The sequence below is a fragment of the Salibaculum sp. genome (genome assembly GCF_035270045.1).
GTDB lineage: Bacteria > Pseudomonadota > Alphaproteobacteria > Rhodobacterales > Rhodobacteraceae > Salibaculum.
The window spans coordinates 1-111,654 of sequence record NZ_DATFIP010000059.1; the positions used below are offsets into that span (position 1 = coordinate 1).

At 66.4% G+C, this 111,654-nt stretch carries 111 protein-coding genes; 57 read left to right on the forward strand and 54 right to left on the reverse strand.

Annotated elements, in window-relative coordinates; all coding sequences use genetic code 11:
- Window positions 1-155: 155 nt before the first annotated feature.
- From VJ897_RS10200 to VJ897_RS10225, 6 genes are all read left to right on the forward strand, one after another.
- Window positions 156-842, forward strand: coding sequence for an adenylate kinase (locus tag VJ897_RS10200; RefSeq protein ID WP_324055507.1), 687 nt, complete (start codon window positions 156-158; stop codon window positions 840-842).
- 59 nt (window positions 843-901) lie between these two features.
- Entirely contained in the window at window positions 902-1,162 is a 261-nt protein-coding gene (locus VJ897_RS10205; protein WP_324055508.1) for a DUF4212 domain-containing protein, read from the forward strand.
- A gap of 5 nt (window positions 1,163-1,167) precedes the next feature.
- Window positions 1,168-2,955 (forward strand): sodium:solute symporter family protein, encoded by a 1,788-nt coding sequence (locus VJ897_RS10210; RefSeq protein ID WP_324055509.1) that lies wholly within the window; start codon window positions 1,168-1,170, stop codon window positions 2,953-2,955.
- Between the two features lie 103 nt (window positions 2,956-3,058).
- Entirely contained in the window at window positions 3,059-4,879 is a 1,821-nt protein-coding gene (locus VJ897_RS10215) for a DUF294 nucleotidyltransferase-like domain-containing protein (protein ID WP_324055510.1), read from the forward strand.
- Window positions 4,880-4,882: 3 nt separating this feature from the next.
- Window positions 4,883-5,401: a hypothetical protein gene (locus VJ897_RS10220; protein WP_324055511.1), complete on the forward strand. Its 519-nt coding sequence runs from the start codon at window positions 4,883-4,885 to the stop codon at window positions 5,399-5,401.
- A gap of 1 nt (window position 5,402) precedes the next feature.
- Window positions 5,403-6,815, forward strand: coding sequence for an exonuclease domain-containing protein (locus VJ897_RS10225; protein ID WP_324055512.1), 1,413 nt, complete (start codon window positions 5,403-5,405; stop codon window positions 6,813-6,815).
- Between the two features lies 1 nt (window position 6,816).
- Here the strand turns inward: VJ897_RS10225 and VJ897_RS10230 are convergent, their stop codons facing one another.
- Genes VJ897_RS10230 through VJ897_RS10245 form a run of 4 tightly spaced genes read right to left on the reverse strand, consistent with a single transcriptional unit; the run spans window position 6,817 to window position 9,720 of the window.
- Window positions 6,817-7,416: a pyridoxamine 5'-phosphate oxidase family protein gene (locus VJ897_RS10230; protein ID WP_324055513.1), complete on the reverse strand. Its 600-nt coding sequence runs from the start codon at window positions 7,414-7,416 to the stop codon at window positions 6,817-6,819.
- Complete coding sequence (locus VJ897_RS10235; RefSeq protein WP_414706734.1) at window positions 7,413-8,147, reverse strand: lysophospholipid acyltransferase family protein; 735 nt, start codon at window positions 8,145-8,147, stop codon at window positions 7,413-7,415. The genes VJ897_RS10230 and VJ897_RS10235 overlap by 4 nt, the downstream gene beginning before the upstream one ends.
- Entirely contained in the window at window positions 8,147-9,049 is a 903-nt protein-coding gene (locus VJ897_RS10240) for a cell division protein FtsX (protein ID WP_324055515.1), read from the reverse strand. Before VJ897_RS10240 ends, VJ897_RS10235 begins: the two co-directional genes overlap by 1 nt.
- Window positions 9,049-9,720: a cell division ATP-binding protein FtsE gene (locus VJ897_RS10245; RefSeq protein WP_324055516.1), complete on the reverse strand. Its 672-nt coding sequence runs from the start codon at window positions 9,718-9,720 to the stop codon at window positions 9,049-9,051. The genes VJ897_RS10240 and VJ897_RS10245 overlap by 1 nt, the downstream gene beginning before the upstream one ends.
- A 179-nt stretch (window positions 9,721-9,899) precedes the next feature.
- Between VJ897_RS10245 and VJ897_RS10250 the strand changes: the two genes are divergently transcribed.
- Entirely contained in the window at window positions 9,900-10,844 is a 945-nt protein-coding gene (locus tag VJ897_RS10250) for a zinc-ribbon domain-containing protein (RefSeq protein WP_324055517.1), read from the forward strand.
- Between the two features lie 38 nt (window positions 10,845-10,882).
- Window positions 10,883-11,539, forward strand: coding sequence for a uracil-DNA glycosylase family protein (locus VJ897_RS10255; RefSeq protein ID WP_324055518.1), 657 nt, complete (start codon window positions 10,883-10,885; stop codon window positions 11,537-11,539).
- A gap of 39 nt (window positions 11,540-11,578) precedes the next feature.
- Here VJ897_RS10255 and VJ897_RS10260 read toward each other — a convergent pair whose 3' ends face one another.
- From VJ897_RS10260 to ubiA, 3 genes are read right to left on the reverse strand one after another with little or no spacing between them, the layout of a single operon-like run.
- Window positions 11,579-11,893 carry a hypothetical protein gene (locus tag VJ897_RS10260; RefSeq protein ID WP_324055519.1) on the reverse strand — a complete coding sequence of 105 codons (315 nt, stop codon included), beginning with the start codon at window positions 11,891-11,893 and terminating at the stop codon, window positions 11,579-11,581.
- Window positions 11,886-13,808, reverse strand: coding sequence for an OmpA family protein (locus VJ897_RS10265; RefSeq protein WP_324055520.1), 1,923 nt, complete (start codon window positions 13,806-13,808; stop codon window positions 11,886-11,888). The genes VJ897_RS10260 and VJ897_RS10265 overlap by 8 nt, the downstream gene beginning before the upstream one ends.
- Window positions 13,809-13,865: 57 nt before the next feature.
- Window positions 13,866-14,831, reverse strand: coding sequence for a 4-hydroxybenzoate octaprenyltransferase (gene ubiA, locus VJ897_RS10270; protein WP_324055521.1), 966 nt, complete (start codon window positions 14,829-14,831; stop codon window positions 13,866-13,868).
- Between the two features lie 11 nt (window positions 14,832-14,842).
- On the opposite strand from ubiA, the gene VJ897_RS10275 reads away from it, so the two are divergent.
- The 3 genes from VJ897_RS10275 to VJ897_RS10285 all read left to right on the forward strand — a co-directional run bounded on the left by VJ897_RS10275 (window position 14,843) and on the right by VJ897_RS10285 (window position 17,534).
- On the forward strand, window positions 14,843-15,559 hold the full coding sequence (locus VJ897_RS10275; protein ID WP_324055522.1) for a 16S rRNA (uracil(1498)-N(3))-methyltransferase: 717 nt from the start codon (window positions 14,843-14,845) through the stop codon (window positions 15,557-15,559).
- The gene (locus VJ897_RS10280; protein WP_324055523.1) at window positions 15,559-16,065 is read left to right on the forward strand and encodes a hypothetical protein; all 507 of its coding nucleotides are present in this window, start codon (window positions 15,559-15,561) and stop codon (window positions 16,063-16,065) included. The genes VJ897_RS10275 and VJ897_RS10280 overlap by 1 nt, the downstream gene beginning before the upstream one ends.
- A gap of 98 nt (window positions 16,066-16,163) precedes the next feature.
- Window positions 16,164-17,534 carry a glutamate--cysteine ligase gene (locus VJ897_RS10285; protein WP_324055524.1) on the forward strand — a complete coding sequence of 457 codons (1,371 nt, stop codon included), beginning with the start codon at window positions 16,164-16,166 and terminating at the stop codon, window positions 17,532-17,534.
- Window positions 17,535-17,575: 41 nt separating this feature from the next.
- Here the strand turns inward: VJ897_RS10285 and VJ897_RS10290 are convergent, their stop codons facing one another.
- From VJ897_RS10290 to VJ897_RS10320, 7 genes are all read right to left on the reverse strand, one after another.
- Window positions 17,576-17,959, reverse strand: coding sequence for a DUF805 domain-containing protein (locus VJ897_RS10290; RefSeq protein WP_324055525.1), 384 nt, complete (start codon window positions 17,957-17,959; stop codon window positions 17,576-17,578).
- A 184-nt stretch (window positions 17,960-18,143) separates the two neighbouring features.
- Window positions 18,144-18,752, reverse strand: a complete 609-nt coding sequence (gene plsY / locus VJ897_RS10295) for a glycerol-3-phosphate 1-O-acyltransferase PlsY (protein WP_324055526.1) — start codon at window positions 18,750-18,752, stop codon at window positions 18,144-18,146.
- 12 nt (window positions 18,753-18,764) lie between these two features.
- On the reverse strand, window positions 18,765-20,036 hold the full coding sequence (locus VJ897_RS10300; RefSeq protein WP_324055527.1) for a dihydroorotase: 1,272 nt from the start codon (window positions 20,034-20,036) through the stop codon (window positions 18,765-18,767).
- A gap of 51 nt (window positions 20,037-20,087) precedes the next feature.
- A complete protein-coding gene (locus VJ897_RS10305; RefSeq protein WP_324055528.1) occupies window positions 20,088-20,522 on the reverse strand; it encodes a hypothetical protein in 435 nt (144 codons plus the stop codon).
- The gene (locus VJ897_RS10310) at window positions 20,519-21,082 is read right to left on the reverse strand and encodes a hypothetical protein (protein ID WP_324055529.1); all 564 of its coding nucleotides are present in this window, start codon (window positions 21,080-21,082) and stop codon (window positions 20,519-20,521) included. The genes VJ897_RS10305 and VJ897_RS10310 overlap by 4 nt, the downstream gene beginning before the upstream one ends.
- A complete protein-coding gene (locus tag VJ897_RS10315) occupies window positions 21,079-21,513 on the reverse strand; it encodes a hypothetical protein (protein WP_324055530.1) in 435 nt (144 codons plus the stop codon). The genes VJ897_RS10310 and VJ897_RS10315 overlap by 4 nt, the downstream gene beginning before the upstream one ends.
- Entirely contained in the window at window positions 21,510-22,472 is a 963-nt protein-coding gene (locus VJ897_RS10320) for an aspartate carbamoyltransferase catalytic subunit (RefSeq protein ID WP_324055531.1), read from the reverse strand. The genes VJ897_RS10315 and VJ897_RS10320 overlap by 4 nt, the downstream gene beginning before the upstream one ends.
- 115 nt (window positions 22,473-22,587) lie before the next feature.
- Here VJ897_RS10320 and VJ897_RS10325 point away from each other — a divergent pair, with 115 nt between their 5' ends.
- The 4 genes from VJ897_RS10325 to VJ897_RS10340 all read left to right on the forward strand — a co-directional run bounded on the left by VJ897_RS10325 (window position 22,588) and on the right by VJ897_RS10340 (window position 28,916).
- The gene (locus VJ897_RS10325; RefSeq protein WP_324055532.1) at window positions 22,588-23,397 is read left to right on the forward strand and encodes a uracil-DNA glycosylase; all 810 of its coding nucleotides are present in this window, start codon (window positions 22,588-22,590) and stop codon (window positions 23,395-23,397) included.
- On the forward strand, window positions 23,394-23,936 hold the full coding sequence (gene moaB / locus VJ897_RS10330) for a molybdenum cofactor biosynthesis protein B (protein ID WP_324055533.1): 543 nt from the start codon (window positions 23,394-23,396) through the stop codon (window positions 23,934-23,936). The genes VJ897_RS10325 and moaB overlap by 4 nt, the downstream gene beginning before the upstream one ends.
- A gap of 123 nt (window positions 23,937-24,059) precedes the next feature.
- Window positions 24,060-25,517 carry an efflux RND transporter periplasmic adaptor subunit gene (locus VJ897_RS10335; protein ID WP_324055534.1) on the forward strand — a complete coding sequence of 486 codons (1,458 nt, stop codon included), beginning with the start codon at window positions 24,060-24,062 and terminating at the stop codon, window positions 25,515-25,517.
- Window positions 25,518-25,520: 3 nt separating this feature from the next.
- Window positions 25,521-28,916 (forward strand): efflux RND transporter permease subunit, encoded by a 3,396-nt coding sequence (locus VJ897_RS10340; protein ID WP_324055535.1) that lies wholly within the window; start codon window positions 25,521-25,523, stop codon window positions 28,914-28,916.
- Here the strand turns inward: VJ897_RS10340 and VJ897_RS10345 are convergent.
- Window positions 28,895-29,695: a protein-disulfide reductase DsbD domain-containing protein gene (locus VJ897_RS10345; RefSeq protein ID WP_324055536.1), complete on the reverse strand. Its 801-nt coding sequence runs from the start codon at window positions 29,693-29,695 to the stop codon at window positions 28,895-28,897. The genes VJ897_RS10340 and VJ897_RS10345 overlap by 22 nt on opposite strands.
- A 103-nt stretch (window positions 29,696-29,798) precedes the next feature.
- Between VJ897_RS10345 and VJ897_RS10350 the strand changes: the two genes are divergently transcribed.
- A complete protein-coding gene (locus tag VJ897_RS10350) occupies window positions 29,799-30,377 on the forward strand; it encodes a YqgE/AlgH family protein (protein ID WP_324055537.1) in 579 nt (192 codons plus the stop codon).
- Here VJ897_RS10350 and VJ897_RS10355 read toward each other — a convergent pair.
- Window positions 30,374-31,330 (reverse strand): L-threonylcarbamoyladenylate synthase, encoded by a 957-nt coding sequence (locus VJ897_RS10355; protein WP_324055538.1) that lies wholly within the window; start codon window positions 31,328-31,330, stop codon window positions 30,374-30,376. The two genes, VJ897_RS10350 and VJ897_RS10355, sit on opposite strands and share 4 nt — an antisense overlap.
- Window positions 31,331-31,441: 111 nt before the next feature.
- Here VJ897_RS10355 and VJ897_RS10360 point away from each other — a divergent pair, with 111 nt between their 5' ends.
- The 4 genes from VJ897_RS10360 (at window position 31,442) to VJ897_RS10375 (ending at window position 35,087) form a co-directional block, all read left to right on the forward strand.
- Window positions 31,442-33,142, forward strand: coding sequence for an acyl-CoA dehydrogenase (locus VJ897_RS10360; RefSeq protein WP_324055540.1), 1,701 nt, complete (start codon window positions 31,442-31,444; stop codon window positions 33,140-33,142).
- A gap of 16 nt (window positions 33,143-33,158) precedes the next feature.
- Window positions 33,159-34,250 (forward strand): MBL fold metallo-hydrolase, encoded by a 1,092-nt coding sequence (locus VJ897_RS10365; RefSeq protein WP_324055541.1) that lies wholly within the window; start codon window positions 33,159-33,161, stop codon window positions 34,248-34,250.
- Window positions 34,251-34,321: 71 nt separating this feature from the next.
- Complete coding sequence (locus VJ897_RS10370) at window positions 34,322-34,456, forward strand: aa3-type cytochrome c oxidase subunit IV (protein ID WP_324055542.1); 135 nt, start codon at window positions 34,322-34,324, stop codon at window positions 34,454-34,456.
- 16 nt (window positions 34,457-34,472) lie between these two features.
- Window positions 34,473-35,087: a hypothetical protein gene (locus tag VJ897_RS10375; RefSeq protein WP_324055543.1), complete on the forward strand. Its 615-nt coding sequence runs from the start codon at window positions 34,473-34,475 to the stop codon at window positions 35,085-35,087.
- Here the strand turns inward: VJ897_RS10375 and VJ897_RS10380 are convergent.
- Entirely contained in the window at window positions 35,068-35,400 is a 333-nt protein-coding gene (locus VJ897_RS10380; protein WP_324055544.1) for a branched-chain amino acid transport AzlD family protein, read from the reverse strand. The genes VJ897_RS10375 and VJ897_RS10380 overlap by 20 nt on opposite strands.
- Window positions 35,397-36,110: an AzlC family ABC transporter permease gene (locus tag VJ897_RS10385; protein WP_324055545.1), complete on the reverse strand. Its 714-nt coding sequence runs from the start codon at window positions 36,108-36,110 to the stop codon at window positions 35,397-35,399. The genes VJ897_RS10380 and VJ897_RS10385 overlap by 4 nt, the downstream gene beginning before the upstream one ends.
- 63 nt (window positions 36,111-36,173) lie before the next feature.
- Here VJ897_RS10385 and mobA point away from each other — a divergent pair, with 63 nt between their 5' ends.
- Window positions 36,174-36,767, forward strand: coding sequence for a molybdenum cofactor guanylyltransferase MobA (gene mobA / locus VJ897_RS10390; RefSeq protein ID WP_324055546.1), 594 nt, complete (start codon window positions 36,174-36,176; stop codon window positions 36,765-36,767).
- Window positions 36,764-37,345: a GNAT family N-acetyltransferase gene (locus VJ897_RS10395; protein WP_324055547.1), complete on the forward strand. Its 582-nt coding sequence runs from the start codon at window positions 36,764-36,766 to the stop codon at window positions 37,343-37,345. The genes mobA and VJ897_RS10395 overlap by 4 nt, the downstream gene beginning before the upstream one ends.
- Before the next feature lie 514 nt (window positions 37,346-37,859).
- On the opposite strand, the gene VJ897_RS10400 is transcribed toward VJ897_RS10395, so the two are convergent.
- Entirely contained in the window at window positions 37,860-38,873 is a 1,014-nt protein-coding gene (locus VJ897_RS10400; RefSeq protein ID WP_324055549.1) for a hypothetical protein, read from the reverse strand.
- A gap of 17 nt (window positions 38,874-38,890) precedes the next feature.
- On the reverse strand, window positions 38,891-39,361 hold the full coding sequence (gene greA / locus VJ897_RS10405; protein WP_324055551.1) for a transcription elongation factor GreA: 471 nt from the start codon (window positions 39,359-39,361) through the stop codon (window positions 38,891-38,893).
- A 240-nt stretch (window positions 39,362-39,601) separates the two neighbouring features.
- Between greA and VJ897_RS10410 the strand changes: the two genes are divergently transcribed.
- The 3 genes from VJ897_RS10410 (at window position 39,602) to VJ897_RS10420 (ending at window position 43,922) form a co-directional block, all read left to right on the forward strand.
- Entirely contained in the window at window positions 39,602-41,251 is a 1,650-nt protein-coding gene (locus tag VJ897_RS10410) for an electron transfer flavoprotein-ubiquinone oxidoreductase (RefSeq protein WP_324055552.1), read from the forward strand.
- A gap of 126 nt (window positions 41,252-41,377) precedes the next feature.
- Window positions 41,378-43,075, forward strand: a complete 1,698-nt coding sequence (locus tag VJ897_RS10415) for a tetratricopeptide repeat protein (RefSeq protein ID WP_324055553.1) — start codon at window positions 41,378-41,380, stop codon at window positions 43,073-43,075.
- A gap of 10 nt (window positions 43,076-43,085) precedes the next feature.
- On the forward strand, window positions 43,086-43,922 hold the full coding sequence (locus tag VJ897_RS10420) for a 4-(cytidine 5'-diphospho)-2-C-methyl-D-erythritol kinase (protein WP_324055694.1): 837 nt from the start codon (window positions 43,086-43,088) through the stop codon (window positions 43,920-43,922).
- A gap of 13 nt (window positions 43,923-43,935) precedes the next feature.
- On the opposite strand, the gene VJ897_RS10425 is transcribed toward VJ897_RS10420, so the two are convergent.
- Entirely contained in the window at window positions 43,936-44,931 is a 996-nt protein-coding gene (locus VJ897_RS10425; RefSeq protein WP_324055554.1) for a polyprenyl synthetase family protein, read from the reverse strand.
- A 54-nt stretch (window positions 44,932-44,985) separates the two neighbouring features.
- On the opposite strand from VJ897_RS10425, the gene VJ897_RS10430 reads away from it, so the two are divergent.
- The 3 genes from VJ897_RS10430 (at window position 44,986) to VJ897_RS10440 (ending at window position 46,271) form a co-directional block, all read left to right on the forward strand.
- Complete coding sequence (locus VJ897_RS10430) at window positions 44,986-45,201, forward strand: putative signal transducing protein (protein ID WP_324055555.1); 216 nt, start codon at window positions 44,986-44,988, stop codon at window positions 45,199-45,201.
- Window positions 45,179-45,970 (forward strand): tRNA1(Val) (adenine(37)-N6)-methyltransferase, encoded by a 792-nt coding sequence (locus VJ897_RS10435; protein WP_324055556.1) that lies wholly within the window; start codon window positions 45,179-45,181, stop codon window positions 45,968-45,970. Before VJ897_RS10430 ends, VJ897_RS10435 begins: the two co-directional genes overlap by 23 nt.
- Window positions 45,971-46,100: 130 nt before the next feature.
- The gene (locus tag VJ897_RS10440; protein ID WP_324055557.1) at window positions 46,101-46,271 is read left to right on the forward strand and encodes a YdcH family protein; all 171 of its coding nucleotides are present in this window, start codon (window positions 46,101-46,103) and stop codon (window positions 46,269-46,271) included.
- A gap of 84 nt (window positions 46,272-46,355) precedes the next feature.
- Here the strand turns inward: VJ897_RS10440 and phbB are convergent, their stop codons facing one another.
- The 3 genes from phbB to VJ897_RS10455 all read right to left on the reverse strand — a co-directional run bounded on the left by phbB (window position 46,356) and on the right by VJ897_RS10455 (window position 49,304).
- Window positions 46,356-47,078 (reverse strand): acetoacetyl-CoA reductase, encoded by a 723-nt coding sequence (phbB, locus tag VJ897_RS10445; protein ID WP_324055558.1) that lies wholly within the window; start codon window positions 47,076-47,078, stop codon window positions 46,356-46,358.
- Between the two features lie 73 nt (window positions 47,079-47,151).
- Window positions 47,152-48,324, reverse strand: coding sequence for an acetyl-CoA C-acetyltransferase (locus tag VJ897_RS10450; RefSeq protein WP_324055559.1), 1,173 nt, complete (start codon window positions 48,322-48,324; stop codon window positions 47,152-47,154).
- Window positions 48,325-48,497: 173 nt separating this feature from the next.
- The gene (locus VJ897_RS10455; RefSeq protein ID WP_324055560.1) at window positions 48,498-49,304 is read right to left on the reverse strand and encodes an EAL domain-containing protein; all 807 of its coding nucleotides are present in this window, start codon (window positions 49,302-49,304) and stop codon (window positions 48,498-48,500) included.
- Between the two features lie 99 nt (window positions 49,305-49,403).
- Between VJ897_RS10455 and VJ897_RS10460 the strand changes: the two genes are divergently transcribed.
- Both VJ897_RS10460 and VJ897_RS10465 read left to right on the forward strand, forming a co-directional pair.
- On the forward strand, window positions 49,404-49,961 hold the full coding sequence (locus tag VJ897_RS10460; RefSeq protein WP_324055561.1) for a DNA-3-methyladenine glycosylase I: 558 nt from the start codon (window positions 49,404-49,406) through the stop codon (window positions 49,959-49,961).
- Window positions 49,962-50,026: 65 nt separating this feature from the next.
- Window positions 50,027-51,355 (forward strand): ABC1 kinase family protein, encoded by a 1,329-nt coding sequence (locus VJ897_RS10465; protein ID WP_324055562.1) that lies wholly within the window; start codon window positions 50,027-50,029, stop codon window positions 51,353-51,355.
- On the opposite strand, the gene VJ897_RS10470 is transcribed toward VJ897_RS10465, so the two are convergent.
- The 10 genes from VJ897_RS10470 to VJ897_RS10515 all read right to left on the reverse strand — a co-directional run bounded on the left by VJ897_RS10470 (window position 51,356) and on the right by VJ897_RS10515 (window position 59,463).
- Entirely contained in the window at window positions 51,356-51,796 is a 441-nt protein-coding gene (locus VJ897_RS10470) for a molybdenum cofactor biosynthesis protein MoaE (RefSeq protein ID WP_324055563.1), read from the reverse strand.
- A gap of 4 nt (window positions 51,797-51,800) precedes the next feature.
- Window positions 51,801-52,046: a molybdopterin converting factor subunit 1 gene (moaD, locus tag VJ897_RS10475; RefSeq protein ID WP_324055564.1), complete on the reverse strand. Its 246-nt coding sequence runs from the start codon at window positions 52,044-52,046 to the stop codon at window positions 51,801-51,803.
- Window positions 52,047-52,048: 2 nt separating this feature from the next.
- Window positions 52,049-52,708 (reverse strand): CDP-diacylglycerol--glycerol-3-phosphate 3-phosphatidyltransferase, encoded by a 660-nt coding sequence (pgsA, locus tag VJ897_RS10480; RefSeq protein ID WP_324055565.1) that lies wholly within the window; start codon window positions 52,706-52,708, stop codon window positions 52,049-52,051.
- 150 nt (window positions 52,709-52,858) lie between these two features.
- A complete protein-coding gene (gene uvrC / locus VJ897_RS10485; protein ID WP_324055566.1) occupies window positions 52,859-54,724 on the reverse strand; it encodes an excinuclease ABC subunit UvrC in 1,866 nt (621 codons plus the stop codon).
- 285 nt (window positions 54,725-55,009) lie between these two features.
- Complete coding sequence (locus VJ897_RS10490; protein ID WP_324055567.1) at window positions 55,010-55,789, reverse strand: SDR family oxidoreductase; 780 nt, start codon at window positions 55,787-55,789, stop codon at window positions 55,010-55,012.
- A complete protein-coding gene (locus VJ897_RS10495) occupies window positions 55,786-56,742 on the reverse strand; it encodes a calcium/sodium antiporter (protein ID WP_324055569.1) in 957 nt (318 codons plus the stop codon). Before VJ897_RS10495 ends, VJ897_RS10490 begins: the two co-directional genes overlap by 4 nt.
- Complete coding sequence (locus tag VJ897_RS10500) at window positions 56,742-56,918, reverse strand: hypothetical protein (protein WP_324055571.1); 177 nt, start codon at window positions 56,916-56,918, stop codon at window positions 56,742-56,744. The genes VJ897_RS10495 and VJ897_RS10500 overlap by 1 nt, the downstream gene beginning before the upstream one ends.
- Window position 56,919: 1 nt before the next feature.
- The gene (locus VJ897_RS10505; protein ID WP_324055572.1) at window positions 56,920-57,717 is read right to left on the reverse strand and encodes a S49 family peptidase; all 798 of its coding nucleotides are present in this window, start codon (window positions 57,715-57,717) and stop codon (window positions 56,920-56,922) included.
- A 67-nt stretch (window positions 57,718-57,784) separates the two neighbouring features.
- Window positions 57,785-58,546: an ABC transporter permease gene (locus VJ897_RS10510; protein ID WP_324055574.1), complete on the reverse strand. Its 762-nt coding sequence runs from the start codon at window positions 58,544-58,546 to the stop codon at window positions 57,785-57,787.
- The gene (locus VJ897_RS10515; protein WP_324055576.1) at window positions 58,543-59,463 is read right to left on the reverse strand and encodes an ABC transporter ATP-binding protein; all 921 of its coding nucleotides are present in this window, start codon (window positions 59,461-59,463) and stop codon (window positions 58,543-58,545) included. The genes VJ897_RS10510 and VJ897_RS10515 overlap by 4 nt, the downstream gene beginning before the upstream one ends.
- Before the next feature lie 171 nt (window positions 59,464-59,634).
- Between VJ897_RS10515 and VJ897_RS10520 the strand changes: the two genes are divergently transcribed.
- The 5 genes from VJ897_RS10520 to VJ897_RS10540 all read left to right on the forward strand — a co-directional run bounded on the left by VJ897_RS10520 (window position 59,635) and on the right by VJ897_RS10540 (window position 67,149).
- Entirely contained in the window at window positions 59,635-61,272 is a 1,638-nt protein-coding gene (locus VJ897_RS10520; RefSeq protein WP_324055577.1) for an ABC transporter permease, read from the forward strand.
- A gap of 141 nt (window positions 61,273-61,413) precedes the next feature.
- A complete protein-coding gene (locus VJ897_RS10525) occupies window positions 61,414-62,433 on the forward strand; it encodes an extracellular solute-binding protein (protein ID WP_324055579.1) in 1,020 nt (339 codons plus the stop codon).
- 409 nt (window positions 62,434-62,842) lie between these two features.
- Window positions 62,843-63,550 (forward strand): ABC transporter ATP-binding protein, encoded by a 708-nt coding sequence (locus VJ897_RS10530; protein WP_324055581.1) that lies wholly within the window; start codon window positions 62,843-62,845, stop codon window positions 63,548-63,550.
- Entirely contained in the window at window positions 63,547-65,910 is a 2,364-nt protein-coding gene (locus VJ897_RS10535) for an ABC transporter permease (RefSeq protein WP_324055583.1), read from the forward strand. The genes VJ897_RS10530 and VJ897_RS10535 overlap by 4 nt, the downstream gene beginning before the upstream one ends.
- A 3-nt stretch (window positions 65,911-65,913) precedes the next feature.
- Entirely contained in the window at window positions 65,914-67,149 is a 1,236-nt protein-coding gene (locus VJ897_RS10540; protein WP_324055585.1) for an efflux RND transporter periplasmic adaptor subunit, read from the forward strand.
- A gap of 276 nt (window positions 67,150-67,425) precedes the next feature.
- On the opposite strand, the gene VJ897_RS10545 is transcribed toward VJ897_RS10540, so the two are convergent.
- The 7 genes from VJ897_RS10545 to VJ897_RS10575 form a co-directional block, all read right to left on the reverse strand.
- Entirely contained in the window at window positions 67,426-67,713 is a 288-nt protein-coding gene (locus VJ897_RS10545) for a sll1863 family stress response protein (RefSeq protein ID WP_324055587.1), read from the reverse strand.
- A gap of 147 nt (window positions 67,714-67,860) precedes the next feature.
- The gene (locus tag VJ897_RS10550; protein ID WP_324055589.1) at window positions 67,861-68,355 is read right to left on the reverse strand and encodes a bacterioferritin; all 495 of its coding nucleotides are present in this window, start codon (window positions 68,353-68,355) and stop codon (window positions 67,861-67,863) included.
- A gap of 243 nt (window positions 68,356-68,598) precedes the next feature.
- Entirely contained in the window at window positions 68,599-69,516 is a 918-nt protein-coding gene (gene murQ, locus VJ897_RS10555) for an N-acetylmuramic acid 6-phosphate etherase (RefSeq protein WP_324055590.1), read from the reverse strand.
- Between the two features lie 16 nt (window positions 69,517-69,532).
- The gene (locus VJ897_RS10560) at window positions 69,533-70,627 is read right to left on the reverse strand and encodes an ABC transporter ATP-binding protein (protein ID WP_324055591.1); all 1,095 of its coding nucleotides are present in this window, start codon (window positions 70,625-70,627) and stop codon (window positions 69,533-69,535) included.
- Window positions 70,628-70,654: 27 nt separating this feature from the next.
- The gene (locus tag VJ897_RS10565; protein ID WP_324055592.1) at window positions 70,655-71,527 is read right to left on the reverse strand and encodes a carbohydrate ABC transporter permease; all 873 of its coding nucleotides are present in this window, start codon (window positions 71,525-71,527) and stop codon (window positions 70,655-70,657) included.
- Between the two features lie 9 nt (window positions 71,528-71,536).
- Complete coding sequence (locus tag VJ897_RS10570) at window positions 71,537-72,481, reverse strand: carbohydrate ABC transporter permease (RefSeq protein ID WP_324055695.1); 945 nt, start codon at window positions 72,479-72,481, stop codon at window positions 71,537-71,539.
- A 111-nt stretch (window positions 72,482-72,592) separates the two neighbouring features.
- Window positions 72,593-73,852, reverse strand: coding sequence for an ABC transporter substrate-binding protein (locus VJ897_RS10575; RefSeq protein WP_324055593.1), 1,260 nt, complete (start codon window positions 73,850-73,852; stop codon window positions 72,593-72,595).
- 283 nt (window positions 73,853-74,135) lie between these two features.
- Between VJ897_RS10575 and VJ897_RS10580 the strand changes: the two genes are divergently transcribed.
- The 9 genes from VJ897_RS10580 (at window position 74,136) to VJ897_RS10620 (ending at window position 84,053) form a co-directional block, all read left to right on the forward strand.
- Window positions 74,136-75,035, forward strand: coding sequence for a glucosamine kinase nucleotide-binding domain-containing protein (locus tag VJ897_RS10580; protein ID WP_324055594.1), 900 nt, complete (start codon window positions 74,136-74,138; stop codon window positions 75,033-75,035).
- Window positions 75,032-75,742 (forward strand): GntR family transcriptional regulator, encoded by a 711-nt coding sequence (locus tag VJ897_RS10585; RefSeq protein WP_324055595.1) that lies wholly within the window; start codon window positions 75,032-75,034, stop codon window positions 75,740-75,742. Before VJ897_RS10580 ends, VJ897_RS10585 begins: the two co-directional genes overlap by 4 nt.
- On the forward strand, window positions 75,739-76,857 hold the full coding sequence (locus VJ897_RS10590) for an N-acetylglucosamine-6-phosphate deacetylase (protein ID WP_324055596.1): 1,119 nt from the start codon (window positions 75,739-75,741) through the stop codon (window positions 76,855-76,857). Before VJ897_RS10585 ends, VJ897_RS10590 begins: the two co-directional genes overlap by 4 nt.
- 4 nt (window positions 76,858-76,861) lie before the next feature.
- Window positions 76,862-77,647 carry a glucosamine-6-phosphate deaminase gene (nagB, locus tag VJ897_RS10595; RefSeq protein WP_324055597.1) on the forward strand — a complete coding sequence of 262 codons (786 nt, stop codon included), beginning with the start codon at window positions 76,862-76,864 and terminating at the stop codon, window positions 77,645-77,647.
- 72 nt (window positions 77,648-77,719) lie between these two features.
- A complete protein-coding gene (locus VJ897_RS10600; protein ID WP_324055598.1) occupies window positions 77,720-78,499 on the forward strand; it encodes a GntR family transcriptional regulator in 780 nt (259 codons plus the stop codon).
- A gap of 99 nt (window positions 78,500-78,598) precedes the next feature.
- Entirely contained in the window at window positions 78,599-79,528 is a 930-nt protein-coding gene (locus VJ897_RS10605) for an NAD-dependent epimerase/dehydratase family protein (protein ID WP_324055599.1), read from the forward strand.
- Window positions 79,529-79,580: 52 nt separating this feature from the next.
- The gene (locus VJ897_RS10610) at window positions 79,581-80,432 is read left to right on the forward strand and encodes a helix-turn-helix transcriptional regulator (RefSeq protein ID WP_324055600.1); all 852 of its coding nucleotides are present in this window, start codon (window positions 79,581-79,583) and stop codon (window positions 80,430-80,432) included.
- A gap of 141 nt (window positions 80,433-80,573) precedes the next feature.
- A complete protein-coding gene (gene deoC, locus VJ897_RS10615) occupies window positions 80,574-81,497 on the forward strand; it encodes a deoxyribose-phosphate aldolase (RefSeq protein WP_324055696.1) in 924 nt (307 codons plus the stop codon).
- Window positions 81,498-81,728: 231 nt separating this feature from the next.
- Window positions 81,729-84,053, forward strand: coding sequence for an aldehyde dehydrogenase family protein (locus VJ897_RS10620; RefSeq protein ID WP_324055601.1), 2,325 nt, complete (start codon window positions 81,729-81,731; stop codon window positions 84,051-84,053).
- A gap of 136 nt (window positions 84,054-84,189) precedes the next feature.
- Here the strand turns inward: VJ897_RS10620 and VJ897_RS10625 are convergent, their stop codons facing one another.
- The 5 genes from VJ897_RS10625 to VJ897_RS10645 form a co-directional block, all read right to left on the reverse strand.
- Entirely contained in the window at window positions 84,190-84,864 is a 675-nt protein-coding gene (locus tag VJ897_RS10625; protein ID WP_324055603.1) for a DUF1523 family protein, read from the reverse strand.
- Window positions 84,865-84,876: 12 nt separating this feature from the next.
- Complete coding sequence (locus tag VJ897_RS10630; protein WP_324055604.1) at window positions 84,877-85,137, reverse strand: hypothetical protein; 261 nt, start codon at window positions 85,135-85,137, stop codon at window positions 84,877-84,879.
- A gap of 140 nt (window positions 85,138-85,277) precedes the next feature.
- A complete protein-coding gene (locus tag VJ897_RS10635) occupies window positions 85,278-85,622 on the reverse strand; it encodes a hypothetical protein (protein ID WP_324055606.1) in 345 nt (114 codons plus the stop codon).
- A 66-nt stretch (window positions 85,623-85,688) separates the two neighbouring features.
- Window positions 85,689-86,459, reverse strand: a complete 771-nt coding sequence (locus VJ897_RS10640) for a L,D-transpeptidase (protein WP_414706730.1) — start codon at window positions 86,457-86,459, stop codon at window positions 85,689-85,691.
- A gap of 81 nt (window positions 86,460-86,540) precedes the next feature.
- Window positions 86,541-87,743 (reverse strand): aminopeptidase P family protein, encoded by a 1,203-nt coding sequence (locus VJ897_RS10645; protein ID WP_324055608.1) that lies wholly within the window; start codon window positions 87,741-87,743, stop codon window positions 86,541-86,543.
- Window positions 87,744-87,957: 214 nt separating this feature from the next.
- Between VJ897_RS10645 and VJ897_RS10650 the strand changes: the two genes are divergently transcribed.
- From VJ897_RS10650 to VJ897_RS10660, 3 genes are all read left to right on the forward strand, one after another.
- Window positions 87,958-89,076 (forward strand): DUF418 domain-containing protein, encoded by a 1,119-nt coding sequence (locus VJ897_RS10650; RefSeq protein WP_324055610.1) that lies wholly within the window; start codon window positions 87,958-87,960, stop codon window positions 89,074-89,076.
- 104 nt (window positions 89,077-89,180) lie between these two features.
- Window positions 89,181-90,158: a P1 family peptidase gene (locus VJ897_RS10655; protein WP_324055612.1), complete on the forward strand. Its 978-nt coding sequence runs from the start codon at window positions 89,181-89,183 to the stop codon at window positions 90,156-90,158.
- 93 nt (window positions 90,159-90,251) lie between these two features.
- Window positions 90,252-91,721 carry an NAD-dependent succinate-semialdehyde dehydrogenase gene (locus VJ897_RS10660; RefSeq protein ID WP_414706731.1) on the forward strand — a complete coding sequence of 490 codons (1,470 nt, stop codon included), beginning with the start codon at window positions 90,252-90,254 and terminating at the stop codon, window positions 91,719-91,721.
- A 119-nt stretch (window positions 91,722-91,840) separates the two neighbouring features.
- Here the strand turns inward: VJ897_RS10660 and VJ897_RS10665 are convergent, their stop codons facing one another.
- Together VJ897_RS10665 and VJ897_RS10670 are read right to left on the reverse strand one after the other, a co-directional pair.
- Complete coding sequence (locus VJ897_RS10665) at window positions 91,841-92,599, reverse strand: hydroxypyruvate isomerase family protein (protein ID WP_324055614.1); 759 nt, start codon at window positions 92,597-92,599, stop codon at window positions 91,841-91,843.
- Window positions 92,600-92,614: 15 nt separating this feature from the next.
- A complete protein-coding gene (locus tag VJ897_RS10670) occupies window positions 92,615-93,205 on the reverse strand; it encodes a DUF1285 domain-containing protein (RefSeq protein WP_324055616.1) in 591 nt (196 codons plus the stop codon).
- A 63-nt stretch (window positions 93,206-93,268) separates the two neighbouring features.
- On the opposite strand from VJ897_RS10670, the gene VJ897_RS10675 reads away from it, so the two are divergent.
- From VJ897_RS10675 to VJ897_RS10690, 4 genes are read left to right on the forward strand one after another with little or no spacing between them, the layout of a single operon-like run.
- On the forward strand, window positions 93,269-94,276 hold the full coding sequence (locus tag VJ897_RS10675) for an AAA family ATPase (protein ID WP_324055619.1): 1,008 nt from the start codon (window positions 93,269-93,271) through the stop codon (window positions 94,274-94,276).
- Entirely contained in the window at window positions 94,273-95,148 is an 876-nt protein-coding gene (locus tag VJ897_RS10680; protein ID WP_324055620.1) for a DUF58 domain-containing protein, read from the forward strand. The genes VJ897_RS10675 and VJ897_RS10680 overlap by 4 nt, the downstream gene beginning before the upstream one ends.
- Window positions 95,148-97,934, forward strand: a complete 2,787-nt coding sequence (locus tag VJ897_RS10685; protein ID WP_324055622.1) for a DUF4159 domain-containing protein — start codon at window positions 95,148-95,150, stop codon at window positions 97,932-97,934. Before VJ897_RS10680 ends, VJ897_RS10685 begins: the two co-directional genes overlap by 1 nt.
- A complete protein-coding gene (locus VJ897_RS10690) occupies window positions 97,931-100,006 on the forward strand; it encodes a hypothetical protein (RefSeq protein ID WP_324055624.1) in 2,076 nt (691 codons plus the stop codon). Before VJ897_RS10685 ends, VJ897_RS10690 begins: the two co-directional genes overlap by 4 nt.
- On the opposite strand, the gene VJ897_RS10695 is transcribed toward VJ897_RS10690, so the two are convergent.
- From VJ897_RS10695 to VJ897_RS10705, 3 genes are read right to left on the reverse strand one after another with little or no spacing between them, the layout of a single operon-like run.
- A complete protein-coding gene (locus VJ897_RS10695) occupies window positions 100,003-100,350 on the reverse strand; it encodes a hypothetical protein (RefSeq protein WP_324055626.1) in 348 nt (115 codons plus the stop codon). The two genes, VJ897_RS10690 and VJ897_RS10695, sit on opposite strands and share 4 nt — an antisense overlap.
- 41 nt (window positions 100,351-100,391) lie before the next feature.
- Window positions 100,392-101,087: a DUF599 domain-containing protein gene (locus VJ897_RS10700; RefSeq protein WP_324055628.1), complete on the reverse strand. Its 696-nt coding sequence runs from the start codon at window positions 101,085-101,087 to the stop codon at window positions 100,392-100,394.
- The gene (locus tag VJ897_RS10705; protein WP_324055629.1) at window positions 101,087-101,497 is read right to left on the reverse strand and encodes a CopD family protein; all 411 of its coding nucleotides are present in this window, start codon (window positions 101,495-101,497) and stop codon (window positions 101,087-101,089) included. Before VJ897_RS10705 ends, VJ897_RS10700 begins: the two co-directional genes overlap by 1 nt.
- Before the next feature lie 111 nt (window positions 101,498-101,608).
- Between VJ897_RS10705 and VJ897_RS10710 the strand changes: the two genes are divergently transcribed.
- From VJ897_RS10710 to VJ897_RS10730, 5 genes are all read left to right on the forward strand, one after another.
- Window positions 101,609-103,048: an FAD-linked oxidase C-terminal domain-containing protein gene (locus tag VJ897_RS10710; RefSeq protein ID WP_324055630.1), complete on the forward strand. Its 1,440-nt coding sequence runs from the start codon at window positions 101,609-101,611 to the stop codon at window positions 103,046-103,048.
- 27 nt (window positions 103,049-103,075) lie between these two features.
- Entirely contained in the window at window positions 103,076-104,188 is a 1,113-nt protein-coding gene (locus tag VJ897_RS10715) for an FAD-binding protein (RefSeq protein WP_324055699.1), read from the forward strand.
- Window positions 104,188-105,501, forward strand: coding sequence for a glycolate oxidase subunit GlcF (gene glcF, locus VJ897_RS10720; RefSeq protein WP_324055631.1), 1,314 nt, complete (start codon window positions 104,188-104,190; stop codon window positions 105,499-105,501). The genes VJ897_RS10715 and glcF overlap by 1 nt, the downstream gene beginning before the upstream one ends.
- Before the next feature lie 66 nt (window positions 105,502-105,567).
- Window positions 105,568-106,392 (forward strand): trypsin-like serine peptidase, encoded by an 825-nt coding sequence (locus VJ897_RS10725; RefSeq protein WP_324055633.1) that lies wholly within the window; start codon window positions 105,568-105,570, stop codon window positions 106,390-106,392.
- 126 nt (window positions 106,393-106,518) lie between these two features.
- A complete protein-coding gene (locus VJ897_RS10730; RefSeq protein ID WP_324055634.1) occupies window positions 106,519-107,001 on the forward strand; it encodes an Hsp20 family protein in 483 nt (160 codons plus the stop codon).
- 92 nt (window positions 107,002-107,093) lie between these two features.
- Here the strand turns inward: VJ897_RS10730 and VJ897_RS10735 are convergent, their stop codons facing one another.
- The 3 genes from VJ897_RS10735 to VJ897_RS10745 form a co-directional block, all read right to left on the reverse strand.
- Complete coding sequence (locus VJ897_RS10735; RefSeq protein ID WP_324055636.1) at window positions 107,094-107,504, reverse strand: universal stress protein; 411 nt, start codon at window positions 107,502-107,504, stop codon at window positions 107,094-107,096.
- Window positions 107,505-107,583: 79 nt separating this feature from the next.
- Window positions 107,584-110,388, reverse strand: a complete 2,805-nt coding sequence (gene polA / locus VJ897_RS10740) for a DNA polymerase I (protein WP_324055637.1) — start codon at window positions 110,386-110,388, stop codon at window positions 107,584-107,586.
- A gap of 71 nt (window positions 110,389-110,459) precedes the next feature.
- Entirely contained in the window at window positions 110,460-110,639 is a 180-nt protein-coding gene (locus VJ897_RS10745; protein ID WP_324055639.1) for a zinc-finger domain-containing protein, read from the reverse strand.
- Window positions 110,640-110,720: 81 nt separating this feature from the next.
- Here VJ897_RS10745 and VJ897_RS10750 point away from each other — a divergent pair, with 81 nt between their 5' ends.
- Window positions 110,721-111,647 (forward strand): ABC transporter ATP-binding protein, encoded by a 927-nt coding sequence (locus VJ897_RS10750; protein WP_324055641.1) that lies wholly within the window; start codon window positions 110,721-110,723, stop codon window positions 111,645-111,647.
- Window positions 111,648-111,654 lie beyond the last annotated feature (7 nt).

Consider the following 111,654-nt stretch of genomic DNA (forward strand, 5'->3'; position numbering starts at 1 on the left):
GGCCTGCCAAAGACACGATCCGGAAAAATCATGCGGCGCATCCTGAGAAAAATCGCCGAAAACGACTACGAAAGCCTCGGAGATACCTCAACACTCGCAGACCCCTCCGTCGTCGATAACCTCATCAAAAACAGAATGAACAGGGCAGAGGACTGATGGACGGAACAGACACGAAAGCTGCCGCGCCCGTCCTTATCCTGCTGGGTCCGCCCGGCGCGGGCAAGGGCACCCAGGCACGGATGCTGCAAGAGCGTCACGGGCTTGTGCAGCTGTCTACGGGCGATCTGCTGCGCGCCGCCGTTACGGCCGGAACCGAGGCCGGCAACCGGGCGCGGGCGGTGATGGACGCCGGCGCGCTGGTCAGCGACGAGATCGTCATCGCCATCCTGCGTGACCGCCTGGCAGAGCCCGATTGCGCGAGGGGTGTCATCCTGGACGGGTTCCCGCGCACCCCCGTGCAGGCCGAGGCGCTGGACGCGCTGCTGGCCGACAGCGGTCAGCGCATCAATGCCGCGATCAGCCTCGATGTCGAGGACAGCGCCATGGTGGACCGGATTTCCGGACGCTTCACCTGCGGCGCTTGCGGCGAGGGCTATCACGATACGTTCAAGCCCACCGCCAAGCCGGGGACTTGTGACAAATGCGGTTCGACGGAGATCACGCGGCGTTCCGATGACAACGCGGCCACGGTCGCGCAACGCCTTCAGGCCTATCACGCGCAGACCGCGCCGCTGATCGCCTATTACGAACGCGCCGGTGCGCTGGCGCGCGTCGACGCCATGGGCCCGATCGAGGAGATCGCGGCCGAGCTGAGTGCGACCGTGACCCGCGCCACGGCCTGAGCAAAACCGGGCCGGCCCCCACCCGGGGGCCGGTGGGAGAAAAAAGGAGGGGGAACCCCATGTCCCAAGACAAAGACAACAACGCCTACTGGTCCGCCAATGTGCGCATCATCCTGATCAGCCTCGTCATCTGGGCGCTGGTCTCTTTCGGGTTCGGGATCGTCCTGCGCCCGATGCTGTCCGGCATTTCCGTGGGCGGGGCCGACCTGGGCTTCTGGTTCGCGCAGCAGGGGTCGATCCTGGTCTTCCTGGCCCTGATCTTTTTCTATGCCTGGCGCATGAACAAGCTCGACCGTGAACACGGCGTGGAAGAGGAATAAGACCAATGGACCAGTTTACACTCAACCTGCTGTTCGTGGGCGCGTCTTTCGCGCTCTATATCGGCATCGCCGTCTGGGCTCGGGCAGGCTCGACCAGCGAGTTCTACGCCGCCGGACGCGGCGTTCACCCGGTCACCAACGGGATGGCCACAGCCGCCGACTGGATGTCAGCCGCGTCCTTCATCTCGATGGCAGGCCTGATCGCCTTCACCGGCTATGACAACAGTTCCTTCCTGATGGGCTGGACGGGCGGCTACGTGCTGCTGGCACTGCTTCTGGCGCCCTACCTGCGCAAGTTCGGCAAGTTCACGGTGTCCGAGTTCATCGGCGACCGGTTCTATTCCAGGACCGCGCGCATGGTTGCGGTGGTCTGCCTCCTGGTGGCCTCGATCACCTATGTGATCGGGCAGATGCAAGGCGTGGGCATCGCCTTTGGCCGTTTCCTGGAAATCGACGCCTTCTGGGGGCTGCTCATCGGGGCCTGCGTCGTGTTCGCCTATGCCGTCTTCGGCGGCATGAAGGGCGTGACCTACACCCAGGTGGCACAGTACTGCGTGCTGATCACCGCCTACACGATCCCGGCGATCTTCATCTCGCTGCAACTGACCGGCAACCCGATCCCGGCGCTGGGCCTGTTCGGCGAGCATACCGCCTCGGGTGAGCCGCTTCTCGTCAAGCTCGACCAGATCGTCACCGACCTGGGCTTCCGCGAATACACCGCCGCGCATGGCTCGACCATCAACATGGTGCTGTTCACCCTGTCGCTGATGATCGGCACCGCGGGTCTGCCCCACGTCATCATGCGCTTCTTCACCGTGCCGCGCGTGTCCGACGCGCGCTGGTCGGCGGGCTGGACGCTGGTGTTCATCGCGCTGCTCTACCTGACGGCCCCTGCCGTGGGGGCCATGGCGCGCCTGAACATCTCGGAGTTGATGTGGCCCAATGGCACGGATGGTGAAGCGGTCAGCGTTGAAGCCATTGAAACCGATCCCGAGTATGCCTGGATGGCGACCTGGGAAAAGACCGGCCTGCTGGGCTGGGAAGACAAGAACGGCGACGGTCGCATCCAGTACTACAACGACGGCAATGCCGACCTGCAAGCCAAGGCCGAAGCCAACGGTTGGGAGGGCAACGAGCTGACCAACTTCAACCGTGACATCCTGGTGCTGGCCAACCCCGAGATTGCCTCGCTACCCGGCTGGGTCATCGGCCTGGTCGCCGCAGGCGGTCTGGCGGCGGCGCTGTCCACGGCGGCGGGCCTGCTGCTTGCCATCTCCTCGGCCGTCAGCCACGACCTGCTCAAGGGGCAGTTGACGCCGAACATGTCTGAAAAGAACGAACTTCTGGCGGCACGCCTGTCGATGGCAGCGGCGATCGTCGTGGCCGTCCTGCTGGGGCTCAACCCCCCGGGCTTTGCGGCGCAGACGGTGGCACTGGCCTTCGGACTGGCGGCGGCTTCGATTTTCCCGGCGTTGATGATGGGTATTTTCTTCGGTCGCATCAACAACATCGGGGCGGTCGCGGGGATGCTGGCCGGTCTGATCGTCACGCTGCTCTACATCTTCCTGCACAAGGGCTGGTTCTTCATCCCGGACACCAACATGTTCACGGATGCGGACCCGCTTCTGGGACCGGTCCAGTCCACCTCTTTCGGGGCGGTCGGCGCCATGGTCAACTTCGCGGTGGCCTACGTGGTCAGCAGCATGACCAAGGAACCCCCGCAGGAAATCAAGGACCTCGTCCAGAGCGTCCGCATTCCGCGCGGGGCCGGGGCTGCTACCGACGGGCACTGAGCAGACACGGGGCGTAAAAGCCACCTTCGGCAGCGCCCCGCATTCCAAGACCGTCCTGCCCGCGCCATAGTGGGCAGGACCCTTCCCTAGAAGGCACACCACCATGCCTCTGCCGGCCGACCTGACCCAGTTTCTCGCCTCGGTGCACCCCTACGACAGCCTGCCCGACGCGACCCTGGCCGATCTGGCCAGCCGCGCCTGGGCGCGGGATTTCGCCGTTGGCGATACGGTTTTCGCGGTCGGGCAAAAGGTGCGAGACCTCTATGTGATCGCCGAGGGCGAGGTCGAGATCACCGACGAAACCGGTGTTCAGCTCTCCATTCTCGGCCCGCGCAACTCCTTTGGCGAACGGGCATTGCTGCGTGGCGATTTGGCCAGCCGCACCGCAACGGTGCAGGCCCGGGCGCGGATGATCTGCATTCCTGCCGCGACGTTCTTCGACCTGATCGACACCCACGCCACGGTGGCCCGCTTCTTCGACAGGCGCCGCCCCGAACGGGCCGGGGACAGGAACGTCGCCGCCCTGCCGGTCGAACGGCTCATGACGCGCGATCCGATCACCTGCGCGCCGGACACGCAGATCCGTGATGCCGCCCGGCAGATGCATGAACGCCGTATATCGTCGATCTGCGTGTGCGAAAGCGGGGGCTTCCGCGGCATCGTCACCCTGCGCGACATGAATGGACGGGTCATCGTGGGCGGCGTGGACGCGTCCGGCCCGGTTTCAGGCATCATGACCGAGACCCCCCTGGCCCTGAACCCCACGGCACTGGTTTCGGACGTGCTGCACCTGATGGTCGAACGCGGTATCGGCCATGTGCCCATAGTCGAGGGCGACAAGTTGCGCGGCATCGTCACCCAGACCGACCTGACACGTGCCCAGGCCATGTCCTCGGCTGATATCGTCGGCAGCGTCGCCAAGGCCGACAGTGCCGACGATATGGCCCGCGCCACAGCACAAATACCCAAGCTGCTTCTGCAACTGGTCGAGACCGGCAACCGGCACGAGGTCGTCACCCGCCTGATCACCGACATCGCCGACACGGCCACCCGCCGCCTGCTGGCCCTGGCCGAGGTCAAGCTCGGCCCTGCCCCCGTGCCCTATCTTTGGCTGGCCTGCGGATCGCAGGGACGCCAGGAACAGACCGGCGTGTCCGACCAGGACAATTGCCTCATCCTGTCCGATGGCGTGACCGACGCCGACATGCCCTATTTCGCCGACCTCGCGCAATTCGTCAGCGACGGGCTGGACCGCTGCGGATACTATTATTGCCCCGGCGACATGATGGCGACCAACCCGCGCTGGTGCCAGCCGCTGCGGGTCTGGCGCGACTATTTCCGGGGCTGGATCGCCAGGCCCGACCCGGAGGCGCAGATGCTCGCCTCGGTCATGTTCGACCTGCGTCCCATCGGCGGTGACGAGAGCCTGTTCGCCGGGTTGCAGGCCGACACGCTGAAAGCCGCTGCGAAAAACTCGATCTTCACGGCGCACATGATCTCCAACTCGCTCAAGCATCAGCCGCCGCTCGGCCTGCTGCGTGGGCTGGCGACAATCCGGTCGGGCGAACACCGCAACCAGCTGGACCTGAAGCATAACGGCGTCGTCCCCGTGGTGGACCTGGCCCGTGTCTATACGCTGCAAGGCCAGCTGAAACAGGTGAACACCCGCGCCCGCATCGAGGCCGCGATCGAGGCCGGCGCGGTGTCGAGATCCGGCGGGGCCGACCTGCTGGATGCCTATGACCTGATCGCCGCGATGCGGCTCGACCACCAGGCGGCGCAGGTTCGGGCGGGCGATGCGCCTTCCAACTACCTCGACCCGTCCGACCTGTCCGATTTCGAGCGCAGCCACCTGCGCGACGCCTTCGTTGTGGTCAAGACGATGCAATCCGCCGCGGGGGCCGGCAAAGGTGCTATAGGATAGGCCATGTTTCTGGAATTGATCGCCACAGTCTTCGCCGGGATCGCCTGTGCCGGGATCGTCATGGTTATCAACCTGATGACAGGCCGCCGCCTGCCGCGCTGGCTGTTGCCGGTGGCCGCTGGTGCGGGCATGATCGCGATGACGATCTCGAACGAATACACTTGGTTCGACCGTACCGCGGAGCGCCTGCCAAAGGACGTTGTCGTCGCCACCACGGTCGAGGAACAGGGTTGGCTTCGGCCATGGACCAAGGTTTGGCCCTATACAAAGCGGTTCGTCGCCGTGGACATGGCCAGTGCACGCCGCAATCCCGGCCTGCCCGGCCAGCGCATGGCCGACCTGTATTTCTTCGGTCGTTGGTCCCCGGTCAGCCAGGCGCCGATGCTGTTCGACTGCCACGCGGGGCGATCCGCCCTGTTGATAGACGGCGCGGTCTTTGCTGACGACGGCAGCGTGGCCAATGCGAGTTGGGAAACGATGCCCGAGGGCGACCCGATCCTGCGACGCGTCTGCGAGACCTGACATGCTGACCCGCCTTGGCCTGCGCCTCCGCATCTTCCTGTTCTTCTGCCTCCTGGCCGCGGGCGGGGCGGCGTTGGCGGGCGGGGCCATGTGGGTCGGCTGGTCACGGGCCGAAGCGGCGCTGCCCACTGCACCCTTCGTCACCGCCTTCATTCTCTTTGCGTTCGTGAATACCGGGCTGGCACTGGGAGTGTGGCTTCTGTTCGACGAACATGTTGCCAAGCCCATCAACAAGCTGTCCACCGATCTGCGCCTGCGCGCCCATTCCGGTATCGAGAGCGAGGTCGACACCGCCGCGGCGCGCTATCTGGGCGACCTTGCCCCGGCGGCCCAGGCGCTCAGCCGAACCTACGGTACATCCGTGATGGACGCGGCGGCCAGGGTCGCCCACGAGACCCGGAGCCTACGCGCCCAAAGCGAGCGCCTGACCGCCATGCTGAACGAGATGCCAATTGCCACGATCCTTTTGAACCCCGCACAGGAGATCGTGCTTTATGACGGGCAGGCAGCCGGGATCCTGTCGCAGGTTGCGCCGCCGCGCCTCAAGGCGTCGCTGGCCGACTATTTCGACCCCGTCAGCCTGTCGGCTGCAATGGCAAGGCTGTCCGATGACACACCCGAGGTGGGCTTGGAATTGCAGGACAGTGTCGCGGGCCGTACCTACGACGCCCGGATCAAGGCCCTGGGCTCGGACGGCCACCTGATCCTGATCGAGGAGATGCCGCACGACGACCCGCGCCCCGCGCCTCGCCCGTTGGTCTTCGACTTCGACCTGATGACGACCGCGAAGTCCTCGGAGATTTCGGAAACCCCATTGCGCGACCTGTGCTTCGTGCCCTTCGACACCGAAACCACCGGGCTTTCAGTGGACCGGGACGCCATTGTCCAGATAGGTGCCGTGCGGGTCCTGGGCGGGCGCATCATAGAAGGCGAGGAGATCGACACCAATGTCGATCCCGGCCGGCCGATCCCGGCCGCCTCGACCCGCATCCACAAGGTCGGCGACGATGACGTCAGGGGCGCTCCCGATATCGGCAAGGCGGGCCGCGCCCTGCACGATTTCGCGCGCGACTCGGTTCTCGTTGCCCATAACGCGCCTTTCGATATCGGGCTTTTGCGCAGGTTCGCACCGGATATGGGCGTCGAATGGGGCCACCCGGTGGTGGATACGGTTCTGTTGTCGGCGGTCGTCTTCGGCACCAACGCGGAGCACTCGCTGGACGCGCTGTGCGCACGGCTGGCCGTGACCATTCAACCCGAGCTGCGCCATACAGCCCTGGGCGATGCCCGCGCCACCGCCGAGGCTCTGGTCAAGCTGTTGCCACTGCTGGAGGGCAAGGGGATCAGGACCTTCGGCCAACTGGTGCAGGAAACAGGGCGCCATGGCCGGTTGCTGGAGGACCTGAACGGCTAGGCTACCACAAGCGATCCTTCGCATGGTCCGGATAGGTCAGATCGTAATCCGCCCCATCGAAATCCGGTTCGGCCTCTTGCAGGAAATCCCCCGCCGTTGGTAGCCCACCGGCATCGTCGCGCGACCACAGATCGGCGCGCATAACCGCCTTGGCGCACTGGAAATAGGCTTCGTGCAGGGTGACGATCATCACCGTCTTCGGATGGCGGCCCTTTTGCTCGAACCGGCCCGTAAGCTCGGGATCAGCACTGACACTCGCCCGTCCGTTCACCCGCACCACGTTGTTCGAGCCTGGCACCAGGAACATCAGGCTGACGCGGGGATCACGCACGATGTTGCGCAGGTTGTCGAGACGGTTGTTGCCCGACCAGTCGGGTAGAAAAAGCGTGCGGTCGTCGGCGACCTGCACCACCGGACCATCGTCCCCGCGCGGGGTCGCATCCGTGCCCTCGGGGCCGACCGTGGACAGAATTGCAAAGCGGCTGGCTCCGATCCATTCGCGATAGGCGGGGGTCAACCGTGTGACAACCTTGGTCAGGGATCTTGGCGAGGGCGCGCCGTAGATCGCCTCCAGCTCTTCGAGCGTCTCGATACGGGTCATGCCGCGCCCCCCTTGAACCCGGCCTCGGCCATGAGGGCATTCGACCGCTCCTCGACGCTCTGCTCCAGCCGCGCCATGACGTCGGGCCCAGTCAACCCCGGCGGGATCGGGTCGAGGAATTCCACGACCGCCGTTCCGGGCCGCCGCAAGATCCCCTTGCGCGGCCAGAACAGGCCGACGTTGCAAGCCACCGGCACGCAGGGCTGGTCCAGCTCGGTATAAAGCACCGAGGACCCTACCTTGTAGGGCGCCCTGACCCCCGGCGCGATGCGCGTGCCCTGCGGGTAGATGATCAATTGCCCCGGATCGGCCCGGCCCGCGGCCACATCGGCCACCATGCGCCGCACCGCCTGCGCGCGCTTGCCCCGGTCCACGGGCACGCAGCCGATGCGCAGGGCATACCAGCCCAGGATCGGCGCCCTTGTCAGTTCGGTCTTCATGATGAACTTGCCGCGCGGGACGCTGGAATAGATCAGGATGATGTCGAGAAAGCTCTGGTGCTTGGCTGCGATCAGGCATTCTCCGGTCGGGGGTGTGCCGCGCACCTCTGTGCGGATGCCGACCATCCAGGGCGCGGCCCATTTCACGAAGCGGCACCAGCCATGACAGGCGGCGATGGCGCCGTCGCGGCTGCGCAACGCTGCCGGAAGGTAGATCAGGCCATAGGGGATCATCGCGGCGTAGGTCACCACAACGAAGACAAGCGAGCGCAGCCACTGGATAATCTGCATCACGATTGTTCCTTCAAGCTGCGCAGGGCCGCCTGCCGGGTTGCGAAGAACGAAACCAGCGCGGCGATACCAGGAATTGCAACCGGCAAGAGCCAGTGCCAGCCCTGAAACCCCAGCCCAGTCAGGAAGCCGCCCGCCACATCGGACGAGGGCAGCGCCGACACCGCCAGCGCCCCCAGAAGGGTGCCGAACGTCGCGCCGCTCAGCGCCCGCAGTGTGAAGCGGCGTACGAAGGCCCGCGCGATGTAGATATCCCGTGCGCCCACCAGCCGCAGCACCCGGATCACCTGGGCATTGGCCGCGAGCGCCGCATTCGCCGCCAGCGTGATCATCGCCGCCACGGTCAGCGCGATCAACCCCATGGAAACCCAGGCCAGCAGCCGCAGTCGCCCTGCCGCCTGTACAAGCGGGTCGCGCCAGCGCCCGTGATCGTCCAGCAGCGCGCCCGGCACCTCGGCCTGGAGCCGCGCGCGCAGGCCCGCCGGGTCATAGCCCGCGCCGTCTTCGATGATCTCGATCAACTGCGGGATCGGAAGGGTCTCGACCGGCAGGTCGGGGCCGAACCAGGGTTCCAGCAGGGCGCGCTGTTCCTCGGCCGTCAGGGGCCGCGCCTCGGCCACGCCTGGGGTCGTTCGCAAAACCTCTAGTGCCGCCTCGGTCTGGGCGCGCATCTGGTCCGCGGGTGCCGAGATGCGCAGGGTCGAGGTGCGCGCCAGTTCCTCGGACCAGCGATCGGCCAACCGCCCCGTGGCCAACGACATGGCCAGCGCGAAGACCGCCAGCAAGGCCATGGCCGCCGCCGACAGCACCGTCAGCCGCGCGGTGAACCCCGTGGGCGGCACCACCCGGTCCGCCTGCGGGTCCCCCGCCAGGAGGCTCAGCATCCGGCGCAGCCTCTCCATCACAGGTGCGCCCCCGCCGCCTGGATGCGCCGGTCCTTGAGCCGCAGCACCCGCGACTCGACTTCGGACTTGGCCGCCCGGATCAGTGCCAGGTCATGGGTGGCGATGAGCACGGTCTTGCCCAGGCGGTTCAACTCGATCAGCAGGGTCAAAAGGCGCTGGGACATGTCCCAGTCGATGTTGCCGGTGGGTTCATCGGCCAGGATCACGTCGGGCGACATGATGACAGCCCTGGCCAGAGCCGCGCGCTGGCGTTCCCCGCCCGACAGTTCGGGCGGTCGTTGCCCAGCCTGCCCGCGCAACCCGACCCAGCCCAGCAGCGCGTTCAGGTCATCGGGGGCGTCTTCACGCCCCGACACGGTGAGCGGCAGGGCGATGTTCTCGGCCACCGGCAGGTGATCGAGGAACTGGCAATCCTGGTGCACCACGCCGACGCGGCGGCGCAGATGGGCGATCTGGTCGCGGCCAAGGGCGCGCGTGTCCTGGTCGAAAAGGCGGACCTGGCCGGCGGTGGCCTTCAACTCGCCGTAGCACAGCTTGAGCAGGGTGGTCTTGCCTGCCCCGGAGGGCCCGGTCAGGAAATGGAACGACCCCGGCTGCAACGACAGGGTGACGGAAGAAAACAACTCTCCGCCGCCGTAGCTGTATGCGACATTGTCCAGCTCGATCACGCCCGTATCTCCCTGCTGGGGGTGTTCTGGCGGAAAAGCCTTCTGTATGCAATTGGCCACGGGGGAAATCCGCCTTGGACACCTGCGGCGCAAATACTTTGCGCTGCCAGCGGCCTGCAGCTAGGATTCCGCGGAAAGAGCAGAAACAACCCCCCGATGCGGGGGAAAGGATCCGACCAATGCGGCTGGCATGTCCCAACTGCGGCGCAGAATACGAGGTTGCCGACGATGTCATCCCGGACAGCGGCCGGGACGTGCAATGCTCGAACTGCGGGCATACCTGGTTCGAACAGCCTGGCGCAGTGGCCGCGGTAACCGCGCCGGAAGCGGACCCCGAGCCAGAAGTGGAACCGGCTTCGGGGGCCGCACTCGAACCAGAGCCGGAGGCAGAGGCAGAGCCGCAATCTGCCGCTGACACCGGTCCCGAACCCGAGCCCGAATCGCCAAGCGGGCGCGAGCGCCGCACCATAGATCCCGAAGTCGCCGAGATCCTGCGCGAGGAACGCGAGCGCGAGGAAGCCGCCCGCCGGGCCGAGGCGAACCGCTTGGAAAGCCAGCCCGACCTGGGCCTCGATGACGGGGCCACAGCCGAGGACCAGCGCGGCGCCGAGGCCCGCCGCCGCATGGCACGCCTTCGGGGGCAGGACAGCCCAGCACCACAGGGTCCGGCGGCCACCGCCGCGGCTGCCGCTGCCACGGTCGCCACCCGCCCCGAGCAGGATCACAGCCGCCGCGACATGCTGCCCGACATTGACGAGATCAACTCCACCCTGCGTTCGGAAAACGAGGCCCTGGCAGCGCCGTCCGAGGTCCGAGACACCCCGGGCAAGGACGGCGGTTTCCGACGCGGGTTCCTGCTTGTGGTGGCGCTGGCCGTGCTGGCCGCCCTGGTCTATGCCTTCGCCCCGCAGATCGGCGAACGGGTGCCGCAACTGGCCGACCCGCTGACGTCCTATGTCGCGCAGGTCAACGAATGGCGCCTCTGGCTGGACCTCAACCTGCAAGACCTCATGGCCGCGATGGAAAACACCGGGAACAGCCCCGAGACACCGCCGGAGACAGCCCCGGAGGTCTCGCCCGATCCGCCTGCCGAGCCCGAAACGCCGAATCCCGCCACCGAGTAGGAACAAAGCGCCAGGCAGCCCGAAACGATGGACGCGCTATGAATGCCGCGCCCCTGAGCGAACGCCTGGAGAGCTTGATCCAAGAGGCCTACGACGCAAGGCGTCGACGCTATCGCGGGTCCGCGCTCGGTTGGCGCCTGCTCTATGGCCCGCGCCGCGCCCTGTCGGGCGCACAGGTCGCATTTGTCGGGCTCAATCCGGGCGGACAGTCGGTCGATCCGGCACACGGCACGCTCTCGACCGAGGCCGGGTCAGCTTATTGCAAGGCGGTTGAAGACTGGGGACCGAGCAGCACCTTGCAAGACCAGGTCATTGCGCTTTTCCGGAGGTTGGACGTGGCACCGGAGGACGTTATTGCGGGCAATCTCGTGCCCTTCCGATCTGCGAGTGAGGATACGCTGACCGGGGCATCCGAGGCGATTGCCTTTGGCCGGACCCTGTGGAAAGAAATCCTTGCCGAAGTCCGCCCGAGGCTCGTGGTATCAATTGGCCGAACGGCAAACCGTGAAGTCTCGGGGCTGCTGCTGGTTCGCGACGCGCAGACATACCCGACAGGCTGGGGAGCGCATACTGCCAGCAGGGGCCGTTTTCCCGGCGGAACATGGATCGGCTTGCCTCACCTTTCCCGCTTCGGGATCATGACAAGGCGCAAGAGCGAGGCGGCGATGGACGCCTTGTTCAAGGATATCGACTGATACCGTTTTACCGGCCGGGGAAGTCGCACCCGGCCCCGGCTACCTCTCCAGCCGAGTCCGCATGTCCTCGGCGTCGGCGCGGGCGGCGCGCAGCCCGTCCATGGCGGCGCGCAGTTCAGCCTCGGTCTGGGCCAACTGGTTGGTCATCTCGGCCTCGCGCTGTTGCAGGTAGGTGATCGCCTGATCGCGTGTCTCCTCGGCCTCGTGCAGGGCCTGGGCCATCTTGTCCAGCTCGCCCACCTCGGACTTGCTGACTCGCGTGAACCGGTTGATCAGCCAGTTCGCGAACCAGCCCAGCGCGAAGGCCACGAACAGCACGATCGCCGTGGCGATGATGAACTCGGTTCTATTCATTCGTTTCTCCCGTCGCGGCATCCTCACCGCCTTCGCCGTCGTCCGCCGCCCCGGCCGCAACCTCGTCAAGCGTGGTCTCGGCACCGGCCGCCTCTGCGGCGCCCTCGGTCTCGATCAGCGAAAACTCGATCCGGCGGTTGGCCTCGCGGCCCGCCTTGGTGTCGTTGTCGGCAATCGGATCTTGCTCGCCGTAGCCCACGGCGCGGAAGCTCGAGGTCGGCACGCGGCGCATCCGAAGCGCCGCAAGAACCGCCTCGGCACGCTGCTGCGACAGGCGCTGGTTCATGACCTCGCGGCCCTGGCTGTCCGTGTAGCCCGCGATCTCGATGCGCAGGTCCGCACAGCGGCGCAGGATTTCGGCGATGTCGTCCACCACCGAGATCGCGGGGCCGGAAATCGTGGCCGAACCCGGCTCGAAGGTGATCTTGCGATCTGCGGTCACGGTCTGGATCTGCCCGAGGCACTCTTCGTCCGTGGGCAGGGCCGCGATCGGGTCCAGTTCCTCGACATAGGTAACCTCGATCTCGAAATCCTGGTCCTCGCCCAGCTTGTCGATCAACATGCGCGACACCTTGGCGCCGGCATCCTCGTCGCCGGACTTGCCGCGCACGGCGACCCGCCCGGGCTCGACCACGACCGACCCGTTTGACAAGGTCGACAGCGCATCGAGACCGGCAAGGACGCGGACGCTCCAGTTGTCTGGCAGACCTTCGACCACGCGGGTGCCCATGGCAATGTCGTTCGACCCGAAGCGCGCCCGGGCGTAGTTCTCTGCGGTGGTGTTCAGCAGGGCATCCGAGACCCGCCCGCGCAGTTGCACCAGCCCCTCGGGGCTGAGCGTGGCGATGAACTGCGGCGGGCCTTCGGGCGCGTCCTCGGGCGCCTGGGGCAACACCGCCTCCAGCGCGAAGAGATCCGGCAGGGCATTCTCCAGGGCCCCGGCAACGCTATCGAACCGGCCCTCGGCGGTGCCCTGCGGCGCGATCAGGGTGATGTCGGCATCCGATAGCGTGACGGTCCCGCCGCCAAGGTCGGCCACCGCCGCTATGGATAGCGCGACCGCGTGCGCCCACGTTCCCGACGGCGCGCCGAGCGCGAGGGTGCAGCCAACGCGCCCCTCGGCCCCGGCGGCGCGGGCGGCGGCGACGATTCGTTCTTCGGCCTCGGGCGTGTCGGCCAGGCAACTTTCAAAACGCGCACCGGTATCATCCTTGACAAAACGGGTCGTGAAGGGCGTGATGACCGGCCGCGGTGCCATGATCTGCAAGGCGACCTCGACCCCATCGGGCCGATTGCGCGCCAGGTCGCGCTCGAGCCTGGCCTTCTCGGTGTCGGAATCGGCAATGGCCTCGACCGTGACGCGTCCGGCCCGGACCGAGACCTTGGACCTCGGCAGGGCTGCAAGCGCGCGAATGCCATAGTCGACAGCAGGCTCCCAACCGGCTGGGCGCGGGTAATCCGCGGCCTCGAGCAGGTCGGCCACTTGGCCGGGGTCCTCGACCAGCTTCTCCAAGCGGGCATTGAGCCGCGCGCGGTCGGTCGCGTCCGGGATCAACCCGATGATCGAGATGCCACTGTCGTTGCGCAGGATTTCCATCGAGAATTCAGGCGGCGCGATCCCGGTGGGGTCCTCGACGGACATGTTGTCGATGACGCGACTGGCGTCGACCATCTGGCCGGCGGTCGAAATCGCACGGAACCGCTCTGCCTCGCTGCCCGCCTCGCCTTCGAGGACGATCTGCAACCCGTCCCCGATCACCGAGGCAAAGCCGAGGCCGCGCTCTTCCAGCGCGGTTTCCACGGCCGCGACCGATGTGCGCTCGACCGTCTGAACGGTCGCCCGCGCCGCCACCACGCAGAGCACCGCCGCAAACGCGAAGACGGCGACACGAATGAATAGCTCCGACAGACGCATGGGGCCTCGACTAGGGCAGGGTCGCCATTGCATAGGCCCTCGCCCGGCGGGGTTCAATCACAGCATCAGGGCAACGGCGAAAAATGGCAGGGGGATCAGGCCGGCATCCCGGTTCGAGCGGAACAGGCGCAAGAGGCCGGGGGAGTCCTCGGGGTCAAAGTGCCGCAACTGCCACAACAGGTGCCAGCCCATCGCCCAGGGCCCGCCCAGCGCCACCACCAGCGACAGGACCGAGCGGTCGATCGTGGCCAGGATCACGGCCAGCGCCATCAGGCTGACCGTGGCCACCAGGAACCAGCGCAGCCAGCGCGGCGTGGCGGCCCCGAACAGACGCGCCGTCGATTTGACCCCGATCAGCGCATCGTCCTCGGCGTCCTGGTGGGCATAGACGGTGTCGTAGAACAGCGTCCAGCCGATCCCTGCAAGGTATAGCACCACGGCCGGCCAGCCGAGGCTGCCCGCATGCGCCGTGTAGACCAGAAGCGCCCCCCAGTTGAACGCAAGCCCCAGGAATATCTGCGGCCACCATGTAAAGCGCTTGGCAAAGGGATAGATGCAGACCGGCACCAGCGAAAGCCCCCCCAGAAGAATGGCATTCAGGTTGAAGGTCAGCAAGATCAGCAGGGCAACGAAACTCTGCAACGCCATCCAGACCAGCGCCGCCCGCACCCCCACCTGTCCCGAGGGGATGGGCCGCAAACGGGTACGCGCGACGCTGCCGTCGATGTCACGGTCGGTGATGTCGTTCCAGGTGCAGCCCGCCCCGCGCATCAGGAAGGCCCCCAGCGCGCAGCCCAGCGCGATCCACAGGTCGAACCACCCCGCGCGCCCGGTCTGCAACATCCCCAGCAAAAGTCCCCACCAGCATGGCAGCAAAAGCAGCCAGGTTCCGATGGGCCGATCCGCCCGGCTCAGCCGAAGGTAGGGTCGCAACTGCACCGGCGCGCGGCGGTCCACCCAGTTGCCCCGGCAAGCATCGGCGACGCTTTCATCCGGCTCTGGCGTCTCGGGCGTCTCGGTCATAATGTCCCCGCATGTCCAAGGTCCGGCTCTATGTAGATCACCCGCTGGGGGCGGGGCAAACCATTCCCCTGGAACGCGACCAGGCGCATTACCTCTTTGGCGTGATGCGCCTGGGGGCGGGCGCCGTCCTGTCGCTGTTCAACGGGCGCGACGGCGAATGGGACGCCGAAGTGACCGAGGCCGCCAAGCGGCGCGGCACGCTGACCTGCCTGTCGCAGACCCGCCCTCTGCAACAGCCGCCCGACCTCTGGCTGCTGTTCGCCCCCATCAAGAAGGCGCGCACGGACTTCATCGTCGAGAAGGCCACCGAGATGGGCGCGCGGCGCATCTGCCCGGTGCTGACCGAGTTCACCAATTCCGAACGGGTCCGGCTGGACCGCCTGCAGGCCCACGCGGTTGAGGCGGCCGAGCAATGCGGCGGCACCTACGTGCCGGAGGTCGCCCCTCCGGTGAAGCTGGGCCGCCTGCTCGAAGGTTGGGACACGGCCCGCGCGCTCATGTTCTGCGACGAGGCGCGGATCGGCGCGGCAGATCCCCTGCCCGAGGTTCTGCGCGCGCCGGCGGCCATCCTGATCGGCCCCGAAGGCGGCTTTTCCCCCGGCGAACGCAACCGCCTGCACGCGATGGACCGCGCGTCCGGGGTCTCGCTCGGCCCCCGCATCCTGCGGGCCGACACGGCGGCGGTTGCCGCGCTGACCCTCTGGCAAAGCGCCCTGGGGGATTGGTAATGCGCCCCGAGATCAAGACCCTGCTGCTGCGTTGGCGCGAGGCGCTGATCGGGCTGGGCGTGACGGCGCTGGGTCTCTATTGGGGGCTGGCCTCCTTCGGTATCCTGCAATGGCTTGGCTGGGCGCTGGGTGTGGCAGGGCTGGCGCTGGTGGTCACCGGTGTCCAGCGCGGCCGGTTCCGGCGTGCAGGCGACGGGCCGGGCATCGTGACGATCCGCGAGCGCCGCGTCGCCTACATGGGCCCCGAAGCGGGCGGGCTGATGGACATGGACGCTCTCGCCAGGCTGGAACTGCACCCAGACGGCCCGGACTGGGTGCTGGTGGGCGAGGACGGCAGCCGCCTGGCGATCCCCGCCGACGCGCGCGGGGCCGACGGGCTTTTCGATGTCTTCGCGGCGCTTCCCGGGGTCGGGCTCGATCACCTGTTGCAGGCGCTGGACCGCCCCGGCCGCGAGGCACGCACGCTCTGGACGCGCGAAGCGCCCGGGGCCCGCAGGTTGCATTGACACGAACCGAAACGCACAGTCCCCGTGCATTGACTTGCCCGGTGGGGCGATGCACCTAACGAACCTGACACACGCAAGAACGAGAGGGGCGCGCGCCCATGTCCATCCCCCAGACCGGCGGCGGCCCCGTCGAAAGCCGCGACCAGCTTGCCGCTTATCTCGAAGCGGGCTGCAAACCGAAGGCAGACTGGCGCATCGGCACCGAGCACGAGAAGTTCGGCTATTGCACCGACACCCTGCGTCCCCTGCCCTACGACGGAGAACGCTCGATCAAGGCCATGCTGGAAGGGCTGCGATTTCGCTATGACTGGGCGCCGGTCTTCGAGGGTGAGAACATCGTCGGGCTGGAAAAGGGCGGGGCCAATGTGTCTCTCGAACCGGGCGGGCAACTGGAACTGTCCGGCGCGCCGCTGGAAACCATCCATCAGACCTGCGACGAGGTGAATACCCATCTGCGCGAGGTCAAGGACATCGCCGACGAGATCGGCGCGGGCTTCATCGGCCTTGGCGCGGCTCCGATCTGGACGGGAGACGACATGCCGATGATGCCCAAGGGGCGCTACCGGCTGATGACCGACTACATGGGCCGGGTCGGCACCCACGGCACACAAATGATGTACCGGACCTGCACCGTGCAGGTGAACCTGGACTTCGGGTCCGAGGCGGACATGGTCAAGAAACTGCGCGTAGCCTTGGCCCTGCAGCCGGTCGCCACGGCACTGTTCGCCAATTCACCGTTTTTCGAGGGCAAGGTGAACGGCCACAAGAGCTGGCGCAGTCGCATCTGGCGCGACCTGGACGCAGACCGCACCGGCATGCTGCCCTGGGTCTTCGAACAGGGCATGGGCTTCGAGCGCTGGGTCGACTACGCGCTCGATGTGCCGATGTATTTCGTCTACCGTGACGGCAAATATATCGACGCCCTGGGCCAGTCCTTCCGCGATTTCCTGGACGGCCGGCTGCCAGCCCTGCCGGGCGAGGTGCCGACGCTGTCGGACTGGGCCGATCACCTGACCACGATCTTCCCCGAGGCCCGGATCAAGAAATTCATCGAGATGCGCGGCGCAGACGGCGGCCCCTGGCGGCGCTTGTGCGCGCTGCCCGCGTTCTGGGTGGGGCTGATGTATGACCAGTCCGCACTGGATAACGCCTGGGATCTGGTCAAGGACTGGGATGCGGAAACGCGCGAGGCCTGGCGGGTGGAGGCCTCGGTGCAAGGCCTACAGGCCCGGGTCGGCGGGCGCACAATGCAGGACCTGGCCAAGGAGGTCGTCGACATCGCCCGTGGCGGGCTCAAGGCCCGCGCCCGGCCCGGTCTGGGCGGCATGGTGGTGGACGAACGCCACTTCCTGCACGCGCTCGAGGACACGATCGAAACGGGCCAGACCCCGGCCGACGAACTGCTGGCCGCCTACAACGGCGCCTGGAACGGCGACCTGTCCCGGATCTACGAAGATTTCAGCTACTGAGGGTGCCGAACCCGGTCCAGCACGGAACCGGGCAGATCGCATCACTCGAAGGTCCGGGCCGGGTTGACGGGGCCGAGCGGGTTTGGGCCCCAGTCGTTGGGCTGATCCTCACCAGGCTGGATGAACCAGTAGATCAGCACGATGACGCCGACGATCGGGATGAAGCCCAGCAGCAGCCACCACCCGCTTTTGCCAAGATCGTGCAGGCGGCGCACGCCAACCGCGATTCCCGGGACAAGAAGGCCGAGCATGACGATCAGTGACAGGAAGGCGAAGGCCGCAGCCATGCTGGTCAGCAGGTTCAGGAATATCTGAACCAGAATGTTGAACAGGACAAACCACCAGTATTCCGACCGGCTGGAGCGTCCCCGGAAATCCGCGTAACGCTCTAGCAGCGCGGTACGGACGGCTGTCGTGAAATCCATGAATGAAACTCCTTTTTTAACAGCGTCATGATGACGCACCCAGACTTCGCCATCCTGGGGCGACAGGTCAATGATGAAAAGCCGCGTCACGACCACTTGCCCGCCCCGACGCCGTCCATCGGGCAATGTTCGGCGGCACGGGCGGCAAGCACGGCCTACAGAACCAGGCACAGAAGGAGAGGTCTCAGGATTTGTCCCCGATCCGCTTTTCGGTGCCTTTCAGGATGCGGCCGATGTTATCGGCGTGGCGCAGAAGGATCACCGCCGCCAGCACGACGCAGAGCATGGCAAGATCCACCCGGCCCAGCAGTACCGCCCAGAGCGGGGCCAGCACCGCCGCCACCAGCGCGGACAGTGACGAAATGCGAAAGACCGCCGCCATGACCGCCCAGGTCGCGCAGGCCGCCAGCCCCAGCGGCCAGAACAGCGCCAGCAGCGTGCCCAGGAAGGTCGCCACCCCCTTGCCGCCGCGGAAGCCCAGCCAGACCGGGAAACAATGGCCCAGGAAGGCGGCCAGCCCGGCCAGCTGCACCGCGTCACCCGCCACGAAGGCGCGGGCCAGCAGAACCGCGATAGCGCCCTTGCCCGCGTCCAGCGCCAGTGTCAGGGCCGCCGCGGGCCTGTTGCCCGTGCGCAGGACATTCGTGGCGCCGATATTGCCCGATCCTATCCTGCGCAGGTCGCCCAGCCCAAACAGCCGCGCCATGACAAGACCCGCCGAGACCGAGCCCACAAGGTAGCCGATCAGCGCCCAGAGGCCGAGAACGGGAAGCGAGGTCACGATCTCGGGCATGGTGCTCCCCGTTCAGCCGTAAACACGCTGTCCCCCCGACCAGGTGCCCAGTACCTTGCCCTGCAGGATGGCACCGTCAAAGGGCGTGTTCCGGGACTTCGATTCCAGCGTGGCCCGGTCGAGCCGGTAGCTGGCATCGGGGTCGAACAGTACCAGGTCTGCGGGCGCACCCCTGACCAGTCTGCCGCTGTCGAGGCCAAGCCGCGCCGAGGGGTTCAGTGAAAGCGCCCGGAACAGCTGCGGCAGGCCAAGTGCGCCGGCGTGAACCAGCCGTAGCGCCGCCGGAAGCAGGGTCTCAAGGGCCACCGCGCCGCTTGCGGCTTCCTCGAAGGGCAGGCGTTTGGATTCTTCGTCCTGCGGGGTGTGCATCGACGAGATGACGTCGATCAGACCTGCCCCCAGGGCCTCGACAACCGCCTGCCGGTCGTCCTCGGCGCGCAGGGGCGGCTTGAGCTTGAAGAAGCTGCGATAGTCAGCCACGTCCATCTCGTTCAGGGTCAGGTGATGCACGCCGACCCCTGCGGTGATGTTCAGCCCGTTGCGCCGGGCGCGTTCCAGCGCGGGCAAGGCGCGGGCGGTGGTGATCTGGTCGGCGTGGTAGGCGGCGCCGGTCATCTCCAGAAGCGCGATGTCGCGGTCAAGCGCCATGCGCTCGGCCATTGGCGACACCCCCGGCAGCCCCCGCAGCGAGGCGAACTTGCCGCTGGTCACGGCCGCCCCCGCCGACAGCCCCGGGTCCTGCACGTGACCGATCACCAGCGCGTCCAATGAGCGCGCATAGGTCAGCGCCCGGGCAAAGACCCGCGTGTCGGTCACGACCCGATCAGCATCCGAAAAGGCCACGGCGCCCGCGTCCAGCAGGAAACCGATCTCGGTCATCTCGCGGCCCTCGCGGCCCTTGGTCAGCGCGGCCATGGGCAGCACGGTCACCGGCGTGTCCGCGCTCGCGCGGCGTTCGACGAATTCCAGCGTTTCGGGCGTGTCGATGGCGGGCACCGTGTCAGGGCGTGTCACGATGGTGGTCACGCCCCCGGCGACGGCCGCCCGGCCCGCGCTGGCGAAACTTTCCTTGTGGCGCTCACCCGGCTCGCTGACCTTCACGCCGATGTCCACGATCCCGGGCGCAAGGCACTTGCCGTCCGCGTCCAGGCGGGCGGCCTCGATGCCGGCGGTGTCACCGGTGATTACATCCCGAATGCACGCGCCCTCGATCAGGACCGCACCCCGACTCTCGGTGCCGGCTTCGGGATCGATCAGCCGGGCGTTCTCGATCAGGGTCTTCATGTCGTTCCCCGTGCCGCCGGGCATGGCCCGGTCACCTGCGGCTCGCTCATTTCAGCCCCTTTTCGCGCGTTCGAGTTGCGCCATGACCGCGGGAGCGTCGGCCTGGTACTTGACCAGGTGCTTGTCCCCGGAACGGGTGACGACCTGAACCGCCGAACCGAGCCGGCGCACCTTCTCGATTTCGCGCAGCGCGATGTCGCGGCCGGCCGGGCCCAGCAGGCGCCGATCGGTCAGGTCCCAGCGCACGCCCATCTCGTCGCTCATGACATACCAGCCGCGCAGGGCGATTGCCGCGAGCCCCCCGATGGCACCGGTCCAGACATGCGGGTTGCCGATGGCCCAGAGCACGCCCATGCCCGCCAGCATCGCAACCACCGCCATCCAGGCCATGTCGCGCCAGTAGGTCATGCGGTCGGCGGTGAAACTGGCCTTAACCTTTTCGTTCGGGGCCAGGTCGACCGTTGGTGTCAGTTGATAGTCGGTCATGCCCCCACCCAGATCATCATGCCGACGACAAGGAACAGAACCAGCAGCGCCAGCGCCGCGATCCGCCCCGACATGGCCGCGTCCGAGGGACGCTTGACCGGAGGAGCATCCGCGATGGACCCCGGTGCGGCAACGGATTGCAGGGGCGGGCGCAGCGTGAAATTCGGCGTCTCGGTATAGCGGCCGACCAGCGTCAGCGGCGCCTTCGGCTCCAGCCGGTCGATGCCATCCGCCAGCGCGCCCGAAAGGACCAGCAGCACCGGCCCCCTCAGCGCGTCGAGCCGCGCGCGGTCGGGGTCCACGCTGGACGCGTCCATTCCGTTGGCCTCGACAAGGTAATCGCTCAGTCCGTAATCGGCCATGGTCTCGGCCATGAATAGTTCCACGTGCGACGGGGCCAGCCGCCCCGCGCCCACTGCCTGCTCCAGCCGAGAGTCGCGGTCGGTCCCTGGAGCGTCATCCGCGCCTCGAAACTCCTCCAGGTCCGCCTCGGGCAGGTCCGCGGTGAAGACCCAGACGGAGCGCACCCCGGCGGCCGGTATGGCCAGTTGGTCGGTCATGACGCCTCCTGCGCGACGGTGTTGATCGCCCGCGCAAGTGCGGGCCTGTCGGGAGCATAAGACAGCCGCAGCCGCCGGCGCGCACCGCGACGGCAGGTCACACGGACGCCGTTGCCGCGCGGCACGGCCCTGTCCACATCCTTCATCGCGATCTCTTCGCCCTCTTGCAACACGATACGCCGGGATGTGATCCAGGCGCGGTGACGCCCCAGCCGAAACCGCTCTTGCAAGAGGATCATGCAGGTCAGAAAGAAGGGCACGGCGGGCCAGAAACTGTCGGGGAAGACCGCCGCAAAGCCCGCGGCCGGCAACAAGGTCAGCCCCAGCAGCACAAGCGCGGTCAGTTGGAAAGACCGCAGAGACGGCACGTGATCGAAGATCACTTCTTCCCCCTCGTGCAGGACCGGGCCGGTACCGCCACTGGCCGTCACGCCATCACCCCTGCGGCCCGTGCCCCGCGGCGGGCGCGCAGGTTGCGGGCCAGCAGGTCCATGGCCGCCATGCGCACGGCGACGCCCATCTCGACCTGTTCCTGGATCACGCTGCGATTGATATCATCGGCGATGGTGCCGTCGATCTCGACCCCGCGGTTCATGGGCCCCGGGTGCATGACGATGGCGTCGTCCTTGGCATGGGCCAGTTTCAAGGCATCCAGCCCGTAGCGATGGAAATACTCACGTTCCGAGGGGATGAAGCCACCGTCCATGCGCTCGCGCTGAAGCCGCAGCATCATGACAACGTCGACGTCGCGCAGGCCCTCGGCCATGTCGTGGTACACCTCGACACCGAAATCCTCGACCTGGGCAGGCATCAGAGTGGGTGGGCCGACAAGGCGGATGCGGTTCTCCATCTTGCCCAGCAACAGGATGTTGGAGCGCGCCACACGGCTGTGCGCGATATCGCCGCAAATGGCGATGGACAGCCGGTGGAGCCGGCCATGGTGGCGGCGTATTGTCAGCGCGTCCAGCAGCGCCTGGGTGGGGTGTTCGTGGCGCCCGTCCCCGGCATTGAGCACCGCGCACTCGACCTTCTGCGACAGCAGGTCGACGGCGCCCGAATGCGGATGGCGCACCACCAGAAGGTCCGGCCGCATGGCATTCAGCGTCAAGGCCGTATCGACCAACGTCTCGCCCTTCTTCACCGAACTGGCCTGCATCGCCATGTTCATCACGTCTGCGCCCAGTCGGGTCCCTGCGATCTCGAAGCTGGCCTGGGTGCGCGTGGAATTCTCGAAAAACATGTTGATCTGGGTCAGCCCTTCCAGCACGTCGCGATGGGCACGGCCCTGGCGATTGTGCTGTGCATACTGGTCGGCAAGGTCCAGAAGCACGGTGATATCCGCCGGCGAGAGATGCTCGATCCCCAGAAGATGCTCCGCGCGGAAGGTCATGGCGTCTTCCCCTTGTCCGTGCCGTGGGCGTGGCTGTGGCGGTTATAGGTGCGCCCCGCCCCGGGGGCAAGCAGCATGGCTTTTGCCCGGCCCCCGGCGGGGGTAGAGTGGCGCCATGGAATCGGCACTGGATTACTGGACCGCGAAAGCGCTTCTCGATTGGCAGATCGAGATGGGCGCTGACGAAGCCATCCAGGACAAGACGGTGAACCGCTATGAGCTGGCCGGCACCGCGCCGCGATCCGCGGACGCACCGCAAGAGGTGACGCCGCAACCGCCGACCGATGCGCCCCGCGCCGAGCCCGGGAGCGCCCCGCCCCCCGTGGACGCCATCGCCGCCGCGCGCGAGGCCGCGCGCGCGGCGCAGGACCTCGCGGGTCTGCGCGCGGCCATGGCAGACTTCGACCACTGCGATCTCAAGGCCGGGGCGCGCAATCTTGTCTTTGCCGACGGGATCGCCGGCGCGCCGGTGATGATCCTGGGTGAGGCCCCGGGCCGCGACGAGGATCGCGAGGGCCTGCCTTTCGTGGGGCGGGCGGGCCAGTTGCTCGACCGGATGCTGGCGGCCATCGACCGCGGCCGCGACCGCACCGAGGCCCCGGTCTATATTACCAACATCCTTCCCTGGCGGCCGCCGCAGAACCGCACGCCGGACAAGACGGAAATCGCCATGATGCTGCCCTTCGTGGAGCGCCACATCCAAATGGCAGCGCCGAAAATTCTTGTGCTCATGGGCAACACGCCCTGCCAGGCGCTGTTGGGCCGGTCCGGCATCACCCGGATGCGCGGGCACTGGGCGCGGGCGCTGGACCTGCCCGTTCTGCCCATGTTCCACCCGGCCTACCTGCTGCGCACCCCTGCGGCCAAGCGCGAAGCCTGGGCCGACCTGCTGACGCTCAGGGCCCGCCTGAAGGATCCGACATGAGCCGCATCGACGACACGCGAGACTTCATTCCTCTCCGCATAGCCGTGCTGACGGTCAGCGACACGCGCTCGCTGGACCAGGACCGCTCGGGCCAGACCCTTGTCGACCGGCTGACGGGCGCGGGGCACGTTCTGGCCGACCGCCGCATCGTCAAGGATGACCGTGCCACCATCGCGGACGTTCTGCGCGGCTGGGTCACCGACCCACGGGTCGACGTCGTCATCTCGACCGGCGGCACCGGCCTTACGGGGCGCGACGTGACGGTCGAAGCCCACCGAGAAGTCTATGAAAAGGAGATCGACGCCTTCGGCACGGTTTTCACCATTGTCTCGATGAACAAGATCGGGACCAGCGCAATCCAGTCGCGCGCCACGGGCGGTGTGGCTGGGGGCACGTACCTGTTCGCCCTGCCGGGCAGCACCGGTGCCTGCAAGGATGCCTGGGACGAAATCCTGGCATATCAGCTGGACTATCGCCACCGGCCCTGCAACTTCGTGGAGATTTCCCCGCGGCTGGAGGAAGGCAATCGACGGAAATGAGCAGCCCGCGCGTAGCAGTGTAAATCCGCCGCATGTGATCGGAACCGGTCCTGACGGCGTAGAACTCAATATTGTTTGGGCCGCGAAGGACCGGCCCAGTCGCAGTGATCCAGAGAGGGGCACATGCAGTTTCTTCGCCGCAGCCTTGTCGGCATCTTCCTTCTGGCGCTTACGCTCGCGCTCTTTGCCTGGGCGGGCAATACCGTGCGGCTTGCCGTGCAGGAGCGCATGAACGCCGAACCCCGCAGCTTTGAACAACGCGAGCGGGTCCTGTCAGTCAACGTGGTCGAGGTGCAGCCGAAAACCATCGCGCCCGAGCTGACCCTTTTCGGCGAGTTGGAGAGCGCCCGCACGCTGGACCTGCGCGCCGTTGCGGGCGGCACGGTGCTCGAGGTATCCGAGAATTTCCGCGACGGTGGCCGGGTCGAAGCGGGCGAGTTGCTCGTGCGGATCGATCCCAGCGATGCCCGCGCGGCGCTCGCGCGAAGCCGCGCCGACATGCAGGATGCGCAGGCCGAACTACGCGACGCCGAACGGGCATTGACCCTTGCAAGCGATGAGCTGGCCGCCGCCGAGGACCAGGCCGAATTGCGCCGTCGCGCCCTGGCACGCCAGCGCGACCTGGCCGACCGCGGCGTGGGCACCGCCGCGGCGGTCGAGACCGCCGAACTGGCCGTCTCGACCGCAGAACAAGCTGTTCTGTCGCGCCGCCAGGCCCTTGCCCAGGCCGAGGCGCGCGTCGACCAGGCACGCACCCGGCTGGACCGCGCGGGGATCGACCTCGACGAGGCCGAGCGCACCGTGGCCGACACCGAGATCCACGCCGCATTCGCCGGGTCGCTGGCCGAGGTCACAGCCTCGCCCGGAATCCGTGCGACGGCCAACGAACGACTGGGCCAGTTGATCGACCCGAACCGGCTGGAAGTCTCGTTTCGACTGTCCACGTCGCAATATTCCCGGCTGCTGGAAGCCGACGGGACAGCCGTGGGTGCGCAGGTCACCGTCTCGCTCGCCGTCGAGGGGCTGAACCTGACGGCCGGGGGAACCGTCACCCGCGAAAGTGCGCTTGTGGGCGAGGGACAGACCGGGCGCGTGCTCTTTGCCACGCTGGAGGACACCGCCGGGATGCGGCCGGGCGATTTCGTCACGGTCTCGGTTATGGAACCACCGCTGGACGGCGTCGCGCTGGTGCCCGCCACGGCCGTGGCCGCCGACGATACAGTGCTGGTTCTGAACGCCGAGAACCGCCTGGCCGAAGCGCCGGTGACCCTGTTGCGCCGCCAAGGGGACAACGTGATCATCCGCGCGCCCGACCTGGCCGGGCAGCGCATCGTCGCGGAACGCTCGCCCCTGCTCGGCTCGGGCATCAAGGTGCAGCCCCTGAACCTGGACCGCACCTCGGCTGCACCGGCCGAACCGCAGGTGATCGCCCTTGATCCCGAGCGCCGCGCAAAGCTGGTGGCCTTCGTCGAGGGCAGCCCGATGCCGGACGAGGCCAAGGCCCGGGTTCTGTCTCAACTGGAACAGGAGGAGGTGCCCGCCGACGTCGTCACCCGCCTGGAAACCCGGATGGGAGGCTGATCCATGGCGACGCGCACCCCGGTCGGAGGACTTCTGTCCTACTTCACCCGCCATGCCACGCTGGCCAACCTCTTGCTGATCCTGCTGCTGGCCGCCGGGATCACCGCCTTTCCCAAGATGCGGGCGCAGTTCTTTCCAGATGTGATCATCGACAGCGTCTCTGTGTCCGTGCGCTGGGACGGGGCCGGGGCCGAGGACGTGGACGCCGCCATCGTGCAACTGATGCAGCCCGCTTTGATGGCGGTCGAGGGTGTGGCCGAAACCAGTTCTACCTCGCGCGAGGGCAGCGCCCGGATCACCCTGGACTTCGAGCCTGGCTACGATATGGCCAAGGCAACCGAGGACACCCAGCTGGCCGTGGACACGATCAGCAACCTGCCCGAGGACGCCGAGGAGCCGGAGGTGCGCCGCGGCACCTGGTCAGACCGCGTGACGGACGTGGTCATCACCGGCCCCGTGGGGGTGGACCAACTGGGCCGTTTCGCCGATGAACTGGTCACGCGGCTTTTCGCCGAGGGCGTGACCGGCACCACGATCCGCGGCGTCGCCGCGCCCTCGACCATCGTCGAGGTGCCGTCACTTTCGCTGATCCGGCACGACGTGACCATGGCCCAGATATCCGAGGCCATCGCCGAAGAGGTGAGCACCGACCCGGCCGGCGATGTGTCCGGTTCGGCCCGCGTGCGAACCGGCGTGGCCAAGCGCAGCGCCGACGAGATCGCCGGGATCGTGCTGCGCTCGGACCCCGACGGAAGCAAGCTGACCATCGGTGACGTGGGCACGGTTCTTGTCGAGGGTGTGGACCGCGAACGCGCCTACTTCGTGGGCGAGGACCCGGCAATCACCGTGCGCGTCGACAGATCGGCCCGCGGCGACGCCATCGAGATACAGCAAAAGGTCGAAGAGGTCGCTGCCGCCATGGAGGCGACCCTGCCCGAAGGCACCAGCGTCGACCTGATCCGGGCGCGGGCCGACTATATCACCGGGCGCCTGGACATCCTCTACAGCAACGGGCTGCTGGGGCTGGGTCTGGTTGTGGGCCTTTTGTTCCTGTTCCTGAACGCACGTACCGCTTTCTGGGTGGCCGCCGGTATCCCCGTGGCCATGTCGGCCGCGATCGCGCTGATGTTGGTGGCGGGCCTGACGATCAACATGATCTCGCTTTTTGCACTGATCATCACGCTGGGCATCGTGGTCGACGACGCCATCGTGGTGGGCGAACACGCCGACGCGCGCCACCGCTTGGGCGAACCCCCGGCAGTGGCTGCCGAGAACGCGGCCCGGCGCATGTTCCAGCCGGTCTTCTCGGCCACGTTGACCACCATCATCGCCTTCATGGGGCTGGTGGCCGTGGGCGGCCGTTTCGGCGACCTGATCGCCGACATTCCCTTCACCGTGATCGTGGTGCTCGTGGCGTCGCTGGTGGAGTGCTTCCTGATCCTGCCGCACCACATGTACAAGTCGCTGGAGAAATCATCGGGCACCGCCTGGTACGACCTGCCCTCGCGGGTGGTGAATCGCGGCTTCGTCTGGGTGCGCAGCACTCTTTTCCGCCCACTGATGGCAGGTGTGATCTGGGCACGCTACCCGGTCATGGCGGGGCTTTTCGTCGTGCTGGCCAGCCAGGTCGCGCTTTTCGTCAAGGGCGACGTGCAATGGCGCTTCTTCAACGCCCCCGAACAGGGGTCGGTCACCGGCAATTTCGCCATGCTGCCCGGCGCGACACGCGCTGACACGCTGGAGATGATGCGCCGCATGCAGGAATCGACAGAGGCGCTGGGCAAGGAATACGCTGACGAACACGGCAACAATCCACTGGACTATGTCATCGCCGAGATCGGCGGCAATGCCGGACGCGGGCTGTCGGGCGCGGAGACCAAGGATGCAGACCAGCTGGGGTCGATCTCGATCGAACTTATCGACGCCGACCTGCGCCCCTATTCCAGCTTCGCTTTCGTGGCCGACCTGCAGGATCGCGTCAGTCGCCATCCCATGGTGGAAACGGTCAGCTTCCGGTCCTGGGCCAGCGGCCCGGGGGGCGATGACATCGACATCCAGCTCTACGGCGCGGATTCGGAGACGCTCAAGGCCGCGGCCGAGGACCTGAAATCCGAACTGGGGCAATTCTCCGAGGTCTCGGCACTGGAGGACAGCCTGTCTTACGACAAGGAGGAGCTGGTCCTCGAACTGACGCCGCAGGGCCAGGCGCTGGGCTTTTCCATCGACGGGCTGGGCCGCGTCCTGCGCGACCGGCTGGGCGGGATCGAGGCAGCGACCTATCCGATGGGCGCCCGCAGCGCCGAGATTCGCGTGGAACTGCCCAAGGGCGAGCTGACGGCGGATTTCCTCGATCGCACCCAGATGCGCAGCCCAGACGGCAATTACGTGCCGCTGGCCGATCTCGTCACGGTCGACACGCGCACGGGCTTTTCGACCGTGAACCGCGAGAATGGCATCCAGCTGATCACCGTGAGCGGCGACCTGTCAGACGACGACGCCGAACGCGCCGCCGAGGTCACGCGCCTGATCGAGGAGCAGATCCTGCCCGATGTCCGGACACGCTACAACGTGGACACCTCTCTGTCGGGACTGGCCGAACAGGAAAACGAGTTCCTCAACGATGCCCGCACCGGGCTGATCCTGACACTGACAGGTATCTTCCTGACGCTGGCCTGGATCTTTTCCAGCTGGACAAGGCCGCTGATCGTCATGGCGATCATTCCCTTCGGTCTGGTCGGCACGATCTACGGCCACTACCAGTGGGGCATCCCGATGAGCATGTTCACCGTCGTGGGCCTGCTGGGCATGACCGGGATCATCATCAACGATTCCATCGTGCTCGTGACCACGATCGACGAACACGCGAAAACGCGCGGGATGATCCCGGCCATCATCGACGGCACCAGCGACCGCCTGCGCCCGGTCCTTCTGACCACTATGACCACGGTGCTGGGCCTGATGCCGCTGCTCTACGAAGGGTCGAGCCAGGCCGAGTTCCTCAAGCCCACGGTCATCACGCTGGTCTACGGGCTGGGCTTCGGCATGGTGCTGGTGCTGATCGTCGTCCCTGCCCTGCTGGCCATTCAGGAAGATATCGCAAACCAGGTGCGGGCGGCCAAGCGCGCGCTGCGCGCGGGGCAGGGCGCGATCCGCTGGCCAAGCTGGCTGGGCGCGGCGGGGGCCGCGGCGGCCTTTGCCGGGCTTGTGGTGCCGGTGCTGGCCTCGGGCCGCGCCCTGCCGCCACTGGCCGAGACCCTGCCAATGTTGAACGGAACCCCCCTTGCACTGGCCGCTTTCGCGGCGCTGACCCTGGCCTGGCTTGGGTTGGTTTACCTGTTGACGATGCTGTTTCTGGGACTGCGTGGCGCGCGGCGCGATCAGTCGGCACCGCAGCCCTGAATATCCACGGCCGTGCCGCCGCCAAAGACGGTGATCCGGATGTCGGAACGATCGAGCGCGAAGGCACCGCCCTCGACCTGAACCATGTCGGCCTGCGCGATCAGCACATCGCCCGCGCGCCGGGTCTCGGGTTGCGATATCCAGATGTCCGGGCGGCCCGCCTCGATCACGACGCTTTCCTGCCGGCCGATCGGGGGCATTTCGATGCGGGCGGTCACGGCCATGCCGTCGGACTCCGGTTCCAGGCCACATCGGACAGTCTCGACCCCGGCCTCGGCGGCGGTGCGCGGGAGGTCAAGCAGCGCCGCCGCGATCCGGGGGTTGCGGCTGCCCTGCTCGGGCAGCACGGCATCGAACCCGACCTGCACCGGCACGCAGATATCCTCGCAAACGCCCAGTTGCACCTGCGCCACGGCGCGGGCCGGACCCGTGCCCTCGGCGAGGTCGAATTCCATCGGGATCACCACGCGGTCGCTGTAGACGATCGACCGCATGCCGTTCGACCACCAGACCCGTGGCACCGGCCAATGAAAGGCAACACCCGCGATATTCTCGGACCCCGACCAATCGAACAGTGGCGGAATCCCCGCGTCACCCGGCGCACGCCAGTAGGTCTTCCACCCCGGTGCCAGAGTGATTTCCAGTCCTGCCATGTGGCGGCCGTCCTCCATCCGCCAACCAGACAACGCCCGGACCGACACCATATCGCTGACAGGATCGGACCAGAGCGGGGTGGCGGCCAAGAGGATCGGCGGCAGGGAGGCGGCAAATCGGATCATGCCTTCTAGATACGCAGTAGCCCGCGAATGGAAAGTCACGTTTGGGTCAGCCCGAGGTTCGCGAGGCCTTGCGCGTGGCGCCCGCGCACCACATCATTGTTCCATGACTCCAGAACCCGACGACCTGACCGGACAATTGCTGATCGCCATGCCCGGCATGGGCGATCCGCGCTTCGCGAATTCCGTCATCTACGTCTGCGCCTATTCAGGCGACGGAGCGATGGGCCTTATCGTGAACAAGCCCGCCCCCGAACTGAGGTTTTCCGAACTGCTGGAGCAGATGGAGATCGGACCCGAAACCCTCGCCTCCGACGCGCCCGACGTGCGGGTGCACTTCGGCGGGCCGGTCGAGACGGCGCGCGGTTTCGTGCTTCATTCGAGCGATTTCATATCACCAGAGGGAACGATCACCGTGGGCAGCGGCGTGGCCATGACCGCGACGCTGGACGTTATCGAAGCGCTCGCCAAGGGCGAGGGCCCGCGCCGCAGCCTTCTGGCGCTCGGCTATTCCGGCTGGGGACCGGGACAGCTTGAATCAGAGATCGCGCAGAATGGCTGGCTGACTGTTTCGGCCTCGGACGACATCCTGTTCGGGCGTGCCAACGAACACAAATGGACTGCCGCGCTGAAACGGCTGGGAATCAATCCGCTGACCCTGTCGGATACCGCCGGGCACGCCTAACGGGGCGCGGCCGCCCGGCGCAGCCGGTCGTTAATCGCCCGGCCCAACCCCGTCTCGGGAACCGGGGCCACGGCGATGCGTTCCGCGCCCATCCGGTTCAACTCGTGAAGCCGCGCGAAGAGGTTTGCCGCCGCCTCGACAAGGTCTCCGCTGGCCGACAGCGTCAGGTCTCCGGGTACATCACCGAAACCAAGCATCGTCTCCCCCGGTTCCGCCGCGGCCGCATTCAGGCGCACCGCGCCCTTCGGCGCATAGTGCGAGGCCAGTTGTCCGGGGGAAATCGGCTGGCCGGCCTCGCCGCCGACGAACAATCCCATCCCAAGGCAGGCCTCCAATGCCTCGGAGGGGATGCCACCGGCGCGCAGCAACACCGGGTCGGGCAGGACGCCGACGATGGTGCTTTCTACGCCCACGGTACTGGCGCCGCCATCCACGACAGCGGCGATCCGGCCCGACAGGCCCTCCAGCACGTGGCTTGCCCGGGTGGGGCTGACCTGCCCCGACGGATTGGCCGAGGGCGCAGCCAGCGGCCCGGTGCGGCGCAGAAGGTCGCGCGCCACCGGATGGGCGGGAACCCGGACACCCAGCGTGGCCAGCCCCGCGGTGACCAGCGGCGAAATCCCCGAGTCCGGCCTGATCGGCAGAACCAACGTCAACGCACCTGGCCAGAAGTCCTGCGCCAATCGTACGGCCTCGGGCGGCATCGCGACCAGCGCGCTGGCCTGTTCGGTATCGGCAACATGGACGATCAACGGGTTGAAAGTCGGGCGCCCCTTGGCGTGATAGAGCCGCGCGACGGCTTCATCATCTCTCGCATCGACGGCCAGCCCGTAGACCGTTTCCGTGGGGATCGCGACCAGCCCGCCCGCTGCCAGCAGTGCCGCGGCGCGGTCCAGCCCGGCAGCGTCGGCGGTCAGGTGCTCGGTTTCTGTCCCGGGGGGCTGGGCGGTCATGACGTGGCGTTTCGGTTGCGGCAGGGTTCCGGCGTATTAGCGTATCGCAAGGGTCCGGTCGCCTTACCCGGCCCCCGCCGCGAATCCAAGCATCATCGCAGAGAGGTCCCGATGCCCTATCAGAGCCCCGTCCAGGAAATGCGCTTTCTCCTCGACAAGGTGGCGGGCTTCGAGGCGGTCCGCGCCACGGACCGTTTCGCCGAGGCCACCCCCGACATGGTCGAGGCGATCCTCACCGAGGCCGGCAAGATGTGCGACGAGGTGCTGGCGCCACTGCAGCGGGCGGGCGACCTGCACCCTGCCATGCTGGACAACGGAGTTGTCCGCACGCCGCCGGGCTTTGCCGAGGGCTATCGCGCCATTGCCGAGGGCGGCTGGATAGGCATGTCCGCCCATCCCGACAATGGCGGGCTGGGCCTGCCCATGACGCTGACAAACGCGGTCAACGACATGATGTGCGGGGCCTGCCTGGCGTTGCAGATGAACCCGCTGATGACCCAGGGCCAGATCGAGGCGCTGGAACACCACGCCGACACGGAAATCAAGGCGATCTACCTGCCGAAACTGATTTCAGGCGACTGGTGCGGCACCATGAACCTGACCGAGCCGCAGGCCGGGTCCGACGTGGGGGCCCTGCGCACACGCGCCGAGCCGAACGGCGATGGCACCTACGCGCTCACTGGCCAGAAGATCTATATCACCTGGGCCGACAATGACTTCACCGAGAACGTCTGCCACCTTGTTCTGGCGCGCCTGCCGGATGCTCCCAAGGGGACCCGGGGCATAAGCCTGTTCATGGTCCCCAGGAGGATTCCCGACAAGGACGGCAATCCGGGTGCGCGCAATTCCCTGCGCGTGGTCAGCCTTGAACACAAGATGGGTCTGCACGGCTCGCCCACCGCCGTGATGGATTACGATGGCGCCACTGGCTGGCTGGTGGGCGAACCCCAGGGCGGCATGGCAGCCATGTTCACCATGATGAACAACGCGCGCCTGGGCGTGGGCACCCACGGAATCGGCGTGGCCGAGGGCGCCTATCAGCAGGCCCTGGCCCATGCGAAGGACCGCAAGCAGGGCAAGACCGGCGGCACCGGCGCCATCGTCGAACACCCTGACGTGCGCCGAATGCTGGCCACGATGAAGGCGGATACCTTTGCCGCCCGCGCCCTCGCCTTTGCCAATGCCGTGGCGATCGACCTTGGCACGGCGACGGAGGATCCCGCGTGGCAGGCGCGCGCCGCGCTTCTGACACCCATCACCAAGACCTTCGGCACCGAGACGGGCATCCGCGTGGCCGAACTGGGCGTGCAGGTGCACGGTGGCATGGGCTATATCGAGGAAACCGGCGCCGCACAGTATTGTCGGGACGTGCGCGTTTCGGCGATCTACGAGGGGACCAACGGGATTCAGGCGATCGACCTGGTCGGGCGCAAGATGTCAGACGGGGGCGAAGCCGCCATCGCCATGATCGACGAGATCTGCGAGGGGGCCGACGCCGCCAAGGGCGCCCTGCCCGACCTGGCCCGCGATGTCTACGAGGCCGCCGAGACCCTGCGCGAGTCCGTGGAATGGCTGGGCGCCCGCGAGATGGACGACCGCCTGGCCGGGGCGGTCCCCTTCCTGATGGGCTTCGCCCGGGTGCTTGGCGGGCACTACCACCTGTCGGCGGCAAGACATGGCGACGACGGCCACGCGCGGCTGGCCCGGTTCTACATCACACGCCTGCTGCCTGAACACGCCGCCCATCTGGCCGAGGCCCGCGCAGGGGCGGCAGACCTCATGTCACTGACGCTTGACGACCTGGGCGCCTGATGGTCTGTCCGTGGCCATGAACAAGGCCATGACTGGCATCAGGTACCCGTGGGACACCGCCCCCGATCACGGCGTGGCGACCGAGATCGCCGAGGGCGTGCTCTGGCTGCGCCTGCCGCTGCCCATGGCGCTGGATCACGTTAACGTCTACGCGCTGGACGATGGCGACGGCTGGACGGTGATCGACACCGGCTTTGACAGCCGCAAGTCGCGCGGAATCTGGGACTCAATCCTTGCCGGCCCGCTCGCAGGCAAGCCCGTCACCCGTGTCATATGCACCCATCACCACCCCGACCACATGGGCCTGGCCGGCTGGTTCCAGGAGGCGGGCGCGGAGCTGGCGATGCCGCGCACCGGCTGGCTCATGGCGCGGATGCTGCAACTTGACGAACAGCCCGCCTACCCGGCCCGGTCGATTACCTTTTACCAGCGTGCCGGGATGGACCCGGCGGTGCTGGAAGCGCGCCGCGCCGAACGCCCCTTCAATTTCGCCGATTGCACCCACCCGCTGCCGCTGGGCTTTACCCGCCTGCAAGAGGGGCAGGTGATCCGCATCGGCGGACGCGATTGGGATATCCGGATGGGCAACGGCCACGCGCCGGAACAGGCAACCTTATGGTCGCGCGATGACGACCTCGTGCTGTCGGGCGACCAGTTGCTGCCCTCGATCAGCCCCAATATCGGGGTCTACCCGACCGAACCCGAGGCCGATCCGCTGGCCGAATGGCTGGACAGCTGCGCCCGGTTCCAGGACCACGCCGAGACCAGCCACCTCGTGCTGGGCGGTCACAAGCTGCCCTTCATCGGGCTGCCATTGCGGTTGACGCAATTGATCGACAACCACCACGGCGCGCTGGCCCGCCTGATGGGCCACCTGTCCGAGCCGCGCCGCGCCGGTGACTGCTTCCTGCCGATCTTCAAGCGCGAGATTTCCGGCAGCCAGTACGGGTTGGCCCTGGTCGAGGCACTGGCCCATCTCAATAACCTTTACCAGACCGGCCGCGTCACCCGCGAACTGCGCGAAGACGGCGCCTGGTGGTTTCAGGCCCGCCGAGGTCACACCGGAACGCGCGGCGGATCGGTGCAACCCGCGGTCAATCCTGTCTGAACGGGGCTGACAGGGTCACCGGAATGGGCTACATGCCGTCTTGATAGCAGTTGCACACCCGAGGATCCGACATGGCACAGCACAAGCATGGTGAAATGGACACCACCGAACACGAAAAGACCTTTCAGGGATTCGTGACCTTCACGGTGCGGACCACCATCGCGATCATCGTGGTGCTGATCTTTCTCGCGCTGATCGGCGCCTGACCGGCCCGTATCGCAGATGGACCGGCGCAAATTTCTCCTGACCGCGCCACTGGCGCTGGCGGCCTGCGGCGCACCGCGAGTCTGGGCTCCGGATGAATTTGTTGCCGCCAAGGCCTACACGCACCCCGGCCCCAAGTCGCTGACGCTTTACACCATGCGCAACACCGGCAGCGACAACGGCGCCCACACGGGGCTGCTGATCAATGCCAGCCAGCGCGTCCTGTGGGACCCGGCCGGCACCTTCGGCCACGACTCGATCCCCGAACGCAACGACGTTCACTATGGTATCACCCCGCGGATCGAGCAGTTCTACATCTCCTACCATTCGCGGATCACCTATTACACGCAGATCCAGCACGTCGAGGTCCCGCCCGCAACCGCTGCGCTGGCCTTGCGCCTGGTTCAGGAGAACGGACCGACGCCCAAGTCGTTCTGCACCGTTCACACCTCTCGCATGCTGGCGCAGTTGCCGGGGTTCGGGTTCATACGCACCACCCTCTTCCCCAATAACCTGGCCGACCAGTTCGCCAGAGTGCCGGGCGTGCAGACGCGCGAATACCGCGAGACCGACAGCGACGACAAGTCCGTCGCCGCCGCGCGCATCGACGCGGCTATCCAGACAGACCCGTAAGCCAAAGCAGACCGTATAGCGTGACCGCCCCGGCGCCGATGGCCGCCAGCACGTTGCGCGCGAAGTATCCGACCACCACCGTCGCCACGGCCGCGGCGAACCGCGGGCCGTCGGGGTCACCACCCGTCGCCCCGGGCCAGAGCACGAGCGGCGCCACCAGCCCCGGCAGGACCGCCACCGCCGTGTAGCGAAGGTGCCGCAGCACCCATTCGGGCAGGTCCGCACCGCCCAGCAAACCCAGGAAGGAAAACCGCAGCAGGAAGGTGCCGATGCCTATTGCCAGGATAATGATCCAGATCGTCGCGTCGCTCATGCCGCAGCCCTTCGGGCCTGCCACAGCTCGATCCGCGCGCCCACAGCCATGGCCGCCAGCGCCGCGACCAGCAGGCCGAGATTGTAGGGAACCCCCGCCAGCAGCAACGCCAGCGCGACCGAGGTGAACCCGGCCGCCAAGTGCGCCGCCGTCCGCATCATGGGCCCGATCAGGGCCAGGAAACAGATCGGCATCGCGAAATCCAGCGCCATCCAGGCCGGCACCCCCTCGCCCAGCCAGAGCCCAAGCGCGGTCATCGCCACCCAGCCCGGCGCGATCGGCGTGACCACCCCGAAGAAAAAGGCCATGCGCTGCGCGACCGTCCACTGCGGATATTGTTCAAAACGCACGGCGGAACAGGCAAAGCTCTGGTCCACGTTCACATAGGCGGCCAGGGCCCGCTGCCACAAAGGTGCCGCGCCAAGCCAGGGCGCCAGCCAGGCCGAATACATCGCCATGCGCAGATTGACCGCCAGCGCGGTGGCCACCACGATCAGGATCGGTGCGTTGTCCATGATCAATTGCAGGGCCGCGAATTGCGCCGCCCCCGCGAAGACCACGGTGGAAAAGGCCATGGCCTGCGGCACGCTGAGACCCGACTCGGCGGCCACCACCCCGAAGAGCAACCCGAAAGGCCCCGCGACCAGCAGGAAGGGCAGCGCATCGCGGATGCCCATCAGGTAGGTGTTTTTCGGCTTGGATCGGGCCACGGGACTGACCTATGGTTCAAGGCAATACGGTCGCGTATCGCGCTGCAGGGAGCATGGCAACCGATGACACAGCCGCTGGGCGTGATACTCGCGGGCGGACGCGGCACCCGGATGGGCGGCCGGGACAAGGCCATGGTGAGGCTGGGTGGAGAGACGCTTTTGCAGCGCGCCGTGGATCGGCTGGCCCCGCAGGTTGCCGCGCTGGCGGTGAACGCCAATTCCCGGCTCGCGACGGACCTGACGCAGCTGGCCGACGGTATCACCGGGCACGCCGGACCGCTCGCCGGTATTCTGGCCGCGCTGGACTGGGCCGCGGCCATGGGCGCGCGGCATGTCGTGACCGTGCCCGTGGATGTGCCGTTCTTTCCCTGCGACCTTGTTCCGCGCCTGCTGCTGGCGGGGGAAAGCCACCCGGTGGGTCTGGCCATCGCGGCCGCCGAGGACGGGCTGCATCCGACATTCGGCCTCTGGCCGGTGGACCTGCGACCTGACCTGTCCGCGGCACTGGAAAACGGGGTGCGAAAAGTGACCGACTGGACCGGTGAATACGGTGCGGCGCAGGCGCATTTCCCCGCGACCGAGCCTTCGTCGTTTCTCAACGTGAACCGGCCCGAGGACCTGGCGCGGGCCGAGGCGGCGCTGGCCGCCTCGCAATGACGCCGGCGCGCGGCTTTTCAGAGGACGAGCGGCCGCGCATCGCCGCGCTCTACTGGGGGGCCTTCGGCGACAAGCTGGGCCGGGTCATGGGCCCGCGGCGGCGGGCGCTGGTCTTCCTGCAGGACGCGATGGACCCGACCCACGCGCTGACGATGCGCGACGGGTCGGGGCGCATCCAGGGCCTGGTAGGGTTCAAGACCTACCGAGGCGCCTTCGTGGGCGGCCACATCAGCGACATGGTCCGGCACTACGGCCGGCTGGGCGGCCCGCTGCGCGCCGGCGCGCTGAGCCTGCTGGAACGCGAGGTCGAGAACCACCGCTTCGTCATGGACGGGATCATCGTCGCCCCCGAGGCACGCGGACAGGGCATCGGCACCGCCCTGCTGGACGCCATCGCGCAGGAGGCCGCCGACCGGGGGTTCTCGGAACTTCGACTGGACGTGATCGACAGCAATCCGCGCGCTCGCGCGCTCTACGAACGGCAGGGCTTCGTTGTCGGGGGAGAGCACCGGCTGGGCCTGCTGCGGTACGTCTTCGGCTTTCGCTGTGCCACGACGATGATCCGCCGCGTGGGCTGAGCCGCCGACGCCACCCTGCGCACCCCGATCCGCGCGACGCGCCGCCCTGCTGTCCCGCGCGCACCCACCGACATGGCCCCCAAGGGTCGCCACTTGGCCGGACCCACTTACGGCAGCTTTGCGCTGGGAGCCGGCTTTGCAAAGCGGCATCATAGCTGACAACCTTGCGGCATGGAGCAGACATTGGCTCGAGCCGCGCATCGCCGACGCGCGCGGTGGCGAAGCTGCGTTGGGTCTGAGCACTTTATGTCAGCCAAGTCCGAAAAGAACCGGAATGATTCGCGCCGCCCGGCCAAATCGCCGCCGCGTAGGGGCGCGTCGGCGATGCGCGGCGGCCTTCGGCCTTGTTCCGCGCGGAGATTGTCCGAGGCGGGCTCAAACCCGAACACCCGCGGCATCGTCGGCGCATGTCTTTTTCGGGCTGGCAGCGGTCATCCGACGCGCTTGCCCAAGGAAGCTGAACGGGTGGTCGGCCCGCCGCTTTGCCCCGGCATCTGCTGTCCGGCGGCGCCGCCTAGTCGAACGCCCCCGTCACCCGCCCCAGCAGCATGAAGGCGCGGGCGGTGCGCGTCTCTGCCAAGGCGACGATTTCCTCGTCGCTGGCTTGTTGCTCGAACCCTTCCAGCATCTGGTCGAACTTGCGCAGGAAGTGATGCGCGGCGTCGCGAAAGATCGTGTCCTCGCGCATCCGCCCGGCCGTCAGCGCCAGCGACGAGCGGTCTCGCACCCCACCCAAGGCGGCCACGGGTTTGCCCCGCTCACCACGCGCGAATCGGCGCCAGAACTCGGGGCGCGCCCGGTCGGGGCGAAGGTCGTCCATGTAGATGCCGTCCTGGCTGAGCAGTGTCAGCACATCCTGGCTGGCCTGGATCAACTGGCGCGCGGTATGATCCTTCAGCGCGCGGCGCAGCGCGGCGAAGCCGACCTCGTCATCCTCGGTATCGGGGAAATTCAGCGCCAGGATCAGGTCCGAACGCTGCACCGGCGGGGTCATGTCCTCGGCGCTGGTGCCCAGGGCTAGCGTCGGCTGATCGTCCCCGCCCGGCCTCGGGCCAGGGGTCAACGGCGCCGCTGACGGGGCCGGCCGGGCCGACGTGAACGTCGCCAGCGTCGTCTCGGTCTTCTGCGCGGCCTGCGCGATCTCGTTGAGCTTCTTTTCCACCGTCGAATCCACGCCCGACGCACCACGGGCCTGGCGGTCGGCGACATAGGTCTGGCGCATGGCGTCCACGGCCGCCTGGAGGCGCCGCGATTCCTCGCGCACGATACGGGCAGAACGCATGGCAATGGCCGCAACCCAGATCACCGCGACAGGCAGGAAGACCGCCAGCAGCGTCATGACAAATGCAACGGTGTCCAGGCCATCGCCGCCGCTGTCGGTGGGCAGCACGACGAAGAACAGGGCCGAGGCTGCCAGCCAGCCCAGGCTGAGTAGTCCAGCGATGATCTCGACCGCCGAGACGCGCAGCCCCTCGGGCTTTTCCCCCGCTTGAAGGGCCACGTCGGCCTGGGTTGGGCGGTTCGCCATGCTGCGGGTCTCCGGCCCTAGAGGTAGGAAATGCTGAGGATCTCGTAGCTGCGGTCCCCCCCGGGCGTGCGCACCTCGACGCTGTCGCCTTCTTCCTTGCCGATCAGGGCGCGGGCGAGCGGCGACTTGATGTTAAGCCGCCCGGCCTCCAGGTCGGCCTCGTATTCGCCGACGATCTGGTAGGTTTTTTCCGCATCGGTATCCTCGTCCACGATCCCGACAGTGGCGCCGAACTTGATCGCGCCCGACATCCGGGCCGGGTCGATCACGTCGGCCAGCGACATGACACCTTCAAGTTCCTTGATGCGGCCCTCAATGAAGGACTGCTTCTCCTTGGCAGAATGATACTCGGCATTTTCGGACAGATCGCCATGCTCGCGGGCCTCGGCGATCGCCTTGATGATGGCAGGGCGCTCCTCGCTCTTGAGCTGCTTGAGCTCGGCCTGGAGCTTGTCGTAGCCGGCACGGGTCAGCGGTATCTTTTCCATCGGTCCGTCCTGAAAAGCGTGAAACTTGAAGTGAGCGTTCATAACCCCTTGGCCCACCGAGCCTCAAGGGGTGTCTCCTGCGGCAACCCTCGCCTTTCAGAATATGCGGTGATGGCGTCACCGCAAGCCCCTGCACGGGTCGCAGCGCGACAATTTAACGTCGTGTCTCGATTGCCCCGGAATGGCTGGTCCGATAACCAAGTTGGGCAAGATTGCGTGCACGACAGGGGAGCCTAGGTCATGGCCGAGATGATACGCGAATCCATGGAGTACGACGTCGTCATCGTCGGTGCCGGGCCGGCGGGCTTATCCGCCGCGATCCGGCTCAAGCAGCTTGATCCGGCGCTCGAGGTCGTGGTGTTGGAAAAGGGATCCGAGGTCGGCGCGCACATCCTGTCGGGCGCGGTGCTGGACCCCTGTGGTCTCGACGCGCTGATCCCCGACTGGAAAGAAAAGGGCGCGCCGCTGAACGTGCCGGTGCGCGACGACAACTTCTACATGCTGGGCGAGGCGGGCAAGGTGCGCGTGCCGAACTGGCCGATGCCGCCGCTGATGAACAACCACGGCAACTACATCGTCTCCATGGGCAATGTCTGCCGCTGGATGGCCGAACAGGCCGAGGAACTGGGCGTCGAAATCTTCCCCGGCATGGCCTGTTCCGAACTGGTCTATGGTGACAATGGCGAAGTGAAGGGGGTCGTCGCCGGCGTCTTCGGCCTGGAAGCGGACGGGTCCATCGGTGAAAACACCGAACCGGGCATGGAACTGCACGGCAAGTACGTCTTCCTGTCCGAGGGCGTGCGCGGCTCGCTCGCCAAGGAAGTGATGGCGAAATACGACCTGCAAGCCGGGAAAGAGCCGCAGAAATTCGGCCTCGGCATGAAGGAAATCTGGGAAATCGACCCTGACAAGCACCGTGAAGGCTCTGTCACCCACACGATGGGCTGGCCGCTGAACGGAAACGCGGGCGGCGGGTCCTTCATCTATCACCTGGAGAACAACCAGGTTTACGTGGGCTTCGTAGTGCACCTGAATTACCGCAATCCGCACCTGTACCCTTACATGGAATTCCAGCGGTTCAAGCATCACCCGATGGTGGCCGACCTGCTGAAGGGCGGCAAGCGCGTGGCGTATGGAGCGCGAGCGATATCGGAGGGCGGATACCAGTCGATGCCCAAGATGGTGGCGCCGGGCGTGGCGCTGCTGGGCTGCTCGGTGGGCATGGTCAACGTGCCGCGCATCAAGGGCAACCACAACGCCATGCTGTCGGGCAAGGCCGCGGCCGAGGCCGCCTTTGACGCGATCGAGGCCGACCGCGCCGGTGACGAGTTGACCGCCTACGAGGACGAGGTGCGCACCGGCGCCATCGGGCGCGATCTCAAGAAGGTGCGCAACGTGAAACCGATGTGGTCCAAGTGGGGGCTGAGCGCCTCGCTCGCCCTTGGCGGGGTCGACATGTGGACCAACAACCTCTTCGGGCTGAGCCTTTTCGGCACCATGAAACACGGCAAGTCCGACGCCGAGGCGACGGAACCTGCGGACAAGCATCAGCCCATCGACTACCCCAAACCCGACGGCAAGCTGTCCTTCGACCGGCTGACGAATGTCAGCTACTCGATGACCAACCACGAGGAAAACCAGCCGGTGCATCTGACACTGCGGGACGCAAACGTCCCCGTCGCAGTGAACCTGCCGAAATATGCCGGCCCATCGGCGCGCTATTGCCCCGCCGGGGTCTACGAGTTCGTGGAAAAGGACGGTCAACAGCAGTTCGTGATCAATTTCCAGAACTGCGTGCATTGCAAGACCTGCGACATCAAGGACCCCAGCCAGAACATCCACTGGACGGTGCCGCAGGGCGGTGACGGACCGAACTATCCTAACATGTGACCGCGGCGGGGCCGGTGATCGGGCACTGACCTGCGCAATCCCCCGCCGCACGGCCCGGTTGTGATTTGCCCCCGCCGGGGCAGCGCTATACTCATGACGTGCCAAGACGTCCGGAGAGAGAGTACCGTGCCCAGATCCCTCAGCCTTGCAATGATCGCCGCCATCACCCTTTCGGGACCGGTCGCCGCCAATCCGGACCTGGGCGCCTACCTCGCCGCCCGGCAGGCCGGCCTGACACAGGACTACGACGCGGCGGCCACCTATTTCGGCAAGGCGCTGACGCGCGACCCCGGCAACCCTGTCCTGCGCGAGAACACCCTGACCGCGCAGATCGCGGTTGGCCGGGTCCAGGACGCGCTGCCGGTGGCGCAGGCCATGCTGGCGGACGGACAGAACGGGCAGATGGCCAACCTGGTCCTGCTGGCCGAGGCTGCCCGGACCGAGGACTGGGACCGTGTTTTCGACCTGCTGGAAGCCGGACAGGAAGTCGGCCCAATGATCGACGGGTTGACCCAGGCCTGGGCCTTCGTCGGCAAGGGCCGAATGGACGCCGCGCTGGACGCTTTCGACGAGATGGTCGATACCCCCGGGCTGCGCTCTTTCGGCTATTTGCACAAGGCCGCGGCGCTGGCCCAGGTCGGCGACCTGGAAGGGGCCGACGCGATCCTGTCCCTCCCACCCGCGCAAGGCGTGGTGCCCACCCGTGCCTCCATTCTGACCCATGTGCAGGTGCTCTGCCGCCTCGGCCGGTTCGAGCGCGCGCAGCAAGTGCTCGACGACAGCTTCGGCCAGAACACGGCGCCCGAACTGCGCGCCATCCGCGAACAGGTCGCCGCAGGGGTTGTGCCGCCGCGGGCCGGGCTGGCCGATACCCCGTCCGAGGCCATCGCACATCTTTTCCTCAGCCTGGCCGAGGCGCTGCAGGGCGGCGAGGCCGAGCCCTCCTACTTGCTGATGTATGCCCAGGCGGCTACCCATGTTGACCCTGATCGGGCGAGCGCGCATGTCATGGCCGCTCGGCTGCTGGCCGAGCTCGGCCAGCACGATCTGGCCGCCGCCACCTTTGCCCGGGTCGACCCCAGCGACCCTGCTTTCCTGACTGCCGAGCTGGGCCGGGCCGAGGCCCTGCGCGCCCAGGGCCGCACCGAGGCCGCGATAGAGGCGCTTTCGCAGTTGGCCCGCCATCACGGTGACGCCGCGCTAGTGCATGCCTCGCTGGGCGATATCCACCGCGAAGCCAAGGACTATGCCGCGGCCAATACCGCCTATGACAGGGCGCTTTCCCTCTACGGGCCGGATGACCCCTCGCGCTGGTGGGTCACCTATGCCCGCGGCATCACCCACGAGCGGCTGGACCAATGGGACAGCGCCGAGGCCGATTTCCGCGCCGCGCTGCGCCTCAAACCCGGCCAGCCCTCGGTGCTCAACTACCTGGGATACTCCATGGTCGAGATGGGCGAGAACCTGGACGAGGCGCTGGCCATGATCGAACAGGCCGCCGCGGCCCGCCCCGACAGCGGCGCAATCATCGACAGCCTGGGCTGGGTCCTGTTCAAGCTGGGACGCTACGACGAAGCGGTAAAACACATGGAACGGGCGGTCGAGCTGGAGCCGGTCGACCCGATCGTCACCGACCACCTGGGCGATACCTACTGGATGGTGGGCCGAGAGATCGAGGCCCGCTTCCAGTGGCGCCGGGCGCTGTCCTTCGACCCCGAGCCGGAACTGGCCGAACGCATCCGCCGCAAGCTTGAGGTCGGCCTCACGGCGGTGATGCGCGAGGAGGGCCAGGCACCGGCGGACATGGCCTATGAGACCGACTGAGACCGCGCCGCTGACGGAACCGGCCCCGGCGAAGCTGAACCTCTGCCTGCATGTCACCGGGCAGCGCGCCGACGGCTATCACCTGCTTGACTCGCTCGTCGCCTTCACCTCGGTGGGCGACCACGTCACGGCAACCCCGGCCGAGCGGTTGACCCTGAGCATCGACGGGCCCTTTGCCCCCGGCCTGTCGTCGGCGGCCGAGAACCTGGTGCTGCGGGCGGCGCGGTTGCTGGACCCGGATCGCGGCGCCCATGTCCACCTGCACAAGGCCCTGCCCGTCGCCGCCGGGATCGGTGGCGGCTCGGCGGATGCGGCAGCGACCCTGCGGGTCCTGTCGCGGCTCTGGGACCTGCCCCTGCCTGACCCAGCGAGCGTTCTGGGCCTGGGCGCCGATGTGCCCGCCTGCCTTCACCCCGGGCTGCTGCGGATGCGCGGGATCGGCCAGGACCTGACCCGCCTGGGCGACCTGCCCTCGCTGCCACTGCTGCTGGTCAACCCCGGCGTCGCGCTATCCACGCCCGCTGTTTTCGACGGCCTTGAAACCAAGACCAACCCGCCCGTGGACGACGCGATGCCCGCGCCGACGGAGACCGAGGCCTGGGTGGGCTGGCTGGTGCGCCAGCGCAATGACCTCGCCGCCCCGGCCATCGCGGCGCAGCCGGTAATCGGCAGGGTGCTGGACGCGCTCGCGGCCCGCCCCGGCGCCCGGCTGGCCCGCATGTCAGGCTCGGGCGCCACCTGTTTCGCGATTTTCGCGGACCCGGCCCAAAGGGATGCCGCGACCGAGGCTCTTCGCGCCGCCCAGCCGGACTGGTGGATCATGCCGACAGGTGAATGGGCCCGGTGAGGCGGGCGCGTCTTCAACGCACCCGTTCGACCACGTAGTCGGCCAGGTCGATCAGGATGTCGCGGATCGCATGGTCTGGCAGGTCGGCCAACGCCGCCTTGGCGCGGTCGGCCCAAGCCAGCGCCTCCGTACGGGTGGCCCCGATGGCCCCGTGCCGCTCCAGCAGGGCCAGCGCGGTATCCAGGTCATCCGACTCCTGCCGGCCCTTCTCGATGGTGCGCTGCCAGAAGGCGCGCTCCTCGTCATCAGCCGCCGCCACGGCCTTGATCAGCGGCAGCGTCAGCTTGCGCTCGCGGAAATCGTCGCCGATGTTCTTGCCGGTGGCGTCACTGCCCGCGTAGTCGAGGATGTCGTCAACCATCTGGAAGGCAATGCCCAGCGCGTCGCCATAATCGAACATGGCCCGGACACGCGCCTCGTCCTGGCCCGCGATCACGCCGCCCACCTCCATCGCCGCCGCGAACAACGCCGCCGTCTTGCCACGCACGATATGCAGGTAGGTTTCTTCGGTGGTGGCCAAGTCGCGCGCGGCCGTCAGTTGCAGCACCTCGCCTTCGGCGATGGTCGCGGCGGCGCTGGACAGTATGCGCAGCACCCTCAGCGAACCGGTCTCGGTCATCAACTGGAAGGACCGCGCGAAAAGATAGTCCCCCACCAGCACGGACGAGGTGTTGTCCCACAAAAGGTTCGCAGTGGGCCGCCCGCGCCGCTGCGCGCTTTCGTCAACCACGTCGTCGTGCAGCAGCGTGGCGGTGTGTATGAACTCGACCGTGGCCGCCAGGTGCACGTGGTGCGGCCCGTCATAGCCACACATCCGCGCGGCCCCCAGTGTCAGAAGTGGGCGCAGGCGCTTTCCGCCGGCCTCGACAAGATGCGCCGTGACCTCTGGAATGCGTGGCGCGTGTTCAGAGGCCATGCGCGCGCGGATCATGGCGTTGACCTGGTCCATGTCACCGGCCAGCGCCTCGGCCAGGCGCTCCTGCGGTTTGGTGGCGGCATCGAGACTCATGAACTCTCCGTCAAATGCTCGACAAAGGCGCGGGTTTCGCCTTAGGTCAGTGGGATGAAGGAACTTCTGCGCAGCAACGACCCAACCGTGATCGCCTTCGCCAAGGCCCTGCTGGACGGCGAAGGTATAGAGATCTTCGAATTGGACGTAAACATGAGCGTCCTCGAAGGCAGCATCGGCATTTTGCCGCGCCGCATCATGGTGCGGGCGTCGGATCATTTCATGGCCGCGTCCATCCTGCGGGACAATGACATCGACCTCGGCCAGTGATCCCGGGACCGGCGACGCGGCGGGGATGACGCGTGACGCCTTCCTCGGCGGTCGCCTGACCCTGATACAACCTGCGCGCGGCTATCGCGCCGGGGTCGACCCGGTGTTGCTGGCGGCTGCAATCCCCGCACGGGCCGGCCAATCGGTGCTGGACCTGGGTTGCGGCGTGGGCGCGGCGCTCTTTTGTTTGGCTACGCGTGTGCCCGGGCTGACCTTGACCGGCGTGGAATTGCAACCCGATTATGCCGCGCTGGCGCGGGACAATGCCGCGCTCAACGGCTTTGACGCCCGGATCGAGGCGGTCGACCTGCGCGCCCTGCCGCGTGACCTGCGCGACCGGGCCTTCGACCATGTGATCGCCAATCCGCCTTATTTCGACCGCCGCCAGGGCACAGCCTCGGCGGTGGCAGGGCGCGAGACGGCCTGCGGCGGCGACACGCCCCTGTCCGACTGGATCGAGACCGCGACGCGGCGCCTGGCGCCCCGGGGCTACCTCACCCTGGTCCAGAAAGCCGACCGCCTGCCAGAGCTGCTGGGCGCCATGGATCACCGGCTTGGCAGCATCACGGTCTGGCCGGTGGCGGGCCGCGCCGGTCGCCCTGCCGACCGTGTCCTCATCTGCGCACGCAAGGAAGGGCGCGCGCCCTTCCGGCTGCTGGCGCCGCTGGTTCTGCATGCCGGCCCGACGCACGACAGCGATGCCGAGGACCATACCGAACAGGTCCACGAGGTGCTGCGGAATGGCGCCGCCTTGCCGATGATCGGTTAACCTTTCAGCAAGGCTTTGCTGTTTTCCTCCAACAAGACGCTTGGCCGGGCCGGTTTTCTGCCTTGCGGCGTGACAGGCGCCGTAAGGTATGATGCACTCTCGGAACAACTCAACCGCATGGAGGACCCAAATGAGCATGATGTCACATCTTCAGGAGCTCAAGAGAAAGCATGACCAACTGTCCGAAGCCGTTGAGACCGCCCAGCGCGCGCCGGGGAGCGACGACCTCGAAGTCGCGCGCATGAAGAAGCAGAAACTGCAACTCAAGGAAGAAATCGCCCGCCTGGAAGAGCGGGCCTGATGACCCTGCGAGATTGAAACAGAAAAGGCCGCCCCCTCGGGCGGCCTTTGTCGTTTCACGGTCGTCGCCGCGCACCATTGCGACTCAGACGAAGAACTGACCGCCATTGGCCGAAATGGTCGAGCCATTGACGAAACTGGAATCGTCGGAGGCCAGGAAGGCCACGCAGCGGGCGATTTCCTCGGGTTCGCCCAGGCGGCCCGCAGGAATCTGGCTGATGATCGCTTCGCGCACCTTTTCGGGCACGGCCATGACCATCTCGGTCGCGATGTAGCCGGGGCAGACGGCATTGGCGGTGATGCCCTTGGCCGCGCCTTCCTGGGCCAGTGACTTTATGATGCCAAGATCACCCGCCTTCGTGGCAGCATAGTTGACCTGCGCGAACTGGCCCTTCTGGCCGTTGATCGAGGAGATCACGATGACCCGGCCGAAACCGCGCTCGCGCATCCCCGGCCAGACCGGGTGCACGGTGTTGAAGACACCGGTCAGGTTGGTGTCGATGACCTGGGACCACTGTTCCGGGGTCATCTTGTGGAAAGGGGCGTCCTTGGTGATGCCCGCGTTGGCCACGACCACCTCGACCGGGCCGAGATCGGCCTCCACCTTTTCGATGCCGGCCTTGGAATCGTCATAGTCGGCGACGTTCCACTTGTAGGTCTTGATGCCGGTTTCCTCGGTGAACTTGGCGGCTGCCTCGTCATTGCCGGCATAGGTCGCGGCGACCTCGTAGCCCTCTTGCTTGAGCTTCTTTGAAATGGCGGCGCCGATGCCGCGGCTGCCCCCTGTCACCAGTGCAACTCGTCCCATGGTCTTTCTCCTCCTTCAGGGGATGGTTCGGGGCACCCTCCAAGGGCTGCCCCCTTTTTCCGTGTCGGCGTCCTCAGCGCTCGACGCAGAGCGCGACACCCATGCCACCACCAATGCAGAGGGTCGCCAGACCCTTCCTGGCGCCGCGGCGCTTCATTTCGAACAGCAGGGTGTTCAGGACCCGTGCGCCCGAAGCGCCGATCGGATGGCCGATGGCGATGGCGCCGCCGTTCACGTTCACGATCTCGGGGTTCCAGCCCATGTCCTTGTTCACGGCGCAGGCCTGGGCGGCGAAGGCCTCGTTCGCTTCGACAAGGTCAAGGTCGCCGACCGACCAGCCGGCCTTGTCGAGCGCCTTGCGGCTGGCATGGATCGGGCCGACGCCCATGATCGAGGGATCCAGCCCGGCGGTTGCATAGCTGGCGATGCGGGCCAGCGGCTCGATGCCGCGCTTCTCGGCCTCGTCGGCACTCATCAGGAGTGTCCCGGCGGCACCATCATTCAGCCCCGAGGCATTCGCGGCCGTTACCGATCCGTCCTTGGTGAAGGCCGGGCGCATCTTCTCCATCGCCTCGATCGTGGCACCGTGGCGGATGTACTCGTCCTTGTCGACCACGATGTCGCCCTTGCGGGTCTTGACTGTGAAGGCGACGACCTCGTCGTCGAACTTGCCGGCGGTCTGGGCGGCCTCGGCCTTGTTCTGGCTGGCCAGCGCGAATGCGTCCTGCTCGTCACGGGAAATCTGCCACTGCTCGGCCACGTTTTCGGCGGTCTGCCCCATGTGATAGCCGTTGAAGGCATCCCAGAGCCCGTCGCGGATCATCGTGTCGATGTATTTCATGTCGCCCATCTTGTGCCCCTGGCGCAGATTGGCCGCATGGGGCGACATCGACATGTTTTCCTGTCCGCCGGCGGCCACGATTTGCGCATCGCCCAGCATGATGTGCTGGGCACCCAGCGCTACGGCCCGAAGACCCGAGCCACAGACCTGGTTGATGCCCCAGGCGGCGCTTTCCTTGGGCAGGCCGGCATTGACATGCGCCTGCCGGGCCGGGTTCTGGCCCTGGGCGGCGGTCAGCACCTGGCCAAGGATCGTTTCCGAAACCTCGCCCTTGTCAACGCCGGCCCGCTCGACAAGGGCTTCCAGCACGGCGGTGCCAAGATCGTGGGCGGGGGTGTTGGCAAAGGAACCGCCGAAGCTGCCCACTGCGGTGCGGGCGGCTGATGCGATAACGACATTGGTCATGGATGAGTCCTCTCTTGATCCGTCAGGTTTGGCGGACAGGACCCGGACGCGGACACGGAATCACGCGGGCCCGAACCCGCCATTTGCCCCCTCATAGGATGTCCATACTGCGTCCGCAACATGGATTGCAGAGCGGTCGAGCAATCTTGTTTCAATATCGCCACCTGAAACGTTCATATCCGAAAGCGCGGAACGCCATAGTAGTAGCCCTGAAGGCAATCGACGCCAAAGCGGGTCACGACCTCGGCCTCGCGGGCGGTTTCGACCCCCTCGGCGACGGCGAACATCTCGAACTGATGGGCGATGGTGATCAGCGCTTCGGCGATTACCTGGTTGTCCGGGTCCTGGTCGATGGCCCGGACAAAGCAGCTGTCCACCTTCACCAGATCGAAGAAGAAATCCTTGAGGTGGCGAAAAGCGGTCAGCCCCGCGCCGAAATCATCCAGCCCGAAGGCCACGCCGAGGGGCTGCATCTCTTCCATGAAGCGGATGACGACCTCTGGCAGCTGCATGGCGCTGGCTTCGTTGATTTCCAGGATCAGACGATGGCCAAGGTCCGGGTCGTCGTGCAACGCCTTGTCGAGTACGCGTCGCCAGGCCCCGTCGCCCAGGGACCGGGCCGAGACGTTCACCGCCAGCCGCACGCCCGGTACTTCCCGCAACCGCGCAAAACCGAGGGCCAGCGCGGCGCAATCGATATCTCTGCCGACACGGTCATCCTCAATCCGGTCCATGAACTGGGCTGCCGGGATGATACGACCGGTCTCGTCGAGAACGCGGATCAGACCCTCGTGAAAGGCCACCTTGCCGCCCGGCCCCGCCAGGACCACCGGCTGGAAGGCCAGCGCACAGTGATCCTGCGCCAGGGCGTCGCGCACCATTCCCATGACATCCCTGTCGCGCACGCTGATCGCGTAGTCCAGCGGGTCCTTGGGCACCTGGTCGTCAAGCGCGGATCGGGAAAGATCAAAGGCGGGCATCGGCCCCTCCGTTCTCGGCCCTCCCGATTTGCCAGTGCCGCCGTTAAGGGGTGGTAAAACAGGACCGTTTACGTTGAATTGTCGCGACAAGGAGGCGCGATGGAACGCTGCGGATGGGCCGGGCCCGATCAGATCTACCTCGAGTACCACGACACCGAATGGGGCGTGCCCGAGCGTGACAGCCGGGCGCTTTGGGAAAAACTGGTCCTGGACGGTTTCCAGGCCGGCCTCAGCTGGATCACCATCCTGAAGAAGCGCGAGAATTTCCGTGCCGCCTTCGAGGGCTTCGAGCCTGAGATCATCGCCGGCTGGGGCGATGCCGAGGTATCCCGCCTGCTGGCGGACCCCGGCATCATTCGCCACCGCGGCAAGATCGAGGCCACCGTCTCCAACGCCCGCGCCTACCTGGAGATCGAGGATTTCTCGGGCTTCTGCTGGTCCTACGTAGGCGGCGCGCCACTCCAGAACCGCTGGGCCAGCCTTGCCGACGTACCGGCCGCCACGCCGCTGTCAACGCGGATGTCAAAGGACCTGAAAAAGGCCGGGTTCAAGTTCTGCGGTCCGACCACCGTCTATGCCTGGATGCAGGCCTGCGGACTGGTCAATGACCACCTTGTCTCCTGCCCGCGCCACGCCCCCTGTGCGGCCATGGCCTAGGCGGACGGCTTGCCCGCTGATCCCGCCCCGCTACCTGCAAGGGGTCGCAGGACGGGAACCGGAACATGACCACGCCACCTACACGCCGCCCCGAAGGTCTTTCGGTGCCGAGCCGCAGGCTGGGCCGCTCGGCGCGCATGGGCGGGCTGGCAATGGGGCTGGCGGGCCGCATGGCACGCGACGGGCTGGTCGGCCTTGGCCGCGGCCAACGCCCCGACCGGCGCGCCTTGCTACTGACCCCGGCCAACCTGCATCGCATCACCAACGAGCTGGCCCGGATGCGCGGCGCGGCCATGAAGGTGGGGCAACTCGTCTCGATGGATGCCGGCACAGTCCTGCCGCCCGACCTCGCGCAGATCATGGCCCGCTTGCGCGACGGGGCCGACTTCATGCCGCCAAAGCAGCTGAAATCAGTGCTTACCTCCGCCTGGGGGCCGGACTGGCTGCGCCGCGTCGAACAGTTCGACGTACGCCCCATCGCAGCGGCCTCGATCGGGCAGGTCCACAAGGCACGGCTGAAGGACGGGCGCACCGTCGCCGTCAAGGTGCAGTATCCCGGCATCGCCCGCAGCATCGACAGCGACGTGGCCAACGTCGGCAGCCTGGTCCGCCTGTCCGGGCTTGTCCCTCGCGGGCTGGACCTGGCCCCGCTGCTGGAGGAGGCGCGCAGGCAGTTGCACGCGGAAACCGACTATGCCGCCGAGGCCGCGCAGATGACCCGGTTCGCCGATCTGCTGGACAGCGACCCCCGGTTCGCTCTGCCCCGCCCTGTGCCCGCGTTCACGACGAAGACTGTACTGACTATGGATTTCGTCGCAGGTCGGCCCATCGAAGCGCTGGAGAATGCGCCTCAGGCCAGCCGCAACCGGGTGGTCGAAGCCCTTTTCGACCTGCTACTGCGGGAAATCTTCGAATTCGGGCTGGTCCAGACCGACCCGAATTTCGCCAACTACCGTCACGACCCGGAGACCGACCGAATCGCCCTACTGGATTTCGGCGCCACGCGCGCCTTGGCCCCCTGGGTGGCCCCCGCTTACGGCGCGCTGATCCGCGCGGGGCTGGCAGGCACGCGCGACGACATGATCACGGCGGCCCGCAGGCTCGGCCTGCTGGACGACACCCTGCGCCACGACCACCGTGACCGCGTCATCGCCATGATCGAAACCGCCTTCGATGACTTGCGCCGGCACCCCGTCTACGATTTCTCCGATCAGGGCCTTGCCCGCACTCTTCAAGCCGAAGGCATGGCGCTGGCGCAAGAGGGCCTCGCCCCCACCCCGCCAGCGGCCGACGTGCTGTTCCTGCAACGAAAGATCGGCGGGCTCTACCTGCTGGCCGCGCGACTGGGCGCGCGCGTTGCCCTGCATGACCTGCTGGACCGGCACCTGCCCTGATCACCAGCGCCTGAGCGCATCCTCGTCCTCGTCCCGCGCGGCGACCCAGTCAGCCCCCGCGCCGCTGCGCTCCTTCTTCCAGAAGGGTGCCCGGGACTTCAGGTAGTCCATCAGGAAATCCGCCGCTTCGAAGGCATCCTTGCGATGACGCGACGCGGTAGCGACCATCATGATCACCTCGCCCGGCGTCAGCGCGCCGTGGCGGTGAATGATCAAGGCATCCGCCAGGTCCCAGCGGCGCATGGCCTCGTCGCGGATCTGGCCCAGCGCCTTTTCCGTCATGCCCGGGTAATGCTCGATCTCCATCGCCTGCAACCCGCCATCCACGTCGCGCACCAGGCCGGAAAAACTGACGACAGCCCCCGCGCGGTCTACCGCCGCGGAAAAAGCGTTCAGCTCGACACCGGGATCGAAGACATCGGACTGGACCCGGATTCTCATGTCTTCATCCCCCGGTCATCGGCGGGAATAGAGCGACCTCGCGCACGCCGTCCAGCGAATCCGTGAACTCCGCCAATTCCTGGTCCAGCGCCACGCGAAGCGCAGAAATGTCCGCAAGGGCCACCGCATAGCGTTCTTCGCGCCCGCGCAACTCCTCGACCAGCTCGGCCACGGTGGCGGCGTCGGTCTGCACCTCCTCGCGTGGCCGGCCGATGCGTTCGCGGACCCAGGCGAAATAGAGCACCTGCATGGCTACCCCTTCAAATGCGGCAGGGACTTGCGAAAGTAGTCCCCACCCGTGACAAGTGTCAGAACCATCGCCGCCCAGAGCAGCAGGATTCCAATCCACCAACTGTATATCATGCCGTGGTATTTCCAGAGGATGCCGTTCTCATCCGGCACGGTCCCGTCCAGGATCGCGAAAACCGTTTCCGCGTCCATCCCCTCTGTCTGCATGGCAAAATAAGTCTGGAAGGCGCCCGTGGAGAACAGCACCGCGATGGCGGTCATCTGCGCGGCGGTTTTCCACTTGGCCAGCCGCGTGACCTTGAGCGTCCCGGCCGTGTCCCCCAGGAATTCGCGCAAACCGCTGACAAAGGTCTCGCGGAAAAGGATCAGCGTCGCAGGTAGCAGGATCCACGGGTCCATGCCGGAAAACCCGCAGATGACCAGCAACGCGATCACCACCATGGCCTTGTCCGCGATCGGGTCCAGCATGGCGCCGAACTTCGACTCCTGGCTCCAAGCCCGGGCCAGGTAGCCGTCGATCCAGTCTGTCACCGCGGCCACCGAAAACAGCGCGAGCGCGATCCAGTCCGCCCAGGGCCTGGCAAAATATAGGAACAGGACCGCGACGCCGGGCGCAGCCAGCAGGCGAAGAACCGTCAGGATATTCGGCAGGGTCCATTTCATACCCGTTTCCTAGCGCCATTCCCCGCCCCACGCCACACCCCCCGCTTCTTTGGGTCGAAAATACCGCGGGGGTTTGGGGGCTGGCCCCCAAACCCGAGGAGGAGCAGCGCGACGACGAGGTGCCCTGCGTGCCGCAGGCACACTTTTCAGTCAGCCCTTCTCGTGGAAATGCCCGTGGATCGTCTCGGCCATGGCCTCCGAAATCCCGTCCACCACCTTGAGATCCGCCAGTGCCGCGCGCCCCACCGCCTTGGCCGAGCCGAAATGCGCCAGAAGCGCCCGCTTGCGCGCCGCGCCCACGCCGGGGATATCGTCCAGCGGTGTGGCCCCCACCGCCTTGGCCCGCTTGGCACGATGGGTGCCGATGGCAAACCGATGCGCCTCGTCGCGCAGGCGCTGGATGAAATAGAGCACCGGGTCGTTATGGCGCAGTGCCATGACCGGCTTGCCGGTCCGGTGGAATTCCTCCTTGCCATGGTCGCGGTCAGGCCCCTTGGCCACGCCGACCATCGGCACGTCCCCCACACCCAGTTCCTCCATGATCTGGCGCACGGCACTGACTTGGCCCGCGCCGCCGTCGATCAGTAGCAAGCCCGGCCACTGCCCGGACCGACGGTCTGGATCTTCCTTCAACAAGCGCTTGAACCGCCGGGTCAACACCTCTTTCATCATGCCGAAATCGTCGCCCGGCGTCAGGTCGTCCCCCTTGATGTTGAACTTGCGATACTGGCCCTTCTCGAACCCCTCGGGCCCGGCCACGATCATCGCACCGACCGCGTTCGTGCCCTGGATATGGCTGTTGTCATAGACCTCGATGCGCTGCGGCACCTCGCCCAGGTCGAAGGCCTCGGCCACGCCCTTGAACAATTTGCCCTGCGTTGCCGTCTCGGACATCTTTCGGGCGAGGCTCTCGCGGGCATTGCGCAAGGCCCCGCCGACAAGGTCGGCCTTCTCGCCGCGCTGCGGGACCGTGATCTCGACCTTGCGACCGGCCTTCTCGGCCAGCGCCCGGCCCAGCAGATCCGCGTCATCGACTCCGTGCGACAACAACAGCTGCCGCGGCGGCTCGCGCTGGTCGTAGAACTGCGCGACAAAGGCCTGCATGACCTCGGCGGCGTCCTCCTCGCCAGTCACGCGGGGATAGTAGTCGCGGTTGCCCCAGTTCTGGTTGGCCCGGATGAAGAAGACCTGTACGCAGGCCTGTCCGCCCTCGGTATGCAGTGCGATGATGTCGGCTTCGGCCACGCCTTGCGGGTTGATACCCTGTGCGGTCTGCACCGAGCTAAGCGCGCGGATGCGGTCGCGCAGTGCGGCGGCGCGCTCGAACTGCATCTCTGCGGCGGCCTGTTCCATCTGCGCGGCCAGCGCCGCCTGCATCTCGGTCGACTTGCCCCGCAGGAAGCGTTCGGCATCCCGCACGAGCGCGGAGTAATCCTCGCGGCTGATCTTGCCGACACAGGGTGCGCTGCACCGCTTGATCTGGTACAGCAAACAGGGCCGCGTCCGGGTTTCGTAGTCGCTGTCGGTGCAGGTGCGCAGCAGGAACGCCTTTTGCAACGTGTTCAGCGTGCGGTTGACCGCCCCGGCACTGGCGAAAGGGCCGTAATAGGCGCCCTTCTGTTTCTTGGCACCACGATGCTTGCCGATGCGCGGAAAGTCATGATCCTTGGCCACAAGGATGTTGGGGAAGGATTTGTCATCCCGCAGCAGCACGTTGTATTTCGGCTTGAGCTGCTTGATCAGGTTCTGTTCCAGCAGCAGCGCCTCGGTCTCGGTCGCCGTGGTAAGGAACATCATCGAGGCGGTTTCGCGGATCATGCGCGCGATGCGGGGAGAATGCCCGGTGGGCCGCACGTAGTTGCCGACACGCGCCCTCAGGTTGCGCGCCTTTCCGACGTATAGCACCTGGCTCTGGGCATCCAGCATCCGGTAGACGCCGGGGCTGGCGTCCAGGGTCTTCAGGTAGGCATGGATGACCTGCGCGCCGGTCCGGGTTGGGCTCTCCGCATCGTTCATGGGCCTAGCTTATGATTCTGGTGACGGCCTGCAATGACCCAGCGCGGGGATCAAGCGGCAACATACCCACCGTTCCTGTGGACAACCCCGTGGGCAAGGTTTTGGGCATCGGGAATTTCCCTTGTTTCATGACGATTTCGTAACCTTGCTCAATTTTTGGGCAAACCCCCAACTAACTGATTAAAGTGGATATTTTTTTATCCCCAACGCAAGCTTCTGAGTTTGTTACAGAATTGTTAAGCCGCATCCGCCCGGTCCGGCGCCCGTGCACAACTTGCCGCGCGATCATTCCGGCCCGAGCACGTCCGGCGTCTTCCAGGCCAGGTGCTGGCCGCCGTCGATGCACAGGAGTTGCCCCGTCACTGCCGGCGCATCGAGGAAATACCCCAGCGCCGCGGTGATGTCCGCCGGGTTCGATCCGCGCTCGAGCACGGTGGCGGCACGCTGTCGCGCAAAATGTTCGGCGCTCTGGCGCGCGCCCTGCATGGTCGGCCCCGGCCCGATGGCGTTGACGCGCACCCGCGGCGCCAGGGCTTGTGCCGCCGTCTGGGTGAAGGCCCAGAGTCCCATCTTGGCGATGGTGTAGCTCATGAAGGCCGGGGTCAGCTTGCGCACCCTCTGGTCAACCATGTTTACCACCAAGGTGCGCGCCCGCGGCTCGCCATTGGCATCGGTTTCCGCATCGGGCGCCTGGTCAGCCAACGCCTGTGTCAGCACGACCGGCGCGCGCAGGTTGGAGTCCAGGTGCCTGTCCCAGCTGTCCCGGGTGATCGTGTCGATCTGGTCGTATTCGAAGACCGAAGCGTTGTTCACAAGGCAACTGACCTGCCCCAGCGCCTGGACCGCCCGCGGCAGCAGGGCCTGCGTGGCGTCCTCGGACAGAAGGTCGGCCTGTAACGCGACGGCGCGGCGGCCCATGCCCTCGATCTGTGCCACGACGTCTTCGGCGCCCTGCGCGCTACCGTTGTAATGCACGGCCACATCCAGACCGCGCCCGGCCAGATAGAGCGCCATCGCACGTCCGAGGCGCTTTCCGCCCCCGGTGATCAAGGCCACACCCGTCATAGAACCACCCCTACATAAGTGACGTAAAGCACGCAGAACGCGATCCCCCAGACCCGGTTGATGTTCCTGCCGAAGAACACGAAAGGCACGAGGATCAGGGACGCGCCCAGCATGACCCAGAGATCAAAGCGCAGGATTTCAGGGGACACCGGGATCTCACCCACCAGGGCGGCCACGCCGATGATCCCCAACAGGTTGAACATGTTCGACCCGATGACATTGCCTAGGGCCACGTCGGCCTGCCGGCGCAGCGCCGCCACGACTGTGGTCGCCAGTTCGGGCAGGGACGTACCCACGGCCACCAGCGTCAGCCCGATGGCCGTTTCCGAAACGCCGAAATCCCGGGCTATGTTGCTGGCCCCGTCCACCAGCAGGTTGGCGCCCAACGGGAGCCCGATCAGCCCCAGCGCCAGGAACAGGATGATCCTGGGCCACGGCAGGTTGGGGTCCGCGCCCTCCAGGTCCTCGACGGCACCGGCCGGCGCCTCGGCGTCGGCCTTGCGGTGATCGTTGGCCGCGCGGGCCGCATGGATCAGCATCGCCGCCAGGGCCGTCAGCAGGATCAGACCCGATATCCAGTCGAACCGTCCGCGAAAGGCCAGCGCGATGAACAGGACGGTCGCCCCGATCATCTGCATGTAGCTATCGCGCGAGTTGCAGGCACCCGTGTGCATCACCGTCAGCAGCGCCGGCACACCAAGGACCATCAGCACGTTCGCGGTGTTCGAGCCGACCACGTTGCCCAGCGCCAGCCCCGGCACACCGTCCCAGATCGCCTGCACCGAGATCAGCAGCTCGGGGGCCGAGGTGCCGAAGGCCACGATGGTCAACGACACGATCAGGGCCGGGATGCCGATACGCAGCGACATGTTGACAGCGCCCTTGACCAGGCTGTCCCCGGCGAGCAACAGGATCAGCAGGCCCAGCCCGGTGTAGACCCAGTCCATCAGCATCAGCCACGCCCCTTGCAGTCACAGGGTTTGCCGAAGGTGTATCTGCCACACTTGGAGCACTTGGCCGCCGAGAGCCTGTCCTGCGCCCGGCGCACGACACGCGGCGCACGAAGCTTGCCGAACATGCCCAGCACGCCGATGAAGACGAGGAAGATAAGAACGATCTTGGAAATCACGTCAGAGGCCGAAACGGGCGTAGGCGGCCCGCTCCTCCAGCCCGGCGATGGCGTCGTCGGCAAACTGCGTGCCGAACCGCTGGAGCAGCCCGCGCTTTTGCCCGTAGCGGCGGAAACGGACCTTGTCGCCGAACTTCTCTTTCATGACCGGGACAAGCTGGCCCAGGGCGTCGGCAAGGCCGACCTCGACAGACTGCCGCCCGACCCAGACGTCCCCCGTGAAAAGGTCTTGCCCCTCGGGCAGCTTGCCCGAGCGGCGTTCCGTGACGTGGTCCTTGAAGTAATCATGCATCTCGTCGAGCATCGCGCGCAGGCGCTGCACGTCCGCGGGCTTCTCGGGCTGAAAGGGGTCCATGAAGCTTTTCGATTTCCCGGCGGTATGGACACGGCGCTCCACGCCGACCTTGTCCAGCGCCTGCGGCAGGCCGAAACTCGCCGCGATCACGCCGATCGAACCGACGATGGAGCCACGATCAACGTGGATTTCCTGCCCCGCGGTGGCCAGCCAGTAGCCACCGGAGGCGGCGACATCCTCGACGAAACTGTAGACCGGGACCTCCTTCTCGCGGGACAGGCGCATGATCCGCGCCGCGATCAGCGCCGACTGCACCGGCGAGCCACCGGGCGAGTTGATTTCCAGCGCGACGGCGGCAGGACGGCCACGGGTAAAGGCCTTCTCGATGGCATCGGCCGTGCCCCGGTCAGAGAGCCCGCGCGCCCCGCTCGCCGCGATCGCGCCCTGAAGGCGAACGACCGAAACGACGGGATCGGATTTCAGGAAGGGGATCCAGCGTTTCATGCGCTCACATGTAGGCTGCGCGCCGGCCGGGAACAAGGCGGCTTGGGCGCCAAATCTCCGGCCGCCCTCAATCCCGCAATCGCCAGCCGGTCCGGAAAATCAGGGCGATGACGCCCAGGCAAAGCAGGGTGAACCCGGCGATGGCCAGCAGGCTGAGACCCACTGGCACATCCGCCGTCCCGAAAAAGGCCCAGCGGAATCCCGAGATCAGGTAAACCACCGGGTTGAACAGCGTGATCGTCTGCCAGACCGGCGGCAGCATCGAGATCGAGTAGAAGGACCCGCCCAGGAAGACCAGCGGCGTGATGACCAGCAGCGGCACCAGTTGCAGTTGCTCGAAGTTGCCTGCCCAGATCCCGAGGATGAAGCCGAGCAGCGCGAAGCTGGTGCAGGTCAGCAAGAGGAAGGCCACCATGGCCATCGGGTGCAGGATCTGTATCTCGACGAACAGAAATGCGGTCATCAGGATGACGCTGCCGATGAACAGCGCCTTGGTCGCCGCCGCACCCACGTATCCCAGCGTGATCTCGAAGAAGTTCACCGGCGCCGATAGATGCTCGAAGATCGTGCCGATGAACTTGGGAAAATAGATCCCGAAACTGGCGTTGGTCGTGGCCTGTGTCATGACCGAAAGCATGACGAGCCCCGGCACGATGAAGGCCCCGTAGCTGACCCCCTCGACCTCGTCGATGCGGCTGCCGATGGCAGCGCCGAAGACCACGAAATAGAGCGAGGTCGAGACCACGGGAGATACGATCGACTGCCAAAGCGTGCGGAAGAACCGGCTCATCTCGAAAACGTAAATGGCCTTGATGGCGTGCAGGTTCATGCATCCTCCTTCACGAGGCTGACGAAGATTTCTTCGAGCGAGCTTTGCCGGGTCTGAAGATCGGTCATGTGCAGCCCCGCGTCGCGGATTTCATTCAGCAGGCCGGTGATGCCCGTCTTGTCGGACTGGCTGTCGTAGGAATAGACGAGATGGCCGTTCTCGACGCTCAGCGGCAGGTCCGCAAGCGCATCGGGCACCGTCTCGACCGGTTCGGCCAGTTCGATCTGGAGCGTCTTTCGCCCCAGTCGGCGCATCAGGGCGTCCTTTTCCTCGACCAGCAGGATCTGGCCCTTGTTGATGACACCGATGCGGTCGGCCATGGCCTCGGCTTCCTCGATGTAGTGGGTGGTCAGGATGATGGTCACCCCCTGTTCCTTGAGGCCACGGACCAGCGCCCACATGTCCTTTCGCAGTTCCACGTCGACCCCGGCCGTGGGCTCGTCCAGGAACAGCACGCGCGGCTCGTGGGCCAGTGCCTTGGCGATCAGGACCCTGCGCTTCATGCCGCCCGAAAGCTGCATCAGCTTGTTGTCCTTCTTGTCCCAGAGAGAGAGGCTGCGCAGCACCTCTTCCACCTTGGCATCGTCGCGCGGCTTGCCGAAAAGCCCACGCGAAAACTGCACGGTCCGCATGACCTTTTCGAAAGATTCGACGTGGGTTTCCTGCGGGACGAGCCCGACCATCGCGCGGGCCTTGCGATAGTCGCGCAGTATGTCGTGGCCGCCCACCGTGACCTGACCCGATGTTGGCTGCGTGATCCCGCAAATCGTCGAGATCAGCGTCGTCTTGCCCGCGCCGTTGGGGCCGAGAAGGGCTATGATCTCGCCTTCTCGTATGTTCAGGTCGACGCCCGAGAGGGCTTCGAACCCGTTGTCGTAACTCTTCCTGAGATCCTTGACTTGAACGATATCGGTCATCACTGCTCCCTTTGAGAGAGAGACTAGCCCGCTCTCCGTCGAAGGAAAAGCGAGACAGGGGCCTGCGCAGATGCACGGAAACCCCGCCGCTGGCCAGCAAATTCGGACCTGTCACCGGCCCTGCATCCGCGCTAGATAAACGCTGAACCGACCCTTGGGACACCCGCACCGATGGACAGGCATTTCATTTCCGGCGTGGCACTCCTGGTGGTGGCGATTTGCCTGCTGCCCATAGTGGGAGTGGTGGCCGCGGCGCTGCTGGGCAATCTAGACACCCTGCGCCACCTCGCCGAGACCGTGCTGTGGCGCTACACCTGGACGACACTGGTGCTGGTGGCGCTGGTGGGCGCGGGCAGTATCGTGCTGGGCTCGCTGACGGCCTGGCTGGTTGTGACGACCGAGTTCCGCGGCCGCCGCTGGCTCGAGATCGCATTGGTGGTGCCGCTGGCGTTCCCGGCCTACGTGCTGGCCTACGCCTATACCCATGTGCTGGACCATCCCGGGATCGTGCAGACCCTGCTGCGCGACGTGACCGGCTGGGGTCCGCGCGACTATTGGTTCCCCGAGATCCGTTCGGTCGGCGGCGCGGCCTTGATGCTGACGCTGGTGTTGTATCCCTACGTCTACCTGCTGGCCCGCGCGGCCTTTCGCCTGCAAGCCAAGGCGCCCTATTACGCCGCGCGCTCGCTTGGGGCGTCCCCTGCCTCTGCCTTTTTCCGCGTGGCCCTGCCGATGGCGCGCCCGGCGATCGCAGCCGGCGCTCTGCTGGTCATCATGGAAACCATCGCCGATTTCGGTACCGTGGCGCATTTCGGGGTTCAGACCTTCGCCACGGGGATCTACACAAGCTGGTTTTCCATGGCCGACAGGGCGGCGGCCGCGCAGCTTGCCATCGGCCTGCTGGCCTTTGCATTGCTGCTGGCGGTACTTGAACAGAAGAACCGTGGGGCGGCCTCCTACGCGCTCAAGGGGCAGCAGGCGCCCTTTTCGCGCAGCCGGCTCGAGGGCGGCAAGGCCCTGGCAGCGCAGACGGTCTGCGGCCTGCCCGTTCTGCTGGGGGTCATCGTGCCGACCGTCGCCCTTTTTGCAATGGGATTGCGGTCCGAGCAGAACATCTTCAGCCCGCGCTACCTCGGGTTCCTGCAAAACACCCTGAAACTGGCAACCGTCGCCGCCATCGTCACGGTCTCGGCCGCGGTCTTCATCGGGACCTTCCGGCGCATTCATCCCAACCGCGTCTCGACGGCCGCGCTCTACGTCGGGCGGCTTGGCTACGCCGTGCCCGGCGGGGTGATCGCGGTCGGCCTGCTGGTGCCCTTCGCAGGGTTCGACAACTGGCTGGACGCCCGCATGGAAGCCTGGTTCGACGTCTCCACCGGGCTGCTGATCACCGGATCGATCTGGCTGATGATCGCGGCCTACATGATCCGCTTTCTGGCCGCGGCCATCGGGGCCTATGACAGCGGGCTGGCCACGGTCACGCCCAACGTCGATGCCGCGGCGCGTGTGCTGGGGCGCAGTTCCATCGGCACCGTGCGCGCCGTCCACCTGCCGATCCTGCGACCCAGCCTGCTGACGGCGCTGCTGATCGTCTTCGTTGATACCGTGAAGGAACTGCCTGCCACCCTGATCCTGCGGCCCTTCAACCACGACACGCTGGCGGTGCAGGCTTTCCGCCTGGCCTCGGATGAACGACTGACCGGCGCGGCGGTGCCCAGCCTGATCATCGCCGGGTTGGGCCTGATCCCGGTGATCCTGCTTTGCGCACAGATCGCCGACTGGCGCCGCGGCAGCATCGTGACCACCTGAAAAATTTCCCCGAACCCAAGGTCGGTTGCAGGACTTCGCCGCCCGCGGCGTCAATTGCTGATCTTTTTTGTCGGAAATTCTTGACACCTGTGCCAGGATATATATCCGATAGAAACACTCAACCTAACCGAGGAGATCCAGATGACTTCGATTCGCAGCCGCCTGCTGACGACCGTACTGGCCGCCACCGTGGCGGTTCCGGCCTTTGCCGAAGGCGAACTCAACCTTTACTCGTCGCGTCATTACGACACCGACGAACGGCTCTATTCCAACTTCACCGAGATGACGGGGATCACGATCAATCGCATCGAAGGCAATGCCGACGAGCTGATCGCCCGCATGGACGCAGAGGGCGACAACAGCCCTGCCGACGTCTTCCTGACCGTCGACACCTCGCGCCTCGAACGCGCCAAGGATGCGGGCCTGTTCCAGTCCATCGACTCCGATATCCTGGAGTCCCGCGTGCCCGCCTACGTGCAGGACGAGGACAACCAGTGGTTCGGCTTCTCGCAGCGGGCGCGTATCCTGTTCTACGACAAGAACGACGTAGACAACCCGCCGATGACGTACCAAGACCTGGCCAACCAGGAATACGAAGGGCAGGTCTGCATCCGCTCGTCCTCGAATGTCTACACCCAGACCATCACCGGCGCCCTCATCGAGCACCTGGGCGAAGAGGCGACGCTTGACTGGGCCGAGGCCGTTGTCGGGAACTTTGCCCGCGATCCGCAAGGCGGCGACACCGACCAGCTGCGCGGCATCGTTTCCGGCGAGTGCGACATCGCGATGGCGAACACCTATTACTTTGCCCGTGGCATCCGCAAGGACGTGGACGGGCTGTCCGACAGCCTCGACATGATCGGCTGGGTCTTCCCCAATCAGGACAGCACCGGCGCGCACATGAACCTGTCGGGCGGCGGCGTGGCCGCCCATGCGCCCAACCGGGAAAACGCGGTGCGCTTCCTGGAATACCTCGCCTCGGATCAGGCGCAGGAATACTTCTCGGCCGGGAACGACGAATATCCCGCCGTGCCCGGGGTCGCGCTCAGCCCCTCGGTGGCCGAGCTGGGCTTTTTCAAGCCCGATGACCTGGATGCATCGGCCATCGCCGCAAACATTCCCGCGGCACAGATGCTGCTGAACGAGGCCGGCTGGGAGTGATCCCGACAGAACGGTCGGCGTGACACCGCCCCGACCGTCCGACCGATGACAGAAGGCGCGGGGACCTGTCCCCGCGCCTTTTTTCAAAGCACCCTTGCATCGCTCTGTCGCGCCCGGAAGGCCCCATGAACCCCGTTTTCCATGAAGGGATGGACCGTCTGCCAGCTCGCCGTCGCCATGGCCTTGCCGCGATCACCCCGACGTAGACGGGGGCAAACCCGCAAGACCCCGTCAAACCGAAAACCGCGGGGCACACCCGTTGCCCGCCAGCGAAAGATATCGAACCCGGCCCCGGCGGGATGAGGAGGCAGCACCTCGCCCGTTGCGGTGCAGACCTTGTGACCGTTGATCTGGATCAGAGAAGGTGCGCCCGCCGCGGCCTAGGCTTCGCACCAACAGGAGCGACAGCTTGACCGACGCGGCCTTCAGCACATCCGGCTTGACCAAGACCTACGGCACGGGCGACGCCGCCGTCCACGCCCTGCGCGGTGTCGACCTGGAGATCCCAGAGAGCGAGGTCGTGGTGCTGCTGGGGCCCAGCGGCTCGGGCAAGTCGACCCTGCTCAACATTCTCGGTGGGCTGGACCGGGCCAGTACGGGACAGGCCCACTACAAGGGCCGCGAAATCACCGCGATGACCGACCGCCAGCTGACACGCTATCGACGTGCGCACGTCGGCTTCGTCTTCCAGTTCTACAACCTGATGCCCAGCCTGACTGCCCGCGAAAACGTCGAACTGGTGACGGAAATCGCCACTGATCCCATGGCGGCGGAAGAGGCACTACACCTGGTCGGCCTGACCGAACGGATCGACCACTTTCCGGCGCAACTCTCTGGTGGCGAACAGCAGCGCGTCGCCATCGCCCGCGCCGTCGCCAAGCAGCCACAGGTGCTGTTCTGCGACGAACCCACCGGCGCGCTGGACAGCGCCACCGGCCGCGCGGTTCTCAAGGTTCTCACGGACGTGAATGCAAAGCTGGGCACCACCGTCCTGATCGTGACCCATGCGGCGGCCACAGCCGACCTTGCCCACCGGGTACTGCATTTTGCCGATGGCCGCATCCGCGATACCATTACCAACACGACCCGCAAGAGTGCGGCGGAGATCCACTGGTGAGCCCCCTCACCCACAAGCTGCTGCGCGATCTATGGCGCATGAAGGGGCAGGCCATCGCCATCGGGCTGGTCATCGCCATGGGCGTGATGCTGCAGGTTATGATGTCCGGGTTGGTGACCACGCTGGAGAGCACACGCGACGCCTACTACGACCGGTACCGGCTGACGGATGTCTTTGCGCCGGTGGCGCGGGCACCTTCGCACATGATGCCCCCCCTAAGCGAAATCAACGGCGTGGCCCGCGTTCAGTCCCGTGTCGTCGGCGCGGCGTTGGTGGACATTCCCGACCGTGCGGCACCCGTGCAGGCCCGGGCGGTGTCGCTGCCCGAAAACGGCACTGCCGCCCTGAACGCCACCTTTCTGTCGGCGGGCCGGATGCCCGACCCCGCGCGCCCGGACGAGATCCTGCTCGTCGAGGGGTTTGCCAAGGCCCATGGTCTTGCCCCGGGCGACACGCTTCTGGCGACGCTGAACGGCACGCGCCGGGCCTTGCAGGTCGTCGGCCTAGCGCAATCGCCCGAGTTCCTCTACATCGCCGCGCCGGGCGAGATGGTCCCCGACGACAGCCGCTTCGGCGTCATCTGGATGGGACGCGATGCCATGGCCGCGCTCTTTGACATGGGGGGCGCCTTCAACGAGGCGCTGTTCGCTCTGACCCGCGCGGCCGACAAGCAGGTCGTCCTGGCCGAGATCGACCGCATTCTAGACCCCTGGGGAGGACGCGGGGCCTATGGCATCGAGGACCAGTATTCCAACCAGTTCGTCACCGAGGAAATCAACGGCTTGCGCAGCACCGCCAATACCGTGCCGCCGCTGTTCCTGGCTGTGGCCGCCTTCCTCCTCTACATCGTGATCGGCCGAATGGTGCAGTCCGAACGCGAGGAAATCGGCCTGCTCAAGGCCTTTGGCTACTCCAATGCGGAGGTCGGCGCGCATTACCTGAAATTGGTGCTGGTCATCGCGGCGGGAGGGGCGATCCTGGGTTGCCTTCTGGGCATCGCCGGAGGGCGCGCGATGGTGCAGCTCTACCTGCAATATTTCAAGTTTCCCTTCCTGCTGTTCCGGCTCGACCCGGCTTCTTTCGCCATTGGCGTAACGGCCAGCATCCTGGCCGCGTCAGGTGGCGGGTTGCTGGTGCTGCGCCGGGTCTTCGCCCTGACGCCCGCAGATGCCATGCACCCGCCCGCCCCCGCCGACTACAGCCGCAGCGGCCGCATCGGGCAGAGCATCGCAAGGCTGTTGGACCAGCCCTCGCGCATGGTGCTGCGCCGGATCACCCGGCAGCCACTCCGCATGGGTGGAGCGATGATCGGGATCGCCTGCGGCATGGCGCTGTCAGGGTCGATGCTGTCCACCTTCATCGCCTTCGAGGATACGCTCGATACCACCTTCACCGTGGTGGACCGATCCGATCTGACAATCAGTTTCGCGGGGCCGATCGAACGCGGGGCCCTGCATGAAATCGCCACCCGCGACGGGGTCTGGCAGGCGGAACCGGTGCGCTTTGTCCCTGCCATCCTGCGCAACGGGCGCCATACCCATCGCGGCTCGATTCAGGGGCAACCGACCGATGCGCGCCTGTCGCGCGCCATCGACAGCGACAAGCAGGCGATCCCCATGCGCGAGGACGGGCTGATCCTGTCCACCACGCTTGCCGCCAAGCTCGACATCCGCGCTGGCGACAGGATCACGGTCGAGGTTCGCGACGGACGCCGTCCGACCCTTGAATTGCCCGTGGCGGCCATCGCCGACAGTTTCTTCGGCACCCCCGCCTTTATCGAGCTGGACGCGCTCAATCGCGCGCTCAAGGAACCGGGCCGCGTGACGGGTGCCTACCTGCGCATCGACCCGGGCAAGCGCGACGAGATCACTGAATGGCTCAAGGGCCTGCCGATGGTCGCCGGTGTCACCATCAAGGCCGAGGCGGAATCCGCCTTTCGCAAGGTCATGAACGAGGGGGCCGGGTCGTCGCGCTACGTCATGGGGGTGCTGGCCTTCGTCATCACCTACGGCATCGTCTACAATGCCGCCCGCATTGCTCATGCCGAACGCGCCCGCGACCTGGCCAGCCTGCGGGTGCTGGGCTTCTCCAAGGGGGAAACCGCCTTCGTCCTGTTGGGCGAACTGGCGGTGATCACGCTGGTCGCCCTGCCCATCGGCACGCTGCTCGGCCACGGTTTGTCGCAATTGATCATGGCCGCCTATTCGACCGATATCTACACGATCACGCTGGGATTCGAACCCAGCGCCTATGGCAATGCCGCGCTGGTGGTCTTGTCGGCGGCCCTGATTTCGGGCCTGCTGGTCAAGCGTGACCTGGACCGCGCTGACCTGATCAGCGCCCTGAAGACAAGGGAGTGACCCATGACCCCCGCCAAGAGAAGATCGCGATTGGCCCTGAGCGCGATCGCCGCCCTTCTGGTGGTTGGCACGTTGACCGCGGCCTTCTGGCCCCAGCCGACCCTTGTGGACATGGCTACGGTCGACCGCGGCCCGATGCAGGTGACCATTGCCGAGGACGGGCGTACGCGGGTGCACGAGATTTACGTGGTCTCGACGCCCGTTGCGGGCATGTTGCAGCGGGTGACGGTCGAAGCGGGCGACCCGGTGACAGCGCGCGAAACGATCGTGGCGCAGATGCGTCCGACCAACCCGGCGGCTCTGGACGTGCGCACCCGCGAACAGGCGCTGGCAGCGGTGGACGCCGCCCAGGCCGCCCTGCGCGTTGCCGAGGCCGACCGCAATTCCGCCGCCGCCGCCCATGACCTGGCCGAGACGGACCTGGACCGCGCCCGGCAGCTGGCCGAAAGCGGGACGGTCAGCCGGGCAGCGCTGGAACGGGCCGAAACCAATGCCCGCGCGACCGAGGCCGCGCTGCAGACCGCCGAGGCGGCCATCGCCATGCGCCAGGCCGAATTGGCCAATGCGCGGGCCCGGCTCATCGGGTTCGACGACCTGGCCCTCTCGGAAGCAGTGGGGAACGGTTTCGAGGACGCGATCCCCCTGCGCGCACCCATCGACGGGCGCATCCTGCGTGTAGTCCAGGAAAGCGAGGCGGTTCTGCCGGCGGGCGCCCCGGTGCTGGAAATCGGCGATATCGAGACGGGCCTCGAGCTGGTCGTCGACCTGATCTCGTCAGATGCGGTTCAGGTCAGCCGGGGCGACCCGGTCCTGATCGAGGACTGGGGCGGTCCGGCAACCCTGCATGGCACGGTCGCCCGCATCGCACCCACGGCGATCACCAAGGTGTCCGCCCTTGGGGTCGAGGAACAGCGGGTCAGCGTTGACGTGCGCTTCGACACTCCGGCCGAAGCGCGCGCCAGCCTTGGGCACGGCTTTCGCGTCGAGGCCCGGATCGTCATCTGGCAGAGCGACAGCACGCTGAGGGTGCCGAGTGCGGCCCTGTTCCGCGATGGTGGCGGCTGGGCGGTCTTTGCGGTTGATGACGGGGGCATCGCCCGGCTCACCCAGGTCGAACTGGGCCGCAACAACGGGGTCGTCGCGCAGGTCCGAAGCGGTCTGGACGAAGGGGATCGCGTCGTGCTCTACCCCTCGGCGGGGCTGGCCGGGGGCGACAGCGTAGCGCCGCGCGACGGCTAGACTCGGTGTCATTGCCCGGGGGAGCCAAGGAAAACGGGCTCTTTGGAGGTTGACGACGCAGACCAGTGCCCGGCGATGCCGAGATCATTCTGCGCCCCGAGGTGGAATTCTTCATCTTGCTGTGAAGCACCTAGGCGACACAGGGGCGGCCCAGTCAGGCGCGCCCCCGTTCTGTCGGTGGCAAAGGCGGACAAGTCCTGTGCCGTGGCTCTTGGTGCAAACAGATTGCACGCCGCGCGGCACCGAACCCTTTCACGGAACCCTGCGAATGGCGTCCTACTTGAAACGGGCCATGGCAGTGTCGAAGGCGCTGGAAAGGCTGTCCCAGGCCCTGTCGAACCCGGCCTTCATGTCGGTCCAGGCGTCATCGCTGGCGTCACGAAGCTCTTTCAACCTGGCTTCGGCTTCATCGCGCTTGACGCGCATCTCTTCGAGTTGCTTCTGGTATTCGATTTTCGCGTCCGCCTCGGCGGCTTTGGCCTTGGCCTGAACCCTGTCGATTTCGGCGTTCCACTGATCCAGTTTTGCCTTTGCCTTTTCGATATATTGCTCTTTCTCGGTCATGTTTGCTCCTTTCATCCGGTGTGATCGGACACTGTGGTCAAGCGTCATGCAGCCGGTTCAACCAGTGCGAGAGAGGATTTTGCCGTCAAGGCACACACCGGCAGCATCCGGCTGCCTGGATGACGCGGCACAGCTCTTCGGGCGGCGCTAGGCGTCTTGGCCACCCGCGCTTTGTCCGCTCATGTAAATCGACATGAAAGCCGGCTCGCCCATCCGCTTCAAAGTCGCAAGCTGGCGGTCGAGCCAGTCCCAGTGGCCCTCTTCGTCCATCACGATGGTCTCGAACAGGGAACGGGTTCCGATATCGTTCGCCCCGGCCGCGTCTTGCGCTGCCTTGCTGTAGAACTCGATGGCCCCTTTTTCCTCTGTCTTGTCAGCCTCGAAGAGGCTTTTCAGGTCTTCTGCCATCTTGGGTGTCTTTGTCGCGCTCAACTCGGGCGTGCCCCCAAGAAACATGATGCGGTCAATGAACTGCCCGGCATGGCCGAGTTCCTCTTGCATCTCCTCGCGCATGCGGCTTGCCAGCTTGTCGAGCCCCCAATCCTCTAGGGTGTGTGCGTGCAGCAAATACTGATTGACGGCGGTCAACTCCATCGCCAGTGCTGTCTGCAGGTTTTCTATGCTCTTGCTCTTGTCCGTCATGATCGCTCCTCGCTTGGTCGCGTGTCATATTAGAAGTTATGCATGTTCTGCTGCATTTAAACCCCTCGCGCCGGTGTTACCCTGCTTTGCCCCCGCAGCGCTCCGATCGACCGGGGGCCGGTCGGCCCCGGCTGGCGGCCTCGCTGCCTCGCGAGCCCATCGCTCCGAACACCCTGCAACCTGCAATCGGGGGCGTCCGGGAAAACCGGACGCAGACGAAGTCCGCCTCAAGGGGCATGAAGGCTAGGGTTCGCCGGCGGCCAGCGCGTCGCGCAAAACACCGCGCGCAGATTCCAGGTGCGCCTGCGCGGTTTCGGCGTCGCGACCGCTGATCTGCATCAGGATCGCCAGTTTCACCTTGCCGCCGCTGGCAGCCAGCACCGCTTCGGCCTCGTTGGCGGTGCAGCCGGTGGCATCCTGAACGATGCCCGCAGCGCGTCGGGCCAGCTTGTCGTTCGAGATGGCGACATCGACCATCAGGTTACCATAGCTCTTGCCGATCCGCACCATGCTGGCGGTCGACAGCATGTTCAGCACCATCTTCTGCGCCGTGCCTGACTTGAGCCGGGTCGAGCCGGTCAGGACCTCGGGGCCGACGACCGGGCAGATGGCGATCTGGGCAATCTCGGTGACCGGGGCGCCGGGGTTGCAGCACAGCGCCACGGTGCCCGCCCCGACCGCCCGCGCCCGGTCCAGCGCGCCGAGAACGTAGGGGGTCTTGCCGCTGACCGCGATGCCCACGACCACGTCGTCGGGACCGACCCGGACCCCGTCCAGATCCGCCGCGCCCTGCGCGTGGTCATCCTCGGCATCCTCGACCGAATGACGGATCGCGTGATCCCCCCCCGCGATCAGGCCGATCACCATGCCGGGCGGCACGGAATAGGTCGGCGGGCACTCGGAGGCATCCAGCACACCCAGCCGCCCGCTGGTGCCAGCGCCGATGTAGATCAGCCGTCCCCCGGCGCGGAACGCCGCGACAATGCGATCCACGGCAGCCGCGATGGCGTCCAGTTCGGACCCGACCGCGGACGCGACCCCTGCATCCTCGGTGTTCATCACCTCGACGATCTGGCGCGACGACAGCCGATCCAGGTCCGCGCTGTTCGGGTTGCGCCCTTCTGAGACGAGGGCGCGAAGGTCGTCGGTGTTGCTGGGCATGGAATGGTCCTTTGCGTCAGCCGATCAGGGCGTGCCGTTCGCGCGGCGCGAAAGCCATGCCCTCGGCATCGAAGAGATGCAGCGCCTCGGGCGGAAAGGACAGGCCCACGGTGTCGCCGCTTTGGTGGGTGGCGCCGCCATCCGTCTTGACCACGAAGTCCCCCTCGTCACCCAGATCGAAATGCAGGAACGTCTCGCCGCCCAGGCGCTCGGCCACAAGGACACGGGCGTCCAGATCGCCCGCCCCTGGCGCGACCAACTCGACATGCTCGGGCCGGATACCCAGCGTCACGGGGCCCTGCGTGTCCCGGGGCGAGACCGGAACCTCTATGGGGGCGCTGCCTTGGGTCGTAACCGTGGTGCCGTCGCCGCTACGCTCGGCCGCCAGGAAATTCATCCTAGGAGACCCGATGAAGCCCGCGACGAAGCGGTTCTCGGGGTGATGATAGAGTTCCAGCGGCGTACCTACCTGCTCGATCCGGCCGTCGCGCAGCACCACGATGCGATCGGCCAGGGTCATCGCCTCGACCTGATCGTGTGTGACATAGACCATCGTGGTCTCGAGCCGCTGATGAAGCCGCAGGATTTCCACCCGCATCTGCACGCGCAGCGCCGCGTCGAGGTTCGACAGAGGCTCGTCGAACAGGAATATCTCCGGATCGCGCACGATGGCGCGGCCGATGGCAACGCGCTGGCGCTGGCCGCCCGAAAGCTCCTTGGGCCGACGTTTGAGCAAGTCCTGAAGCCCCAGGATATCCGCGGCCTTGCGGACCCGGTCTTCGATCACGGCCTTGTCCTCGCCCGCGTGGCGCAGGGCAAAGGCCATGTTGCCGTAGACATCCTTGTGCGGGTAAAGCGCGTAGGACTGGAACACCATGGCGATGCCACGGTCGGCGGGGGCGATATCATTGACCTGCTCGCCGCCGATGACGACATCACCGCCGGTGATGGATTCCAGCCCCGCGATCATGCGCAACAGGGTGGACTTGCCACAGCCTGAAGGGCCGACGAAGACGACGAATTCACCGTCCTTGATTTGCAGGTCGACGCCGTGGATCACCTTGGCCTCGCCATAGGACTTGCGGACGTCTTGTAGCGTGAGTTCGGACACTTCTTCGAACCTCCGGGTGGTGCGGGGTCAGCCCTTGACGGCGCCCGATGTGATGCCGGCGATAAGCTGGCGCGAGAACAGGGCGTAAAGCCCCAGGACGGGAAGGATGGCGATCGAGAGAGAGGCGAGCACCGCGCTCCAGTTCACCGTGTATTGCCCGATGAACTGCTGCACGCCCAGGGTCACGGTCTTGGTGGCATCCCCCGAAGCGAGGATCAGCGGGAACCATAGGTCATTCCAGATCGGGATCATGGAAAACACCGCGACCGTTGCCAGAACCGGCCGGATCAGCGGCACGACCACCTCGAAGAAGATGCGGTATTCGCTTAGCCCGTCGACACGCGCGCAGTCCTTGATGTCGCGCGACAGGGTGCGCATGAATTCCGTCAGGATGAAGACGGCCACCGGCAGCCCCTGGGCCGTGTAAACCAGGATCAGGGCCAGCAGCGTGTTGACCAGGTTCAGGTCCACCATCAGCTCCAGGATGGCCACGGTGCCCAGCCGGATCGGCACCATGATCCCCAGGATCAGGTAGATGCCCAGCAGTGTATTGAAGCGGAACCGGTATTCGGCGAGCGCGTGGGCAGCCATGGCGCCCAGCAGCAGGATCAGGAACAACGCGGTGACCGTGACGATCAACGAGTTCGAGAAATAAGTCGCGAAATCACCCTGCGTCAGGACCGTTGCATAACCTTCAAGGCTGAAGGTTCCCTCGCCGGGCAGGCCCAGCGGGTCGGTGAAGATGCCGCGCCGGTTCTTGAAGGAATTCAGGATCACCAGAACCACCGGGAAGATCGCGATAAGGGTATAGCCCGCCAGCACCCCGTGCACGGCGACCCGTGTCGAGACACCCTTGGCGCGGCTGGCCCGCGCGCGATTGCTGGATGCGGTATCGGTCATCTCGGTCCCCTACATCTCGTAGCGTTGCAAGCGGCGCTGGACCAGCGCCAGGTAGATCGTGACCCCCACCAGAATGATGAAAAACATCATGCTGGCGATCGTCGCGCCCATGTGGGTATCCCCGACCTGAAGCTGTTGGCCGAAGAAGGTCCGGAACAGAAGGGTGCCCATGACATCCGTCGAGAAGTTGGGCGCGCCCAGCGACCCCTGGATCGAGTAGATCAGGTCGAAACTGACCGTGAAGTTGCCGATGTAGGTCAGGATCGCGACGATCCCGAGGGTCGGCAGGATCAGCGGCAATTTGACCTTCCAGAAGATCGACCAGCCGCCCAGTCCATCGACCCGCGCGGCATCGATCAGTTCGTCCGGGATGGACAGCAACGCGGCGTAGATCAACATCATCGGGATGCCCACGTATTGCCAGACCGAGATCAGTGACACCGTCGCCAGCGCGCTGGATTCAAGCCCCAGCCAGGGCTGGTAGAGCCAGGCCAGGCCAATGGTGCCCAGCAGCGTCTCGGACACACCCCAGAGCGGCGAGAGGATCAACTCCCAGATGAAGCCGACGATGACCACTGACAGCAGCGTGGGCACGAAGATCAGCGTGCGGTAGGCCGAGCCGAAGCGCGGCGCGAGGCTGAGCAGAGCGGCGAGCAGCAGCCCGAGCGGATTCTGCACCACCATGTGAATGAAGAAGAGGACCAGGTTATTCCAGAACGCCCGCCAGAACTGCGTCGCCCAGTTGGGATCGAAAAGCAGCGTGGCGTAGTTGTCGAGACCCGCCCAGACGGCGGTGCCATCCTCCAGCCCGTCGAAAAGGCTCAGGCGCAGGCTTTCGATCAGCGGGTAGATCGAGAAGACGGTATAGATCAGCAGCGCAGGCGCCAGGAAGACGAAGATATGCGCGCCCGCGGCCCGGCGGCGCTTGCGGCGGCCTGCGGGGCGGGTCGGCACGCCCTCGGGCTTGTCTGTCGTTGGGTCGGACACGTCCGGTCCTCCGTCTTTGGCGCGGCTGGGGCGCCCGCCCCCACGGTTGGTGGGGGCGGGCTTGTCAGAGCGGACGGATCAGTCCTGCTGCGGTTCGTACCAGGACTCCAGACCTGCCTGGAGGGTCTGCGCGGCCTCTTGCGGGGTCGAGGCCTCGTTGAACACGTTGGAGCTGACACCCCACATGTTGTTCCATGTGTTGGGCTCGCCACGCGACAGGATCTGGTGGGCAACCCGGATCGTGCTCTCGCACTCCTGCCGCCACGAGATCATCTCCTGTGCCAGTGGATCCTCGACATCGAACTGCGCGTTCGAGAGCGAGAAGAAGCCTGGAAGCTGGTTGGTGTAAAGCTCGGCGAACTCGGCACTCGCGACCCACTCAAGGAAGGTGCGCGCGGCCTCGGGGTCGTCGCTTGCCGCGTTCATTCCGATGCCGATGTCGGTATGGTCCGAGATGTAGCAGGTATCACCCGCGGCCTCGACGGGCGGTGGAAAGGCGCCCATCTCGAAGAAGGCCTGCTGGTTGAAGCCGCCGATCTCCCACGAGCCGGCCGGGTAGATCGCCGCGCGGCCCAAAGTGAAAAGGTTCTGGCTGTCGGTATAGCCCTGCGCCTGATAGGCACGGCCCATGTAATCGTTCCAGCGCTGCATCACCTCGAAGGGCTTGACGAACTGCGGATCGGTGAACTCCGCTGACCCGTCGAGCAGGGCCTGGCGGCCTTCCTCGCCGTTCCAGTAGGTCGGCCCGATGTTGGTATAGGCCATGGTGGCCGCTTCCCACTGATCGGCCGAGCCGATGGCCAACGGCGTGTACGTGCCGTCCTCCTGGATGGCGTCAAGAACGCCGAAGAAGTCCTCGACGGTCTCCGGCTCTTCCAGGCCCAGTTCCTCGAAAGCCTCGGCATTGTAGATGAAACCGTGGATGACCGAGGCCATGGGCACGCAGAATGTCGCGCTTCCGTCGTCGGTCTGCCAGGCGGCCTTGGCGAAGTCCGGGAAGTTGTCCAGCCCGTCGAGGTCCGAGATGTCGGACAGCTGACCACGCTGGTAAAGCGCGAGCGATCCGTCGAAGGGCCGGCACGTGATCAGATCTCCGCCAGTACCTCCGTCGAGCCGCGCGTTCAGCGCCGCGTTGTATTCCGTGGGCGAGGTCGGCGTGAACTGGACATCGATTTCCGGGTGCTGGGCCTCGAAGGCGGGGATCAGGACATCGTCCCAGATCGCCTGGTCCTCGGACCGCCAGCTTTCGATGGTGAGCGTGGCCTCTTGCGCCAAGGCCGCGGCCCCGGCAACGCATAGCGCCAGGGTGGCCGTGGTGGTCTTCATGATGCGCGTCATCTCGCACTCCCTTTGTTGTGGCCTGGCGTCTTTGTACCCCGTGACGCCTCGTTGGCATGCGCCAGGTGCACACCAAGGCAATCAAGAGCGACCGGGCCGCCCCGCCGCCAGGAACAGCGTGGAGGGCGGCGAATCGTTCCTTCCCCGACATTCTCGAACATTAACTCCAATAGCAAGACCAATTTGCAATATATAATACCAAACGACATTTTGGTATTGTCATTGGGTATTCCATTGGCTACGCTTGGATCGAACCCGCCAGTGCAGGAAAGGCGCGCGGCCGATGGTATCCCATGTCCCCCTTGTCGTGATCGACGGCGGCGGTACAGGTTCGCGCCTGCGCGCCCTGGCCGATGACGGGGGCGTTCTGGCCGAGGCCAGTGCCGGTCCCTCGAACCTGACCTACGGCGTCGAGTCGGCTTGGCGCAGCGTTGCCAGCGGCCTCGCCGAGCTGTCGGACAAAACCGGCATGCCGATTGAGGGCGCGCGCTTGTGGTGTGGCTTTGCCGGGGGGCGATCGCCACACAGACAAGCCGAATTCCGTGCAGCCAACCCGGTCGGCGCGTCCGAGATATCCATCGTGACCGACGGCTTCGCGGCGCTCGTGGGGGCCCACGACGGGCGCCCCGGCATCGTTCTGGCAGTCGGCACCGGCGTTGCCGCATATGCCCTATCCGCGCAGGGCGCTGTCGCCTCTTCGAGCGCCTGGGGCTACAAGATCGGGGACGAAGGCAGCGGCGGCTGGCTCGGCAACCGGGCCGTGGCCCTGCTGGCCCGCCACCTGGACGGACGTCACCCCATGGGCAGCGCCCTGTTTGACGCGCTGCGCGAGGAGGTGGGGAGCGACTTCAACACGATCCAGGTCTGGCTGGCGCAGGCCGACGCCACGCGCTTCGCCTCCCTGGCACCGCGCGTCATCGAAGCGGCGGAGGCCGGCGACGCGGTCGCACGGAACCTGCTGGAGACCGCCGGGACAGAGCTGTCCTGCGCCGTGCGCGCCATCGATTCGGGTCAGCCCCTCGCCGTGCTGGGCGGCCTGTCAAACGTCATGACGCCACGCCTTGCGGCCGACCTGCGGGCCCGGGTCGTGCCCGCGCGCGGCAACGCCCTCGACGGACTGCGGATCATGGCGGCCAACAATTGGCGCACCGAAAAGGGCCTGCCCACGGGGTCCGGCCCATGACCGACATCACGCTGCCCAGACAGGCCCGCTACAAGCTGCTGGCCGAAGGGCTCATGCGCCGGATCGAGGATGGCGAGCTTGCCCCCGGCACAGCCCTGCCGCCCGAACGCAGCCTGGCCGAAATGCACGGGGTCAGCCGAGTGACCGTGCGGCGCGCGATCAAGCACCTGGGCGAGCGCGGCCTGGTCGAGCAGCGGCGCGGCGCCGGCACCTTCGTTTCCCGGCGTTTCTCACAGCCGCTTTCGGTGCTGACCAGCTTTTCCGAGGACCTGGCCGCGCGCGGCATGACCGGGCATTCGCGCGTCATCTCCAGCGGCCGGGGCCGCGCTACCCCGGAAGAGGTCATCGCGCTCGGTCTCGGGCCGAACGCGCCCGTCACGCGGATGACCCGGCTGCGGTCCGCCGACGGCCAGCCCCTCGCCGTGGAGGCAACGACCGTGCTTTCAGAGGCGCTGGCGAACCCCCGGCTGATCTCGGACTCTCTGTATGAAACCATGGCGACGTGCGGGATGCGCCCGGTTCGTGCCGTACAGCGGCTGACCGCCGTCGCCATCGACCCCGGCATGGCTGACCTGCTGGACGTGGCCCCCGGCGCCCCGGGCCTGCTGATCACGCGCATCGGCTATACCGCCGCCGATCGCGCGGTCGAACTGACGCGGTCGACCTTTCGCGGCGACCGCTGGGACTTCGTGACGGAGCTTTCATGACCCCGAAAGATGCCACACCGCCGCGCAGCCTGACAGGCTGCATCCTGACCGAAACAGGCTGGATAAAGGGCACATTGCATTGCGGCGACCGGATCACCGCCATCGAGGGGCAGGCGGTCGAGACCCCGACCGCGCCCTACATCCTGCCCGGCTTCGTGGACCTGCACGTTCATGGCGGCGGCGGCCACGACATGATGACGGGCGACACGGCAATCCGTGGGGCCGCCTTGCTGCATGCCCGCCATGGGACGACCTCGATGCTGCCCACATCCGTGACCGCGCCGAAGGCCGACCTTACAGCCTTTCTCGAGGCCGTCGCCGCCTGTATGGAACGGCCCGCCCCGACGGGCGCCCGCATCCTGGGCGCGCACCTGGAAGGCCCCTTCATCAATCCCGAAAAGCTCGGCGCCCAGCCGCCCCATGCCACCCCGCCGGATCCGGACCAACTGCGCGCCTGGGCCGCAATCGCACCGGTCCTCGCAATGACCTTCGCCCCCGAGATGGACCCAGATCAAGCGCTGGAGGACGCCATGCGCAGCTTGGACATCCGCGCCCAAATGGGCCATTCGCTATGTGACTATGCCACGGCGCGGGGCGCCCTGGCGCGCGGCTGCGGCGTGACCCACATGTTCAATGCCATGAGCCCCCTGTCCCACCGCGACAACGGGCTGGCCGGGGCCGCGCTGGCCCATGCCGCCAATGCCGAGATCATCCCTGACCTGATCCATGTGGAACCCGGCGCCATCCTGGCCGCCCGACGAGCGATCCCGAACCTCTACGGCGTGACCGACGCGACCGCGGGCGCGGGGATGCCCGACGGCCCCTACCGGCTGGGCGCCCATGCGGTGATCAAGGCCCGCGGGGCCATGCGGCTGGCCGATGGAACGCTGGCCGGATCGGCTCTGACCATGGATGTCGCGCTGCGCAATCTCGTTGGCCTCGGCCTGCCGCTGGCCGAGGCGGCGCGGCGGCTTTCAACCCTGCCCGCCGACTGGCTCGGCCGGGCCGACATCGGTCGTCTGGCCCCCGGCGCCCACGCGGATGTCCTGCAATTCGACGCCGGCCTCGCACTCACCGACGTGTCGATCGGCGGCACCCCCTGTCCCCCGAGGTAACCTGATGGAAGTCCTGCCCTGCAAGAGCCGCGCCGATGCCGTGGCGCTGACCGCCAAACTGATCGGCGCGCGGCTGGAGGCAACGCCCGACATGGTGCTCGGCCTTGCCACCGGGCGCACGATGGAAGAGGTCTATGACCACCTGGCAACGGGCGGCGCGCGCTTTGACCGCTGCACCACCTTCAACCTGGACGAATATGTCGGACTGCCACCGGAGGACCCGCAGAGCTATGCGTCCTACATGGCCGATCATCTCTTTGACCGGGTCGATATTGACAGTGCCCGCACCCACCTGCCCGACGGCATGGCGACGGACCTTGGCCAGGCGGCCCGGGATTACGAGGCGCGGATCGCCGCCGCCGGAGGTATCGACCTGCAACTGCTGGGAATAGGCGCCGCGGGCCATATCGGCTTCAACGAGCCGCTTTCGGCCTTCCGCTCGCGCACGCGCGACAAGATCCTGACCCCGACCACCCGCGACCAGAACGCCGGCATGTTCGGCGGCGACGCGGCGCGCGTTCCCAAGCGCGCCCTGACAATGGGCGTTGGCACGATCCTCGACAGCCGCGAGCTGATCCTGCTGGCCTGCGGCGCCGCCAAGGCACAGGTCATAGCCCGCGCTGTCGAGGGGCCTCTGACATCGCGCGTCAGCGCCTCGGCGATACAGCTGCACCCGGCCTGCAAGGTGATCCTGGACGACGAAGCGGCGGCGGCACTCGAGGATATCGCCTATTACCGGTTCGTCTGCGCCAACGAAGAGAAATGGAACGCCTACCGCAGCCACCTGTGACCGGCCGCCGGGGCCGCTCGCCGGCGCGAAAGAGCTTGACCCGGTGGGGTTTGCTATTATCCCACCATAGCAATGGACAGGTCCGACGTGAGCGCCAGTGCCGATACCCTCTTTGCAGCCGCCGCCTGGCATGAGCCCGGAGCGGGGCCGCGCTATCTGCAATTGTCGCGCCACATCGCCGATGCCATCAATGGCGGCACCCTGCGAGAGGGCCAGAAACTGCCGGCCGAGCGCGATCTGGCCGACCTGGCCGATGTTAGCCGCGTCACCGTGCGCCGGGCCGTGGCCGAACTTGTCCGCTCAGGCCTGATCGCGCAGCGCCGGGGGGCGGGCAGCTTCGTGACAGGCACCGCACCGCGGACCGAGCAATCCCTTTCGACCCTCATCTCCTTTACCGAGAACATGAAGGCCCGCGGGCGCGTGTCGACCAGCCGGTTGCTCAACAGGGGTCTTCATGCCCCCAGCCCCGACGAGATGATGGCGCTTGGACTGTCGCCCGCGCGCCAGGTCGCGCGGGTGGAACGTCTGCGCAGCGCCGATGGAACGCCCATGGCAATCGAACGGTCCTCGCTGCCCGCCGATGTATTGCCCGACCCCGAAGCGGTGGAAATATCGCTCTACGAGGTGTTGCGCCGCCGCGGACAGGCCCCTGGCCGGGCCATCCAGCGGGTGACTGCCGTGAACGTGACTGGACCGGATGCCGAGTTGCTCTGCCTGCCCGAGAATACCGCGATCCTGAGGATCGACCGCACCGGCTACCTCGACAGCGGCCGCCCGGTGGAATTCACGCGCGGCCTTTACCGATCGGATTTCTACGATTTCGTCTCGGAACTGCGCCCGGACCGGGACTGAGCCGGGCCAGCGGCCGGAACCCGCCGCGCCCGCCCCCGCCACTTGACCTTGTCCGCGCCGCGCCCCAGCCTCGGCGGGACCATCACGGAAAGGGCCGACATGAAGAAGATCGTTCTCACCGGGGCCTGCGGCGCTCTTGGCATGCAGATCCGCGAAACCCTGGCCGGTCAGGCCGAGGAACTGCTGTCGGTCGACATCCAACCTTCGCCCGACACGCTTCTGCCCAATGAGCGATTCGAGCAGGTTGACGTGTCCGACATGGCCGCCTTCGGGCCCCTGGTCGAGGGGGCCGACATGGTCGTCCATTTCGCCGCCATCGTCGATGAACGCCCCTTCGAGGAGCTTCTGGGCCCGAATTACATATCGTCCTACAACGTCTGGGAGGCTGCCTGGCAGCACGGTGCCCGGAGGATCGTCTATGCCTCGTCCGTTCATGCCGTGGGGATGCATGAAACAATGGCCGGGATCGGACTGGACGCCCCGCACCGGCCCGACACGTTCTACGGGCTTGCCAAGTGCTTTGCCGAGGACCTGGGCCGCATGTACTGGGAAAAGCGCGGGATGGAGGCCGTGTGCCTGCGCATCTTCTCGTGCACCTCCGAGCCGCAGAACCTGCGCGCATTGCAGACCTGGCTGAGCTACGACGACCTGCGCCAGCTTGTCCTTCGCGCCGTGGAGGCGCCGGTGACGGGCTTCGCCACCGTCTACGGGATTTCCGCCAACACGCGCGCGCCGGTCAACAACGACCGCGCCGCGTTCCTGGGCTTCCGACCTCAAGACAATGCCGAGGACTGGGCCGGGGCGTTGCAGGCCGGCGCCCCGCGCCCGGCGCCCGACGACATGGGCTTCACCCGGCTGGGCGGGCCCTTCGCGGCAGTGCCGCTGGGCGAATCCGGCATCGCCGGGATCAAGGCCATGAGTGCCGCCGCTGGCGGCGCGGACACGTCGCCCGGGGCCGGGGCGGCGCCGGCCGAGGGTTCGAACGCCGACAAGCTGCCCCGGTTCCTGTCGCGCAAGATGGGTGACTGAGGCCGCGCGATCCGCTGCTGCGCCCGGCCCCGAAGCATGGCATAATCCCCACATGACCGAGGCGCGCGCCCATGTCCTGGCCTTTCCCGAGGGGCTCGCCCCCGGGGCAACGCACCACTTGGTGCGGGCGGAACTGACGCCGCGCCGGCCGCGTCACCTGCACGGACATGCCTTTCACGAACTGCTCTGGGTGCAGAACGGGCAGGTGCGCCACCACCTGCCCGACCGGCGCGAGGACCTGGTCGAGGGTGACATGCTCTTCCTGCGCCCCGGCGATGCCCATGGCCTGCAAGGCCGGGGCGAGGCCTCCATGGTCGTGTCACTTTCGATCCGCGACAGCGCGATCAACGCGCTGGGTGCGCGCCACCCGGCCCTGACCGGCACAGGGTTCTGGTCCCTGACACCCGAACCGTCCCGGCATCATCTGGACCTGCGCCGCATGGTCGAGGTGAACCACGCCGCGCTGCGCCTGGAACGCGCGCCGCGCGGCGCTCTGGCGCTGGAGGCCTTCCTGCTGCCGCTGCTGGCTGATCTGGCGCAGCCCCCCGCGGGCATCCCGCCCGAGGCGCCCGCCTGGCTGCACCGCGCCTGCCGCGCCGCGCAGGAGCCGGAGATCTTTCGCCAGGGGGCGGCCGGGCTGGTCCGCGCCGCGGGCCGCGCCCACCCACATGTGGCCCGGACGATGCGGCGCCACCTCGGCCAGACCCCGTCGGATTACGTCAACGCCCGGCGCATGGCCCATGCCGCCACCCGCCTTCTGGGCAGCGAGGACAGCCTGGCCGAGATCGCCGCCGATTGCGGGGTTCCCAACCTGTCGCATTTTCACAAGCTGTTCCTTGCCGCCCATGGCCAGACACCGCAGCGATTCCGGCGTGCCCGACGCCAACAGTTGATCCAGCCCTGACGCCGCGCCACATCTTGCCACGTTCCGCCCCCCGTGACAGGCTTTGACCACCGATGGGAGATCCCTTTGCAGACCACCGACAGCCACGTGACGAGCGACAGCGCGCAGCTGCCGCAGATCCATGAACCCCGCAACGCGGGAATGGAGCTGGACCTGTCCTGGGTACGCGCCGTGCAGGCAAATACCAGCGCCATCGAACGCCGCGCCGCGACCCTGCCGGGCCGCCGCAGCCTGAAAAAGGATTACCAGGCAGCCTGGCTGTGCAAGGCGATTTCGCTGATCGACCTGACCACCTTGGCCGGTGACGACACCGAGGGGCGCGTGCGCCGCCTCTGCGCCAAGGCCCGCCAGCCCATGCGCGCCGATATGATCGACGCACTGGGAATGCAGGGCCTGACCACAGGCGCGGTCTGCGTCTATCACGACATGGTCGAACCGGCAGTGGAGGCCCTGCACGGCTCTGGCATTCCCGTCGCGGCCGTGTCCACCGGCTTTCCGGCGGGCCTGTCCCCCTATCGGTTACGCATCGCCGAGATCGGCGAAAGTGTCGCCGCCGGGGCCGAGGAGATCGACATCGTCATCACCCGCCGCCATGTTCTGCAAGGCAACTGGCAAGCTCTTTACGACGAGATGCGCGAGATGCGCGCGGCCTGCGGCGAGGCACATGTGAAAGCCATTCTTGCCACCGGCGAGCTGGGCACGCTGCGCAACGTCGCCCGCGCCTCGCTGGTCTGCATGATGGCGGGCGCGGATTTCATCAAGACCTCGACCGGCAAGGAAGGCGTCAATGCCACCCTGCCCGTCACGCTGACCATGATCCGCGCGATCCGCGACTACGAGGCGCGCACCGGCTTCAAGGTCGGCTACAAGCCTGCGGGCGGCATTTCCAAGGCCAAGGATGCGCTGACCTACCTGGCGCTGATCAAGGACGAACTTGGGGTTCGCTGGCTGCAACCGGACCTCTTCCGCTTCGGCGCCTCATCCCTGCTGGGCGATATCGAACGGCAGCTGGAACACCACCTGACCGGAGCCTATTCGGTGGGCTGGCGACATGCGATGGGGTAGAAAGATGGCTCAAAAAACAGATCTAGAGAAATGGGTTGTTACCGCCTTGCGCGACCTCGGGGGTGAAGCGCCACTTGTAAGAGTTGCTGAGCACATATGGTCCAATCACGAGTCTGAGCTCAAGCAATCAGGCGACCTGCTCTATACTTGGCAATACGACATGCGCTGGGCCGCTCAGCGCCTTAAGGATAGTGGAAAGCTAATTAAGAACCCTAGAAGCTGGGCGCTCAAATGACAGTCAAAGACATCTTTGAAACCATGGACTACGGCCCCGCCCCGGAATCCGCCGCTCCCGCGCTGGAATGGCTCGTGGATATGGGCGACCGGTTCGGCTGTTTCATCGACGGGAAATTCACCGACCCGGGCGAAACCTTCGAGGCGAAGAACCCCGCCACAGGCAACGTGCTGGCCCATGTCACGCAGGCCACGCAGGCGGACGTGGACGCCGCCGTCGCCGCCGCCCGCAAGGCGCAGGCCAAATGGGCGAAGGACGGCCACAAGCGTGCCCGTGCCCTCTATGCCATCGCGCGGCTACTGCAAAAACACGCCCGCCTTTTCGCGGTACTCGAGACCCTGGATAACGGCAAACCCATCCGGGAAAGCCGTGATATCGACATTCCATTGGCCGCGCGGCATTTCTACTACCACGCGGGCATGGCCGAGTTGATGGAAGAGGAACTGCCCGACCAGGAACCGGTCGGGGTCTGCGGCCAGGTCGTGCCCTGGAACTTTCCGCTGCTGATGTTGGCCTGGAAGATCGCCCCGGCTCTGGCCATGGGCAACACGACTGTCTTGAAACCGGCCGAATATACCTCGCTGACCGCGCTTCTCTTCGCCGATATTTGCCGTCAGGCGGGCCTGCCAAAGGGCGTGGTCAACATCGTCACCGGCGATGGCGCCGTGGGCGAAATGCTCACCGCGGCAAAGGTGGACAAGATCGCCTTCACCGGCTCCACCACCGTGGGTCGCCGCATCCGCGAGGCCACCGCCGGGTCGGGCAAGGCCCTGACGCTCGAACTGGGCGGCAAGTCCCCCTACATCGTCTTCGAGGACGCCGATATCGACAGCGCCATCGAGGGGCTTGTCGACGCCATCTGGTTCAACCAGGGCGAGGTCTGCTGCGCCGGGTCGCGCCTTCTGGTGCAGGAAGGCATCGCGCCGCGCTTCTACGACAAGCTGCGCGCCCGAATGGACAAGCTGCGCGTCGGCGACCCGCTGGACAAGGCCATCGACGTGGGCGCCCTTGTCGACCCGGTGCAGTTGCGAACCATCACCGACATGGTCGAAGGTTCTAACGGCGACATCCACCGCGCCCCCGGCCCCCTGCCCACGCAGGGCTGCTATTACCCGCCCACGCTGATCACCGGCCTGTCGCCGGCAGACCGGCTGATGCAGGAAGAGATCTTCGGACCCGTCCTCGTCTCGACCACCTTCCGGACCCCGACCGAGGCGGTGGAACTGGCCAATAACACCCGTTACGGGCTTGCCGCCTCTCTGTGGACAGAAAATCTCAACCTCGCCCTCGACATCGCGCCGAAACTGGCTGCCGGGGTCGTCTGGATCAACGCCACCAACCTCTTCGACGCCGCCGCCGGCTTCGGCGGGGTGCGCGAAAGCGGCTTTGGCCGCGAAGGCGGCTGGGAAGGGTTGATGGCCTATACCCGTCCCAAGGGGTCATCCAGGCCCCTGCGCGAGATCGCGCCCTACACCACCGATGACGGCGACCCGATCCCGCCCCTTGACCGCACCGCCAAGCTGTATGTCGGCGGCAAGCAGGCCCGCCCCGATGGCGGCTATTCGCGGCCCGTCCATACCCGCACGGGCAAGCTGCTGGGCCATGCCTCGCTGGCCAACCGCAAGGATATCCGCAACGCGGTCGAGGCCATGAATGCCGCCAGGGGATGGTCCAGGACCACCGGCCACCTCCGCGCGCAGATACTTTACTACATCGCCGAGAACCTCTCGGCCCGCGAAGACGAATTCGCCGCTCGCATCAACCACCTGACCGGCGGGCGTTCGGGCGACAAGGAGGTGGTTCAGGCGATCCGCACCCTGTTCAGATGGGCCGCCTGGGCGGACAAGCACGACCACCGCGCAAAGCCCGTGCCCATGCGCGGCACTGCGCTGGCCATGAACGAACCGTTGGGCAATATCGGTGTGCTATGCGACGACGCACGGCCGCTGATGGGACTGATCGAACCCGTGGCCCCGGCCATCGCCCTCGGCAACCGGGTCACAGCGGTCGCCTCGGCCCCCTACCCACTGGCCGCGACCGATTTCTACCAGGTGCTGGAAACCTCGGATCTTCCCGCCGGCGTGGTGAACATCCTGACAGGCGATCATGCAGAGCTGGCCCCGCACATGGCCGCCCATGCGGGGCTGGATGCGGTCTGGTCCTTCTCCTCGAGCGATCTGTCCGCCGAGATCGAGCATGCCTCGGCTGCCACCCTCAAACGCACTTGGGTCAACAACTCACGGACCCGCGACTGGCCCACCGCGACCTGGCTGGCGCAATCGACCGAGGTCAAGACCATCTGGATTCCCTACGGCGAGTAGTCACGCTTCATTGGGTTCGAAATACCGCGGGGGAGTCCGCGCAGGGCGCGGACGGGGGCAGAACCCCCATCCACGAGGCGCCGCCAAAGGCGGCGGCGAGACATACATGCCTGCGCCAGTGGCGCAGCCCGCCAGGTCACTTGCCGCGCAGGCCGTCCCACCAGCGCCGCAGACGCCCGCGCCGCTCGGCCAGGTCCGCCTGGACGTGGTCGATCCGATCCTCGGCCCTGTCGGCAAACGGGTCCAGCGTGCGTTCACGGAACTGCCGCCACATGGCACGCACGAACACGACCCCCGCCAGCATCAGCACGTATATCACGATGTTGGACCAGGGGATCGGACGGAAATCCTCGCTGGGGGCGGGCCGGATCGACACCGCGTTGGGGTAGATCGAAAGCCAGCGGATGCGCCATCCGTAGTGGGTGATCACCACCCAGTCATGCGGCGGCTCGGTCGAGATCACGGCCCCCGCCTCGGCCTGCAGGTCGGCGCTGTCGAACTTGAAATAGGGCGGATAGATCCAGCCAGTGTCCTCGTTGCGGTAGACCATGGTCTGGTTGCCGCCCCGGACGAGGCTGAACAAGTAGGGCCGCTTGCGCTCGGCATTGATGAACCTGAGATCGCGCGCGACGGACTCCACGTTCCCCGTATCCGTCTGCGCGAAGAAGATCCGGTTGAGCCCCGAGAAATCGGTGCGCACGACCTCGGTCGAGGTCACCCGCGCGATATCGCGCTGCGGCAACACGTAGTGCAGCCAGAGGGCGAGGATGAGTAATATCGTGATGCGGAACGCTCGGCGAATATTGCGCATGGCGGGCTCTTTTCAATTCACGAAATAGATGATGGCACCGACGAGGACCAGCGGAATGACGTAGACCAGCAGAATCAGTCGTCGTCTCAGGCTGGCCTCGTACTCTTTCATGCCCTCCTTGACAAAGGCGTCGCGGTGAATGCCCTCGGGGCGGGTCTCCTCCCATTCGGCCTCCAGCTTCTCGCGCCGAACCGACCGCGAATAGAGCGATACGCAGAGATAGACCACGCTAAGGAAGAGGAACCCGAAAACGAGCAGCCGAACAAAGTTCATCTCTCAACACCTCCTCGACCCGCGGGTACCGGACGGGCCCGCCCTGCCGCCGACCCGCCTTGTTTACAGCATATCGAAACCGGGGAAAGCCCGCCATGAGGGCCATTCACATATCCGGGCGCATTCCCGGGTCCGCCGGCCTACCATTCCTTGTCCGTCCACCGCTTCGGCAGGCTGGCCACCGCCAGCAGCATCACCGGCCCCCAGAGCAGCGCCGAAATCGCCCCCAGCTTCAGGAAGTGCCCGAGGAAGGCCATCCAGCCGTCGCGCATCAGGGCTGCCCAGTCGATGCCCTGCGCCAGGTAAAGCACCGTGAAGAAGCCGACCCCCAGCACCAGCATGACCAGGGCCGAACACACGCCGAGAAGGATCAGCGGCTTCACCCCCTCTGGAAAGACGTGGAACAACAGCCGGGGCACGGACCAGCCCATGGCCGCCAGCGCAAGCGCCGGCACGATCAGGTCGAGACCGACACCGCCCGTCAAACCGATCCCCTTTCAAGCCCGGCCACGCTGCACGGGCCACACCGGGCACCGTCCATGCCCACCCGCTCAGGTCTCCCCGCGGGCCGCGGCATCGTCGGCAGGCACGTCCGTGGCGCCGTAGATCGATTCGGGGTCCACGATGGTGGGTGGCAATTCCTCGCCTCGATTCGCCAGTTCCTCGCCTTCGGCCGAGACGGATTCCTCGTAGCTGCGGACGGTCACACGCGCGCCCCTCTCGACCCGTTCATAAAGGTCGATGACATCCTGGTTGAACAGGCGGATACAGCCCGCCGAGCCGGAGTTTCCGATCGACGGAAGATCATTGGTGCCATGGATGCGGAAGAAGGTGTCACGTCCATTCTGGTAAAGGTAGAGCGCGCGCGCACCGAGCGGGCTGGCCAAGCCGCCCTCGACGCCCCCGGCGAACGGGCCATAGACCTCGGGCTGGGTGCGCAGCATGTTGGCCGTGGGCGTCCAGCCGGGCCATTCGCGCTTCATCCCCACTGTGGAGTCACTGCGCATCCGCAGCCCGGCGCGCCCAACGGCAATGGGATAGCGCATGGCCCCGCCGTCTCCCTCGACGAAATAGAGGAACTTCGCGTGGGGATCGACAACGATGGTGCCGGGTTCCTCGGGGCCATCATAGACGACAGGCATGCGACGGTTGACCCCCTGCAGGTACTCCGGGGGAACCGGGGGCAGGGCATAATCGCCGTCTTCCAGCGCGCCGTACCCGTCGACAGGACCGCCCGGAACCAGCCCGCCAAGCCCCCCGGAACACCCCGCAAGGGCCATCGCGGACAGAAACGGGATCACGAGACGGAAAGCATGGCGCATAAGAAACGGTATCCTATCGATTTTATCCCAGACTAGCAGGCCCGCACGCCGAAACAATCCCAGTCATCAGGCCGAGGCGCCTCAGTCGACCACATTGAAAGCCGGTCCATAGGGATAGCCCGTGATATTGTCGTTTCCGTCCTCGGTGATCACCAGGATATCGTGTTCACGGTAGCCGCCGGCGCCGGGCTGGCCCTCGGGTATGGTCAGCATCGGTTCCATCGAGATCACCATGCCGGGTTCCAGCACCGTGTCGATGTCCTCGCGCAGTTCCAGCCCGCCCTCGCGCCCGTAGTAGTGCGACAGGATACCGAAGGAATGGCCATATCCGAACGTGCGGTATTGCAGAAGGTCGCGTTCGGCGAAGAAGGCGTTGATCTTCTCGGTGACCTCGGCACAGCTCACCCCGGGTTTCAGCAGCGACATGCCGTATTCGTGGGCAGCGACATTGGACTCCCATGTCTGGAGACTGGCGGCATCGACCTCGCCCATGAACAGGGTGCGTTCCAGCGCGGTATAATAGCCCGAGATCATCGGGAACGTGTTGAGGCTCAGGATATCCCCGCGCTGCAAACTGCGTGCCGTCACCGGGTTGTGCGCGCCGTCGGTGTTGATCCCTGACTGGAACCAGACCCAGGTGTCGCGGTACTCGGCATGCGGAAATCGCCGCGCGATTTCCAGTTCCATCGCGTCGCGGCCGGCCATGGCGACGTCGATCTCGCGCGCGCCTTCGCTGATCGCATCGCGGATCGCGTAACCGCCGGCATCAGCCACCTCGGCCCCGGCGCGGATCAGCGCGATCTCGGCTGGCGACTTGCGCATGCGCTGCGCCATGGTGGCCGGTGCGATATCCAGGGTGACAACCGGTTCCAGGAAATCCTCCAGAAGATCACGTTGCGCCAGCGTAAGGTGGTCGGCCTCGATCCCGACCGCCGCGCCCGTACCGGTCACGGACTTGATCGCGCGCCAGTAATTCTCCCGCCGCCAATCGGTATAGGTGATGCTGTCCCCGAAGGACCGCCGCCAGGGCTGTGCCGCGTCGATCCCGGCGCTGATCGTCACGCAGTCGGTGACGGTGACGACCAGCCCATAGGGCCGCCCGAAGGCGCAATAGAGAAAGCCAGAGTAATAGGCGATGTTGTGCATCGAGGTAAAAACGCAGGCGTTGATACCGCTGTCCTCCATCTCGGCGCGCAAGGCGGCGAGCCGCGCCTCGTATTCGGCGGCCTCGAACGGCAGCACGCGGTCACCTTGATGAAAACGGTAGAAGTCGGGACGGTCCATGTCTGGCCCCCTTCGCTAAAAGAGGTCCCGGCGTTCAGGACGGAAAGGCGCAGGAAATCGGGGGCGACGCCATCGCGCCCCGCGCAGCTCTCTCATTAGGCAGGCGGGCAACAGAATTCCAGAATTTTGTTGCCGCCCGGTCTTGTCTGCGGTGAATTGTGATCGCCGGGCCGATTGGCCGGCATTTCCCTTTTCGCCAGATTGAATGCCAACCATGACCGAAAGCCGCCGCGCCCTCATGCCCGACTACCTGCGCCTCGTGGCGCTGTTCGGCATCGTCGTGGTGAACGTGCAATACATGGCCTTCTCCTCGTTGCAGGGCTTTGTCGATCCGGGCGGCGCCACCCCCGCGGACGCGGTGACACTCTGGCTGGTCAACGGGCTTGCAACACTCAAGACCTACGGCCTGTTTTCCTTCATGTTCGGGGTCGGACTGGGTTTCCTGATGCGATCGGCAGAACGGCGCGGCTTGGCCTTCGGCCGCGTCTATCGAAACCGGATGCTCGGCCTGCTGGCCCTTGGCATCGCCCATGGCTGCCTGTTCTTCCCCGGCGACATCCTGGTCATCTATGCGGTGACCGGCGCGGTCCTCTACCGCTTTCGAAACTGGTCGGCGGGCCGGCTTCTACGCGTCGGCGTGGCGCTCCTGCTGGTCCAGGTGGCGATCGCACCGCCCATCCTGCTGTCGATCCCGGACGCGCCGGCCGACCTGGTCGCCCTCGAACGGGAGATCATGACCGGGGGCGGAATCCCGGAGGCGATATTGTTCCGGGCCATCGGCTTTGCCTTTACCCTGCCCGCTTTCCTGATCGTCCAGGGGACCGCCGCGCTGGGGTGGTTCTGCCTGGGATTGGCGGCGGTGAAATCGGGCATGATCGACAACGCGGCGCATCCGCTCTGGCGGCGGGCGCGCCGCTGGTGCCTCGGCCCCGGTATCGTTCTCAGCTTCGGCGCCGCCGCGGCCTGGCAATGGGGGCCGGGCGTTGCGGGCGCCGCCCTGGCCATCGCGGTCGCGCCGGTCGCAACCCTCGGCTACCTTGGCCTGATCGCCGCCATCGCCCGCCCGCCGGGCCCGATCCTGTCCCGCGCCCTCGCGGCGGGCGGGTCCAGCCTGACCATCTACCTGGGCCAGTCCATCCTGCTGTCGACCATCTTCGCAGGATATGGCCTAGGGCTATGGGGCGCGGTCGACCGGGCCACCGCGACGGGCATCGCCCTTGTCGTCACCATCGCCCTGATCGGCCTGGTCGCGATCTGGCGCATGCGCTTTGCCCTCGGGCCCTTCGAATGGGTCTTGCGGCGGATCACCTATGCCGGCCAGCCAAAGGCCTGACAAGGCTCGGGCACGGATGGCTGGTCATTGGCGGCCTGATGCCGCACAGTGACGGGCATGAGCGATCGCGCCACGGCAACCAACGGCCCCCGGGGCCACGCCCGATGACAGCGGGCGCACGCAACCTGATCACGGATGTGGCCGGGCTGCGGGTGGGAAACGCGCAGGATGACCGGTTGAAATCCGGCGTCACGGTCCTGACCGCCGAAGCCCCCTTCACCGCCGGGGTCGCCGTGATGGGCGGCGCCCCCGGCACCCGCGAAACCGATCTTCTGGCCCCGGACAAGACGGTGCAGCAGGTCGACGCCCTGGTCCTGTCAGGTGGCAGCGCCTTCGGCCTCGCCGCTGCGGATGGCGTCGCCGAGGGCTTGCGCGCCATGGGGCGCGGCTTTGCCGTCGGCCCCCACAGGGTGCCGATCGTGCCTGCCGCGATCCTCTTCGACCTGATGGCGGGCGGCGATCACGATTGGCAGGAAAATCCCTATCCCGCGCTCGGTCGCGCCGCCCTGAATGCCGCCGCGCCAACCTTTACCCTCGGCAGCGCCGGTGCGGGAACGGGCTGCACCACTGCCACCTTCAAGGGCGGGCTTGGATCGGCCTCGGTGCCTCTGCAGTCGGGGCACGCGGTCGGCGCGCTGGTCGCCGTGAATGCTCTTGGCAGCGCAACCGTGGGCGCAACGCGCCATTTCTGGGCCGCCCCTTTCGAGCAGGGCGCGGAATTCGGCGGCCTCGGCCCTGCTTCGGCTTTTCCGGATCACCATCCCACCAAGATGGAAGCGCCCGGCAACACCACCATCGCCGTGGTGGCCACCGACGCCACGCTTACCCAAGCCCAGTGCACGCGCATGGCCACCGCCGCCCATGATGGCTTGGCCCGCGCGCTGGTGCCGTCGCATACCCCGATGGACGGGGACCTGGTCTTCGCCGTCAGCACCGGGGCGCGACGCCTCACGAACCCGGCGCCCGAGACGCTGGCGCTGGGCCACGCCGCCGCGACGTGCCTGGCCCGCGCCATCGCCCGGGGCGTTCATGCGGCCGGCCCGGCGCCGAATGACCCCCTGCCCAGCTGGTCCACGGCCTGACCACGCGCCGCGCGGCCCTTGAAGAATGCCCCCTTGGCCCGACGGCGCCAGGACCATACCTTTGGACCCGACACTTGTACCAGAAGGCCAATCATGACCGCCAGCACGCACCTCAAGGACATTCTCTCCCGCCCCGACCTGTTGATCGAACAGGCCTTCGTTGGGGGCGACTGGGTCGACGGCCCCGGTGGCGCCTCCTTTGAGGTCACCAACCCCGCGCGCGGCGATGTCATCGCCCGCGTGGCCGACCTCGACCGAGCGCAAGTCGCCAAGGCCATCACAGCGGCCGACACCGCGCGGCGCGCCTGGGCGGCCCGCACCGCAAAGGATCGCGCCAAGGTGCTGCGCCGCTGGTTCGACCTGATGATGGAACACCAGGAAGACCTGGCCCGCATCATGACCGCCGAACAAGGCAAACCGCTGGCCGAGGCGCGCGGCGAAGTTGCTTATGGTGCATCCTTCATCGAATGGTTCGGCGAAGAGGCCAAGCGCCTTTACGGCGAGACCATCCCCGGCCACCAGCCCGACAAGCGCATCACCGTGATCCGCCAGCCCGTGGGCGTTTGCGCCTCGATAACGCCGTGGAACTTTCCGATCGCCATGATCGCCCGCAAGGTCGGACCGGCCCTGGCCGCGGGCTGTGCCATGGTCGCGCGTCCATCGGAACTGACCCCGCTCTCGGCACTGGCCATGGCCAGGCTGGCTGAAGAGGCGGGCGTGCCGGCGGGCATCTTCTCGGTCGTGCCCGGCACCGACGCCTCGGGCATGGGCAAGGAATTCTGCGAGAACCCTCTCGTGCGAAAACTGACCTTCACCGGCTCCACCGAGGTCGGACGCATCCTGCTGCGCCAGGCCGCCGACCAGGTCATGAAATGCTCGATGGAACTTGGCGGCAATGCCCCCTTCATCGTGTTCGACGACGCTGACATCGACGCCGCAGTGCAGGGCGCCATCGCCTGCAAGTTCCGCAACAACGGCCAGACCTGCGTCTGCGCCAACCGCATTTACGTCCAGGACGGGATATACGACACCTTCGCCGCGAAGCTGAAAGAAGCTGTCGACGCGCTTCGGGTGGGCGACGGTCTGGAAGAGGGTGTGGACCTTGGCCCGCTGATCGAACCGTCAGCGGTGGAAAAGGTGAAGGCCCACCTGGAAGACGCGCGCGCCAAGGGCGGCACCGTCCTGACAGGTGGCAAGGCGCTGGAAGGGCTGTTCTTCGAGCCGACCATCGTTTGTGACGCGACCACCGACATGAAGGTCGCCACTGATGAAACCTTCGGTCCCTTTGCGCCGCTGTTCCGGTTCACCGACGAGGACGAGGTCATCGCCATGGCCAATGACACGATCTTCGGGCTGGCCTCGTATTTCTACGCCAAGGACATCTCACGGGTCTACAAGGTGGCCGAGGCGCTGGAATACGGGATCGTCGGCATCAACACCGGCATCATCTCGACCGAGGTCGCCCCCTTCGGCGGCGTCAAACAGTCGGGCCTCGGTCGGGAAGGGTCGTCCCACGGCATCGACGAATTCACCGAGATGAAATACATGTGCCTTGGCGTCTGAGCCGAGTCCCGGCTTCTTTGGGTCCCGAAATACCGCCGCCGGAGGCCCCGCCAGCAGCAGGCCCGCCTCCGGGCAGCGCGTCACCCGGCCGCTGGCCGCATGAAAGTGCGCGGAAGCGCTCAATCCGGCAACCAGCCCAACCCGTCCTGCGTGGCCCCGCGCGGAAAATATTCGGCGCTGACCCAGCCGTCATAGCCACCGGCATCGAGTTGCCGGAAGAAGGCCGGGTAGTCGATGTCGCCGCCCGCCGGTTCGTGCCGGTCGGGTGCCCCCGCCACCTGGACATGGCTTACCCAGGGGGCCACCGCTTCCCAGGTGCCCGGCACGTCGCCGGTGATGCAATGGGCATGGTAGGCATCGAATTGCAGGCCCAGGTTGGGGGCGCCGATCTCCTCCAGCAGGGCCAGCGCGACCGAGAAATCATCAAGAAAACAGCCGGGCAGGTCGGCGGGGTTGGTCGGCTCGATGGTCAGGAGCCGGCCCTTTGCCGCCTCGGCCGCCCAGGCCATGTTGTCGGCGAAGACGCCCGCCGCCTCGGGGCCATCTGCCACGCCCGCCATGACATTCAGCCGCCGCGCGCCCAGCATGTCCATGTAGCGCAGGCTGCGCGTCAGCGCCTTGCGGAACCCCGCTTCTTCGCCCGGCACCGCGGCGAACCCGCGCGGCCCTTGCGAGTCGAGGGGGTCGGATGGCGGGCAATTGATCAATACCAGCGGCAGACCGGCCCCGGCAAGCGCCCGGTCCAGTGCCGTGGCATCCGTGCCGAAGGGAAACAGTATCTCTGCCGCCTCGAAGCCCGCCTCGGCGGCCAGGGCGGGCCGCTCCAGCAGCGGAACCTCGGTGAAAAGCGTCGTCAGGTTAGCGCAAAAGCGGGGCATGGGGTCCGTCGCCGCCTAGGGCAGGTCGGCCGCGGGGATAATCGGAAAGAACGCCCCCTGCGAGCGCAGGCCGAACCACTCTTGCCCGTCGTGCGGCGCCGTTTCGCCGATTTCGACCAGTCGGTAGAAGGACTTGCGGTCGATCAGCGCCTCGAGGTTGCGGCGGATCAGAACGTAGGGAGACGGCTCGCCGGTCTCGGGATCACGCGTCACGCGGACGGGATGCTCCGGCCCCGCGACCGCGTCGTCGCCCACGTTGGTCTGAAACCGAAGAGCATCGCCTTCGCGTTCGAAATCCACGGCGACGAAGGGCGCGTCATCCACGGTGATCCCGACCTTCTCGACCGGGGTGACAAGGAAATAGTCATCCCCGTCCTTGCGCAGGATGGTCGAGAACAGTCGCACCAGTTCGGGCCGTCCGATGGGCGTGCCCAGGTAGAACCAGGTGCCGTCGCGCGCAATGCGCATGTCGAGGTCGCCACAGAAGGGAGGGTCCCACTTGTCCACCGGCGGCAATCCGCGCCCCTTTGTGGCGGCACGCGCCGAGGAGGCTATGTTCTCGGCCGAGACGGTCACGGAGGTGTCAGAAGGGTTTGTCTTTGCCATTGGTGCCCGGCGCGATATCTGTTCCACTATACACCGAACATAGTCTTTGCAGGAGAATTTGCCATGGCCGATGATGCCGAGCTTGTCGCCGAAATGGACGCGCTGGGCGAGCGCCTTGCCTCTGCCCGTACCGCCATCGCGCACCGCTTCATCGGGCAGGAAAGCGTCGTCGACCTGACCATGGCCGCTCTGCTTTGCGGCGGTCACGCTCTTCTGATCGGGCTGCCGGGCCTGGGAAAGACGCGGCTGGTGGACACACTGTCAACGGTCATGGGCCTGAAAGGCAACCGCATCCAGTTCACCCCCGACCTGATGCCTGCCGATATTCTCGGCTCCGAGGTTCTGGAAACCGGGCCGGACGGGTCGCGCAGCTTCAAGTTCATCGAAGGGCCGATCTTCTGCCAGCTTCTCATGGCCGACGAGATCAACCGTGCCAGTCCGCGCACCCAGTCCGCCCTCTTGCAGGCCATGCAGGAAAAGGAGGTCACCATCGCGGGCGCGCATCGCCGGCTGGCGCCACCCTTTCACGTTCTGGCCACCCAGAACCCGATCGAGCAGGAAGGCACCTATCCCCTGCCCGAGGCCCAGTTGGACCGGTTCCTCGTGCAGGTAGACGTGCCCTATCCGGACCGCGACACCGAACGCGACATCCTCATGGCGACCACCGGCGTGGACGAGGCCGAAGCGGTCAGTGTCCTCAACGCCCAGCAGTTGCTGGACGCCCAGACCCTGCTGCGCCGCATGCCGATCGGCGAGGCGGTGGTCGAAATGATCCTGGACCTCGTGCGTGGCTGCCGCCCGCAGGACGACAAGGCCCCGCGGATCGTGCGCGACACTGTCAGCTGGGGGCCGGGGCCGCGTGCGGCGCAGGCCCTGATGATGACCGTCAGGGCCGAGGCGCTGCTGCACGGCCGTCTCGTGCCCAGCGCCGAGGACGTGCGCCGCATGGCCGCCCCCGTGCTGAGCCACCGCATGGCGCTGTCCTTCGCCGCCCGCGCCCGGGGCGAAAGCCTGTCGAACGTCATCGCGCAGGTTGCCGATCAGGTCACCCGGGTCGAGGCCGCCGCGTGACCGAGCGGCCCCTGACACTGCGCGGCGGGGCCGAGGCGCTGGCCGCGCCCCTGCCACCGCTTCTGGCCGAGGCCGAACACTTGGCGACCACGGTGATCGTGGGCGACCATGGCCGCAGGCGCGCGGGGCTGGGCGACACCTTCTGGCAATACCGCCCGGCGCAGTATCACGACGAACGCCGCCACATCGACTGGCGTCGCAGCGCCAAGTCCGATGCGCAGTTCGTGCAGGACAAGGAATGGCAGATCGCCCAGTCGGTGCAGGTATGGGTGGACCAGTCCGCCTCGATGGCGTTCACCTCGAACGAGGGCGGCGTGACCAAGGCCGACCGGGCCCGTGTTCTGGCGTTGGCCACGGCGATCCTGTTGCTGCGCGGCGGGGAGCGGGTCGGGCTGACCGGCAACCTGCTCCCACCCAGGCGGGGCGAGGCGCAGGCGGCGCAGATGGCATTGTTGCTGTGCGAGGATCACCCGGACGATTTCGGCGCGCCCGTGGCCGACGGGATGCTGCACCATTCCCGCGCGGTCTTCGTGTCGGATTTCCTGGGCAACATGGACGCGGTCGAGCGGGCGCTGGCGCGGGCCGCTGACCGCGATATCCGCGGGGCGCTGGTGCAGGTGCTGGACCCCGCCGAGGAGGCCTTTCCCTTTGACGGACGCACCATTTTCGAGAGCATGACCGGCGCCATGCGGCATGAAACTCTCAAGGCCGGCGAGCTGCGCGAGCGCTACCTCGACCGGCTGGCCGAGCGGCAGGCGCGGCTGGCTGACCTGGCCCGCCTCAGCGGCTGGCAGTTCCACACGCACCACACCGGCGAAAGCGCCACCGCAGCGCTGCTGTGGCTTTACACGGCGCTGGAGCGGCACGCCTGATGTGGTCGCTGGGGCCCATAGCCTTTGGCGCGCCCTGGCTGCTGCTGGGTCTGATCGCCCTTCCGATTCTCTGGCTGTTGCTGCGCGCCGTGCCGCCCGCGCCAACCCGGAGGCGGTTTCCGGGCGTCGCGCTGCTGCTGGGCCTTGCAGACGATGAGAGCCAGACCGACCGGACGCCTTGGTGGCTGCTTGTGTTGCGGATGCTGGCGGTGGCCGCAGTGATCCTCGGTTTTGCCGGGCCGGTGCTGAACCCGCAGGACGACCGGCCCGGGCGCGGACCGCTCCTGGTGCTCGTCGATGGCACCTGGGCCGATGCGCGCGACTGGCCCCGGCGGCTGGACCGGGTCGAGGCCGCGTTGCGGGATGCCGCCAGCGATGGGCGCCGCGCGGCATTGGTGCAGCTGACCGATTTGCCCGCCGAGGGGCCAGTTTTCCGTGATGCGCAGGCCGTCGCACAAGAGGCCGCCGGGTTGGTCCCGCGCCCGCACGGCCCCGCAAGCGAGGCTATCGCGGACTGGGTCGAAGCCCTTTCAGGCGATTTCGACACTTTCTGGCTTTCCGATGGCGTGGCCCGCGACAGCCGAGCGGACCTGCTGGCCGGGCTCGAGGCACGCGGCATCGTCCGCGTCTTTGAAAGCCCCCGGCCCATCTATGGCCTGGCCCCGCCGCGCTTCGAGGATGGGACCGTCATGCTCGAGGCCCTGCGCGCCCGCACCGTTGGCACCGCCGAGCTTCGCGTCAATGCCATCGGGCCCGACCCGGCTGGCGTGGAACGCCGGCTGGCGAGCGAGACGCTGGGTTTTGCCGCCGACGAGGGTCGCGCCACGCTGGAGCTTTCCCTTCCTCCGGAACTGCGCAATCGCATCACCCGCTTCGAGGTGCAGGGCGTTCCCTCGGCCGGCGCGGTGGCGCTGGCCGACGATGCGCTGAAACGGCGCGAGGTGGCCTTGATCTCTGGCGGCAACGACCGCGAGGAACTGGAACTGCTGGACCCGCTGCACTACCTTCGCCAGGCGCTGGCCCCCTCGGCGGACCTGGTCGACGGCACCCTGGCCGACGTGCTGCTGGCCAATCCCGACGTGATCGTTCTCGCCGATGTTGCCACGCTTTCGGCGCTGGAGGCCGAGGACCTGGAAGCCTGGGTCGAGGACGGTGGCCTGCTGGTGCGGTTCGCCGGGCCGCGGCTGGCGGCCAGTGATGTCAGCCGCGAGGCGCTCGACCCACTGATGCCAGTGCGCTTGCGCGCGGGGGGCCGGTCCATCGGCGGCGCCATGAGCTGGGGCGAGCCCAAGGCCCTTGCCCCCTTCGATGCCGAAAGCCCATTCCATGGCCTCGGAATCCCCGAGGATGTTGCGGTTAGCGCCCAGGTCATGGCCCAGCCCGACCCGACGCTGGCGTCGCGGGTCATAGCACAGCTGGCCGACGGCACGCCGCTTGTCACCCGAAAGGACGCGGGCCAGGGAAACATCGTCCTGTTCCATGTCACGGCCAATGCCGAATGGTCGACGCTGCCGCTGTCGGGTCTCTTCGTTCAGATGCTCGAACGGCTGGCGGTATCGACCCGCCCCGCCGTTCCCGACCTCGAGGCAATGGAAGGCACCAACTGGATGCCCGAGGACGTGCTCAACGCCTTCGGCGTTCTGGAGGATGCCGGCGCCCTGCCCGGCGTCGACGGGTCCCGGCTGGCCAACCTCACCCCGGGGGCCGAGATGCCGCCAGGGCTGTACGCCGGAGAGGAGCGCCGCATCGCCGTGAATGTCTTCAACACCGACAGCCGCCTGCAAGCCACCACCTGGCCTGACCGCATCCCCGTGGAAGGGCTGGAGATGGCCCGCGAAACCGCCCTCAAGGGCTGGCTGCTGGGTGGCGCACTGATGCTTCTGATGCTGGATATCCTGGCCGTGCTGGCCCTGTCAAGCCGGTTGCGCGGCCCGCGCGCCGGGGTGGCGGCCGCAGTGCTGGGCCTTGCGCTCGCCGGGCTGCCCACGCCACCACAGGCGCAAGAGGACGAGGCCGCGCCACCGGTCTCGGAAGACTTCGCAGTCGCCGCGACTTCGAACGTGGTGCTCGCCTACGTCGAAACCGGCATCCCCCGCGTGGACGAGATGTCCGAGGCGGGGCTCTACGGTCTGTCCAATACCCTGTTCCAGCGCACCTCTATCGAACCCTCCATGCCCATGGGCGTGGACCCCGAGACCGACGAGCTGGCCTTCTTCCCCTTCCTTTACTGGCCTGTCACCGCCGACCAGGACCTGCCCAGCCGCGCGGCCTATGCCAAGCTCAACCGCTACCTGCGCACCGGCGGTATGATCCTGTTCGACACGCGGGATGCCGACTTGGCGCGCTTTGGTTCTTCCAGCCCCGAGGGCCAGCGCCTGCAGGCCATCGCGCGGGGTCTGGATATCCCCCCGCTGGAACCCATCCCGCAGGATCACGTCCTGACCCGGACCTTCTATCTGTTGCAGGATTTCCCGGGCCGCCACGCCACCCGCGACGTCTGGGTCGAGGCCGCCCCGCCGGACGCGCAGGCGGCCGAGGGGATGCCCTTTCGCGACCTCAACGACGGGGTGACACCTGTCGTCATCGGCGGCAACGACTGGGCCGCGGCCTGGGCGACGGACGAGACCGGCGCCCCGCTGGTGCCGATCGGGCGCGGCATGGCCGGGGAGCGCCAGCGCGAGATTGCCATGCGCTTCGGGGTCAACCTCGTCATGCACGTGCTGACGGGAAATTATAAATCCGACCAGGTGCACGTCCCCGCGCTCCTCGACAGGCTGGGCCAATGACCGGACAGATTCTTCTCGACCCGCTGATCCCGCTGCCAATGATCTACGCACTGGCAGGACTGGCCCTGCTCGGGCTGGCACTGGCCATCTGGCGGCGGCTGGCCGGCTGGGTTCTGCGGACGCTGGCCGCGCTGGTGCTGCTGGCCGCCATCGCCAACCCGTCGCTGCAAAGCGAAGAGCGCGCGGCGCTTTCGGATATCGTCATCGCGGTCGTGGACGAGTCCGCCAGCCAGCGCATCGCAGACCGCCCGGAACAGATACAGGCCGCACTTGACAACCTGCGCGCGGAGGTTGCCACCCGCGCCAACACCGAGCTACGGGTCGTCGCACTGGGCGACGGCGAGGGCGACCGGGGCACGCAACTGATGACCGCCCTGTCCGAGGCGCTGGCCGAGGAACCGCGCAACCGCGTTGCCGGGATGGTGCTGATCACCGACGGCCGCGCCCACGACATCACCAACGCTCCGCTTGACCTGCCCGCACCGCTGCACGCGCTGTTGACCGGGCAGGCGGACGACTGGGACCGTCGCTTGGTCGTGCGCAACGCCCCGAGCTTTGCCATCCTGGGCGAACCCGTCACCCTGACCCTGCGGATCGAGGATCAGGGTGCAGCACCGGACGCCGGCCTTGTCGACCTGACAATCGCGGTGGACGGCGGCGAACCGATGGAATTCGAAGTGCCGGTCAACGAGGACATCGAGCTGCCGGTGGACATCCCGCATGGTGGCATGAACGTGCTGCAATTCGCCACGCCCGAGGCCGAGGGCGAACTGACCGACCGCAACAATGCCTCTGTGGTGCAGATCAATGGTGTGCGTGACAGGCTTCGGGTGCTGCTGGTTTCGGGCGAGCCGCACCCGGGTGAACGCACCTGGCGCAACCTGCTCAAGTCGGATTCCGCGGTGGACCTGGTGCATTTCACGATTCTCAGGCCACCGGAAAAACAGGATGGCGTGCCGGTCAACGAGCTGTCCCTTATCGCCTTTCCCACGCGCGAACTGTTCCTGGAAAAGGTCGACGAATTCGACCTCATCATCTTCGACCGATACCAGCGGCGCGGTATCCTGCCCTCGGCCTATCTCGACAACGTGTCCAACTACGTGCGCGAGGGCGGCGCGGTTCTGATCGCGGCCGGGCCGGATTATGCCAGCGCGGACTCGCTTTATCGTTCGCCCCTGGGTGCGGTGCTGCCGGGCGCGCCCACCGCCGGGGTCTACGAACAGGGCTTCCGCCCCACCCTGACCGAGTTGGGCGAGCGTCATCCCGTGACAGAGGGCCTGACCGATTTCGCCACTGCCGCCGAGAACGAGGACGGCACCCCGGGCTGGGGCAGGTGGTTCCGTCATATCGAGGTGACGCCGACCCCCGGCGCCACCACGGTGATGAACGGGGTAAACAACCAGCCCCTGCTGATGCTGGAACGGGTTGGCGAGGGACGCGTGGCGCTCATGGCCTCGGACCATGCCTGGCTATGGAACCGCGGCTTCGAGGGCGGTGGCCCGCAGCTTGAATTGCTGCGCAGGCTTGCCCACTGGATGATGAAGGAACCCGAACTCGAGGAAGAAGCGCTCTGGGTCGAGCCCACCGGCCAGACCATGCGGATCATCCGCCGGACCCTGGGCGAGGACGTGGGCCCGGTGACGATCACCCATCCCGATGGAACGGAAACGGTTGTGGAGTTGGACCGGATCAACCCCGGCAGATTCGAAACGCGCTGGGAGGCGCCGGAGATCGGCCTCTACCGCCTGACCGATGACGACGAAGAGGCGGTTATCGCCCTCGGCCCCGCCGCGCCGCGCGAATTCGAGGAAACCATCGCCAGCGTCGAGGTCCTCGCCCCGGTCATCGACCGCGTGAACGGCGGGGCGCCACGCCTTTCCGAAGGTCTGCCCGATCTGCGCGAGGTGCGCGCGGGCCGCCCGGCCTCGGGCAATGGCTGGATCGGGATCACCCCGCGCGGCGCATACCGTACCGCCGATATCAGCGTCTCGCCAATATTGCCGGCTTGGGCCTTTCTGCTGATCGCTGCGGCGCTGATCGTCGGCGGCTGGTTGCGCGAAGGGCGGCGTTAGCGAAGGGTGAAAGCGACCCGGTCCGCGTTCCAGCCATCCACCGAGCACCGTGCACGGATATGGACCATTCTGGCGCCCGTCGGCACCTCGACGCCCGACAAAGACCGGGTAAAGGGCTGCTCGGCAACATGGGGATGCGCGAGGCCCCGCACACCAAGGATCGTGCCGTCGGCGGCCTCGACCCGCCAGCCGTTGGCGTAGTGATCCCAGCCCGTGTCCGGATGGGCGATGGTGACGCTGAAACGCCAGCCATCACCCGCCAGTCGCGCGGAAGAATCGCTGATCTCCGGCGGATCGGCCAAAGCTGGACCGGCGGCGAACAGGCAGAGGGTCAAGTATCTCATGGCGGGATGGTATCAGACCCGCGGCGCAAAACGTCTTCACATCACCGCGACAGGATCTGCCGCGGAACCGAGGCGAATTCACGACTCCAGACCACCCAGATCGCGAAGACCGCCGCGATCAGCAGGGGCACCGGCCCCATCAGCCAGGCCACCGCGCCCAGCGCAAAGTACATGGCCCGCAGGCCACGATTGAAATTGATCGCTGCGCGAATGTTCAAGTCGGCCGCCCGCCGGACAAGGCTCGGCACGGCTGCATCCTCGGGGTCATTCGGCATCGCCCCCATGAGCACGGCGCAATAGCCGAAGACACGGTTCGACCAGACAAACCGCAGGAACGCCTGCACGAGAAACAATGCCACGAGCACCAGCTTGAGTTGCCACAGAACCTTGGGCGCGGCCTCTTCGTAGAGCTTGTTCGCAAGACCGGTCAGGGGATCGACATTTCCGATGAGGGCCAGGACACCCCCGATTGCCAGAAGGCAACTGGAGGCGAAGAACGTCGTGCTCTGGCGTAGATTGGACAGGATCTGGCTGTCGAAGATCCGGTTGTCACGCTCGGCAAAGCGCTGCATCCAGGCCAGCCGATGATCTGCCATGAGAACCGTGACGGAAGGGCGCGTCTTCGAAGGATGCTCGATCCAAAAACCGACGATCCAGGCCCCGCCGACGAGAACAAGCACGCCGCCGATGTCCACAAGCGAAAGCAATGGCGCGAGATCTGCGAAGATTGCCGGCATCAGAACGGCTTGAACACGACCAGGTAGAGCACGACCAGAGTGCCCAGGACGCTCACCTCGTTGAAGACGCGAAGGTAGAAATCGCTTTCCTCGAACCGGCCTTGCTTGGCTCTGGCCACCAGCCGCCCGGTCCAGCCGTAGTGAACGGCCAGCAGCGCGACCAGTGCCAGCTTGGCCCAGACCCAGCCCTGCCAGTTCCAGTAAAAGGCCAGGATTACGCCCGTGATCACCGCCAGCACGCCCAGGCCCAGCGAAAAGCGGTAGACCCTGAAGGTCAGGTCGCCCGCCGGGCCAAACTCGCCCGTCGCGGCGTATTCGCGCTTCCAGTAGATCAACCCGCGAGGTGCAACGAATATGCCCGCCATCCAGCCCATGACGCACAGCAGGTGTATAACCTTGATCCAATCCATGCGCCCTTGATGCCGCCCCTTGCCGCGGCCCGCAAGCCAAAGCCCGCGGGACTTGTGGTGAATCCATTTTTGGTATAGAAACCTTACCAATTAAACGAAGGAACGAAGATTATGGAAATGCCGGAGCCTGACGCAGATGTCGTGTCACGAAAGGGCCATTTGGTCGAACGGCTGCAAAACGCGCTGCCCCCTGGTGCCGTGATCCACGACACGACCGAGCTGCGCGCCTATGAATGTGACGCCCTGACCGCCTATACCTGCCCGCCGCTTTGCGCCGTGCTGCCCACCAGCACCGAGGAGGTCGCGGCCGTTCTCAGGATCTGCCATGACGAGGGCGTACCGGTCGTTCCCCGCGGGGCGGGCACCTCGCTGGCCGGGGGGGCGCTGGCCACCGCGGATGCGGTCATGCTGGGCACCGCCCGCCTGAACGCGGTGATCGAAACCAACTACGACGACCGCTACATCCGCGTGCAATCCGGGCGCACGAACCTGTCTGTCACCGGCGCGGTCGAGGAACGGGGTTTCTTCTACGCGCCCGATCCCTCCAGCCAACTGGCCTGCGCCATAGCGGGCAACATCGCGATGAACTCCGGCGGGGCGCATTGCCTGAAGTACGGGGTCACGACCAACAACCTGCTGGGCGTGACCATGGTGCTGGTGGACGGCACCGTGACCGAAATCGGCGGCGCGCACCTCGATGCGGGCGGCCTGGACCTGCTTGGCCTGATATGCGGATCGGAAGGGCAGCTTGGCGTCGTGACCGAGGCCACCCTGCGCATCCTTCACAAGCCTGAAGGCGCGCGCCCGGTCCTCATGGGCTATGACAGTTCCGAGGTGGCCGGCCAGGTGGTCAACGACATCATCAAGGCCGGCGTCCTGCCCGTGGCGATCGAGTTCATGGACCGCCCCTGCATCGAGGCGACCGAGGCTTTCGCCAAGGCCGGTTATCCGATGTGCGAGGCATTGCTGATCGTCGAGGTCGAAGGCTCGGACGCCGAAATCGACGAACAACTGGGCCTGATAATGCAGATCGCCGCCCGGCATGATCCGGTGGAGCTGCGCGAGGCGAAGGACGCCGACGAGGCCGGGCGCATCTGGCTGGGGCGCAAATCGGCCTTCGGCGCGATGGGGCAGATCAACGATTACATGTGCCTGGACGGAACGATCCCGGTCAGCGAGCTCCCTTTCGTGCTGCGCCGGATCGCCGAACTGGCGCAGGAGTACGGCCTGGCCGTGGCCAATGTCTTTCACGCGGGCGACGGCAACATGCATCCGCTGATCCTCTACAACGCCAACACCCCTGGCGAGCAGGAGAAATGCGAAGCACTGGGCGCCGATATCCTGCGGCTCTGCGTCGAGGTGGGCGGCTGCCTGACCGGAGAACACGGCGTCGGCATCGAGAAACGAGACCTCATGCTGGTGCAATACGGTCCGGACGATCTGGACGCGCAGATGGCCGTCAAGGACGTCTTCGACCCGGCCTGGCTGCTCAACGCAGCCAAGGTCTTCCCGCTGGCGGCCAGCAAATCCCACCGTATCGCAGCCGAATAACACCAGCAGGAAAGCCCCGAGCAGATGATGAGCCCCATAAGCGAATACGAGCTGGCCGAGGCCCTGGCCGGTGCGCATGGCCCGCTGCGCATACGTGGCGGCGGCACCCGGACCTTGGATGTTGATGGGGGCGACACCCTTTCGACCGGGCAGATGACAGGAATTACCCTGCACGAACCCGGCGCGCTGACCCTAGTAGCGAAGGCAGGCACGCCTGTCTCCGACATCCGCGCGGCCCTGCGCGCCGAAAACCAGCGCCTCGCATTCGAACCCATGGATCACCGCCCGCTGCTGGGCACCACTGGCGCACCCACAATCGGCGGCGTGGTCGCGGGCAATGTCAGCGGTCCGCGCCGTATCGCCGTTGGCGCGGCGCGGGATTTCATGCTCGGCGTGCGCTTCGTGGACGGAACGGGCCGTATCCTCAAGAACGGCGGGCGGGTGATGAAGAACGTCACCGGCTACGACCTTGTGCGCCTTCTGACTGGCAGCCACGGCACCCTGGGCGTGCTTTCCGAGGTTTCGCTCAAGGTCCTGCCGGATGTGGATGCGGCGGCAACGCTCCTGCTCTCGGGCCTGTCCGACACACAAGCGGTCAAGGCATTGTCTGCAGGGTTGGGCTCGCCCTTCGAGATCACCGGCGCGGCCCATGATCCCGAGGCCGGCGAGACCCGCCTGCGCATCGAAGGCTTCGCCAATTCGGTCACTTACCGTGCCGGGCGTCTGCGCGACCTGCTCGCCCCCTTCGGCCGGGCCGAGGTGCAGGAGGGCAAGGCCGGGACCGCCGAGACCTGGGCCGCGATCCGCGATGTTACCGATTTCGCGGACCGGGCAGGCGATGTCTGGCGGCTGTCGGTCAAACCCTCGGATGCGCCCGCTCTGGTCGCGCGGTCCGGCGCAGAAACCGTCCGTTACGACTGGGGCGGCGGGCTGGTCTGGCTTCTAATGCCCGAAGGCGTCGACCTGCGCGCCAACCTGGGCCCCTTCAAGGGACATGCGACCCTCATCCGCGCGGACGAAGAGACCCGCCGTGCCCTGCCCGCCTTTCAACCGGAAAACCCGGTGCTTGCCAGGCTTACAGCGGAGCTGCGGGCGAAATTCGACCCGCGCGGCGTCCTCAACCCGGGGGTCATGGCCTGATGCAGACGAATTTTTCCGCCGAGCAACTGCAAGACCCTGGCACGGCACGCGCCAACGAGATCCTGCGCGCCTGCGTGCATTGCGGGTTCTGCACCGCGACATGCCCTACCTACCAGGTGCTGGGCGATGAGCTGGACAGCCCCCGCGGCCGCATATACCTCATGAAGGACATGCTGGAGAACGAGCGGGTCCCGGACGAAAAGACCGTCACCCACATCGATCGTTGCCTGTCATGTCTGGCCTGCATGACGACCTGCCCTTCGGGCGTGCATTACATGCACCTGGTCGATCATGCGCGCGACTACATCGAACGGCATTACGACCGGCCATGGTCTGACCGGGCGCTACGCTGGATCCTGTCGAAAATCCTGCCCTACCCGATGCGGTTCCGGCTGGCGCTTCTGGGAGCCAGGATCGGGCGGCCCTTCGCGCGGCTCATGCCGGACGCGCGCCTGCGCGCCATGCTGGAGATGGCGCCCAGACAGATACCCCCGGTCAGCCGCAACGATGATCCGCAGACATTCGCGCCCGAGGCCCCTCGGAAAAAACGCGTCGCGCTGATGACCGGCTGCGCCCAACGTGCTCTGAACACCGATATCAACGACGCCACCATCCGGCTTTTGACCCGGCTCGGCTGCGAGGTGGTGGTGGCTGAAGGTGCGGGCTGCTGTGGGGCCCTGACCCATCACATGGGCAAGACCGGCGAGAGCCATGCGACGGCGGCAAAGAACATCCGCGCCTGGGTGGCCGAGATGGATGGAAAGGGTCTGGACGCGATCGTCATCAACACCAGCGGTTGCGGCACCACGGTCAAGGATTATGGCCACATGTTTCGTGGCGAGCCCTTGGCGGAGGATGCCGCACGGGTCAGCGCGATCGCCCGCGATGTCAGCGAGGTCTTGATGGAACTGGACCTGCCCGAGGGCGCCCCCAAGGACCTGACCGTCGCCTATCACGCCGCCTGTTCGCTGCAGCACGGCCAGCAGATCAAGACCCACCCCAAGGACCTACTGAAACGGGCAGGGTTTTCGATTGTCGAACCGGCGGACGCACATCTGTGCTGCGGCAGCGCGGGCACCTACAACCTGATGCAGCCCGCAATTTCCAAGCAGCTCAAGGACCGCAAGGTGCAGACCCTTGAGGCGGCGACGCCCGACGTGATCGCGGCTGGCAACATCGGCTGCATGATGCAGATCGGCGGCGGCACGGATGTGCCCGTCGTGCATACGGCAGAATTGCTGGATTGGGCGACCGGCGGGCCGAAGCCGCCGGCGATGCGGGCCGCGCAAACCGGCGTGCCGATCCTGCGCTAGGCGCCTTATTCTTGCCCAATGCTGGATTTAGGAGCGTTAGGGGTTAACGAACACAGGCCCCATTCAATGCACAGACCTCTGCTAGCCCTTGTGCTGTCCCTACTGGCTGCGCTGATCCTGCCGGGCGCGACAGCCGCACAGGACGGCGAACTGCAACCGCTGTTGAACGGCGACGAGGCGCGCGGCTGGGAAGCGGTGGGCCGGGTCGACATGGCCGGTGGCGGGTTCTGCACAGGAACGCTGATCGCGCCCGACCAGGTGCTGACAGCCGCGCATTGCCTTTTCGACCGAGACACCGGGCGCGCGCTTGATACCGCGGACCTGGAATTCCGCGCCGGCCTGCGCGAGGGCCGAGCAGAAGCCAGCCGCCGCTTGCGGCGGGCGGTTATCCATCCCGACTACGTATTCGCACACTCGCCGTCCGCCGACCAGGTGACCAGCGACCTGGCGCTGCTGGAACTGGACCAGCCGATCCGCAGCACGCGGGTCCATCCCTTCCCCGTGTCCAGCAGCGTCAACCGCGGCACCAAGGTAGGGATCGTCTCCTACGCCAAGGGGCGGGCCGGGCATCCGTCGCTGCAGGAAATCTGCAACGTGCTGGGCACGGCGGGTCCGGCGCTGGTGATGGATTGCGCGGTGGATTTCGGCGCCTCAGGCTCGCCCATCTTCCGCGAAGAAGCCGGCGGGATGCGGCTGGTCTCGGTGGTCTCGTCGATGGCCGAGCTGGACGGCCGGCGCGTGGCCCTCGGGATGGACTTGGCCCGGCCCCTGGCGACGCTGCGCGCTGTGCTGGAGACCGACACCGAGGTCTTCGACACGGTCCCCGGCCAAGCGCGAGTGCTCGGCCCGGGCGAACGATCGGAGACAGGGGCGCTTTTCGTGCGGCCGTGAGGGTCTTGAAACCCTGCACCGACTCTCCCAAATCATTTTCTGCGAGGCGCCGTATACGGGCCCGCATTCGCGCCGGTCCCGTAAGGGAAGGCAGAGACCATAGGTATCGCTCAAAGGAGGATGACCATGAGACACTTTGATCTTGCACCGCTTTACCGTGCAACCGTCGGCTTTGACCAGATCGCCGACATGATGGACAGGGTTCTGGACAATGACCCCAGCACCCAGACCTACCCCCCCTACAACATCGAGAAGACGGCAGACGACGCCTGGCGTATTTCGGTTGCCGTTGCCGGGTTCTCGGACGAGGACCTCACAGTCGAGCTGCGCGAGAACGCCCTTGTGATCAGCGGACGCAAGACCGAGGAAAACGAGGGGGACAAGGGACAGCGCAGCTTCCTGCATCGCGGCATAGCCACGCGCGCCTTCGAGCGCCGCTTCACCCTGGCCGACCACGTCCGCGTGCAAGGGGCCACGCATGAAAACGGCATGCTGCATGTCGACCTGATGCGCGAGGTGCCCGAAGCCCTGAAGCCGCGCCGGATCGAGATCGCAAAGGCCAACGCACCCAGCAACGCTGGAGTGCTCGAGTCCGACAAGGTCAACTGATCGCGCCGCATCCAGACGCGCATGGGCGGTTCGCAACCGCCCGCGCCACGGGGGCGAGGCACCTGCCTCGCCCTTTTTCATGGCGCGAAAGGCTACCGGACCACGTAGACCGAACAGGCTGCATGGGCCACCACGTGGCTGGCCGTGGTGCCCAACAGGTAATCCTGTATCTTGGGGTTCGCGGCCTCCATCACGATCAGGTCCACCCTGCGTTCACGGGCCAGCTTCACGATCTGTCGATGGACCGCCCCCTTGCGCACGATCAGGTCCACCTCGACGCCGTCGGCCGGGTTTGACTCGACGAATTTGCGCAGTTCCTGGCCCCAATAGGCATCGCTGTCATAGATGTTCAGGTTGCGCTCGATCTCGGGTGCGATGGTGGCCACGATCAGCCGCGCCCCGCGCCGCTGGGCCATTTCCACCGCTTCCTCGTACGCGGCAAAGTCGTGCCGGACGTGGCGCAGGTTCAACGGACATAGAATCAGCTTTGTTTCGCGGGTCATATGGGCATCCTTCTCGCCGGAGAGTGCCCTTTACTCCTATCACATCACGCCGACCGTCTGAAAACGGCACGCAAGCCTTCTAATGCGCTTTGGCCCAGGTTTCGCCCTGCCCGGCATCCACGACAAGCGGCACATCAATTCTGACCGCCGGATCGGCGGCGTTCTCCATGACCTCTCGCGCGGCACCGATCAGGTCTCCGGCCGCCGCGGCCTCGACCTCGAACAGCAATTCGTCGTGAACCTGCAGTAGCATTCTGGCAGGCATATCAGCGATGGCACCGGGCATCCGGACCATGGCGCGACGGATCACGTCTGCCGCTGTCCCCTGGATCGGCGCGTTGATCGCCGCACGCTTGGCAAAGCCCGCGCCAGGGCCTTTGGCGTTGATCTCGGGGGTATGGATCTTGCGACCGAAGAGCGTCTGGACGAAATGGTTTTCCTTGGCGAAGCCCACCGTGTCGTCCATGTAGGTGCGAATCCCCGGGAACCGTTCGAAATAGCGGTCGATGAAGCCCTTGGCCTCGTCGCGCGGGATTCGCAGGTTGCGTGCCAGTCCGAAGGCGGAAATCCCGTAGATCACCCCGAAATTGATCGCCTTGGCCTGGCGGCGCACTTGGGCCGTCATATCCTCGGGCGCAACGTTGAACATCTCCGAGGCCGTGGCCGCATGAATATCCTGCCCGTCGCGGAAGGCCTGCTTGAGCGCCTCGATGTCCGCCACATGGGCCAGGATACGCAGCTCGATCTGTGAATAATCGAGGCTGACCAGAACATTGCCCTTTTCGGCGACGAAAGCCTCGCGGATGCGGCGCCCCTCGTCACTGCGCACCGGGATGTTCTGAAGGTTGGGATCGGTCGAAGCCAGCCTGCCGGTGTTGGCACCGGTCTGGACGTAGGAGGTATGCACCCGGCCCGTCTCGGCATTGATGTGGGTCTGAAGCGCATCCGTGTAGGTGGACTTCAGCTTGGACAATTGCCGCCAGTCCAGGATGCGCGCGGGCAAGTCGTGCTCGGTCGCCAGATCCTCCAGCACATCCGCGGGCGTGGAATACTTGCCGCTCTTGCCCCGCTTGCCGCCCTCCATTCCCAGCTTGCCGAAGAGGATCTCGCCCACCTGAGCGGGGCTGCCCACGTTGAATTCCTCGCCCGCGAGGTCGTGAATCTCGGCCTCCAGTCCGGCCATTTTCTGGGCAAAGGCGTTGGACATCTGTGACAGCGTGTTGCGGTCCACCTTGATCCCGTGGCGTTCCATCCGAGCCAGGACGGGCGAGAGGGGGCGTTCAAGGGTCTCGTAGACCGTGGTCACCTGTTTGCGGTGCAGCTGCGGCTTGAATATCTGCCAGAGCCGCAGGGTGACATCGGCATCCTCGGCGGCGTATGTCGTGGCCTCCTCGATCGGCACCCTGTCAAAGGTCTTCGCCGATTTGCCCGTGCCCAGCAACGACTTGATCTCGACGGGCTGATGCGACAGGTAGCGTTCCGCCAGCGCATCCATCCCGTGCGTGTGCAGCCCGGCGTTTAGCGCGTAGCTCATCAGCATGGTATCGTCGAAGGGGGTGACGGTGATGCCGTAGCGGTCAAGGACCTTGCAGTCGTATTTCGCGTTCTGGAAGATTTTCAGCACGCTGTCGTCTTCCAGGAGCGGTTTCAGCATCTCCAGGCAGGTGTCCATGTCCATCTGCCCCTCGGAACGGGCATCAGCGCCGAACAGGTCGCCCCCCTCGTCCGAGACATGCGCGAGCGGAACGTAGCAGGCCATGCCGGGATCGACGCTCAGGCAGATGCCGACAAGATCCACCACCATATCGTCCAGTCCGGTGGTCTCGGTGTCCACGGCGATATGGCCACGCGCATGGGCGCGGTCGATCCAGGCTTGCAGGGCCTGCGCGTCGCGCACGGTCTCGTAGGTGTCGGGGTCGAAGGGCAAGGCCTCGGGGCCCTCTTCCTGTTCCGGCGGATTGGCGCCCTCGGGCGTGCGGTCCTCGATCACCGGCGGCTCCACCCCCAGCTTGTCGGCGATGCGCTTGGTGATCGTGCGGAACTCCATTTCCGCGAGAAACCCCAGCAAGACCGCGGGCTCGGCGTCGCGGACCTCCAGATCGTCGAGGGTGAAATCCAGGTCCATACCGCCATCGAGCTGCACAAGCTGCTTGGACAGCTCGATCTGGTCGCGATGCTCTATCAGGGTCTGCCGGCGCTTTGGCTGGGGGATCTCCTCGGCCCGGTTCAGCAGTTCTTCCAGAGTGCCGAACTCGTTTATCAGGAGGGCCGCGGTCTTTATCCCGATGCCCGGCGCTCCGGGCACGTTGTCCACGCTGTCGCCCGCCAGTGCCTGGACATCCACCACCTGGTCCGGGCGGACACCGAATTTCTCTTCAACGCCCTCGCTGTCGATGGTGCGATTCTTCATCGGGTCCAGCATCTCGACCCCGTCGCCTACCAGCTGCATCAGATCCTTGTCCGAGGACAGGATCGTGACACGCCCGCCGGCCGCGCGCGCCCGGGCGGCCAGGGTGGCGATGATGTCGTCGGCCTCGAAGCCCTCGATCTCCTTGCAGGCGATGTTGAAGGCCTCGGTCGCACGGCGCGTCAGGGGGATCTGCGGGCGCAGATCCTCGGGCATCTCGTCGCGGTTGGCCTTGTACTGGTCATAAAGGTCGTTGCGGAAAGTATGGCTGCCCTTGTCGAAAACCACCGCCAGATGGGTCACGTCGGACCCGGCGTTTCCCTCGACATAACGCTGGAGCATGTTGCAAAATCCGCTGACCGCACCCACTGGCAGGCCGTCGGACTTGCGCGTCAGCGGCGGCAGCGCATGATAGGCTCGGAAGATATAGGCGGACCCGTCGATCAGGTGTAGATGACAACCCTTGCCGAACGCCATGCGCGCCTCCTGTGCCAGACCAGATCAGTGGTATCCGGCGCAGGCGCGGGGTTCAACGGCGATGTGGCGCCTCAGCCGCTCTCGGCATCCTCCCCATAGACATAGCGGGCGTCGCAATAGGGGCATTCGACCCAGCCTGTCTCTTCCGGGATCTGCAACCAGACCCGCGGATGGCCCAATGCCCCTTCGCCACCGTCACAGGCGATCCGATGGCTGTGCACGATCTTGGTTTCAGGCGCTGGGATGGTCATCTGATTGCCTCTTTCTGGGCTGCGGGCTAGGACCCTCATATACCGCAAGTCGGGCATCGAACAAGAGAGGGGCAAGGCGACATGGCCGAGAACGCGATCGAGATCGAGGGTCTGCGCAAGACCTATGCCGCGACCCGCCGCTCGTCCGAGAAGGTTGCGCTGAACGGCATCGACCTCGAGGTGCCCCGCGGGTCTATCTTCGGCCTGTTGGGACCCAACGGTGCGGGCAAGTCCACTCTGATCAACATCCTGGCCGGACTGGTAATCAAGTCTGCTGGCAGCGTTCGCATCTGGGGCTTCGACCAGGACGCGAACCCGCGTCAATCCCGGGCCAGCATCGGCGTCATGCCGCAGGAACCCAACCTGGATGCATTCTTCACCCCGCGCGGGTCGCTTGACGTGCAGGCAGGACTCTACGGCGTGCCGAAACACAAGCGCAGGACAGAGGAGTTGCTGGAGCTGATCGGCCTGGCGGACAAGGCCGAGTCCTATGCACGGTCACTCTCGGGGGGGATGCGGCGGCGGCTTCTTCTGGGCAAGGCGCTGGTCCATTCCCCGCAGGTGCTGGTGCTGGACGAACCCACGGCCGGTGTTGATATCGAGTTGCGCAACATGCTCTGGCAGAACGTGCGCAAGCTGAACGACCAGGGCATGACCATCATCCTGACGACGCACTACCTCGAAGAGGCCGAACAGATGTGCGACCAGATCGCCATCATCAACCATGGCGCGGTCATCGCCAACGAAAGCACGGCGAACCTGTTGTCACGGCTCGACCGCAAGACCATGGTTATCCGCCCCGAAAGCACGACAAGTCTGCCGGAAATGCCCGCCGGCATCGAGCGCGAATCCCGGCCCGACGGCACCATGCGTTTTACCTATCGCACCAGCGTGACCCCGGCCGAGTCGATCCTGGCCGCCGTGCGCGCGGCGGGCATCTCGATTGCAGATGTCCGCACCGAGGAGGCCGACCTGGAGGACGTGTTCCTGTCTCTCACGCGCGGCTGACGGGCGG

Coding starts and splice junctions, on each gene's coding strand:
- VJ897_RS10200 (WP_324055507.1), top strand. CDS start 156: ATGGACGGAACAGACACGAAAGCTGCCGCGCCCGTCCTTATCCTGCTG.
- VJ897_RS10205 (WP_324055508.1), top strand. CDS start 902: ATGTCCCAAGACAAAGACAACAACGCCTACTGGTCCGCCAATGTGCGC.
- VJ897_RS10210 (WP_324055509.1), top strand. CDS start 1,168: ATGGACCAGTTTACACTCAACCTGCTGTTCGTGGGCGCGTCTTTCGCG.
- VJ897_RS10215 (WP_324055510.1), top strand. CDS start 3,059: ATGCCTCTGCCGGCCGACCTGACCCAGTTTCTCGCCTCGGTGCACCCC.
- VJ897_RS10220 (WP_324055511.1), top strand. CDS start 4,883: ATGTTTCTGGAATTGATCGCCACAGTCTTCGCCGGGATCGCCTGTGCC.
- VJ897_RS10225 (WP_324055512.1), top strand. CDS start 5,403: ATGCTGACCCGCCTTGGCCTGCGCCTCCGCATCTTCCTGTTCTTCTGC.
- VJ897_RS10230 (WP_324055513.1), bottom strand. CDS start 7,416: ATGACCCGTATCGAGACGCTCGAAGAGCTGGAGGCGATCTACGGCGCG.
- VJ897_RS10235 (WP_414706734.1), bottom strand. CDS start 8,147: ATGCAGATTATCCAGTGGCTGCGCTCGCTTGTCTTCGTTGTGGTGACC.
- VJ897_RS10240 (WP_324055515.1), bottom strand. CDS start 9,049: ATGGAGAGGCTGCGCCGGATGCTGAGCCTCCTGGCGGGGGACCCGCAG.
- VJ897_RS10250 (WP_324055517.1), top strand. CDS start 9,900: ATGCGGCTGGCATGTCCCAACTGCGGCGCAGAATACGAGGTTGCCGAC.
- VJ897_RS10255 (WP_324055518.1), top strand. CDS start 10,883: ATGAATGCCGCGCCCCTGAGCGAACGCCTGGAGAGCTTGATCCAAGAG.
- VJ897_RS10260 (WP_324055519.1), bottom strand. CDS start 11,893: ATGAATAGAACCGAGTTCATCATCGCCACGGCGATCGTGCTGTTCGTG.
- VJ897_RS10265 (WP_324055520.1), bottom strand. CDS start 13,808: ATGCGTCTGTCGGAGCTATTCATTCGTGTCGCCGTCTTCGCGTTTGCG.
- ubiA (WP_324055521.1), bottom strand. CDS start 14,831: ATGACCGAGACGCCCGAGACGCCAGAGCCGGATGAAAGCGTCGCCGAT.
- VJ897_RS10275 (WP_324055522.1), top strand. CDS start 14,843: ATGTCCAAGGTCCGGCTCTATGTAGATCACCCGCTGGGGGCGGGGCAA.
- VJ897_RS10280 (WP_324055523.1), top strand. CDS start 15,559: ATGCGCCCCGAGATCAAGACCCTGCTGCTGCGTTGGCGCGAGGCGCTG.
- VJ897_RS10285 (WP_324055524.1), top strand. CDS start 16,164: ATGTCCATCCCCCAGACCGGCGGCGGCCCCGTCGAAAGCCGCGACCAG.
- VJ897_RS10290 (WP_324055525.1), bottom strand. CDS start 17,959: ATGGATTTCACGACAGCCGTCCGTACCGCGCTGCTAGAGCGTTACGCG.
- plsY (WP_324055526.1), bottom strand. CDS start 18,752: ATGCCCGAGATCGTGACCTCGCTTCCCGTTCTCGGCCTCTGGGCGCTG.
- VJ897_RS10300 (WP_324055527.1), bottom strand. CDS start 20,036: ATGAAGACCCTGATCGAGAACGCCCGGCTGATCGATCCCGAAGCCGGC.
- VJ897_RS10305 (WP_324055528.1), bottom strand. CDS start 20,522: ATGACCGACTATCAACTGACACCAACGGTCGACCTGGCCCCGAACGAA.
- VJ897_RS10310 (WP_324055529.1), bottom strand. CDS start 21,082: ATGACCGACCAACTGGCCATACCGGCCGCCGGGGTGCGCTCCGTCTGG.
- VJ897_RS10320 (WP_324055531.1), bottom strand. CDS start 22,472: ATGACCTTCCGCGCGGAGCATCTTCTGGGGATCGAGCATCTCTCGCCG.
- VJ897_RS10325 (WP_324055532.1), top strand. CDS start 22,588: ATGGAATCGGCACTGGATTACTGGACCGCGAAAGCGCTTCTCGATTGG.
- moaB (WP_324055533.1), top strand. CDS start 23,394: ATGAGCCGCATCGACGACACGCGAGACTTCATTCCTCTCCGCATAGCC.
- VJ897_RS10335 (WP_324055534.1), top strand. CDS start 24,060: ATGCAGTTTCTTCGCCGCAGCCTTGTCGGCATCTTCCTTCTGGCGCTT.
- VJ897_RS10340 (WP_324055535.1), top strand. CDS start 25,521: ATGGCGACGCGCACCCCGGTCGGAGGACTTCTGTCCTACTTCACCCGC.
- VJ897_RS10345 (WP_324055536.1), bottom strand. CDS start 29,695: ATGATCCGATTTGCCGCCTCCCTGCCGCCGATCCTCTTGGCCGCCACC.
- VJ897_RS10350 (WP_324055537.1), top strand. CDS start 29,799: ATGACTCCAGAACCCGACGACCTGACCGGACAATTGCTGATCGCCATG.
- VJ897_RS10355 (WP_324055538.1), bottom strand. CDS start 31,330: ATGACCGCCCAGCCCCCCGGGACAGAAACCGAGCACCTGACCGCCGAC.
- VJ897_RS10360 (WP_324055540.1), top strand. CDS start 31,442: ATGCCCTATCAGAGCCCCGTCCAGGAAATGCGCTTTCTCCTCGACAAG.
- VJ897_RS10365 (WP_324055541.1), top strand. CDS start 33,159: ATGAACAAGGCCATGACTGGCATCAGGTACCCGTGGGACACCGCCCCC.
- VJ897_RS10370 (WP_324055542.1), top strand. CDS start 34,322: ATGGCACAGCACAAGCATGGTGAAATGGACACCACCGAACACGAAAAG.
- VJ897_RS10375 (WP_324055543.1), top strand. CDS start 34,473: ATGGACCGGCGCAAATTTCTCCTGACCGCGCCACTGGCGCTGGCGGCC.
- VJ897_RS10380 (WP_324055544.1), bottom strand. CDS start 35,400: ATGAGCGACGCGACGATCTGGATCATTATCCTGGCAATAGGCATCGGC.
- mobA (WP_324055546.1), top strand. CDS start 36,174: ATGACACAGCCGCTGGGCGTGATACTCGCGGGCGGACGCGGCACCCGG.
- VJ897_RS10395 (WP_324055547.1), top strand. CDS start 36,764: ATGACGCCGGCGCGCGGCTTTTCAGAGGACGAGCGGCCGCGCATCGCC.
- VJ897_RS10400 (WP_324055549.1), bottom strand. CDS start 38,873: ATGGCGAACCGCCCAACCCAGGCCGACGTGGCCCTTCAAGCGGGGGAA.
- greA (WP_324055551.1), bottom strand. CDS start 39,361: ATGGAAAAGATACCGCTGACCCGTGCCGGCTACGACAAGCTCCAGGCC.
- VJ897_RS10410 (WP_324055552.1), top strand. CDS start 39,602: ATGGCCGAGATGATACGCGAATCCATGGAGTACGACGTCGTCATCGTC.
- VJ897_RS10425 (WP_324055554.1), bottom strand. CDS start 44,931: ATGAGTCTCGATGCCGCCACCAAACCGCAGGAGCGCCTGGCCGAGGCG.
- VJ897_RS10430 (WP_324055555.1), top strand. CDS start 44,986: ATGAAGGAACTTCTGCGCAGCAACGACCCAACCGTGATCGCCTTCGCC.
- VJ897_RS10435 (WP_324055556.1), top strand. CDS start 45,179: ATGACATCGACCTCGGCCAGTGATCCCGGGACCGGCGACGCGGCGGGG.
- VJ897_RS10440 (WP_324055557.1), top strand. CDS start 46,101: ATGAGCATGATGTCACATCTTCAGGAGCTCAAGAGAAAGCATGACCAA.
- phbB (WP_324055558.1), bottom strand. CDS start 47,078: ATGGGACGAGTTGCACTGGTGACAGGGGGCAGCCGCGGCATCGGCGCC.
- VJ897_RS10450 (WP_324055559.1), bottom strand. CDS start 48,324: ATGACCAATGTCGTTATCGCATCAGCCGCCCGCACCGCAGTGGGCAGC.
- VJ897_RS10455 (WP_324055560.1), bottom strand. CDS start 49,304: ATGCCCGCCTTTGATCTTTCCCGATCCGCGCTTGACGACCAGGTGCCC.
- VJ897_RS10460 (WP_324055561.1), top strand. CDS start 49,404: ATGGAACGCTGCGGATGGGCCGGGCCCGATCAGATCTACCTCGAGTAC.
- VJ897_RS10465 (WP_324055562.1), top strand. CDS start 50,027: ATGACCACGCCACCTACACGCCGCCCCGAAGGTCTTTCGGTGCCGAGC.
- VJ897_RS10470 (WP_324055563.1), bottom strand. CDS start 51,796: ATGAGAATCCGGGTCCAGTCCGATGTCTTCGATCCCGGTGTCGAGCTG.
- moaD (WP_324055564.1), bottom strand. CDS start 52,046: ATGCAGGTGCTCTATTTCGCCTGGGTCCGCGAACGCATCGGCCGGCCA.
- pgsA (WP_324055565.1), bottom strand. CDS start 52,708: ATGAAATGGACCCTGCCGAATATCCTGACGGTTCTTCGCCTGCTGGCT.
- uvrC (WP_324055566.1), bottom strand. CDS start 54,724: ATGAACGATGCGGAGAGCCCAACCCGGACCGGCGCGCAGGTCATCCAT.
- VJ897_RS10490 (WP_324055567.1), bottom strand. CDS start 55,789: ATGACGGGTGTGGCCTTGATCACCGGGGGCGGAAAGCGCCTCGGACGT.
- VJ897_RS10495 (WP_324055569.1), bottom strand. CDS start 56,742: ATGCTGATGGACTGGGTCTACACCGGGCTGGGCCTGCTGATCCTGTTG.
- VJ897_RS10505 (WP_324055572.1), bottom strand. CDS start 57,717: ATGAAACGCTGGATCCCCTTCCTGAAATCCGATCCCGTCGTTTCGGTC.
- VJ897_RS10510 (WP_324055574.1), bottom strand. CDS start 58,546: ATGAACCTGCACGCCATCAAGGCCATTTACGTTTTCGAGATGAGCCGG.
- VJ897_RS10515 (WP_324055576.1), bottom strand. CDS start 59,463: ATGACCGATATCGTTCAAGTCAAGGATCTCAGGAAGAGTTACGACAAC.
- VJ897_RS10520 (WP_324055577.1), top strand. CDS start 59,635: ATGGACAGGCATTTCATTTCCGGCGTGGCACTCCTGGTGGTGGCGATT.
- VJ897_RS10525 (WP_324055579.1), top strand. CDS start 61,414: ATGACTTCGATTCGCAGCCGCCTGCTGACGACCGTACTGGCCGCCACC.
- VJ897_RS10540 (WP_324055585.1), top strand. CDS start 65,914: ATGACCCCCGCCAAGAGAAGATCGCGATTGGCCCTGAGCGCGATCGCC.
- VJ897_RS10545 (WP_324055587.1), bottom strand. CDS start 67,713: ATGACCGAGAAAGAGCAATATATCGAAAAGGCAAAGGCAAAACTGGAT.
- VJ897_RS10550 (WP_324055589.1), bottom strand. CDS start 68,355: ATGACGGACAAGAGCAAGAGCATAGAAAACCTGCAGACAGCACTGGCG.
- murQ (WP_324055590.1), bottom strand. CDS start 69,516: ATGCCCAGCAACACCGACGACCTTCGCGCCCTCGTCTCAGAAGGGCGC.
- VJ897_RS10565 (WP_324055592.1), bottom strand. CDS start 71,527: ATGACCGATACCGCATCCAGCAATCGCGCGCGGGCCAGCCGCGCCAAG.
- VJ897_RS10575 (WP_324055593.1), bottom strand. CDS start 73,852: ATGACGCGCATCATGAAGACCACCACGGCCACCCTGGCGCTATGCGTT.
- VJ897_RS10580 (WP_324055594.1), top strand. CDS start 74,136: ATGGTATCCCATGTCCCCCTTGTCGTGATCGACGGCGGCGGTACAGGT.
- VJ897_RS10585 (WP_324055595.1), top strand. CDS start 75,032: ATGACCGACATCACGCTGCCCAGACAGGCCCGCTACAAGCTGCTGGCC.
- VJ897_RS10590 (WP_324055596.1), top strand. CDS start 75,739: ATGACCCCGAAAGATGCCACACCGCCGCGCAGCCTGACAGGCTGCATC.
- nagB (WP_324055597.1), top strand. CDS start 76,862: ATGGAAGTCCTGCCCTGCAAGAGCCGCGCCGATGCCGTGGCGCTGACC.
- VJ897_RS10600 (WP_324055598.1), top strand. CDS start 77,720: ATGGACAGGTCCGACGTGAGCGCCAGTGCCGATACCCTCTTTGCAGCC.
- VJ897_RS10605 (WP_324055599.1), top strand. CDS start 78,599: ATGAAGAAGATCGTTCTCACCGGGGCCTGCGGCGCTCTTGGCATGCAG.
- VJ897_RS10610 (WP_324055600.1), top strand. CDS start 79,581: ATGACCGAGGCGCGCGCCCATGTCCTGGCCTTTCCCGAGGGGCTCGCC.
- deoC (WP_324055696.1), top strand. CDS start 80,574: ATGGAGCTGGACCTGTCCTGGGTACGCGCCGTGCAGGCAAATACCAGC.
- VJ897_RS10620 (WP_324055601.1), top strand. CDS start 81,729: ATGACAGTCAAAGACATCTTTGAAACCATGGACTACGGCCCCGCCCCG.
- VJ897_RS10625 (WP_324055603.1), bottom strand. CDS start 84,864: ATGCGCAATATTCGCCGAGCGTTCCGCATCACGATATTACTCATCCTC.
- VJ897_RS10630 (WP_324055604.1), bottom strand. CDS start 85,137: ATGAACTTTGTTCGGCTGCTCGTTTTCGGGTTCCTCTTCCTTAGCGTG.
- VJ897_RS10640 (WP_414706730.1), bottom strand. CDS start 86,459: ATGCGCCATGCTTTCCGTCTCGTGATCCCGTTTCTGTCCGCGATGGCC.
- VJ897_RS10645 (WP_324055608.1), bottom strand. CDS start 87,743: ATGGACCGTCCCGACTTCTACCGTTTTCATCAAGGTGACCGCGTGCTG.
- VJ897_RS10650 (WP_324055610.1), top strand. CDS start 87,958: ATGACCGAAAGCCGCCGCGCCCTCATGCCCGACTACCTGCGCCTCGTG.
- VJ897_RS10655 (WP_324055612.1), top strand. CDS start 89,181: ATGACAGCGGGCGCACGCAACCTGATCACGGATGTGGCCGGGCTGCGG.
- VJ897_RS10660 (WP_414706731.1), top strand. CDS start 90,252: ATGACCGCCAGCACGCACCTCAAGGACATTCTCTCCCGCCCCGACCTG.
- VJ897_RS10665 (WP_324055614.1), bottom strand. CDS start 92,599: ATGCCCCGCTTTTGCGCTAACCTGACGACGCTTTTCACCGAGGTTCCG.
- VJ897_RS10670 (WP_324055616.1), bottom strand. CDS start 93,205: ATGGCAAAGACAAACCCTTCTGACACCTCCGTGACCGTCTCGGCCGAG.
- VJ897_RS10675 (WP_324055619.1), top strand. CDS start 93,269: ATGGCCGATGATGCCGAGCTTGTCGCCGAAATGGACGCGCTGGGCGAG.
- VJ897_RS10685 (WP_324055622.1), top strand. CDS start 95,148: ATGTGGTCGCTGGGGCCCATAGCCTTTGGCGCGCCCTGGCTGCTGCTG.
- VJ897_RS10690 (WP_324055624.1), top strand. CDS start 97,931: ATGACCGGACAGATTCTTCTCGACCCGCTGATCCCGCTGCCAATGATC.
- VJ897_RS10695 (WP_324055626.1), bottom strand. CDS start 100,350: ATGAGATACTTGACCCTCTGCCTGTTCGCCGCCGGTCCAGCTTTGGCC.
- VJ897_RS10700 (WP_324055628.1), bottom strand. CDS start 101,087: ATGCCGGCAATCTTCGCAGATCTCGCGCCATTGCTTTCGCTTGTGGAC.
- VJ897_RS10705 (WP_324055629.1), bottom strand. CDS start 101,497: ATGGATTGGATCAAGGTTATACACCTGCTGTGCGTCATGGGCTGGATG.
- VJ897_RS10710 (WP_324055630.1), top strand. CDS start 101,609: ATGGAAATGCCGGAGCCTGACGCAGATGTCGTGTCACGAAAGGGCCAT.
- VJ897_RS10715 (WP_324055699.1), top strand. CDS start 103,076: ATGAGCCCCATAAGCGAATACGAGCTGGCCGAGGCCCTGGCCGGTGCG.
- glcF (WP_324055631.1), top strand. CDS start 104,188: ATGCAGACGAATTTTTCCGCCGAGCAACTGCAAGACCCTGGCACGGCA.
- VJ897_RS10725 (WP_324055633.1), top strand. CDS start 105,568: ATGCACAGACCTCTGCTAGCCCTTGTGCTGTCCCTACTGGCTGCGCTG.
- VJ897_RS10730 (WP_324055634.1), top strand. CDS start 106,519: ATGAGACACTTTGATCTTGCACCGCTTTACCGTGCAACCGTCGGCTTT.
- VJ897_RS10735 (WP_324055636.1), bottom strand. CDS start 107,504: ATGACCCGCGAAACAAAGCTGATTCTATGTCCGTTGAACCTGCGCCAC.
- polA (WP_324055637.1), bottom strand. CDS start 110,388: ATGGCGTTCGGCAAGGGTTGTCATCTACACCTGATCGACGGGTCCGCC.
- VJ897_RS10745 (WP_324055639.1), bottom strand. CDS start 110,639: ATGACCATCCCAGCGCCTGAAACCAAGATCGTGCACAGCCATCGGATC.
- VJ897_RS10750 (WP_324055641.1), top strand. CDS start 110,721: ATGGCCGAGAACGCGATCGAGATCGAGGGTCTGCGCAAGACCTATGCC.